General features: G+C 55.0%; 125 protein-coding genes and 2 pseudogenes (2 of these 127 only partly in view). 69 read left to right on the top strand and 58 right to left on the bottom strand.

Annotated features, from left to right (window positions below):
• Together BJ885_RS08300 and BJ885_RS08295 are read right to left on the bottom strand one after the other, a co-directional pair.
• A protein-coding gene (locus tag BJ885_RS08300; protein WP_121931679.1) for a branched-chain amino acid ABC transporter permease crosses the window boundary here: on the bottom strand, positions 1–78 show its start. The gene continues 1,029 nt to the left of window position 1, outside the view; only the first 78 of its 1,107 coding nucleotides appear in the window; it begins with the start codon at positions 76–78; its stop codon lies off the left edge, out of view.
• Positions 79–86: 8 nt separating this feature from the next.
• Positions 87–1,037, bottom strand: coding sequence for a branched-chain amino acid ABC transporter permease (locus BJ885_RS08295; RefSeq protein WP_121931678.1), 951 nt, complete (start codon positions 1,035–1,037; stop codon positions 87–89).
• 170 nt (positions 1,038–1,207) lie between these two features.
• Here BJ885_RS08295 and BJ885_RS08290 point away from each other — a divergent pair, with 170 nt between their 5' ends.
• A complete protein-coding gene (locus BJ885_RS08290; protein ID WP_121931677.1) occupies positions 1,208–2,152 on the top strand; it encodes a LysR substrate-binding domain-containing protein in 945 nt (314 codons plus the stop codon).
• Here the strand turns inward: BJ885_RS08290 and BJ885_RS08285 are convergent.
• From BJ885_RS08285 to yddG, 3 genes are all read right to left on the bottom strand, one after another.
• Positions 2,142–2,582, bottom strand: a complete 441-nt coding sequence (locus BJ885_RS08285; RefSeq protein ID WP_029741106.1) for a GFA family protein — start codon at positions 2,580–2,582, stop codon at positions 2,142–2,144. The genes BJ885_RS08290 and BJ885_RS08285 overlap by 11 nt on opposite strands.
• A 77-nt stretch (positions 2,583–2,659) precedes the next feature.
• Positions 2,660–3,742, bottom strand: coding sequence for a porin OmpC (gene ompC / locus BJ885_RS08280; RefSeq protein ID WP_029741107.1), 1,083 nt, complete (start codon positions 3,740–3,742; stop codon positions 2,660–2,662).
• A gap of 620 nt (positions 3,743–4,362) precedes the next feature.
• Entirely contained in the window at positions 4,363–5,241 is an 879-nt protein-coding gene (gene yddG, locus BJ885_RS08275) for an aromatic amino acid DMT transporter YddG (RefSeq protein ID WP_121931676.1), read from the bottom strand.
• 221 nt (positions 5,242–5,462) lie between these two features.
• Here yddG and fdnG point away from each other — a divergent pair, with 221 nt between their 5' ends.
• From fdnG to fdnI, 3 genes are read left to right on the top strand one after another with little or no spacing between them, the layout of a single operon-like run.
• Positions 5,463–8,510: a formate dehydrogenase-N subunit alpha gene (gene fdnG / locus BJ885_RS08270; protein WP_121931675.1), complete on the top strand. Its 3,048-nt coding sequence runs from the start codon at positions 5,463–5,465 to the stop codon at positions 8,508–8,510.
• 11 nt (positions 8,511–8,521) lie between these two features.
• Complete coding sequence (fdxH, locus tag BJ885_RS08265) at positions 8,522–9,406, top strand: formate dehydrogenase subunit beta (RefSeq protein ID WP_121931674.1); 885 nt, start codon at positions 8,522–8,524, stop codon at positions 9,404–9,406.
• Positions 9,399–10,055: a formate dehydrogenase-N subunit gamma gene (gene fdnI / locus BJ885_RS08260; RefSeq protein WP_121931673.1), complete on the top strand. Its 657-nt coding sequence runs from the start codon at positions 9,399–9,401 to the stop codon at positions 10,053–10,055. The genes fdxH and fdnI overlap by 8 nt, the downstream gene beginning before the upstream one ends.
• A gap of 51 nt (positions 10,056–10,106) precedes the next feature.
• Here fdnI and BJ885_RS08255 read toward each other — a convergent pair whose 3' ends face one another.
• The 21 genes and pseudogenes from BJ885_RS08255 to BJ885_RS08170 form a co-directional block, all read right to left on the bottom strand.
• The gene (locus tag BJ885_RS08255; RefSeq protein WP_121931672.1) at positions 10,107–10,430 is read right to left on the bottom strand and encodes a CcdB family protein; all 324 of its coding nucleotides are present in this window, start codon (positions 10,428–10,430) and stop codon (positions 10,107–10,109) included.
• Positions 10,430–10,618, bottom strand: a complete 189-nt coding sequence (locus tag BJ885_RS08250) for a type II toxin-antitoxin system CcdA family antitoxin (RefSeq protein WP_121931671.1) — start codon at positions 10,616–10,618, stop codon at positions 10,430–10,432. Before BJ885_RS08250 ends, BJ885_RS08255 begins: the two co-directional genes overlap by 1 nt.
• A gap of 102 nt (positions 10,619–10,720) precedes the next feature.
• Positions 10,721–11,545 carry a polyphosphate kinase 2 gene (ppk2, locus tag BJ885_RS08245; protein ID WP_121931670.1) on the bottom strand — a complete coding sequence of 275 codons (825 nt, stop codon included), beginning with the start codon at positions 11,543–11,545 and terminating at the stop codon, positions 10,721–10,723.
• A 99-nt stretch (positions 11,546–11,644) separates the two neighbouring features.
• Positions 11,645–12,928 carry a site-specific integrase gene (locus BJ885_RS08240; protein ID WP_121931669.1) on the bottom strand — a complete coding sequence of 428 codons (1,284 nt, stop codon included), beginning with the start codon at positions 12,926–12,928 and terminating at the stop codon, positions 11,645–11,647.
• Entirely contained in the window at positions 12,928–13,143 is a 216-nt protein-coding gene (xisR, locus tag BJ885_RS08235; protein WP_014170215.1) for an excisionase family protein, read from the bottom strand. The genes BJ885_RS08240 and xisR overlap by 1 nt, the downstream gene beginning before the upstream one ends.
• Before the next feature lie 161 nt (positions 13,144–13,304).
• On the bottom strand, positions 13,305–13,484 hold the full coding sequence (locus tag BJ885_RS08230) for a hypothetical protein (RefSeq protein WP_121931668.1): 180 nt from the start codon (positions 13,482–13,484) through the stop codon (positions 13,305–13,307).
• Positions 13,485–13,493: 9 nt separating this feature from the next.
• A complete protein-coding gene (locus BJ885_RS08225; RefSeq protein WP_121931667.1) occupies positions 13,494–13,733 on the bottom strand; it encodes a DUF4222 domain-containing protein in 240 nt (79 codons plus the stop codon).
• Positions 13,711–14,208 carry a class I SAM-dependent methyltransferase gene (locus tag BJ885_RS08220; protein WP_121931666.1) on the bottom strand — a complete coding sequence of 166 codons (498 nt, stop codon included), beginning with the start codon at positions 14,206–14,208 and terminating at the stop codon, positions 13,711–13,713. The genes BJ885_RS08225 and BJ885_RS08220 overlap by 23 nt, the downstream gene beginning before the upstream one ends.
• Entirely contained in the window at positions 14,208–14,426 is a 219-nt protein-coding gene (locus BJ885_RS08215) for a TraR/DksA family transcriptional regulator (RefSeq protein ID WP_121931665.1), read from the bottom strand. The genes BJ885_RS08220 and BJ885_RS08215 overlap by 1 nt, the downstream gene beginning before the upstream one ends.
• 91 nt (positions 14,427–14,517) lie before the next feature.
• Entirely contained in the window at positions 14,518–15,225 is a 708-nt protein-coding gene (locus BJ885_RS08210) for a hypothetical protein (RefSeq protein ID WP_121931664.1), read from the bottom strand.
• On the bottom strand, positions 15,222–15,419 hold the full coding sequence (locus BJ885_RS23285) for a hypothetical protein (protein WP_183128622.1): 198 nt from the start codon (positions 15,417–15,419) through the stop codon (positions 15,222–15,224). The genes BJ885_RS08210 and BJ885_RS23285 overlap by 4 nt, the downstream gene beginning before the upstream one ends.
• A pseudogene (locus BJ885_RS08205) lies at positions 15,396–15,773 on the bottom strand (regulator); the annotation flags it as partial. The gene BJ885_RS23285 and the pseudogene BJ885_RS08205, both read right to left, overlap by 24 nt.
• On the bottom strand, positions 15,770–16,393 hold the full coding sequence (locus tag BJ885_RS08200) for a lambda exonuclease family protein (protein WP_121931663.1): 624 nt from the start codon (positions 16,391–16,393) through the stop codon (positions 15,770–15,772). The gene BJ885_RS08200 and the pseudogene BJ885_RS08205, both read right to left, overlap by 4 nt.
• Positions 16,390–16,698 carry a hypothetical protein gene (locus BJ885_RS23280; protein WP_162184608.1) on the bottom strand — a complete coding sequence of 103 codons (309 nt, stop codon included), beginning with the start codon at positions 16,696–16,698 and terminating at the stop codon, positions 16,390–16,392. Before BJ885_RS23280 ends, BJ885_RS08200 begins: the two co-directional genes overlap by 4 nt.
• Positions 16,695–16,893 (bottom strand): annotated as a pseudogene (locus BJ885_RS23275) (hypothetical protein). Before BJ885_RS23275 ends, BJ885_RS23280 begins: the two are co-directional and overlap by 4 nt.
• Before the next feature lie 11 nt (positions 16,894–16,904).
• A complete protein-coding gene (gene gamL / locus BJ885_RS08190; protein ID WP_121931661.1) occupies positions 16,905–17,189 on the bottom strand; it encodes a host nuclease inhibitor GamL in 285 nt (94 codons plus the stop codon).
• A gap of 7 nt (positions 17,190–17,196) precedes the next feature.
• Positions 17,197–18,288 carry a hypothetical protein gene (locus tag BJ885_RS08185; protein ID WP_121931660.1) on the bottom strand — a complete coding sequence of 364 codons (1,092 nt, stop codon included), beginning with the start codon at positions 18,286–18,288 and terminating at the stop codon, positions 17,197–17,199.
• Between the two features lie 70 nt (positions 18,289–18,358).
• Entirely contained in the window at positions 18,359–18,556 is a 198-nt protein-coding gene (locus BJ885_RS08180; protein ID WP_121931659.1) for a DUF1482 family protein, read from the bottom strand.
• Between the two features lie 278 nt (positions 18,557–18,834).
• A complete protein-coding gene (locus tag BJ885_RS23270) occupies positions 18,835–19,002 on the bottom strand; it encodes a hypothetical protein (RefSeq protein ID WP_183128615.1) in 168 nt (55 codons plus the stop codon).
• A 539-nt stretch (positions 19,003–19,541) separates the two neighbouring features.
• The gene (locus BJ885_RS08175) at positions 19,542–19,895 is read right to left on the bottom strand and encodes a hypothetical protein (protein WP_047716545.1); all 354 of its coding nucleotides are present in this window, start codon (positions 19,893–19,895) and stop codon (positions 19,542–19,544) included.
• Between the two features lie 24 nt (positions 19,896–19,919).
• Entirely contained in the window at positions 19,920–20,558 is a 639-nt protein-coding gene (locus BJ885_RS08170) for a LexA family transcriptional regulator (RefSeq protein WP_121931658.1), read from the bottom strand.
• A gap of 104 nt (positions 20,559–20,662) precedes the next feature.
• Here BJ885_RS08170 and BJ885_RS08165 point away from each other — a divergent pair, with 104 nt between their 5' ends.
• The 40 genes from BJ885_RS08165 to BJ885_RS23445 all read left to right on the top strand — a co-directional run bounded on the left by BJ885_RS08165 (position 20,663) and on the right by BJ885_RS23445 (position 49,537).
• A complete protein-coding gene (locus tag BJ885_RS08165; protein WP_047716541.1) occupies positions 20,663–20,878 on the top strand; it encodes a helix-turn-helix transcriptional regulator in 216 nt (71 codons plus the stop codon).
• 30 nt (positions 20,879–20,908) lie between these two features.
• Complete coding sequence (locus BJ885_RS08160) at positions 20,909–21,451, top strand: toxin YdaT family protein (RefSeq protein ID WP_121931657.1); 543 nt, start codon at positions 20,909–20,911, stop codon at positions 21,449–21,451.
• Between the two features lie 85 nt (positions 21,452–21,536).
• Positions 21,537–22,436, top strand: coding sequence for a replication protein (locus BJ885_RS08155; protein WP_121931656.1), 900 nt, complete (start codon positions 21,537–21,539; stop codon positions 22,434–22,436).
• Positions 22,433–23,122 carry a replication protein P gene (locus BJ885_RS08150; RefSeq protein WP_121931655.1) on the top strand — a complete coding sequence of 230 codons (690 nt, stop codon included), beginning with the start codon at positions 22,433–22,435 and terminating at the stop codon, positions 23,120–23,122. The genes BJ885_RS08155 and BJ885_RS08150 overlap by 4 nt, the downstream gene beginning before the upstream one ends.
• Before the next feature lies 1 nt (position 23,123).
• The gene (locus BJ885_RS08145; RefSeq protein ID WP_121931654.1) at positions 23,124–23,699 is read left to right on the top strand and encodes an ArsR family transcriptional regulator; all 576 of its coding nucleotides are present in this window, start codon (positions 23,124–23,126) and stop codon (positions 23,697–23,699) included.
• On the top strand, positions 23,696–23,896 hold the full coding sequence (locus tag BJ885_RS08140; RefSeq protein ID WP_121931653.1) for a hypothetical protein: 201 nt from the start codon (positions 23,696–23,698) through the stop codon (positions 23,894–23,896). The genes BJ885_RS08145 and BJ885_RS08140 overlap by 4 nt, the downstream gene beginning before the upstream one ends.
• On the top strand, positions 23,893–24,207 hold the full coding sequence (locus BJ885_RS08135; protein ID WP_121931652.1) for an ead/Ea22-like family protein: 315 nt from the start codon (positions 23,893–23,895) through the stop codon (positions 24,205–24,207). Before BJ885_RS08140 ends, BJ885_RS08135 begins: the two co-directional genes overlap by 4 nt.
• 81 nt (positions 24,208–24,288) lie before the next feature.
• Positions 24,289–24,705: a HEPN domain-containing protein gene (locus tag BJ885_RS08130; protein WP_121931651.1), complete on the top strand. Its 417-nt coding sequence runs from the start codon at positions 24,289–24,291 to the stop codon at positions 24,703–24,705.
• Positions 24,684–25,085, top strand: a complete 402-nt coding sequence (locus BJ885_RS08125) for a hypothetical protein (protein ID WP_121931650.1) — start codon at positions 24,684–24,686, stop codon at positions 25,083–25,085. The genes BJ885_RS08130 and BJ885_RS08125 overlap by 22 nt, the downstream gene beginning before the upstream one ends.
• Before the next feature lie 196 nt (positions 25,086–25,281).
• Positions 25,282–25,731, top strand: a complete 450-nt coding sequence (locus BJ885_RS08120; RefSeq protein ID WP_080024775.1) for a recombination protein NinB — start codon at positions 25,282–25,284, stop codon at positions 25,729–25,731.
• The gene (locus tag BJ885_RS08115) at positions 25,724–25,894 is read left to right on the top strand and encodes a NinE family protein (RefSeq protein WP_121931649.1); all 171 of its coding nucleotides are present in this window, start codon (positions 25,724–25,726) and stop codon (positions 25,892–25,894) included. Before BJ885_RS08120 ends, BJ885_RS08115 begins: the two co-directional genes overlap by 8 nt.
• Positions 25,887–26,177 carry a DUF1364 domain-containing protein gene (locus BJ885_RS08110; RefSeq protein WP_121931648.1) on the top strand — a complete coding sequence of 97 codons (291 nt, stop codon included), beginning with the start codon at positions 25,887–25,889 and terminating at the stop codon, positions 26,175–26,177. Before BJ885_RS08115 ends, BJ885_RS08110 begins: the two co-directional genes overlap by 8 nt.
• A complete protein-coding gene (locus tag BJ885_RS08105; RefSeq protein ID WP_121931647.1) occupies positions 26,174–26,533 on the top strand; it encodes a RusA family crossover junction endodeoxyribonuclease in 360 nt (119 codons plus the stop codon). The genes BJ885_RS08110 and BJ885_RS08105 overlap by 4 nt, the downstream gene beginning before the upstream one ends.
• Positions 26,534–26,642: 109 nt before the next feature.
• Positions 26,643–27,332, top strand: a complete 690-nt coding sequence (locus BJ885_RS08095) for a bacteriophage antitermination protein Q (RefSeq protein WP_121931645.1) — start codon at positions 26,643–26,645, stop codon at positions 27,330–27,332.
• 693 nt (positions 27,333–28,025) lie between these two features.
• Positions 28,026–28,250, top strand: coding sequence for a class II holin family protein (locus BJ885_RS08090; protein WP_001752682.1), 225 nt, complete (start codon positions 28,026–28,028; stop codon positions 28,248–28,250).
• A complete protein-coding gene (locus BJ885_RS08085) occupies positions 28,228–28,722 on the top strand; it encodes a lysozyme (RefSeq protein ID WP_121931644.1) in 495 nt (164 codons plus the stop codon). The genes BJ885_RS08090 and BJ885_RS08085 overlap by 23 nt, the downstream gene beginning before the upstream one ends.
• Positions 28,719–29,180: a lysis protein gene (locus tag BJ885_RS08080; protein WP_121931643.1), complete on the top strand. Its 462-nt coding sequence runs from the start codon at positions 28,719–28,721 to the stop codon at positions 29,178–29,180. Before BJ885_RS08085 ends, BJ885_RS08080 begins: the two co-directional genes overlap by 4 nt.
• A gap of 108 nt (positions 29,181–29,288) precedes the next feature.
• Entirely contained in the window at positions 29,289–29,576 is a 288-nt protein-coding gene (locus BJ885_RS08075; protein ID WP_121931642.1) for a hypothetical protein, read from the top strand.
• Positions 29,495–30,133, top strand: a complete 639-nt coding sequence (locus tag BJ885_RS08070; RefSeq protein ID WP_121931641.1) for a putative metallopeptidase — start codon at positions 29,495–29,497, stop codon at positions 30,131–30,133. The genes BJ885_RS08075 and BJ885_RS08070 overlap by 82 nt, the downstream gene beginning before the upstream one ends.
• A 32-nt stretch (positions 30,134–30,165) precedes the next feature.
• Positions 30,166–30,621, top strand: a complete 456-nt coding sequence (locus tag BJ885_RS08065; RefSeq protein WP_121931640.1) for a DUF2280 domain-containing protein — start codon at positions 30,166–30,168, stop codon at positions 30,619–30,621.
• On the top strand, positions 30,618–31,865 hold the full coding sequence (locus BJ885_RS08060) for a PBSX family phage terminase large subunit (protein WP_121931639.1): 1,248 nt from the start codon (positions 30,618–30,620) through the stop codon (positions 31,863–31,865). The genes BJ885_RS08065 and BJ885_RS08060 overlap by 4 nt, the downstream gene beginning before the upstream one ends.
• Positions 31,866–31,880: 15 nt before the next feature.
• Positions 31,881–33,230 carry an anti-CBASS protein Acb1 family protein gene (locus tag BJ885_RS08055; RefSeq protein WP_121931638.1) on the top strand — a complete coding sequence of 450 codons (1,350 nt, stop codon included), beginning with the start codon at positions 31,881–31,883 and terminating at the stop codon, positions 33,228–33,230.
• Entirely contained in the window at positions 33,190–34,116 is a 927-nt protein-coding gene (locus tag BJ885_RS08050) for a phage minor head protein (protein WP_121931637.1), read from the top strand. Before BJ885_RS08055 ends, BJ885_RS08050 begins: the two co-directional genes overlap by 41 nt.
• A gap of 2 nt (positions 34,117–34,118) precedes the next feature.
• On the top strand, positions 34,119–35,384 hold the full coding sequence (locus BJ885_RS08045) for a hypothetical protein (RefSeq protein ID WP_121931636.1): 1,266 nt from the start codon (positions 34,119–34,121) through the stop codon (positions 35,382–35,384).
• Positions 35,385–35,396: 12 nt separating this feature from the next.
• Positions 35,397–35,846 carry a hypothetical protein gene (locus BJ885_RS08040; RefSeq protein ID WP_045911062.1) on the top strand — a complete coding sequence of 150 codons (450 nt, stop codon included), beginning with the start codon at positions 35,397–35,399 and terminating at the stop codon, positions 35,844–35,846.
• 17 nt (positions 35,847–35,863) lie between these two features.
• A complete protein-coding gene (locus BJ885_RS08035; protein ID WP_121931635.1) occupies positions 35,864–36,940 on the top strand; it encodes a major capsid protein in 1,077 nt (358 codons plus the stop codon).
• A 9-nt stretch (positions 36,941–36,949) separates the two neighbouring features.
• Complete coding sequence (locus BJ885_RS08030) at positions 36,950–37,243, top strand: hypothetical protein (protein ID WP_121931634.1); 294 nt, start codon at positions 36,950–36,952, stop codon at positions 37,241–37,243.
• 62 nt (positions 37,244–37,305) lie between these two features.
• Positions 37,306–37,707, top strand: coding sequence for a hypothetical protein (locus BJ885_RS08025; RefSeq protein WP_121931633.1), 402 nt, complete (start codon positions 37,306–37,308; stop codon positions 37,705–37,707).
• Positions 37,707–37,880 carry a hypothetical protein gene (locus tag BJ885_RS08020; protein WP_023300380.1) on the top strand — a complete coding sequence of 58 codons (174 nt, stop codon included), beginning with the start codon at positions 37,707–37,709 and terminating at the stop codon, positions 37,878–37,880. Before BJ885_RS08025 ends, BJ885_RS08020 begins: the two co-directional genes overlap by 1 nt.
• Positions 37,880–38,230, top strand: a complete 351-nt coding sequence (locus tag BJ885_RS08015) for a hypothetical protein (RefSeq protein ID WP_121931632.1) — start codon at positions 37,880–37,882, stop codon at positions 38,228–38,230. The genes BJ885_RS08020 and BJ885_RS08015 overlap by 1 nt, the downstream gene beginning before the upstream one ends.
• 2 nt (positions 38,231–38,232) lie before the next feature.
• Positions 38,233–38,697, top strand: a complete 465-nt coding sequence (locus tag BJ885_RS08010) for an HK97 gp10 family phage protein (RefSeq protein WP_121931631.1) — start codon at positions 38,233–38,235, stop codon at positions 38,695–38,697.
• On the top strand, positions 38,694–39,077 hold the full coding sequence (locus tag BJ885_RS08005; protein ID WP_032608745.1) for a hypothetical protein: 384 nt from the start codon (positions 38,694–38,696) through the stop codon (positions 39,075–39,077). Before BJ885_RS08010 ends, BJ885_RS08005 begins: the two co-directional genes overlap by 4 nt.
• Positions 39,078–39,139: 62 nt before the next feature.
• On the top strand, positions 39,140–39,883 hold the full coding sequence (locus BJ885_RS08000; RefSeq protein ID WP_121931630.1) for an Ig-like domain-containing protein: 744 nt from the start codon (positions 39,140–39,142) through the stop codon (positions 39,881–39,883).
• Between the two features lie 57 nt (positions 39,884–39,940).
• Positions 39,941–40,612: a DUF6246 family protein gene (locus tag BJ885_RS07995; RefSeq protein ID WP_121931629.1), complete on the top strand. Its 672-nt coding sequence runs from the start codon at positions 39,941–39,943 to the stop codon at positions 40,610–40,612.
• Between the two features lie 840 nt (positions 40,613–41,452).
• Positions 41,453–43,720, top strand: coding sequence for a tape measure protein (locus tag BJ885_RS07990; protein ID WP_404851380.1), 2,268 nt, complete (start codon positions 41,453–41,455; stop codon positions 43,718–43,720).
• 2 nt (positions 43,721–43,722) lie between these two features.
• Positions 43,723–44,217 carry a hypothetical protein gene (locus BJ885_RS07985; protein WP_121931628.1) on the top strand — a complete coding sequence of 165 codons (495 nt, stop codon included), beginning with the start codon at positions 43,723–43,725 and terminating at the stop codon, positions 44,215–44,217.
• The gene (locus BJ885_RS07980; protein ID WP_121931627.1) at positions 44,217–44,687 is read left to right on the top strand and encodes a hypothetical protein; all 471 of its coding nucleotides are present in this window, start codon (positions 44,217–44,219) and stop codon (positions 44,685–44,687) included. Before BJ885_RS07985 ends, BJ885_RS07980 begins: the two co-directional genes overlap by 1 nt.
• Positions 44,680–45,117 carry an NlpC/P60 family protein gene (locus BJ885_RS07975; RefSeq protein WP_121931626.1) on the top strand — a complete coding sequence of 146 codons (438 nt, stop codon included), beginning with the start codon at positions 44,680–44,682 and terminating at the stop codon, positions 45,115–45,117. The genes BJ885_RS07980 and BJ885_RS07975 overlap by 8 nt, the downstream gene beginning before the upstream one ends.
• On the top strand, positions 45,059–47,542 hold the full coding sequence (locus tag BJ885_RS07970) for a MoaD/ThiS family protein (protein WP_121931625.1): 2,484 nt from the start codon (positions 45,059–45,061) through the stop codon (positions 47,540–47,542). Before BJ885_RS07975 ends, BJ885_RS07970 begins: the two co-directional genes overlap by 59 nt.
• Positions 47,543–47,599: 57 nt before the next feature.
• Positions 47,600–49,537: a hypothetical protein gene (locus BJ885_RS23445; protein WP_259467199.1), complete on the top strand. Its 1,938-nt coding sequence runs from the start codon at positions 47,600–47,602 to the stop codon at positions 49,535–49,537.
• An 87-nt stretch (positions 49,538–49,624) separates the two neighbouring features.
• On the opposite strand, the gene BJ885_RS07960 is transcribed toward BJ885_RS23445, so the two are convergent.
• From BJ885_RS07960 to BJ885_RS07945, 4 genes are all read right to left on the bottom strand, one after another.
• A complete protein-coding gene (locus BJ885_RS07960; RefSeq protein ID WP_183128614.1) occupies positions 49,625–50,719 on the bottom strand; it encodes an acyltransferase in 1,095 nt (364 codons plus the stop codon).
• A gap of 110 nt (positions 50,720–50,829) precedes the next feature.
• A complete protein-coding gene (locus BJ885_RS23180) occupies positions 50,830–52,464 on the bottom strand; it encodes a DUF6056 family protein (RefSeq protein ID WP_147449216.1) in 1,635 nt (544 codons plus the stop codon).
• Entirely contained in the window at positions 52,461–53,384 is a 924-nt protein-coding gene (locus BJ885_RS07950) for a glycosyltransferase family 2 protein (protein ID WP_121931622.1), read from the bottom strand. The genes BJ885_RS23180 and BJ885_RS07950 overlap by 4 nt, the downstream gene beginning before the upstream one ends.
• On the bottom strand, positions 53,381–53,743 hold the full coding sequence (locus tag BJ885_RS07945; RefSeq protein WP_121931621.1) for a GtrA family protein: 363 nt from the start codon (positions 53,741–53,743) through the stop codon (positions 53,381–53,383). The genes BJ885_RS07950 and BJ885_RS07945 overlap by 4 nt, the downstream gene beginning before the upstream one ends.
• Positions 53,744–53,858: 115 nt before the next feature.
• Between BJ885_RS07945 and BJ885_RS07940 the strand changes: the two genes are divergently transcribed.
• From BJ885_RS07940 to BJ885_RS07930, 3 genes are all read left to right on the top strand, one after another.
• On the top strand, positions 53,859–54,167 hold the full coding sequence (locus BJ885_RS07940) for a hypothetical protein (protein ID WP_147449215.1): 309 nt from the start codon (positions 53,859–53,861) through the stop codon (positions 54,165–54,167).
• A 179-nt stretch (positions 54,168–54,346) separates the two neighbouring features.
• On the top strand, positions 54,347–54,766 hold the full coding sequence (locus tag BJ885_RS07935; RefSeq protein ID WP_121931619.1) for a translesion error-prone DNA polymerase V autoproteolytic subunit: 420 nt from the start codon (positions 54,347–54,349) through the stop codon (positions 54,764–54,766).
• Positions 54,767–54,768: 2 nt separating this feature from the next.
• The gene (locus tag BJ885_RS07930) at positions 54,769–56,037 is read left to right on the top strand and encodes a Y-family DNA polymerase (protein ID WP_121931618.1); all 1,269 of its coding nucleotides are present in this window, start codon (positions 54,769–54,771) and stop codon (positions 56,035–56,037) included.
• Here the strand turns inward: BJ885_RS07930 and BJ885_RS07925 are convergent.
• Entirely contained in the window at positions 56,030–56,701 is a 672-nt protein-coding gene (locus BJ885_RS07925; RefSeq protein WP_121931617.1) for an SOS response-associated peptidase, read from the bottom strand. The two genes, BJ885_RS07930 and BJ885_RS07925, sit on opposite strands and share 8 nt — an antisense overlap.
• Positions 56,702–57,214: 513 nt before the next feature.
• On the opposite strand from BJ885_RS07925, the gene BJ885_RS07920 reads away from it, so the two are divergent.
• From BJ885_RS07920 to araJ, 3 genes are all read left to right on the top strand, one after another.
• Entirely contained in the window at positions 57,215–57,583 is a 369-nt protein-coding gene (locus BJ885_RS07920; RefSeq protein ID WP_121931616.1) for a hypothetical protein, read from the top strand.
• Positions 57,583–58,089, top strand: coding sequence for a YbjP/YqhG family protein (locus tag BJ885_RS07915; RefSeq protein WP_121931615.1), 507 nt, complete (start codon positions 57,583–57,585; stop codon positions 58,087–58,089). The genes BJ885_RS07920 and BJ885_RS07915 overlap by 1 nt, the downstream gene beginning before the upstream one ends.
• Before the next feature lie 187 nt (positions 58,090–58,276).
• Positions 58,277–59,452, top strand: coding sequence for an MFS transporter AraJ (araJ, locus tag BJ885_RS07910; RefSeq protein WP_047647646.1), 1,176 nt, complete (start codon positions 58,277–58,279; stop codon positions 59,450–59,452).
• 6 nt (positions 59,453–59,458) lie between these two features.
• Here the strand turns inward: araJ and BJ885_RS07905 are convergent, their stop codons facing one another.
• The 12 genes from BJ885_RS07905 to BJ885_RS07850 all read right to left on the bottom strand — a co-directional run bounded on the left by BJ885_RS07905 (position 59,459) and on the right by BJ885_RS07850 (position 73,373).
• Positions 59,459–60,550, bottom strand: coding sequence for an alkylhydroperoxidase domain protein (locus BJ885_RS07905; protein WP_121931614.1), 1,092 nt, complete (start codon positions 60,548–60,550; stop codon positions 59,459–59,461).
• 10 nt (positions 60,551–60,560) lie between these two features.
• Positions 60,561–61,550: a putative FMN-dependent luciferase-like monooxygenase gene (locus BJ885_RS07900; protein WP_121931613.1), complete on the bottom strand. Its 990-nt coding sequence runs from the start codon at positions 61,548–61,550 to the stop codon at positions 60,561–60,563.
• Positions 61,547–63,154 (bottom strand): ABC transporter ATP-binding protein, encoded by a 1,608-nt coding sequence (locus tag BJ885_RS07895; protein ID WP_121931612.1) that lies wholly within the window; start codon positions 63,152–63,154, stop codon positions 61,547–61,549. The genes BJ885_RS07900 and BJ885_RS07895 overlap by 4 nt, the downstream gene beginning before the upstream one ends.
• Positions 63,154–64,002, bottom strand: a complete 849-nt coding sequence (locus tag BJ885_RS07890; protein WP_121931611.1) for an ABC transporter permease — start codon at positions 64,000–64,002, stop codon at positions 63,154–63,156. The genes BJ885_RS07895 and BJ885_RS07890 overlap by 1 nt, the downstream gene beginning before the upstream one ends.
• Positions 63,999–64,943, bottom strand: coding sequence for an ABC transporter permease (locus tag BJ885_RS07885; RefSeq protein WP_024909556.1), 945 nt, complete (start codon positions 64,941–64,943; stop codon positions 63,999–64,001). Before BJ885_RS07885 ends, BJ885_RS07890 begins: the two co-directional genes overlap by 4 nt.
• 10 nt (positions 64,944–64,953) lie before the next feature.
• Positions 64,954–66,573, bottom strand: a complete 1,620-nt coding sequence (locus BJ885_RS07880; protein ID WP_121931610.1) for a TIGR04028 family ABC transporter substrate-binding protein — start codon at positions 66,571–66,573, stop codon at positions 64,954–64,956.
• A 149-nt stretch (positions 66,574–66,722) separates the two neighbouring features.
• Positions 66,723–67,733 carry an alcohol dehydrogenase AdhP gene (gene adhP / locus BJ885_RS07875; RefSeq protein ID WP_121931609.1) on the bottom strand — a complete coding sequence of 337 codons (1,011 nt, stop codon included), beginning with the start codon at positions 67,731–67,733 and terminating at the stop codon, positions 66,723–66,725.
• 198 nt (positions 67,734–67,931) lie between these two features.
• Positions 67,932–69,644, bottom strand: a complete 1,713-nt coding sequence (locus BJ885_RS07870) for an ABC-F family ATP-binding cassette domain-containing protein (protein ID WP_121931608.1) — start codon at positions 69,642–69,644, stop codon at positions 67,932–67,934.
• Positions 69,645–69,966: 322 nt separating this feature from the next.
• Complete coding sequence (locus BJ885_RS07865) at positions 69,967–71,664, bottom strand: NAD-dependent malic enzyme (protein ID WP_029740894.1); 1,698 nt, start codon at positions 71,662–71,664, stop codon at positions 69,967–69,969.
• A 176-nt stretch (positions 71,665–71,840) separates the two neighbouring features.
• Positions 71,841–71,978 carry a stationary-phase-induced ribosome-associated protein gene (sra, locus tag BJ885_RS07860; protein ID WP_008501714.1) on the bottom strand — a complete coding sequence of 46 codons (138 nt, stop codon included), beginning with the start codon at positions 71,976–71,978 and terminating at the stop codon, positions 71,841–71,843.
• Positions 71,979–72,073: 95 nt separating this feature from the next.
• Positions 72,074–72,289 carry a biofilm-dependent modulation protein gene (gene bdm / locus BJ885_RS07855; RefSeq protein WP_013096534.1) on the bottom strand — a complete coding sequence of 72 codons (216 nt, stop codon included), beginning with the start codon at positions 72,287–72,289 and terminating at the stop codon, positions 72,074–72,076.
• Positions 72,290–72,521: 232 nt separating this feature from the next.
• On the bottom strand, positions 72,522–73,373 hold the full coding sequence (locus BJ885_RS07850) for a Vmh family MBL fold metallo-hydrolase (protein ID WP_059346800.1): 852 nt from the start codon (positions 73,371–73,373) through the stop codon (positions 72,522–72,524).
• Between the two features lie 110 nt (positions 73,374–73,483).
• Between BJ885_RS07850 and BJ885_RS07845 the strand changes: the two genes are divergently transcribed.
• Complete coding sequence (locus tag BJ885_RS07845; protein ID WP_029740896.1) at positions 73,484–74,359, top strand: LysR family transcriptional regulator; 876 nt, start codon at positions 73,484–73,486, stop codon at positions 74,357–74,359.
• A gap of 7 nt (positions 74,360–74,366) precedes the next feature.
• Here BJ885_RS07845 and BJ885_RS07840 read toward each other — a convergent pair whose 3' ends face one another.
• Positions 74,367–75,326 (bottom strand): hypothetical protein, encoded by a 960-nt coding sequence (locus BJ885_RS07840; RefSeq protein WP_121931607.1) that lies wholly within the window; start codon positions 75,324–75,326, stop codon positions 74,367–74,369.
• 115 nt (positions 75,327–75,441) lie between these two features.
• Between BJ885_RS07840 and BJ885_RS07835 the strand changes: the two genes are divergently transcribed.
• A complete protein-coding gene (locus tag BJ885_RS07835; RefSeq protein WP_023311893.1) occupies positions 75,442–75,870 on the top strand; it encodes an OsmC family protein in 429 nt (142 codons plus the stop codon).
• A gap of 23 nt (positions 75,871–75,893) precedes the next feature.
• On the opposite strand, the gene BJ885_RS07830 is transcribed toward BJ885_RS07835, so the two are convergent.
• Positions 75,894–76,799 (bottom strand): LysR family transcriptional regulator, encoded by a 906-nt coding sequence (locus BJ885_RS07830; protein ID WP_059346798.1) that lies wholly within the window; start codon positions 76,797–76,799, stop codon positions 75,894–75,896.
• A gap of 133 nt (positions 76,800–76,932) precedes the next feature.
• Between BJ885_RS07830 and BJ885_RS07825 the strand changes: the two genes are divergently transcribed.
• Positions 76,933–77,682, top strand: coding sequence for an SDR family NAD(P)-dependent oxidoreductase (locus BJ885_RS07825; RefSeq protein WP_121931606.1), 750 nt, complete (start codon positions 76,933–76,935; stop codon positions 77,680–77,682).
• Here BJ885_RS07825 and BJ885_RS07820 read toward each other — a convergent pair.
• The 7 genes from BJ885_RS07820 to BJ885_RS07790 are packed head-to-tail and all read right to left on the bottom strand — an operon-like array spanning position 77,679 to position 84,513.
• Positions 77,679–78,608: an ABC transporter ATP-binding protein gene (locus tag BJ885_RS07820; protein WP_059346797.1), complete on the bottom strand. Its 930-nt coding sequence runs from the start codon at positions 78,606–78,608 to the stop codon at positions 77,679–77,681. The genes BJ885_RS07825 and BJ885_RS07820 overlap by 4 nt on opposite strands.
• Positions 78,601–79,587, bottom strand: a complete 987-nt coding sequence (locus tag BJ885_RS07815) for an ABC transporter ATP-binding protein (RefSeq protein ID WP_121931605.1) — start codon at positions 79,585–79,587, stop codon at positions 78,601–78,603. Before BJ885_RS07815 ends, BJ885_RS07820 begins: the two co-directional genes overlap by 8 nt.
• Positions 79,587–80,480 (bottom strand): D,D-dipeptide ABC transporter permease, encoded by an 894-nt coding sequence (gene ddpC, locus BJ885_RS07810; protein WP_047060927.1) that lies wholly within the window; start codon positions 80,478–80,480, stop codon positions 79,587–79,589. Before ddpC ends, BJ885_RS07815 begins: the two co-directional genes overlap by 1 nt.
• Entirely contained in the window at positions 80,477–81,499 is a 1,023-nt protein-coding gene (locus tag BJ885_RS07805) for an ABC transporter permease (protein ID WP_032656950.1), read from the bottom strand. The genes ddpC and BJ885_RS07805 overlap by 4 nt, the downstream gene beginning before the upstream one ends.
• A gap of 23 nt (positions 81,500–81,522) precedes the next feature.
• Positions 81,523–83,055, bottom strand: coding sequence for an ABC transporter substrate-binding protein (locus tag BJ885_RS07800; protein WP_121931604.1), 1,533 nt, complete (start codon positions 83,053–83,055; stop codon positions 81,523–81,525).
• Between the two features lie 15 nt (positions 83,056–83,070).
• On the bottom strand, positions 83,071–83,646 hold the full coding sequence (gene ddpX, locus BJ885_RS07795; RefSeq protein ID WP_121931603.1) for a D-alanyl-D-alanine dipeptidase: 576 nt from the start codon (positions 83,644–83,646) through the stop codon (positions 83,071–83,073).
• A gap of 12 nt (positions 83,647–83,658) precedes the next feature.
• Complete coding sequence (locus tag BJ885_RS07790; protein ID WP_029740906.1) at positions 83,659–84,513, bottom strand: MurR/RpiR family transcriptional regulator; 855 nt, start codon at positions 84,511–84,513, stop codon at positions 83,659–83,661.
• Positions 84,514–84,779: 266 nt separating this feature from the next.
• Here BJ885_RS07790 and BJ885_RS07785 point away from each other — a divergent pair, with 266 nt between their 5' ends.
• From BJ885_RS07785 to dsbG, 16 genes are all read left to right on the top strand, one after another.
• Positions 84,780–86,261, top strand: a complete 1,482-nt coding sequence (locus tag BJ885_RS07785) for a carboxylesterase (RefSeq protein ID WP_121931602.1) — start codon at positions 84,780–84,782, stop codon at positions 86,259–86,261.
• Positions 86,262–86,356: 95 nt separating this feature from the next.
• A complete protein-coding gene (locus BJ885_RS07780; RefSeq protein WP_121931601.1) occupies positions 86,357–87,568 on the top strand; it encodes a diguanylate phosphodiesterase in 1,212 nt (403 codons plus the stop codon).
• A gap of 88 nt (positions 87,569–87,656) precedes the next feature.
• On the top strand, positions 87,657–88,547 hold the full coding sequence (locus BJ885_RS07775; RefSeq protein ID WP_121931600.1) for an aminoimidazole riboside kinase: 891 nt from the start codon (positions 87,657–87,659) through the stop codon (positions 88,545–88,547).
• A 173-nt stretch (positions 88,548–88,720) separates the two neighbouring features.
• Positions 88,721–90,238 (top strand): carbohydrate porin, encoded by a 1,518-nt coding sequence (locus BJ885_RS07770; protein ID WP_038417486.1) that lies wholly within the window; start codon positions 88,721–88,723, stop codon positions 90,236–90,238.
• Positions 90,239–90,304: 66 nt separating this feature from the next.
• Positions 90,305–91,675 (top strand): sucrose-specific PTS transporter subunit IIBC, encoded by a 1,371-nt coding sequence (locus tag BJ885_RS07765; protein ID WP_121931599.1) that lies wholly within the window; start codon positions 90,305–90,307, stop codon positions 91,673–91,675.
• Positions 91,675–93,081 (top strand): sucrose-6-phosphate hydrolase, encoded by a 1,407-nt coding sequence (locus BJ885_RS07760; RefSeq protein ID WP_121931598.1) that lies wholly within the window; start codon positions 91,675–91,677, stop codon positions 93,079–93,081. The genes BJ885_RS07765 and BJ885_RS07760 overlap by 1 nt, the downstream gene beginning before the upstream one ends.
• 28 nt (positions 93,082–93,109) lie before the next feature.
• Positions 93,110–94,126, top strand: a complete 1,017-nt coding sequence (locus BJ885_RS07755) for a LacI family DNA-binding transcriptional regulator (RefSeq protein ID WP_047174371.1) — start codon at positions 93,110–93,112, stop codon at positions 94,124–94,126.
• Positions 94,127–94,215: 89 nt separating this feature from the next.
• Positions 94,216–95,766, top strand: a complete 1,551-nt coding sequence (locus BJ885_RS07750; protein WP_121931597.1) for a methyl-accepting chemotaxis protein — start codon at positions 94,216–94,218, stop codon at positions 95,764–95,766.
• A 215-nt stretch (positions 95,767–95,981) separates the two neighbouring features.
• A complete protein-coding gene (locus BJ885_RS23175) occupies positions 95,982–96,929 on the top strand; it encodes a hypothetical protein (protein WP_147449214.1) in 948 nt (315 codons plus the stop codon).
• A gap of 102 nt (positions 96,930–97,031) precedes the next feature.
• On the top strand, positions 97,032–97,271 hold the full coding sequence (locus BJ885_RS07745) for a hypothetical protein (RefSeq protein ID WP_121931596.1): 240 nt from the start codon (positions 97,032–97,034) through the stop codon (positions 97,269–97,271).
• A gap of 155 nt (positions 97,272–97,426) precedes the next feature.
• The gene (locus BJ885_RS07740) at positions 97,427–97,846 is read left to right on the top strand and encodes a hypothetical protein (RefSeq protein ID WP_121931595.1); all 420 of its coding nucleotides are present in this window, start codon (positions 97,427–97,429) and stop codon (positions 97,844–97,846) included.
• Positions 97,847–97,851: 5 nt separating this feature from the next.
• Positions 97,852–98,412, top strand: a complete 561-nt coding sequence (locus BJ885_RS07735) for an RNA polymerase sigma factor (protein ID WP_121931798.1) — start codon at positions 97,852–97,854, stop codon at positions 98,410–98,412.
• 87 nt (positions 98,413–98,499) lie between these two features.
• A complete protein-coding gene (locus BJ885_RS07730; protein ID WP_121931594.1) occupies positions 98,500–98,871 on the top strand; it encodes a hypothetical protein in 372 nt (123 codons plus the stop codon).
• A gap of 47 nt (positions 98,872–98,918) precedes the next feature.
• Positions 98,919–100,943 carry a protein-disulfide reductase DsbD gene (locus tag BJ885_RS07725; protein ID WP_121931593.1) on the top strand — a complete coding sequence of 675 codons (2,025 nt, stop codon included), beginning with the start codon at positions 98,919–98,921 and terminating at the stop codon, positions 100,941–100,943.
• 7 nt (positions 100,944–100,950) lie between these two features.
• Entirely contained in the window at positions 100,951–101,562 is a 612-nt protein-coding gene (locus tag BJ885_RS07720; protein ID WP_121931592.1) for a DsbA family protein, read from the top strand.
• Positions 101,563–101,603: 41 nt separating this feature from the next.
• Positions 101,604–102,362 carry a thiol:disulfide interchange protein DsbG gene (gene dsbG, locus BJ885_RS07715; RefSeq protein WP_121931591.1) on the top strand — a complete coding sequence of 253 codons (759 nt, stop codon included), beginning with the start codon at positions 101,604–101,606 and terminating at the stop codon, positions 102,360–102,362.
• A 41-nt stretch (positions 102,363–102,403) separates the two neighbouring features.
• On the opposite strand, the gene BJ885_RS07710 is transcribed toward dsbG, so the two are convergent.
• The 6 genes from BJ885_RS07710 to BJ885_RS07685 all read right to left on the bottom strand — a co-directional run.
• Positions 102,404–103,696 (bottom strand): glycoside hydrolase family 10 protein, encoded by a 1,293-nt coding sequence (locus BJ885_RS07710; RefSeq protein WP_121931590.1) that lies wholly within the window; start codon positions 103,694–103,696, stop codon positions 102,404–102,406.
• 7 nt (positions 103,697–103,703) lie between these two features.
• The gene (locus BJ885_RS07705) at positions 103,704–103,991 is read right to left on the bottom strand and encodes a VF530 family DNA-binding protein (protein ID WP_121931589.1); all 288 of its coding nucleotides are present in this window, start codon (positions 103,989–103,991) and stop codon (positions 103,704–103,706) included.
• 93 nt (positions 103,992–104,084) lie between these two features.
• Entirely contained in the window at positions 104,085–106,256 is a 2,172-nt protein-coding gene (locus BJ885_RS07700) for a glycosyl hydrolase 2 galactose-binding domain-containing protein (RefSeq protein WP_121931588.1), read from the bottom strand.
• A complete protein-coding gene (locus BJ885_RS07695; protein ID WP_121931587.1) occupies positions 106,253–108,919 on the bottom strand; it encodes a response regulator in 2,667 nt (888 codons plus the stop codon). Before BJ885_RS07695 ends, BJ885_RS07700 begins: the two co-directional genes overlap by 4 nt.
• A gap of 11 nt (positions 108,920–108,930) precedes the next feature.
• Positions 108,931–109,356 (bottom strand): globin, encoded by a 426-nt coding sequence (locus tag BJ885_RS07690; protein WP_029741310.1) that lies wholly within the window; start codon positions 109,354–109,356, stop codon positions 108,931–108,933.
• Positions 109,353–109,578: the final stretch of a DUF3131 domain-containing protein gene (locus BJ885_RS07685; protein ID WP_121931586.1), read on the bottom strand. It continues 1,169 nt past the right edge of the window; only the last 226 of its 1,395 coding nucleotides appear in the window; the start codon falls outside the window, past its right edge — the gene reads right to left on this strand; its stop codon occupies positions 109,353–109,355. Before BJ885_RS07685 ends, BJ885_RS07690 begins: the two co-directional genes overlap by 4 nt.

Below are 109,578 nucleotides of genomic sequence, written 5' to 3'. Positions count from 1 at the left end.
CAGCGCAAGGCAGAACAGAACCATGCCTGACCAGAATTTGCGCGTTGCCGCCGGGGTTTGTAGTTGAAGAGTCGTCATCTTTTTCCTTACGCCCTGTGCGCCACGCGCTCGCCCAGCAGGCCTACCGGACGGAAGACCAGCACCAGAATCAGGACCATGAAGGCAAAAACGTCCTGATAGTTGCTGCCGAAGACGCCGTTGGTCAGTTCACCCAGGTAACCTGCGCCCAGCGCTTCGATAATGCCGAGCAGGATCCCGCCAATCATTGCGCCACGAATGTTGCCAATGCCGCCCAGCACGGCGGCGGTAAAGGCTTTGATCCCGGGCAAAAAGCCCATTGAGAAGCTGGCGTTGCCGTAGTTGCTGGCCATCATCACGCCTGCCAGCGCGGCAAATACGCCGCCAATGGCGAACGCCAGGGTAATAATGGCATTGGGGTTAACCCCCATCAGCGTGGCAACGCGCGGGTTTTCCGCCACGGCGCGCATGCCGCGCCCCAGGCGGGTGTATTCCACCAGCAGCCATAGCCCGGTCATCACCGCAAGCGCCAGCGCCACGGTAACAATGCCGGTGACGGTCACAATGGCGGGGGGATGCAGTTCGCTTCCTGACGTCACGGCGATAGGTTCCATGGGCAGGATCTGCGGGAACATCAGCGGGTTGCGCGTCCAGATAATCATCGCCACGGTTTGCAGCAGGACCGAGACGCCGATACCCGAGATCAGCGGCGCCAGGCGCGGGGCGTTGCGCAGTCGGCGGTAGGCAAAGCGCTCCACGGCCATTGCCAGCAGGGCGCAAACGGCCATGGCAATCACCAGGGCAACGCCAAGCTGCAACAGCAGCGGCATGTGCGGAAAGGTGGCGTTCAGGGCGTTAATGGCGGAAAGCGTGGTGAGCGCACCGACCATCAGAATATCGCCGTGAGCAAAGTTAATAATGCGCAAGATGCCATACACCATGGTATAGCCCAGCGCGATCAGCGCGTAAATGCTTCCCAGCATCACGCCGTTGATCAGTTGTTGTATGAGTGTATCCAACGTCTGTTCCCGCAAAGTCTTCTTTCTGCGGCTACCATCCGATAAATGAATTAAATTGTAAAATACACATATATTATTTCTTATGATAAACCGCTATTGCTTTATCTTAATGATTTATATAAAGATAATGTAATCGAGTTTTAAGGTGTAAAGCCTAAAGAAATCAACATATGAATAAAACAGAACAATCGTCGGGTTTGTCCGCGTATGCGGACAGTCGCCTGGCAAACGATCCGCCGCTTCGGGCTGTCCGTGCCTTCGAGGCCATCGCCCGGCTGGGCAGCGTCACGCTGGCCGCGCAGGAGTTGGATATCTCACCGTCGGCGGTCAGTCATCAGCTCAAGGTGCTCGAAGGCTATCTGCAAATGCCGCTGACGGAACGTCAGGGGCGCAGGCTGGTGCTGAGCCAGCACGGACGTGAATATTACCGCTCGATCCGTGCGGCGTTTAACGTGTTGCGACAGGCAACGGAGCATCTGGCAGAGCAGGCGCAAACGCGTCAGGTCACCATCAGCCTGATCCCGCTTTTTGGCATGGGGTGGTTTATCCCGCGTCTGCCTGATTTCATGCGCGCTAATCCGCAGACCGAGATCAACGTTGTGTATGCCAACCATCGTAACTATCTGAGCGATGCCTCGGATATGTCGATTCGTTTTGGTAACGGCCAGTGGGCGGGCTATCAGAGCGAAAAGCTGATTTCCGGACAGATGGTTCCGGTGTGTAGCCGCGCGTTTTTGCGCATTCATGGGCATATCGATACGCCTGAGCAACTGCTGCAAATGCCGCTGCTGCATGATGAGGAGCGCACCAGCTGGCCGCAGTGGTTTCAGTTGCAGGGGGTAAAACGATCTCTGCGGCGCAGCGGCCCCCTGTTTGAAGACGGGCTGTTGACGCTGGCGGGCGTACAGGCCGGGCTGGGCTGCGCGCTGATGCGCGAGCCGCTGATCGCGCCTTATCTTGAGAGCGGCGAGCTGGTGAAGATATTTGACTTACCCATTGACGACGGGCGCGACTATTATCTCTGCACGCGTGCCGATTCAGAGATGACCGAGGACGGTAAGCTGCTGCAAAGCTGGCTTCGTCGCGCTGCAGGCGTCGAACCGCTTACGGCGTAAGCAGGCAGTGCTTATCAAGCGCTTCAATTTCCGAACCGCTGTAGCGTGCGTATTGCCCGGTCAGGCCAAAAAACGCGGGTTGGGTTTCGGTGTAGATTTCCGCGGCGAGCACCAGCCGGCGTCGCTCATCTTCGCCCATCTCAAGCAGCGTCCAGGGAATGAAATAGCGCGACGTGGAGGTCAGTTTGAACCACAGCGGGCAGCCGCAGCCGGGACAGAACCAGCGTTCGCCGCGCGCCGATGATGCAAAATGAGAAGGGGCGATGGAGCCTTGCTCAAGAAGCGGTTCGCCCTGCGGCTCAAGATACATGGCAATGCCGCCCGACCACTTCTGGCATTGGGTGCAGTGACATGCGTATACGTCAAAATTGTTGAGGCTCACGCTGAACTGACTCATTCCGCACAAGCAGCGTCCTTTGAATATGTGCATGGCGTACTCCTTTTTGACGCCAGAAATCCGTATAAAAAAAGCCAGCCGCATGGGCTGGCCTTTTATCGTGACAAATCTTAGAACTGGTAGGTCAGGCCTACAGCTACGATGTTGTCGGTAGCAACGCCAGTTGCTTTGGTGAAGCTGTTGTCGTCAACCAGGTTGATTTTGTAATCAACATAGGTAGACATGTTTTTGTTGAAGTAGTAGCTCGCACCAACGTCAACGTATTCAACCAGATCCTGGTCGCCGTATGAACCCAGGTCTTTACCTTTGGATTTCAGGTAAGCGATGGACGGACGCAGGCCGAAGTCGAACTGGTACTGAGCAACAACTTCGAAGTTCTGAGCTTTGTTCGCGATATAACCGCTACCAAAGTTGGTCATGTTGCGGGTTTCAGAGTAGGTGGTTGCCAGATAGATGTTGTTCGCATCATATTTCAGGCCAGCAGCCCATACTTCTGCGTTCTCACCGCCAGCGTTAACGGTGTTAGCGACGCGACCTGCAGCAACCTGACGGTCAGTACGGTCAGATTTCGCGTAGGTTGCACCGACACCGAAGCCGTCCATTTCATAGGTAGAAGACAGACCCCAGCCGTCACCGTTCGCTTCGGTGATGTCGTTACGGTCGTTTTTACCCTGGTACTGAGCGGCAACGTTCAGACCGTCAACCAGACCGAAGAAGTCGGTGTTACGGTAGGTTGCAACGCCAGTCGTACGGCCAGTCATAAAGCCATCGGTCTGGGTCCAGGTATCGCCACCGAACTCTGGCAGAACGTCAGTCCATGCGCCGATGTCGTAAGCAACACCGTAGTTACGACCGTAGTCGAAAGAACCGAATTCGTTGAATTTCAGGCCCGCAAATGCCAGACGAGTTTTGCTGCCGTCAGAGCCCTGTGATTCAGAACGGTTGCCTTTGAACTCATATTCCCACTGGCCGTAACCGGAAAGCTGATCGTTGATCTGAGTTTCGCCTTTGAAGCCCAGACGAACGTAAGTTTTGTCGCCGTCGTTATCAGTATCATCAGAGAAATAGTGCAGACCTGTTACTTTACCGTACAGATCCAGCTTGTTACCGTCTTTGTTATAAATTTCAGCCGCGTTTACAACGCCTGCTGCCAACATGGAAGTCACTGCCACTGCAACTAATTTAAGTTTCATCTTAAATGTTCCTTATAATTTTCTTTGGTATTTCCTGAGCCACTTTGAACGATTTCTAAACGAGGCCAATCGTCAATGGCATGCTATTTTTAAAAATCTTGTAGTCCTATTTCAATAATAAGTTTCAAATTATTAGCAATAATTTCATTTAGTGTGATCGAGATCGGGTATATGACGATGAAATAGCGTCAAATGATTAGTATTTAATCAACTAATTGTCGGGTTGATTGCTGTGAATATAGTTTCCTAAGGGTTTTATAAAAAGTGGTAATTATCGGAATTTCCGTTCATTTGGGAGCGGTGAATGGTCATTATAGCCGTAATGCCTTGCTTTGGACTCGTAATGCACGGAATTTCCGTTCTGGTAACTGAAATAAACAGAAACATACTATTGCACTTTGTGCTATTAACCTTGTGAGTATTTGAAGCGCATTAATAACCTTCTGGTGTCAATTTATGTCAATTCGTGAGGGGCGGGATTTACGAAAGGGGGTGGAATATAAACAGAATCTAAACACGTGCTCTAGTGCTCAGATGAATATTTTGGCGTGCGCTCACATATTAAATTTATGTTAATTATTTGCTGTCGGGATAAATATTTCTCGACAGCAAAACCGGCATTATTGTCTTGTTGCGTACCAGCAGAGCAACGACCCGGCGCAGACCATCAGCGCGCCCTGCCAGAACGAGAAAGAGAGGGGGGAACTCAGCACTGCGGCGGCAAGCGCGGCTGAGAGGACAGGGGTAAAATACGATACGGCAGCCAGTACCGTGACGTTCCCGTGAAGAATGCCAATATTCCATGCGGCGTATCCAAACCCAAGCGCGATACCGCACATGACGAGTTTCACCACCACCGGAAGCGTGAACACCATCTCGGGCTGATCGCTCAGGGCATATTTCACCCACAGGCTCAGCGCGGTCAGCAAAACAAACAGGGTGATGCCGTTCTGTCCTTTCGCAAATTTGGCAGTGACGGTGCAGTAGGCGGCCCAGATAAATGCCCCGGCAAACGCCAGCGCGTAGCTCAGCGGGCTGGACACAATATTGCGGGTTATTTCATCCAGATGTAAACCCTGTTCACCGCCCAATACCCAGCAGACGCCCAGCAATGAGACGGCTAAGCCGGGGATCACCCACAGGGTTGATTTCTGTCCGTTGAATAAAATGGCAAACGCAATGGTCAGGCTTGGCCAAAGGTAATTGACCATGCCCACTTCAATAGCCTGCGAACGCGTTGCGGCATAGCCCAACGACAGCGCCAGGCATATTTCGTAGCTGACAAATAAAACGCTGCCGGCAATAAGATAGCGGGGTGAAAACCGCCTGATATCAGGAAATCCTACCGTCACCAGGCACAGTAATCCGCTGAGGGAGTAGATCATCGCCGCACCGCCTACAGGGCCCAGTCCCTCACTCACGCTGCGAATAAGGCCGACCATGGTGCTCCATAACAGTATTGCCGCCAGCCCAATAAGCGTTGCTCTTTTTCTGTCCATTACTTCGCCATTGCAATAAAAATCAAAGGAAAAATGTATCGCATTCATCCTGACGCTGTCGCCCATTATTCTCTTAAACCGTTAATCAAAAAGGGGTATTTAAATATACCGGGGGTGACTATTAAGGGGGGGAAGAAAGATGACCTTGATTTGACGCAAAAAAATCAGGGGAGTAACTGCTAGTTTGCGGCGCGAAGTCTTATTCGAAAACGAGGACAACAATGGACGTCAGCCGCAGACAATTTTTCAAAATCTGCGCGGGCGGTATGGCCGGAACAACGGCAGCCATGCTGGGATTTGCTCCCAAAATGGCGCTGGCTCAGGCACGCAACTATAAGCTACTGCGCGCGAAAGAGATCCGTAACACCTGCACATACTGCTCCGTAGGTTGTGGGCTTTTGATGTATAGCCTGGGCGATGGCGCGAAGAACGCCAGAGAAGCGATTTACCATATTGAAGGAGATCCTGATCATCCGGTAAGCCGCGGAGCGCTTTGCCCGAAAGGGGCCGGGCTGCTTGACTATGTGCACAGCGAAAATCGCCTGCGCTACCCGGAATACCGCGCGCCGGGTTCTGATAAATGGCAGCGTATCTCCTGGGATGAGGCCTTCTCCCGTATTGCCAAACTAATGAAAGCCGACCGCGACGCCAACTTTATTGAAAAGAACGCCCAGGGCGTAACGGTTAACCGCTGGCTTTCCACCGGGATGCTGTGCGCGTCTGCGGCAAGTAATGAAACCGGCATGCTGACGCAAAAATTTGTGCGCTCTCTTGGCATGCTGGCGGTAGACAACCAGGCGCGCGTCTGACACGGACCAACGGTAGCAAGTCTTGCTCCAACATTTGGTCGCGGTGCGATGACCAACCACTGGGTTGATATCAAAAACGCTAACGTCGTGGTGGTGATGGGCGGTAACGCCGCAGAAGCCCATCCGGTGGGATTCCGCTGGGCGATGGAGGCGAAAAATAACAACGATGCGACGCTTATCGTCGTCGATCCGCGCTTTACGCGCACGGCATCGGTGGCCGATATCTATGCGCCAATCCGCTCCGGCACGGACATTACGTTCCTGTCCGGGGTACTGCTGTACCTGATCGAAAACAACAAAATTAACGCGGAATACGTTAAGCACTACACCAACGCGAACCTGCTGGTACGGGATGATTTTGCCTTCGATGACGGTCTGTTTAGCGGCTATGACGCCGAAAAACGCCAGTACGATAAAACGTCCTGGAACTATCAGTTCGACGAAAACGGCTATGCGCTGCGTGATGAAACGCTAACGCACCCGCGCTGCGTGTGGAATCTGCTGAAGCAGCACGTTTCCCGCTACACGCCGGACGTGGTGGAAAACATCTGCGGCACGCCGAAAGCGGACTTCCTGAAGGTGTGTGAAGTGCTGGCCTCAACCAGCGCCGCAGACAGAACCACGACGTTCCTGTACGCGCTGGGCTGGACGCAGCATACCGTCGGCGCGCAGAACATCCGCACCATGGCGATGATCCAGCTGCTGCTCGGCAACATGGGGATGGCGGGCGGCGGCGTGAACGCGCTGCGCGGTCACTCCAATATTCAGGGGCTCACCGACCTTGGCCTGCTGTCAACCAGCCTGCCGGGCTACCTGACGCTGCCGTCGGAAAAGCAGGCGGATCTGCAAACGTATCTTGAGGCCAATACGCCGAAAGCGACGCTGCCGGACCAGGTGAACTACTGGAGCAACTATCCGAAGTTCTACGTCAGCCTGATGAAATCCTTCTACGGCGATGCGGCCCAGAAGGAGAACGACTGGGGCTTTGAGTGGCTGCCGAAGTGGGACCAGGCGTACGACGTCATCAAGTACTTCAACATGATGGATAAAGGCAACGTCACGGGGTATATCTGCCAGGGCTTCAACCCGGTGGCCTCCTTCCCGGACAAAAACAAAGTCGTTCGCAGCCTGAGCAAGCTGAAGTACATGGTGGTTATCGATCCGCTGGTGACCGAAACGTCCACCTTCTGGCAGAACCACGGGGAATCGAACGATGTTGATCCGGCGTCGATTCAGACCGAAGTGTTCCGCCTGCCGTCCACCTGCTTTGCGGAAGAGGACGGCTCTATTGCCAACTCCGGCCGCTGGCTGCAGTGGCACTGGAAAGGCCAGGATGCGCCGGGCGAAGCGCGTAACGACGGCGAAATCCTGGCCGGGATTTACCATCGCCTGCGCGAGATGTACCGCACCGAAGGCGGCAAGGGCGCTGAGCCGCTGTTAAAAATGGGCTGGCACTACAAGCAGCCGGACCGTCCTGAGTCAGAGGAAGTCGCCAAAGAGAACAACGGCGTGGCGCTGGCGGATCTCTATGACGCTAACGGCAACCTTGTGGCGAAGAAAGGCCAGCTGCTGAACAGCTTCGCGCTGCTGCGCGATGACGGCACGACGGCGTCGTCCTGCTGGATCTACACCGGCAGCTGGACGGAGCAGGGCAACCAGATGGCCAACCGCGACAACGCCGACCCGTCAGGGCTGGGCAACACGCTGGGCTGGGCATGGGCGTGGCCGCTGAACCGTCGCGTGCTGTACAACCGCGCGTCTGCTGACGTTAACGGCAGGCCGTGGGATCCCAAACGCATGCTGATCCAGTGGAACGGGGAGAAATGGACGGGGAACGATATCCCGGACTACAACACCGCCGCGCCGGACAGCAACACCGGGCCGTTTATCATGCAGCCGGAAGGGCTGGGGCGCCTGTTTGCCCTCAACAAGCTGGCGGAAGGGCCGTTCCCGGAACACTACGAGCCGATGGAAACGCCGCTGGGCACCAACCCGCTGCACCCGAACGTGATCTCCAGCCCGGTGGTGCGTATCTACGAAGAGGACGTCCTGCGCTTAGGCAAAAAGGACAAGTTCCCGTACGTCGGGACGACCTACCGCCTGACCGAGCATTTCCATACCTGGACCAAGCACGCGCGGCTTAACGCCATCGCGCAGCCGGAACAGTTTGTGGAGATCAGCGAAACCCTGGCGAAGGCGAAAGGGATCGCCAACGGCGACCGCGTGAAGGTGAGCAGCAAGCGCGGGTTTATTCGCGCGGTGGCGGTGGTGACGCGTCGTCTTCAAAGCCTGAACGTGCATGGCCAGCAGGTGGAAACCGTTGGGATCCCGCTGCACTGGGGCTTTGAGGGCGTGGCGCAGAAAGGCTACATCGCCAACACCCTGACGCCAAACGTCGGCGATTCCAATTCGCAAACGCCGGAGTACAAGGCGTTTCTGGTCAACATCGAGAAAGCGTAAGGAGCGATTCAATGGCGATGGAAACACAAGACGTTATCAAACGCTCCGCGACTAACCCGATAACGCCCGCGCCCCGCGCGCGGGACTATAAGGCAGAGGTCGCCAAGCTTATCGACGTCTCCTCCTGCGTGGGCTGCAAGGCCTGCCAGGTAGCGTGCTCGGAGTGGAACGATATCCGCGACGAGGTGGGGCACTGCGTGGGGGTCTACGACAATCCGGCGGATCTGAGCGCCAAATCCTGGACGGTGATGCGCTTTAGCGAAACCGACCAGAACGGCAGGCTGGAGTGGCTCATCCGCAAAGACGGCTGCATGCACTGTGAAGATCCGGGCTGCCTGAAGGCGTGCCCGTCTGCCGGCGCGATTATTCAGTACGCCAACGGGATCGTCGACTTCCAGCAGGACAACTGCATCGGCTGCGGCTACTGCATCGCGGGCTGTCCGTTTAATATCCCGCGCCTCAATAAAGAGGATAACCGGGTATACAAATGCACCCTGTGCGTGGACCGCGTCAGCGTCGGGCAGGAGCCTGCCTGTGTGAAAACCTGTCCGACCGGGGCTATCCACTTCGGCACTAAAAAAGAGATGCTGGACGTGGCGCAGGCGCGCGTGGACAAGCTGAAAGCGCGCGGCTACCAGAATGCGGGTGTTTATAACCCGCAGGGCGTGGGAGGTACGCACGTGATGTATGTGCTGCACCACAACGACCAGCCGGAGCTCTACCACAACCTCCCGAAGGATCCAGCGATCGATACCTCCATCAACCTCTGGAAAGGGGCGCTTAAACCGCTCTCGGCGGCGGGCTTTATCGCCACCTTTGCGGGGCTGATTTATCACTACATCGGTATCGGGCCAAACAAAGAGGTGGATGAGGACGAGGAGGAGCATCATGAGTAAGTCGAAAACGATCGTGCGCACGAAGTTTGTCGACCGCGCCTGTCACTGGACGGTGGTGATCTGCTTCTTCCTGGTAGCGGTGTCGGGGATTTCATTCTTCTTCCCGACGCTGCAGTGGCTGACCGAAACCTTCGGCACGCCGCAGATGGGGCGCATTCTGCATCCGTTCTTCGGCGTGCTGATTTTCGTGGTGCTGATGTTTATGTTCGTGCGCTTTGTCCACCACAACATCCCGGACAAGCAGGATATTCCGTGGGTGAAAGGGATCGTCGAAGTTCTGAAGGGCAACGAACATAAGGTCGCGAAGGTGGGGAAATACAACGCCGGGCAGAAGATGATGTTCTGGACCATCATGAGCATGATTTTTGTGCTGCTGGTGACCGGCGTGATTATCTGGCGTCCCTATTTTGCGCACTACTTCCCGATTCAGGTGATTCGCTACGCGCTGCTGATCCACGCCACGTCGGCCATCATTCTCATCCACGCCATCCTGATCCATATGTATATGGCGTTCTGGGTCAAAGGATCGATTACAGGGATGATTGAAGGGAAGGTGAGCCGCCGCTGGGCGCAGAAACACCACCCGCGCTGGTATCGTGATGTGGAGCGACTGGAAGCGAAACGGGAAAGCACGGAAGGAATGAAGTAAGACCTGCGCCGTCGGCTTTGCCCGGCGGCGCTGCGCTTGCGCAGGCCTACGTTATGTATTGGTCACTAACGCATCTATCGCCGCGATAACAGTACTTCTCGCGCTGCGAAGATTACATACATAATCTTTATTATTTAGTTTCTGTTTCTCCACGTGTGTTATGCCAGCGGTGTTAAGGAAATATCGCTCGAAATCAATATTCACTAAAGGCATCGCGGCATTGATATGTCCACGTAGATAGCTATGGTAGCTTAATGGAATAATCAGTCTTGTTGATAAATCATCATAATAGTCATGTTGAATTATCATAAAATAAGGCTGGTGGTCCCGTGTTCTTTCTGAAAGATTACGGTAAACGTCAAACTGAAAGCACATTAAATCCCTCCAAAGAAAGGATCGTCTGATAATAATCCCGCTTTAGCTGTAAATTCATTCATGGCTTTTATGAATTCTTTATCTTGCTGATGCTCTCGTCTTCGCGCCTCTGGTGTACGGGCCTCGCGGGAGGCTCCACTCGCCATGCTCTCCCTTTTGCCATAGTCTTTGTTTCGGTTTGGCTTCATTTTCAGCTCCTTTGTTGGTGCGGTCATTATCAACCGCAGCCAACAAAAAACAATACCGTACCCCCTGGTAATCTACATTCTGCGAGGCGTATTCCAGTAATTTCAGAACCGCTCCTCCACATACCGGAACGGGTATTTTGTGGGTTTGACTTTACCAATTTTACGTTTCGGTAAATCCACTTTTTCGACGTGAATTTCTTTATAGGGAATTTGGGTGAGCAGGTGCGAAATAATATTCAGACGCACGCGTTTTTTATCTTCTGAACGTGCCACAAACCACGGCGCCCATGCGGTATCTGTCGCTTCAAACATGGCGTCGCGCGCGAGGGTATACTCATCCCACAGGTTAAAGGATTTAATATCCATCGGCGATAGCTTCCAGATTTTACGACCATCGTTAATACGATCGCGCAGGCGGCGCTCCTGCTCTTTAGGCGTGACCTCCAGCCAGTACTTCAGCAGGATAATCCCGGCATCAACCATCGCTTTTTCCATCACCGGCGTACCATCTAGAAACTTTTCAACCTGCTCGGGGGTGCAGAATCCCATTACCCGCTCGACGCCCGCGCGGTTGTACCAGCTTCGGTCGAAAATGACGATCTCCCCGGCGGCAGGCAGATGGGGAACATAACGTTGAAAATAGAGCTGGGTTTTCTCTTTCTCGGTGGGTGCAGGGAGGGCAACAACGCGAAATACGCGAGGGCTGACGCGCTCGGTGATCGCTTTAATGGTGCCGCCTTTGCCGGCCCCGTCGCGTCCTTCAAAAACAATACACACTTTTAGCCCTTTGGCGACGACCCACTGCTGGAGCTTAACCAGTTCAACGTGGAGGCGACGAAGCTCTTTTTCATACTCTTTGGTCTTTAACGGTGCATTCTTTACGACATCAACAGCGACAGCGACACTGGTTTTCTTTTTGTTTCCCATGATGGTCATCCTCAGATTGTCCGGCGCGGAAAAAAGCGAGGCCGCACTATGAAGTGTAATCCACCTGATATTATTGGTAATGTTTTTAGGTAATTAATTTCACAACACTTTTTTAAGCAGATACTTAGCTTTGGGGCATCCTGGGGGCATAGCAGTAGGCATCCTGGAATTGAGCATATCCACCTGATCGCTATTCATATCCCCGATCCATTTTGAATATACTTCGTAGACCATACGCGCGTCTTCATGGCCCATCTGGGAAGCGATAAAAGAAGGGTTTGCACCCGCTGAAAGTGACCAACACGCGTAAGTATGGCGAGACTGGTACGGATCGCGCGTTCTGTTTTTTGCCCGCTCCATCCCGACTTTCCAGCCATAAGATATAGCGCTCTTTGAAAAATGAGGTTTTTTAACCTTCGATTTCTGGGGAACAAACACAAAACGCAGGCTTTGTTTTTCCGTTTTTCCATGCTCGCGGTGGTGGAAGACAATTTCTTTTTGATCGAGGTGGCCGGTGCATAAAAACTGCTCTTTCAATGCCTCCAGCGCAGGCTTCAAAAGTGTAATCGTTCTTATGCCCGTATCTGTTTTCGGTGGAACAAACAGACCTTTGTTCGTGAGGTTTCTGGATACATGGATTTCCCCTTTATTGAGGTCGATATCCCCCCAGGACAAAGCGCACAACTCACCGTGTCTCATGCCGGTGTGTACCGCGAGGATCCATATCGGACGATGCTTCTCTGGCATTGTCGCAAGCATGCTTTGATACTCGTCAAGCGTTAAAGGGTCAGGGTCTGTTTTTGAGGTTTTGAGATACGAAAGCCCCTCCCATGGGGAATGGGTAATAAACTGGCTACGGTTGGCCAGCTTCAACATTTCTACCAACACGCGCATGAGCATGTTCACAGTTGACGGAGAACGCCCTTGTTTGTTCAGTTGAGGCATTGCCGGATTGACGACATCCCCAGTCAAAAGTTGCTTCCTGTAGTTCAACAGATCAGCGTGCTGGATCTCTGAAATCGTGGTGTTCCTGCCAATTTCGCGGAGTAGGGTGTTTACGTTTGAAGCTAGCGTTTGCATCGAGGCTGCAGAAATTTCAAACTGTTTTGCATCAGTGAACAGATTACATAGTTCACTAAACGTGTTGATTCTCTTTGTAGTGGAAAATTTTCTCAGCGCTTTAGATTCGGGAAAATGATCCGCATAACTAAATTTCCCCATCTGTATTTCACTGACGATCACAGCCCGCAAATTACCAGCCTTTTTAACGTTCCCGCTTGTTGCTGCCCAGCCCCGGAGGACTTCACGGCAGCGAATGCCACGATAAGTGAAGGTGATCCTGATTTTTCCATTATGCAATTCAACCCCAGTTGGAAAACCCATCAAGCCTCCTGAACAAGCTGGTTTATACGGGGGTAGTTGTACCAAAGAACACCATTCCGGTTATCGGTCTCACCTTCAGCGGTGAGCCTTTTGAAATGAACGCCTTCGATCCACAATTTCAGCCGATAACTTTTGATTTGCCCTTCACTAAGGCCGGTTCTTTCAGTCAGTCTGGCTTCAACGACCCACTCTTCATTGAAAATGACCTGTGCCATAGATGACTCCTGGCAACCGGCGTGAGTATACCCACGTCTGTTGCATCGTGTTGATTATTCGAAATCAGGTAAAAAGTAGCCCGGCGCGTGGCCGGGCAAAAGGGATGACGTTGCAGTGCTTTCGCACCCAATAGCCAGCTCATAACTGGCTATCAGTTGCGTCATGGCTGTAGCTTCATCTCATCAATCCACTCAAGCCCTTCTGCGTCATTAACCTCGGATTCCTCCAAAGCATCACAGAAAGACGCGGCGACAATCTTCCCACCCATAAACGACATGCCAGCGCTTACGGGCGGCTCTTTACCGTCCTCATACTCAAAGACGAACGTCATTTTTCCCATATTCTCTCCTCATGCCGCACGCTGGGCGCGCAGCTTCTTCAGGTGATCTGCTGTTTCGATTTCTTCGGCGATCCGCTCGACCTGTGCTTTGGTCAGCGGCTCGAATTCATGCTGAAAGCGGCCCATGCTGGCGATGCAGGTGCGGCCGTGGCGGATGTAGTGGATTACTTCGTGGGTAGCGCGGAGGATTTTGCAGGGTGCACCGTGGGGATCGGAGTACCAGGTATTAGGCTGGATTATCCTGAACATTGGGACCACCTTTGACGAAGATCACCCAGTGGGTTTTGTCTGACTTGCCGGTGCGCTGCCAGATGACCGGCTTCTCGTCGGTAAGCGCCAGGATATTACTTACCGGGATCTGCGTTTCGTTCCATTTGAAGATGAGCACGCCGTGTGGCCACAACACCCGGAATGCCTCTGAGAACCCGGATCGCAAATCATCGCGCCATGTTTCTTTGTTGAGACGCCCGTACTTTTTACCCATCCACGCGTTATCGCCGACACGCTCGAGGTGCGGCGGATCGAACACGACGACAGGGAAAGTGTTATCGGCAAAAGGGAGGGCGCGGAAATCGGCAATAAGGTCCGGACTAATAACCAACTGGCGACCGTCGCAAAGCTCATGCTGTTCGGCGCGGATATCACTGAACACCGCGCGTTCGTCCTGCTTGTCGAACCAGAACATGCGCGATCCGCAGCACATGTCTAAAATTGCCTGCTGCATCACATCCCCCTCTGTTTATTCTTCAGTTCGATCACGCCCTGGCACTCCGCGCACGTCTGGCAGCCGGGAACGGCAGCGCGCCGCGGCTCCGGGATATCCTCGCCACATTCCGCGCAATGCTCAGCTGATACGGCGTTGCGGTTAAGACGGTGAGCGGAAAGGGCAGCGTTACGCTGAAGCTCTTCAATCTCTGTTGCTGTGTCGATGATATCGGCCATGGTTAATGCTCCCGGAACTGTCGGTTAATTCGGTTGAAGGTGAACGCCAGCAATAAAAAAGGAGCCTTAAGCTCCTGGGTGATTTTGGCTTTCATGATGGCAACCACTTCACTGCAAGGAAGGTCGTCATCGACTTATCGACCAGCTTAGTGTTGTGGTATTTAGCGATCGCCCAGGTGATAGCGAACAGAATCCAGCGGAAGTGGCTGGTGTAGGTCTTGAACGTCAGCCCATCGCAGACATCCCACGCACTCCAACTTTCGGGCCAGTCAGCTTCATAAACTGCCTGATATGCTTCCCAGTCATTGCTAAACCCACTATTGCAAAGCTCGCGGTAAATCTCGCGGACCTTCGCCTTGTCGCTATCTGGTGCGTCGTCGTCATCATCCCAATCTTCGTCTTCCGGCTGATCGCCTTCAGAATCTTCAAGATACTCGCTCAATGATTCTTTAAGGCTCTGGCAAAATGCCTCATGGTCATACTCTTTCGCCAGCATTTCGCAAGCCGAACAGCCCGCGCCAGCTTCCAATTTTTCGGACCAGTAGCCGGTATTTATCCCGCCCTCCCATGGGCCGAAAAAGTCGAACATGTCCGCGATACGGGAGAATGTCCAGGTTCCCATGTCGCCGGTAACAGTCAGATATCCCGGCCAGGTGATAATGTCGAAGTAATAACAGGACGTGCCGGGCTGCTTCATGCGCAGGTGGCGGTAAAGACCGTCATCACGGATTATTTCAAGTCGGTGAAAGGCGGTATCAAGCAGAAATCTGGTTGATGTATCGATCTGTCGGCGAATCATTGTTCGGCTCCAAACCGCCCGTTAAGGCGGCCAGTTTTGACGACGAACTCCAGGAGGCTAACTCCCAGAGCTTCAATTTTCTTGTGATGCTTGTTGATGATGGGAGGCACCGTTTCGTTCCAGTTAGGCTTTGGTTTCTTGCGCATGGCCTGCTGGATTTCTTCGGTGCAGCGGCGGCAGGCGGCACGTTCAATGCACTCCTGCCGTCGGCCTTCCTGCGATTGTTCTATGGCGCGCCGGGTGAACAGCCGCGATTTCCCCTGTGGCGTTACGACCTTCGGCTTCGTGACGAGGTCGAAAGTGCGGTCGCAGATGCCGTCCTCGTTGAGCCATTTTTCAGACTCAACAATCTGTGCTATCTGCCCGGAGCCGCGGGTGATGCCGTTGGCGACCCGGTTAAACTCGATGAGCGTTACGCCAAACTTCTCAGCGATTTCGCTGCCGGTTACCGGGCGGCCGCGCGTCTGAATCATCCAGATAACGCGCTCACGGAGGCCTGAGAATTGCCCGGTTCGTCCGGGCCTGCGGTAGAAAGGTGTGCGTTTCATTCGAGATCCAGTATGCGGCGCTTGGTGTCCGCAACAAGTTCGAGGAAGTCTTTTCGACGCGCGCGAAGCCGGGCTATTTCTGATTCACATTCGGCAGCTGTAAGGCGATAGACGATGAGCTGTTTACCGTCCGGGAAGTCTGAGCAGTAGCTGATGAAGTCCACCCAATCCCTGCCAGAGCAATCAAGGTGACCGACCAGTTGCCATCTGTATGCCGGATCAAAGGAGCCGCGGGTGAGGGTGGAGTAGTGAGTGGCGGCAATGACCGACTTAATCTCAACGAGCCCGTCCTGGCCAACAAGGCCGTCAGGGCTGTCGCCGTACGTTTCGTGATCAAAGAACCCGCCGTTATCCACGTCGACAAAGTTCATCTCTTCGTACAGCATGCGGGCAATTGGCTCCTGTTCGTGCCCGCGCTCCATGTGGTCGTTTGAGAAGCCAAACTCAGACTTGCAACCCTTAATCTGCTCAAGAGCCAACTGAAGTGCGTAACGCTTGGCTGGTTCGCCAAACGCCTTTCCATCGTTAGCCATAATCAGGCCGAAGTTTGACGCGGTGGCCTTACCCAGGCGAAGAGCATCCCACTCTTCACCGTTTTGCTCGACGTCGTGCCAGATCATGATGAACACTCCTGCTCAAGCTGGCGGCGATGCTCCGGAGAAATGTCCATTCTCGCCAGCACTGCATCAAGGTTCCCATCGCGTTTGAAGGCGGCCTTAGCGTTATTCCATGCCTGCGTTTTTTCCGGCGAAAGCACCGGCTTTGTAACGCGCGCCGGGCTTAAGCGGAGGCCTTCAACCGACTCCTTTCCGAACCGGACATTTTTATCGACGTAAACAGTGACCTTCACGCCAACCCAATCTTCAAGGAATGGCGATCCAGTAATGCTTTTCAGCATCTTGCTATTGGTGGCATTCAGAATCATCGGCTTGAGCTTTTCGCCTGGGCGCAGCTCGCGCTCTTCAAAATAAGCGGTGTTAAAAACGTCTTTGGTTTTTTTTGTTTTGTCGTTTTCTAACGTTGCTCGGGCGATCGTCAGAACTGTAGGCTCAACGATGTCGGCGCTGCTCAGGTAAGGGGAGTCAAAAGCTTTTCGGTAGTGAGTTTTAGATTCAGACATCTCATGCATCCTTAAAACGGGCAGCCGGTACGGTGCTCCCAGTCGTATTCCGCCTGGGCGTAAGCAACTGCCGAAATGAAATCGTTGTAGGCCTCGCCAGCTTTATCGCTGCGAAGTCCTGCGTATGGGCTGGAGTCAATCGGTACGGAGAAGTGGAAGAGGCCGGACGGTTCTTTCGGCATCATGTCTATGATTTCCCTGGCCCGGTCGTCGATCCACTTCTCTTTCTTGTCGGTGAGCTGCTGCTCCACCCAGCGCCGATCTTCGATTCGGTCGTAAGTGAGGTATGCGTTCATGGTTGCCTCAGTAATGAATTTTTGCGCAGGGGATCAGGTCATCTTTCAGAGCGGTAAGCACTTCGATAGCCTGTTCGCGGGTTAGGCTGGTGTGGCTGGTGAGGGCGTTAACGATGTTGGTACCGACTGTCTTGCGGTGCTTCACGTCAGCTTCACGCTTTGCCTGCTCGTCGGCTTTGCGCTTCTCTTCGGCCAGGCGATTTTTTTCTTTTGCTTCAGCCTCGCGAAGAATTCGGTCATTTTCTTCTTGCTGCTTTTGAATAGTCTCAGCGTTATTCAGGAGCTGTTTGATCTGCGCAATGGCTTGCTGTTTTGCATTTTCAGCCGCACCCATCAATGAGCCAAAGCGCTCATCAATAGGCCATTTCTCTGTTTCAGCCAGCGTGTCTTTAATGCACTGGATTGTGCCTCCCTGGCGAACACCTAAACGTCCAGACTGAGCGATGATTACCTGTTGCTGAATACCACTGATTTCACTAAGTGCATCCTGGTGCTGCTGGCGTTCACGGTTGGCTTTTTCTTCTGCATCACGAGTGGCTTTTTCAGCGGCTTCGCGTTGCAGTTTCTCATCTCGTTCACGCTGTGCCTGTTCCGCCTGGCGGCGCTGCTCTTCGCGGTCACGGTCAAACTTGTCATTCATCAGCAGGGCCATTTCGTGGTCTGCTTCGATCTGCGCGGCGAGTTGGCGGTCGAACTCTTCGTTCATAACCAGCGCTTCGGCGTGCATCGCGTTCATGGCTTCTTCAGCCTTAATGCGTTCCTGCTCGGCCTCCCATTCGGTGAGTGGTCGGCGGGTTGCATCGCGCAGCTCGTCGCAGGCATCAACGAATCGCTTAATTTCGGCCTCAGCCGGACGCACAGCCTCTTTCAGGCGCTTCAGGTACTCACGGCCCGGCTTTTCGATTGCCGTCTTGCTGCGCGACACCTGCGCCGCCAGAGAGGCGACACGGTCACGGACTTTCTTTGTAGACAGGTCCGGCACTTCGTTTACTGCCTGGCGGATTTGCTCGAGATACGCATCAAGGCCGCCAGCTACGTAAAGCACTGGCGCCTGTTCCGGCTTGATTTCGATGACAGTTAAGTCCGTTACATCGCTCATGGTTTCTCCTGAAATTTTGATGTGCAGATGCCGCCCGCGTAATGCCAGGCCGATCGGTTGAATAGGGTGCTTAGTGCTGCGCGATGTCTTTCGCCGGGAGCTCGCCGTTGCGGAGAATGCTTTCTACCGGCCAGCATTCTGCTGTTACTTTTTGCTCTGTAGCCGCCTGGCTGCATTCCTGCGGGCTGTCGTAAACGCCGAGAATGACGTCCTGATAATCACCGTTGGTCATTGCCACGGTCAGAACGAGTGCGAATAAAGTTTCCATCAGTGAAGAGTCCTCCCGATGGCGACGGCGTAAAGGCGCTTTGCTTCTTCCCACGCCGGAGCATTGCGATGGAGTACCGCGAACGACGCGAGCCGTTGGGCCTCTCTGATCTGCTGCTGGTTTACCATTATTTCCTCTTGGCCTTATCGCGGCGAACGGAACGGTTAAACAAGACTTCTGCGCTAATGGGCGGTGGATGGCCGCCAGTTGTCATAAATGGGCAGACTCGAAAATCTGCCTATGTATGGTCGATAAAAAACCCGCCGGAGCGGGTCTTCTTAGCAGTAAGTTTTGACGCCATTCTTGGCAAGGAACGCCTTAATCTCGTCGTAATCTTCAATCCCCCATTCCTCAAGGAAATCAAGGAAGCTGTTACGTGCTGCTTCCTTTGTTAATGCGTACATCAGGTTGCTAAAACCTGAAGGAAACTCTTCTTTCTCATCCATACCCTTACCCTCTGTCGTTACCCGCTGATGCGGGAGAAATGTTTTGGTGCTGGCTCCCCACAATGAAGTAGGGAAGGCCGTCGTCGCCTTGGTGAGGCATTACCTCACCAACTAGCTGATAACCGTCTTCCAGCCCAAAACATTCCATGTATTGGTCAGCGCCAACTCCCTGCCAGTGTTGCCCGTTCTCACGCCGTTCTCGCTCTCGCGCGGGGATACTCTCTCACCGACCGGATCGCACCCGGTGATACAGCACGTTTACGTGTAGGGGTCTTAACAGGTCATTGACGCTGTAAATCTGCATGTTGTTAAAAAGCAGGCGACTTGCTGTCCGCCGCTGGCTAACTTCGCTCAGCTGTCGATGTTTCGTTTCGATGGATTGATAATCACAGAATGTGTTTATGTAGTCAACACGAATTGTGATTATAAATGAACACATATCGTGTTGTTGTTGAATTTTATAGAAATTTATTTTTTCGGCGGGCATAAAAAAAGCCCACCTAAGTGGGCTTCAATCATGATTGATGGTTCTGGATGGGTTACTTGTAGGTAGTTGTCCCTGGATTTGTATACGCGTGATTAACAACGACGCCATCACGGATCAATACTTCAAGAACCTTTTTCGTTACATCGACTTTTGGCTTAGTGGAGAACATTCTTACGGCTGCATTAGAAGTTACGTATTCGTAGACCCACTTAACTTCATTGTCGCTTACGATCTCCTTTTTCACTGGTTCACCCATCAGGCGGAGAAGGTCAGCTTCTGTGGTCTGCTTACTAACGATTTGCGAAATCTTAGTTTCATCAAAGTCTTTTCCAGCATGGGCTGTGCTCTTCATAACACATCCAGATAACAGCGCAGAAACTACCAAAGCCAAAATTATTTTTTTCATTCCTGGTTCCGTCCTAATTGGTTTTTAAAGCTTCATCATAGTTTGAATGGCAACACCAATAATTCTGCAGTTACCATTCACTTGGATCAGGGGATACTGCGGATTGAGGCCTTTGAGGTATCTATTACCGCCGTCGATAACCAACTTTTTGAATGTCGCTTCATTAGCGTCGGTAAGTTTAGCTATTACCAGGCTTCCGTTTACTGGTTCTTTCCCGGTATCCACAAGAACCATCATGCCCTCAGGGATGCTTAGTCCAACGGGTGATGTCATAGAGTCTCCCTGAACACGTAACCAGAAAGCCGTTCCCTCAATATGAGCATCAGATTCATACCATTCCTCTATGTCTTTCAGAGTATATGGCTCGTTAGCCTCACACCACGCCCCTGCGCTTACCCAGCTAATCAAAGGATACTTTGCTCCTGGTTTGTAATGGGCAACAAAGTCATCTCCAAATAATAGCTCAGGGGCGGAGATACCCAAAGCCTTGGCGATAACCTCTGCATCATCAACGCTCACACTACGTGTGCCAGCCTCATAGTTTCCTATGCGTGATTGCGAAGCCCACCCACAAAGATCAGCTAATGCCCTCTGAGATAGGCCTTTTGACTCACGAATGCGCTTAATTCTGCTGGCTATAGATTCATTTTTTTTCATACGCATATTTTTATCACGTAGCGTGTTGGAATGCCTTTCACGATTTGTGTTGATTATTAATCACGAATTGTGTTTAATGATGCTGAGTGACCATTATTGAAAGGATCAGCATGAACAATATCGCCAACGAACGTAAGAAGCTTGGCATCACTCAATCAGAGTTAGCGGGCTCATGCGGCTGGAACCAGTCCCGCCTTGCTAACTATGAAGCTGGCATACGAGCACCAGACCTGGAGTCGTGCCGCCGCCTGGTTGAGGCGATGAACAAGCTGGGGAGCAACACATCTCTTGATGCCTTGTTCCCACCAAAAAGCAACGCCGCCTGACCGGCGGCCCTAACCACGAAAGGGAAAGCAATGCATTCACTTGCGTATCAACACAATACCGGAATACACCCGGGAGCGATGATAAACCGCGCTCAAGCTAAAGCGGCGCCAGACCACGAAAAGATCCGCGATGCGGTCCGGGCATGGTCGTCGGCGCTGGACAATCAGGACGTGGTTTCGGCGCTGATCATCAACGAATACCGGGAACAGGGTGGGAACGCTATCAGCTTCCCGGAGGACATCAGCCGGGCGCGACAGAAGCTATTTCGCTTCCTGGATAACCGTTTCGACTCCGAGCAGTACCGCGAGAACGTGCGCCAGCTGACACCGGCAATCATGGCTGTTCTGCCGGTTGAGTATCGCACTCGCCTAATCGGTGCCGATTGCAAAATGTCTCGTCTGGCTGAAGCCGAGAAAGAACTCGCAGAAGCTAAACAGGCTGTGCTGCTGGACGCTCCAGAGCATCAGAAGCTGAAAGAGGTAAGTGAGGGCATAGCGTCGCTGTTCCGCCTCATGCCGGAGCAAGTAGGACCGCTGATGACGATGGTCACGTCGATGCTGGGGGTCATGTGAGAACTACAGAAATGGCGAAAGCCGGTCTGCGCGAACAGAACCGACTTTCAAGTGCAAATCGTTTGGACTCTTTGCAGGAGTAAGTATGTCAAACACCGCCAAAGTAATCAAATTCCCTGCGCAACAACCTGCGCAGCAGGAGAATCGCATGGCCGATCTGGAAAATGGCTATCTTCGCCTTGCTAACCAGATTCAGGATGCCCTGTGTTTCGTAGAGCTTTCGGGGCGTGAGTTCCGCGTGCTGAATGCTATTGTTCGCCTGACGTATGGCTGGTCCAAGAAAGAGGACCGGATCACCAACAGTCTCATTGCAGATAAAACCAGACTGGCCGTTAAGCACGTTTCTGAAGCTGTGCTCAGCCTGGCTTATCGCAACATCATCAAGATGCGCAGAATCGGGCAGACACGTTACATCGGGATTAACACGCTCCTGGATAGCTGGGCTTACACAAAGCCAAAATGTGCAAAGTGCCCGGTCAGGTTTCCGGTCGCTGAAGTTGTAACGCAGGTTATTACCATCCCTGAAATCGGGGATAGCAAAATCGCCCCACAAACCATCCCTGAAAACAGGGATAACCATCCCCAAAAACAGGGGGATGTATCCCTGAAAACAGGGAACACCAAAGACATTCTTCCAAAGACAAATATAAAACCTAATACCCCCTCTAATCCCCCAGGGGGGAAGAGCAAGTTTGATCCGCTCGGAATTGACGTTCCTAAATGGCTAAATCAAACCGCCTGGGAGGAATGGGTTGCCTACCGTAAACAATCTGGCAAGCCGATCAAAACTGAGCTGACCGTCACGAAGGCGTTCAAGCTGCTGAAAGAGTGCCTGGAAGACGGGCACAACCCGATCGACGTGATCAACACCAGTATTGCGAACGGATATCAGGGACTGTTTAAGCCTAAGTTCGCTGTCAAGCCAGCCGCTAAACCGGATCTGGACTTCAACAACACTGACTGGGCCTATGAGGTGATGCGATGAAATCTCTTGCAGAGCAGATGCACAACCACGACCGCGATCAGATGAGCCGCATAGCCCATAACCTGCCAGAGCAGTACCAGGAGCGTGCGCCGGTCGAGCAGGTGGCGCAGGTATTCAACAAACTGTTCAACGAGCTGCGCGCCGCGTTCCCGGCCAGCATGGCGAACTTCCGCACCCAGGACGACCTGAACGAATTCCGCCGTCAGTGGCTGCTGGCGTTTCAGGAGAACGGGATCCACTCAATGGCTCAGGTCGATGCCGGTATGCGCATTGCCCGCCGCCAGGAACGGCCATTCCTGCCGTCGCCGGGCCAGTTCGTCGCCTGGTGCAAGCAAAGTGGCGGCGCGCTGGGTATCACCGCTGATCAGGTGATCGCCGAATACTGGGACTGGCGTAACCGCTCGTTCGAATTCACTTCCAGCGAGCAATTCCCCTGGTCGCAGCCGGTCATGTACCACATCTGCGTAGAACTTCGGCACCGCAGCACAGAGCGCCAGTTAACGCATGGTGAGCTGGCGCGCGAGGCGGGCGATCTGCTGGACATGTGGGAGAAGCGTGTCGCTGAGGGTAAGCCAGTGCCGCCGGTACGCCGGGCAATTGCAGCACCGGCTGCCGAACACGGGCCAACGCCGATCCAGCTGCTTCAGGCGAAGTACAACCGTAACAAGTCGAACGGGATGGTGTGAGATGGACAGCTTAAAACAACGCATCGTTGATTACGTGGCCGCTAACCAGCCTGTTAAACGCGCTGACCTCATTGAGGTAATTGGCATCAGTGGCAAGGGCCTGGACCGTGAAATCGCTGCACTGCGCAACCTGGGTCATATTTTCAGCATGGCTGGCTTCGGCTACTTCACCAGTGAAGCGAAATATCAGGAGTGGCGTAAAGGCGAGGGTGCTCATCATCTGAAGAACCGGGCGATGAAAGGCGCATTCAGCAGCGCAAAAGCGAGAAGAGTAAGCGATAGCAGCCACCCGGCGCGGATCGTGGCCGTATTGAGCGATGGCAGCAAGCTGGGTGCTACACAAATCGCAGATGCCATGGGAGCCACTTACCGGAGCATCTCCAGTGTTATCTCAGTGATGGTAAACACAGGTGAGCTGAAGTTTGAAGGTCCGAAAGGTCACCGTGTTTATTCGCTGTCGCAGGCCAAAAAGAAAGCCAACCGCCGTGCTGAGTCGGTAAACGTGATCTGCCAGGAGTGCAGGAACAGTCCGGCGATGAAAAGGGTATTGATGGTTTGGGGGAGGGTAGGGGTATGAGCATGATGGATTTTGCAGAAACTAAAAAGGCGATCGACGCCATCACAACCGACTGGTCTATCCGTGGCCCGTTTCATGAAGACGACGGTAAATATTACGCTTTGCTTCGCGGAGAGTGGATCGGTGGCGGGCATATCGGAAAACGGAAGGCTCTTGACGCAATCTTCGAAAAGTTAACCAGAGAGGCCGCCCAATGAGCAACATCGACAAACAGGCACTTAAGCCAGTCGGAAAGTTTGCGTTTGAGTCTGTCGGTGCCCGCTGGCATCACGTAAAGCACGGTGAGGCTCAAATCACACTACCGAAACTACCACTGATGAGGCTTTACGCTGAAAATGATGTCCAGGCGCTGCTGGATGAGCTGGAAGCCAAAGACCGGCGGATTGCTGAGGTTGAATCACAGCGGCGAATGGCTTTCATGGCCTGCAATCGCTGGGCTGATAAGTTTCGAGAGTCAGAAGCAAAGCTGGAAGCCGCAGAGAATCGTATTGCTGAACTAGATGTATGATATACAACAATATCCAGTTACAACTCAATGTCTAAAAGGGGTATAATCCCGAGAAATGAACATAATTCCAGCTAGAATTATATGACTAAGAATGACCTCGAATCCTTGTCTAACATTAGATTTAACGAAGCTAAATGTTTGTTTGCTAATGGGTTATACCATGGTGCTTATTATCTTTGTGGGTATGCTGTTGAGTGCGCACTAAAGGCTTGTATTGCAAAGACATTTCTGCAACACGAATTCCCTAATAAGAGCACAGTGATCGACTCCTATACTCATGATTTATCGAAACTTCTGAAGATCGCTAACTTACATCAAATGTTGCTTGCCGACTCAAGAAATGATGCGTCGTTAGAAATAAACTGGACAGTCGTAAAAGACTGGAGTGAGCAGTTTCGTTACGATACCAACATAACTAGAGCATTGTCAGAACAACTCATTGATGCTGTAGGTGACCAAAATTCTGGAGTTTTGAAATGGTTAAAAACACACTGGTAGTCGGCAGGGAATTGACTAAAGATATGGAGTTCTCTGGTCAATTTTTATTGAAAAAATTGAAAGCAGAGGATTTAACTGTTGATGCCGCTTTGTGGTTCTATTACCCAGATCTATCATGGCGATATATGTTGGTAATAAAAGAGGTTCAAGAACGTGGGCCAGCCTATGTTTATAAAAAAATCAGCGACATAAACAGGAATAGCATTTCGAAAAAATACAAACCAATCCCTTTGGAAGCAATTGAAGCCAAGGGTGATAGCGACTACGTTTACAAGATGCTTAAAGGATTTTCTAGGGTTAGCAACAGCACGATTCGTCTAACTAACTCTATGGTGAACGGTCTTGAAATCGTTGATTGCCTTATCTATGAGTTGAAATAAAAATCACACTAAATCTGCTTTGATTTTCAACAATCAACCCGCCATAATCATGTCATCGGAGCCTGAACAACTCCGGTGACTTCTGCGCATTTAAGGGGACTTAAATGCGACCACAATCTGAACTCCTCACCTTGTCACAGATGCAGAAATGCACCTGCGATTTTCTGCATTCTGAGTTACCTCTCGGAGGTGGCGTATGAAGCAGCACTACTGCATCGTTAACGACACCGTGAAACACAACCTCATTGAATACATCCGCACTCTGCCAGTAAACCCTCGCGCGCCGATGGTGGTAGAGGCCCGGGAAGAGACCCGCACTGACAAGCAAAACCGCCTGATGTGGCCGTTGCTGAAGGACCTCTCCGACCAGGTTGTCTGGCACGGCGAAAAGTTGACCCGCGAGGAATGGAAGGACCTCATTACCGTTCTGGTGAATCAGACTCAGGACCAGGAACAGAAATCTGCTCCTGGCATCAACGGCGGCCGCGTTTATTTCGGCGTTCGCACATCAAAATCCAGCAAGCGCTACATGGTCGACGTCATCGAGGCGATTTACTGGTTCGGTACCGACCGCGGCGTGAAGTTCTCCGAAGCATCCAGTAAGCGCATCGCCTGGGCGCAAGAGTGGAGGGCTTCCCGTGGCTAATCCTCTCGCACGCGTCATCACAAATCACATCTTCAACGTTCCGGTGCGCCGCCAGCGCAAGCCTGAGGTTAAGCCTTCCGACATCCCGACCATGAAAGACTACACCGCCCGCCTGGTGGATAAGAAATGGCTGCGTCTCGCGGCACGGAGGGCGCATGGCTAATTTGTGCAAAGCGGCTCGCGGGCGCGAATGTCAGGTGCGGATCCCCGGCGTATGCAACGGCAACCCTGAAACCTCAGTGCTGGCACATATCCGTCTGGCGGGTCTGTGCGGTACCGGAATCAAACCGCCTGACCTAATCGCCACTATCGCATGCAGCAACTGCCACGATGAGATTGATCGCCGTACGCGTCTGGTCGATGCCGAATATGCAAAGGAGTGCGCGCTGGAGGGCATGGCCCGCACGCAGGTTATCTGGCTGAAAGAGGGGCTCGTGAAAGTATGAATATTTACGAGATCACACCCGTAAGCAAACCACGCATGACTCAACGCGACAGGTGGGTAAAGCGTCCGGCAACAGCAGCATATTGGGCTTTCAAAGACGAAGTGCGCCTGCTTGGGATCTGTCTGCCTGAGTCCGGATATCACGTCACCTTCGTCATTCCCATGCCAAAAAGCTGGAGCCAGAAGAAGCGCTCGCAACTGAACGGCCAAGCTCATCAGCAGAAACCGGATAAAGACAACCTGGAAAAGGCGCTACTCGATGCCATTTTCGATGACGACAGCCGCGTGTGGGATGGCCGGGTGACAAAGCTTTGGGGAGAGAAGGGGCAGATAATTATTGGGGAGTGCGCGCCGTGACCAGAGACGAGATAACCCGATACCAGGTTGAGAGCATTAAGCGCGCCAACCTGCCACCAGTAGCAAAGCACAGTCAGACCAAAACCAATCAGCCACAGAAGGAAGCCGCATGAACAGTCAGCAACTGGAATACGTACGTCAGCAGCTCATTGTGGCGACCGCAGATCTGAGCGGGGCGACGAAAGGGCAACTGGTAGCTTTCGCTGAGAATGCGCAATTCACCGCGACGGCGCGCAGTCGGGGTCGGAAAAAAGTATTCGACAAAGATAAGCAGCGCATGATCAACCCGGACGGACCACCGATGAGTGGGAGCCAGTCCCGCGCAAAGGGCTCATCCATCGCACTGGTTAGTCCTGTAGAGTTCGGTACCGCATCATGGCGCCGCGCTGTCCTGTCGCTGGAAGACCACCAGAAAGCGTGGCTGCTCTGGAACTACAGCGAGAACATCCGCTTCGAGTATCAGGTGGCCATAACCCAGTGGGCATGGGCAGAGTTCCGGGAGCATCTCGGCGCGAAGAAGGTGGCGGGCAAGACGATGGAGCGCCTGAAGAAACTTATCTGGCTGGCTGCGCAAGACGTCAAGGCTGAGCTGGCAGGGCGCGAAACGTACGAATACCAGGTAATGGCAGAACTGGCTGGCGTGGCGAAATCCACATGGACAGAGACGTACCTGCCTCACTGGCTGGCGATGCGGAACAGCTTTAAGCGACTCGATAGTGGCGCTCTTATCTCCGTAACGCGATCACGTTCACAACAAAAGGCGACTAATTTGGATGCAAGTCTTGCAAAACCGAACTGAAACGCATATATTTCATGTAAATCTGATATCGTCGCCATAGCTTCGTAGGTCGACAAAGAATTAAGAGCCTCGCCATCGTGCGGGGCTTTATTTTACATCCGAGAATTTTGCCCAAAGGTATGCCTTGAGGCGAGCGTTTCGGGTTGGGTGCGCCAAAGGAGCCATCGTAGGCCAGACCTCTTTGAGGGCGGCAGTATCGCGAGAACTGCAAACCGATGACCGCCGGGAAAGTCCGGCATCAGAAAGAATGACAGAGCCCGAGGTTAACGCCTTGGGCTTTTTCGTATCTGCACAACAGGAAAGAGCATTGGCGTGAAGGGCTCATAACCCAACCCACGCAGCAGCATGGAGTTGGCGCGAAGTGCTCAGTGCTCTGTCCGTTGTGGTGAATGCGCAGGCTGATGCGCTAGAGACGGCACCCCCTTAATGAGGACTGCGCTATCTCTGGAGAAAAGTCTTGGGGCACACGATGTCAGAGAAAGCCGGAGTTCAGCACCGGCCACCACAAACCAAACCCAATGCCTGGGACCCTTCGGCCAGAGAGCCGACATTGCCTTACCCTCATCTTCCTGGCTTGTCGCCAGGTTTTTTATTCAGGCCGCAGACAATCACTTTCAGATGCCCCGTAGCTATCGTGTCTGACGGCCTTTCCTACTACACGAACAGCACCCGCAAATAACGCGAGGTGAGAGCATGTATCGAATGGAAAAAATAACCACTGGTGCAGCCTATGGTGCTTCAGCCGGGAGCATCCTCAACGGAATGTTGAATGCCTACAGCCCCGAGCAGTGGAATGCGATCGGCGTGCTGGTGGGTATCATCATTGCCGTACTGACGTACCTGACGAATCTGTATTTCAAGATCCGCGAAGACAACCGCCGCAGCAGGAGCCGAGATGAACCCGACACTCAGGAATAAGCTGGTGGGTGCCATTGTTGGCGGATCCGGAGCAATCACCATTGCTGCAGTAATGCTGGGCAATGCTGATGGGCTGGAAGGGCGGCGTTATTATGCCTATCAGGATGTGGTCGGCATCTGGACTGTTTGCGATGGGCACACCGGTGCGGATATTCGCCGCGGCCACCGCTACACAGATAAAGAGTGCGACAACCTGCTGAAGGCGGATCTGCGAAAGGTGGCAAACACTATCGATCCGCTGATCAAGGTACGCATTCCTGAGCCTACGCGTGCCGCGCTTTACTCCTTCACCTATAACGTTGGCTCTGGTGCTTTCGCCAACTCGACGCTGCTTAAGAAGCTGAACGCCGGTGATGTGCCGGGGGCATGCAAAGAACTGCAGCGCTGGACGTATGCCGGTGGCAAGCAGTGGAAGGGGCTTATTACCCGACGCGAGATTGAGCGTGAAGTCTGCGAGTGGGGCCAGAAATGAGCCGATTAACCGCAATCATCTGTGCTGTCGTTATCTGCCTGCTGGTTTCAATGGCCTGGGCGATTAACCACTACCGCGACAATGCCATCACCTACAAAGAACAGTGCGATAAAGCCACTGAGAAACTCAGCCTGGCTAACGCCACCATCAAAGACATGCAGGTGCGCCAGCGTGATGTCGCTGCTCTGGATGCCAAATACACGAAGGAATTGTCCGATGCGAAAAAGCAGCTTGATGATCTGCAGCGTTGTGTTCGCGATGGCAAGTGTGGGCTGCACGTCAACGCCAGATGTCCCGCGAACGGAGAGACCGGAACCGGCGGCGTGGGCGATGCTTCCGGCCCCCGACTTACTGACTCCGCTGAACGGGATTATTTCACCCTCAGAGAGCGAATCATCACAGTGACTAAGCAGGTCGGTTATCTGCAGGACTACATCAAAGAACAGTGCCTGAAATGATTTGTGTAACCCCGCAAGGAAGGTGATCACATCTTGCTGACGGGAAAGCCGTAAGTGGCTAAGCACTTCTGAGAAGCAGGGCAACAGCTGCGACACGTGGAGAACGAAATGGCTACCGTCTACCGAATCACAATCACCAAAAAATCCAAAGAGACCTTCACCGGGCTCATGACCCGCAGCCAGCCAGAGATCGTCAATGGTTATGTCGCTCTGGCTATGGATGATGGCAAATGGCGCTACTTCAGCCAGGACAGCATGAGGACTTTCTCTTTGAGCCTGTGGAGCAGCCTGCAGGAGAAACAACGGAGTAACTCATGGCTAACGATGACGAGCACAGGCCATATCCGCCAGTTAACTTCATCGCATCCGAGAACTGGCAGCCATACACCAGGTTGATCCCCGCCAATGAAGTGCATGAATGGATAAGCCGACAGATCCTCAGCGATACCGGAAGCATCCATAACCCTGACCACGAACACCTGCTAGAGGCTGATCTCTGCTTCATGTGGGCGTCTGACTCATTCGCGAAGAAGGGGCGCTACGTTCTCGGTCAGGCCGAACAGGTAATGCTCCGCGCTGGTGGGTGGCAAAAGGCCAGAATGGAACAGCAGATGTATGAATGGTTCGGGCGTATACCGAAGTTCATCATCACGCTGGCGGCCGACTACTGCTCACAATGTAGTGATCTCGAATTCTGCGCTCTGGTAGAGCATGAGCTTTACCACATCGCCCAGGCCACCGATGATTTCGGAGCGCCAAGGTTCAACAAAGAGACCGGGCAGCCAGTGCTTACACTGCGCGGCCACGACGTCGAAGAATTCACTGGTGTAGTACGTCGATACGGCGCCAGCAAAGAAGTACAGGAGCTCGTTGATGCGGCCAATGCGCCAGCAGAAGTGGCTCACATCGATATAGCCAGGTCATGCGGCACATGCATGTTAAAGCTGGCCTAACAATATGACTGATTATGACAGGCAGGTAATCCATGGCGACACTGAAAGGTGAGGTCAAAGCCTTCATCGTTCAGTCCCTTGCCTGCTTCGATACTCCATCCCAGGTGGTTGAGCTGGTCAAAAAGGAATTTGGCCTGAGCATCACTCGTCAGCAGGTCGAATCCCACGACCCGACGAAAGCAAACGGCAGGGGGCTGGCGCAGAAATGGGTTGAGCTATTTCACGAAACCCGTAAGCGCTTCCAGACCGAATTAAGCGACATTCCGATCGCCAACAAAGCATATCGTCTCCGTGCACTTGACCGGATGATGACTCGCGCTGAGGGAATGAAAAACATGGCGCTGGCTGCATCTCTGATGGAGCAGGCCGCCAAAGAGGTTGGCGACGCGTACAGCAACAAACAGAAGGTCGAGCACACCAGCCCTGACGGAACCATGACTCCGCAGCCGACCATCATCCAGCTACTCCCCGTTGAGCCGAAAGCATGAGTAACGCCGTTCAACTGCCGATCCCCGCCAAGCTTGCGCCACTGTTCACCGCCGTGAATAAGCGTTACCGGTGCTCGCATGGTGGGCGTGGTAGTGCCAAGACGCGCACATTCGCGCTGATGACTGCCGTAAAGGCGTATCAGTCGATGATGAACGGCGAGAGTGGCGTGGTGCTCTGCGCTCGTGAGTTCATGAACTCTCTGGAAGAGTCGAGTATGCAGGAGGTGAAACAGGCGATCCTGTCTGTTCCATGGCTGGCTTCCAACTTTGATATCGGCGAGAAGTACATCCGCACCATCGACAAAAGCGTTAACTACGTGTTCTGCGGCCTGCGGCATAACCTCGACAGCATCAAGTCGAAAGCGCGCATCCTGCTCTGCTGGGTGGACGAGGCTGAATCAGTCAGTGAAATAGCCTGGCAGAAGCTGAGTCCGACCGTTCGTGAAGAGGGATCAGAGATTTGGGTGACGTGGAACCCGGAGCGAGATGGCAGCGCCACGGATAAGCGTTTCCGTAAAGAGGCTGGCGAAGACTGTGTCACCGTTGAGATGAACTACACGGATAACCCGTGGTTCCCTGACGTGCTGGAAGGCGAGCGACAGAACGATGCGCGCCGCCTCGATCCGGCAACATACGCGTGGGTTTGGGAAGGGGCTTACCTCGAAAACTCCGATAAGCAGGTGCTGGCCGGTAAATACCGGATTGCTGAGTTCTCGGATAACCTCTGGAAAGAAGCCGAGCGGTTGTTCTTCGGCGCTGATTTCGGTTTCGCCAAAGACCCTAATACTCTGGTGCGGTCGTTCATCCTGCACAACCGGCTGTACATCGAGTACGAGGCATACGGTCAGCAGACAGAGCTCGACCACATGCCAGAGCTATACGACACAATTCCCGGATCGCGTGACTGGCCCATCAAGGCCGACTCCGCACGACCTGAGACAATCAGCTATCTCAAGCGCCAGGGCTTCAACATCTCGGCTGCCGAAAAATGGCAGGGTAGTGTTGAGGACGGGATAGCCCATCTTCGTGGGTTCGACGAAATCATTATCCACCCACGCTGTAAGAATGTTGCCCGAGAGGCGCGCATGTGGTCGTACAAAACGGACCGCATCACCGGCGAGGTATTGCCTAAGTTGGCCGACGGCTATGAGCACTGCTGGGACGGAATTCGTTACAGCCTCGACGGACACATTAAGCGCAAAGGTCAAATGGCCGGAATGATGATTCCAAAACGCCTTCGCTAACCAAACGGACAAACCATGACTGACAAATTAACTCTCGCCGTCAACCATGCGTTGAACGATGCGCGGATGGCGCGCGCCCGTATGGGGCTGATGGCTCCGACGATGGGGCTGGACAATAAGCGCCACTCCGCATGGTGCGAGTATGGCTTCCCTGAGCAGGTAACCTACGAAAACCTCTATGCCCTGTACCGGCGAGGTGGCATAGCGCACGGTGCAGTTGAGAAGTTGGTGGGCAAGTGCTGGCAGACTAACCCGGAGATAATCGAGGGTGACGATGCCGACGAGAGCAAGGATGAAACTGCTTGGGAGAAAAAGTCCAAACAGGTATTCACCAACCGATTCTGGCGCTCATTCGCTGAGGCTGATCGCCGCCGCCTGGTGGGCCGTTATGCTGGCATCCTACTTCATGTCCGCGACGAAAAAGACTGGAACCTTCCTGTTACTAAAGGTCGAGGGCTACAGAAGGTTTCCGTGGCATGGGCAGGATCGCTCACGGTGAGCGAGTGGGACACTGGCCTGAACTCGAAGACGTACGGCCAGCCAAAGATGTGGCAGTACGCCGAACGGTTGCCCAATGGCTCAAGCCGTCGCGTCAACATTCACCCCGATCGCGTTTTCATCCTTGGCGATTACTCAGATGATGCTATTGGTTTCCTTGAGCCAGCTTATAACGCCTTTGTGAGCCTGGAAAAAGTAGAGGGAGGGTCTGGCGAGTCATTCCTGAAGAACGCCGCTCGCCAGCTCAATGTCAACTTCGAGAAGGAAATCGACTTCAACAATCTTGCGTCACTTTATGGCGTGAGCATTGACGAGCTGCAGGATAAGTTTAACGACGTTGCCGGTGAAATGAACCGTGGTAACGATGTTCTGATGACAACCCAAGGGGCAACAGTTACACCGCTGGTCACTGCTGTTGCCGATCCGTCAGCAACCTATACCGTCAACCTCCAAACAGCAGCCGCAGGAGTTGATATTCCTACGCGCATCCTGGTTGGTAACCAGCAGGCTGAGCGCTCCAGCACCGAAGACCAGAAATACTTTAATGCTCGCTGTCAGTCGCGCCGCGTAGACCTCTCTTTCGAAATAGAGGACTTCTGCGACAAGCTTATCGACCTGCAGATCGTCGACTCGGTCAGCCAGAAGGCTGTTATCTGGGATGACCTGAACGAACAGACCGGTACTGAGAAGCTCACCAACGCTAAGACTATGGGCGAGATTAACCAGACCATGCAGGGTAGCGGCGACGAACCGGCGTTTAGCCGCGAAGAGATTCGCACCGCTGCGGGCTATGACAATGACGACGAAGATCCGTTAGGAGAAGAGGATGGCGACGAAGAAGGCGAAGCCACCGATTCTGCCGCGTAACTATCAGGATCCGACTGGGGCCGATGCGCTGGAACGCCGGGCAATGAAAGACTTCGCCAGGCGCATGAATAAGATTGGCAAGGCGTACAAATCAGCACTCGACAAAATACCTTCCTCCCTCGCAGTAAACGCCAGATACGAATACCAGCTAAACCCAACGTTACTCTCCATCATCCTGAACGATGCCAGTTACCTGGTAGATCAGGTCCTGCTTGAGGGTGGCGATTACGACCTGTGGTTTTACGAGTACATCGATCTGGCATCGGAGAAAGGGACCGGGCAGTCGTTCTACAACCTCAGCCAGCAATCCCCGGTGTATGCCGCCGGTCGTGATTCGCTGGCGTCCATCCTCGCAAGCGACCCGTATCAGCAACGCATGGCGCTGGTGCATGCCCGTGTGTTTGAGGAAATGAAGGGGCTGACGGCTGACGTTAAGCGCGACATGGCGCGCGTGCTGACTGATGGCGTGGGCCGTGGCCTCAATCCGCTGGATATTGCCCGCAATCTGACCGACCAGACCGGTATCGAGAAGCGCCGGGCAAACCGTATAGCACGCACTGAAGTGACTACCGCGCTGCGACGGGCTAAGTGGGATGAAGACCAGGAGGCGAATGACCTCTTCGGCCTGAAAACGCTGCTGGTTCATATCTCAGCGCTGTCGCCGACAACGCGACATACCCACGCAGTGCGCCATGCCCACCTCTACACCAACGAAGAGGTGCGTGACTGGTACAGCAAAGATGGCAACTCCATCAACTGCAAATGCAGCCAGCAGTCGGTGCTGGTGGATGCGGACGGCAAGCCGGAATACCCGGACACCATCACGAAACTCAAACAGGAATATAAATCGATGCAGGCGCGCGGTTACGCCTGGGCGGAGAAATAGCTATGCCTATGCAGGTAAACATCACCACGAAGGTGAACAGCCAGTCTATCCGGCGCGAAACATACAACGGCCGCGAGCATCTGGTGCTGCCGAGCTACACGCTGCCGGCGAACGTCGTCATGAATGGAGGGCTCTACACACAAGAGCAAATCGATGCCCACTATCAGGGCCTGGAGGGCACCCTGGCGCCGCTGGGCCACCCTCAGGTTAACGGTCAGTTCGTGTCTGCTTTCTCCCCGGAGGGGATTAACGCGGGCCATATCGGCGCGTGGAACCGCAACGTTAAGAAGTCCGGTAATCGCATCTACCTCGAAAAGTGGGTTGATGTGGCCCGCGCCAGCGAGTCGGAAGGTGGCAGGGAGCTGCTTGAACGCGTCGCTGCGATTGAGCGCGGTGAAGACGTTCCGCCGATTCATACCAGTGTGGCCGCATTCCTCGACCAACTTGAGCCTAACGAGCAACAACGCGCAACGGGTGCCGAGTGGGTAGCTGATATCCACGGCATGGACCACGACGCAATCCTTCTGCACGAAGTCGGAGCGGCCACCCCTGAGCAAGGTGTTGGCCTGATGGTCAATGCCGATCTGGCGCAGCCGCTTAAGGCAAACTCCGGCGCGCTGGTGGGTGAATCATACCGGGAGCGTGAACAGCGCCTCGATCGTGCAGCCAAAGCTAAATTTGCGCCGGGCACGGATGAATATGCCTGGGTTGCTGACTTCACTGACTCGCAGGTGGTCATCGTGCGAAATGGCGGCGATGCGCAGGTTTACGGTTATTCCGCTGATGGCGGGAAGATCACAATCGACGATACCGGCACCGCAGTAGCGCGCCAGGAGTCGTGGGTGGCCGTCGTGGCAAACAAATTCAAAGCTCTATTCACACCGCAGGAACAGCCTGCACCAAACCACAAAACGGAGGGCGACATGCCTTTAACCAAAGAAGAACTGGAACAAATCGGCAGCATGATCGGCCAGGCTGTTGCGACCAACACGGAAGCGGCTATTAAGCCTCTCGCGGAGAAGGTTGATGCACTGCAGGCCAATCAGCAGCAGCTCGCTGAAACCCTGACTGCCAACTCTCGCGCCGAAGAGAAAACAAAGCGCGAAGCGGTTGCGAAGGTCCATGGCGATATCGTGGCTAACGCACTGTCAGGCGAAGCGCTGGACGCGATGTTCAAGTCACTTGGCGAAGCTGCTCCGCTGGGCACCAACAATGCACAGCAGCACAAAGAAACCGGCGCGCCTTCTGCTGCCGAATACTTCAAATAAGGAGCCGGAATAATGCCACGTTATCGTCGCGTTAATATCGACGGTCAGTCTCTGTACAAGACCGAAACTCGCACCACGGCCGCCGCGCTGCTTCCAGGCACCGCCGCAACCATCAACTCATCCGATAAATTCGCTCAGGCTACTGCGCTGACCGGCCGCCTGTACATCATCGATGTCGGTTACCACCAGGGCCTGACTATCACAGAGGCAATTCCTGCCGGTGATTCAGCTGTCGGCAACTACGTCGAAGAAGGGCGTGAGTTGGCTCTGCTGTGCGTGCCTGGGGCGTACAAGAAAGACAGCCCGATCAAACTGGGTACGGCTGGTCAGTTTACCCTGGCAACCGATGACACTGATTCAGTGATCGGCTACAGCCAGGATGAACACACCATCGCAGCCAGCACCACCGACTTCATTCGCGTGCGCATGCGCGTTGGCACTGTCGCCGCAGCTGGCGCGTAACAAAAGGACAAACACATATGTACTTCTCTAAAGAGACGCTGGCGACAAACTCCCGCCTCGGCGGGCACTGGAGCGAGCTGTGGGCAAACCGCAACATGTGGAACCTGCAAAACGATTCCATCATCGCGGCTAACCGCGCAATCATGACGCCTGACATGCTGGCCTGTAACGCAGTTGGCGGTTTCTCCCGTGACTTCTGGGCTGAGATTGACAACCAGGTGCTGCAGCTGCGCGATCAGGAAGTCGGCATGGAAATCGTGAACGACCTGATCGGCGTTCAGACGGTGCTGCCGGTCGGTAAGACCGCAAAGCTGTATAACGTGGTAGGCGACATCGCTGACGACGTGTCAGTAAGCATCGATGGCCAGGCACCGTTCTCCTTCGACCACACTGAATATGCCAGCGACGGGGATCCGATTCCGGTATTCACTGCCGGTTACGGGGTGAACTGGCGTCATGCTGCTGGTATGAACTCTGTGGGCATTGACCTGGTGCTGGACTCGCAGATGGCGAAGATGCGCAAGTTTAACCAGAAGCGCGTTAACTACTACCTGAACGGCGATTCAAAAATTCAGGTGCAGTCCTACCCGGCGCAGGGCATTAAGAACCACCGCAACACCAAGAAGATCAACCTCGGGTCCGGTGCTGGTGGCGCGAATATCGACCTTACTACTGCCGACATGACCGCGCTCTTTGCGTTCTTCGGTAAAGGCGCATTCGGTACTACCGCCCGCACGAACAAAGTAGCCGCATACGATGTAATGTGGGTTTCCCCGGAAATCTGGGCAAACCTGGCTCAGCCGTACGTGGTCAACGGTGTTGTAAGCGGCACTGTATTGCAGGCTGTTCTGCCGTTCGCGCCGGTAAAAGAAATCCGCATGAGCTTCGCGCTGACCGGTAACGAGTTTATCGCGTACGTTCGTCGCCGTGACGTGATCTCTCCACTGGTGGGTATGGCCGTAGGCGTTGTTCCGCTGCCGCGCCCACTGCCTAACGTTAACTACAACTTCCAGATCATGTCTGCTGAAGGTCTGCAAATCACCGCAGACGATCAGGGACTTTCTGGCGTTGTCTACGGCGCTAACCTGGCGTAAGGAAACAGCATGGCTAAATACGAAGTAGTGCGCCCGTGGTTCGGCGTGAAGGTAGGACAGGTAGTGGAGTTGAAAGAGCTTCACCCGGCGCTGAAGTCTAACGTCCGCCTCATAAATGGTGAGGCAGCCGGAGAACTTACCCCATCGACGCCTGATGCCGGTACCGGTGAAAAATCACGCAAAGAGGTTATCCAGGCTCGCCTGACTGAACTGGGCATCGAGTTCAAAGGCAACCTGGGCGCTGAAAAGCTCAGTGAGTTGTTGCCTGACGGTGAGCTCGAAAAGCTTTTCCCTACTGAATAACGGCCGCCGCTAAGGCGGTTTTTTTATGCCCCGCTCCGGCGGGGTATTTCACGGAGTCGATAATGGTAACTCTCGAACAGGCGAAGGAGTATCTGGAGAGCCAGGGAATTACCATTCCCGATTTTGTTCTTCAGGCCCTCGTCGACCAGGCCAACAGTATTCAGGAGTGTCTCGATGCGCATTACCCGGCATCGACCGCGCTGCTGATTCAGCTCTATCTGCTGGCGCTAATGGGGCTAGGGCAGGGTGATAAATATATCTCCAGCCAGACAGCTCCAAGCGGGGCGTCGCGCTCTTTCCGGTACCAGTCATTCACCGATCGCTGGAAAGCATCAGTGAACCTGCTGCGCGGGCTGGATAAGTACGGTTGCGCCACCTCCCTAATTCCTGCTGACCCTACCGCCGCCCCGGCATTCGCTGGTATCTGGATAGGGAAGGGCGGCTGCATGTGCGGGGAAAAGTGATGACGTACAAATCAGTTAAGCACGGGCTGCCGCGCTCGTTTACCCGCGTCTGGGTGATGACCGACACCGGGCGGGAGACGACCGGTTACGTGAAGTCGGATGGGGAGTGGCATATCAATTGTGAGCGCATCCGGGCGACTGGCGCGAAGGTGCTGCGCTGGAAGGAGGGCTGATGTCATCGGTAGCGAACTGGAGTTATACCGCCACGGCGACCATCTGGCGCAAGCTAGAAGGCAATGACGAATACGGCGATCCGCTGGGCTATGCCGAGCCTGAGAAAATCCTCTGCGACTACGAGGGCGGACTCAGCAAGAAGTTAGCCAGCCTTGGCGCTGAAATCGTCGTGAAGAACACCGTCTGGAGCGAGTTCGCGCTGGCGGCGGCCGGTGATTACCTGCTGATTGGCGTATCGACAGAAGCCGACCCGGTTGTGGCCGGTGCCGACGAGGTGCGGCAGGTTATCCGCTACGCCGACACTTTCGAGCGCCTGGCGGATGATTATGCAATTTTGACCGGGGTGTAACCATGGGCATCAAAGTGAAGGGCGTCAGCCAGGCGAAAAAGCACCTGAACGATGTCATCAATGACGCTAAGGGCCGCAAGGTGATCCGCGCGCTGCAGTCGGCGATGATGCTTATCGGCACCCGGGCGGCATATTACACCCCGATCGACACCTCAACGCTGATTAACAGTCAGTTCCGGGAAATCGACGCTGGCGGCGTGCTCATCACCGGGCGAATCGGTTACTCAGCCAACTATGCCGCCTACGTGCATGAGGCGTCAGGCAAACTGAAAGGTCAGCCGCGCGCGCACTTTGGCGTGACCAGCAATCGGTCCGAGTTCGGCCCGCAGAAACCTAAAGAGTTCGGCGGCGGGACAGGGACGGGCAACTACTGGGATCCGCATGGCGAGCCGCAATTCCTGACCAAAGGCGCAAATGACGAACGCGATAACGTTGATGCGGTGATGCGCAAGGAGCTTTCACTATGACCCCGATGATGCATGAGCGGGTGCGCAACATGTTCGGCGACGCCGGGCTAACTACCGGTTTCACGGTGCAGCAGCTGATGTACGACGACCCGGGAGACCTGTCGAAGGCGATCATGGTGTTCAGGCCTAACGGAGGATCCAATATCCGCACAGACCTCGGCTCTGAGTATCACGTCCTGGTCGACGTCGTAGGCGCAAAAGATAAGCGCAAAGACGCACTCAATGCCGTGCAGCGCATCGTCGATTACGTCCAGGCCAACCCAATGGCTGACGAGTGCGTCGGCTATATCCAGAACATGGGCGCAATTCCTGCGCCGGTGCTCACAGAAGAAGGGCGAATAGTCTTCCGACTCCAGTTCGCCTGCACTTACGGCGAATAGCCATCCCAACCAAATAACCCGCTAAGGCGGGTTTTCTTTTATACGTCAAAGAGGAGTTTCACATGGCTAATTGCCAGAACTCGAACGAGCGCCTGTTCGGCGGTGCGGTCGTGCTGGAAGTCGCCGATGGCTGCCCGGACGTCAAACCACTCGAAGGTGAGTGGATGGCGCTGGCCGCTGGTACGTCGAAAGGCTTCGACTTCAACCCGAACTCGGTTACCTCTGATGCGGATGACGGCGGCGGATATGTCGAGACCATCATCACGAACAGTGACTTCACGCTGAGCTTCGAAGGTGAAGTGCGTAAGAAGGACAAACTGGACCAGTACGGTGTCGGCAAGTTCATCAAGTATTTCGCTGACGAGCTTAAGGCCAAGCGCCAGCCTGGCATCTGGGTGCGCATGGACTACGGCCCGATCGAATTTATCGGCTACATGAACATTAACGCGCTGAGTTCTGACGGCGGCACCAACGATATCGTCACATTCTCTACCGAGTTCAAAGTCGGCGATGCAAGCACCATCGAAGTGAACGAAATCACTACGGTTGCAGTGACTGGAGTGACGGTAACCCCGGCAACCAGCACCGGTGCCGCGGGCGGTACCAGCACCTTTACGGTGAATATCGCACCAACCGGAGCAACCAACAAAGACTTCACCGTCGCATCAACCGATCCAACCAAAGCCACGGCCACTGCCTCAGGTACCACCGTCACGGTGAACCGCGTGGCCACTGGTAGCGCGCAGATCATCATCAACACCGAAGACGGCAACTTTGTGGCCGTGCATACGGTTACTGTTACTTAACGGACATTCCAAAGGGCGGCGTGCTGCCCTTGATAATGACTGTTTACTGGAAGGCCTATGACAGCTTTAACTGATATTGGCGAAATATCCATTAGCGACAGCCGCGAAGGCGGGAAAGATTACCTGCTACGGCCTTCATTCGAGGCTATGACGAGGATCGGTACTCCGGAAGAGATTGTGCAGGCCTACGCCACCATCCATGGCAGTGACGTCGCCCAGCTCATTGAGGTCTGCTCTGGCACGCTTGGGCGGTTCCCTGCATGGCTATCTCCATCATTCAACCGCGCCGCTGAGAAGCTGTTGTCCACGTGCATGCTGGTACTGCAGGCGTGTTGCGATGACGATTTGACGCCGATGATCGGAGAGTGGAAAGGGTGGCGTCATTGCGTCGTCTACCGACCCGGGCAAATGCCGAAGAACGACATCATTGTGCTGGCGCAGCACCTCATGCAGCACGGCGTCGTAGGCAAAGCTAAAGTCCGCCAGCTGCAGCGCCACGAAACGGGCGCGAGAACGAACGAATTTAAAGCCTTCGACTACATCAGCGCGGCACGCAGCCACTTTGAAATGAACCGCGCCGAAGCATCTCAGTTAACGATGACCGAATTTCAGATGCTGCTGGCGGCGAAATACCCGGACCAGAAAGGCTTCACTCGCGAAGAGTACGACAGTATCGCCGACGATTACCTGGCTAAACAGGCCGCGCGCAGGGCAAAAGCAAAGCAATAACCGGAGAACGACATGGCAGGTGAGAAAGACGCCGGCAGCATCGTCTATACAGTAAGTGCTGATATAGCCCCCTTACTTCAGGCTGGCCGACAAGCTATTGAGTCGCTTGATGGAATGGGTGATGGCGCAGGTAAAGCCGCAGATAACTTTTCCGGGCTTGAAAAATCTGCTGATAAATCTGGGAAGTCGATCGCAAGGGCCGCAGATGATGCGAGCAATGCAGCCAAAATCATGGAGCGGCTTGGTAACGAAATAGCCGTTCTTGAAGAAGCAAATAAAAATGGTGCCCGCAGCGCTGCCGCACTGGCTGCTCAGATTGCAGCGTCAGGCGATGCGTCAGAGGCGCAGAGCAGGGAGATTGGAAACCTTGCCGTAAAGCTTTTTGACGTAAAACAGGCTGCGATCGATGCAGCCAGGGCGAATAGTGATAGTGCCGCTGCTTTCAAGGCATCAGAATCGGCCATCTCATCCCTTGAGGGCGAGTTGTCCGTTCTTAATACTGAGATGATTGAGGGCTCTCGCAGCGCTGCGATTCTGTCTGCCCAGATGAAAGCGGGAAACGGGGCAACTGACGAGCAAAAGGCGCGCATATCTCAGCTTGCCGGCCAGCTCTATGACCTCAAATCAGCTCAAAATGCGTCAGCAAAAGCATCGTCAGAAGCAGCAAAGCAGGCAGCACAGCAGGCTAACGATGCGGCAAGATTGCGCTCAATTTCTCTGAGCCTTACGCAGCAGATTGCCGTTCTCAATGAAGAGCAGAAGAATGGCGCGAGAAGTGCGGCAATGCTGTCTGCCAGACTTCAGGCTGGGTCAACTGCAACTGCAGCTCAAAGAAAGGAAATTGGCGAGCTTGCCGGGAAATTATACGACCTCAAGCAAGCGCAAAATCAGACAGAAAAATCTTCGTTCGGATTAAAGACGGGTCTGTCTGCCATAGCTTCCGCGATCGCTGTGTCACAGGTGGTAGATTATGGTAAGCGCTTCCTTGAGGCTGCTGACGCCATGTCTCAGATGCAGGCCAGGATCGAGAGGTTAACCGGCAGTGCCGCAGCTGCTACCCAGACGATGCAGGGTTTGATGAGCATAAGCTCGGCAACTGGGGGCTCGCTGCAGGACACCGCAAAACTTTGGGAAACCCTCAGTACAGCACTGAGAGATACCGGGGCGACTAACGGCCAGATCATTCAGCTTACCGAAACTCTTCAGAAAATCGGACGTATAGGCGGATCCTCATCAGAGGAAATGACGAACGCTCTAAGGCAGTTCGGGCAGTCAATTTCATCTGGGACCGTGCGGGCTGAAGAATTCAACTCAATACTCGAGCAGATGCCAGAGCTTGTTAGGCAGATTGCTACTGGCATGGGCGTTGGGGTTGGGGATCTGCGGCAAATGATGCTGGATGGAAAGCTCTCAGCAGAGGACGCGCTGAATGCCATTCAGAAGCAAACCGGGGCCGTGAATGCTGAATTCCAGAAACTCCCTCGCACGCTTGCGCAGGCTAATACAGCGCTGACTAACTCATTCCTTACTATGGTCGACTCTGTTAACCAGGCAACCGGCGCAAGCTCGGGGATGGTTACGGTTATCGACTCGTTGGCTGCCGCACTTGACCGCCTGGTAGGAAAAGCTGTTTCAGCGGACGCAAAAATCTCCGATCTTAACAGCACGGCAGAGATGTTTAGTCGTCGCGCTCGCACCTGGTCATGGCTGGGGCTTGATGGGTGGGCTGCCCAAAATGAGGCTCTTTCAACTCTTAGTGATCAAGCTGCAACACTTGTCGGTGACATGCAGGCTGTTACTAAAGCATCAAACACGGCGGCTAATACAAAGCCGATTGAGATTAAAACTACAGGCACCACTACTGGCAGTAAGTCGAAAGGCGGTAAGTCATCAGCGCAGAAGGATGCTGAGCAATATGCGAAAGCACAGGAGTCTGTTAACCAGAAACTGGACGAACTGAGGCAGAAATCTGAGCTCTCTGCGGGAAGTGTAGGCGAGCTGTCGCGCGCGCAAGCCATCCTTAACGCTCAGCAGTCTCTCGGTAATACTGCTTCGCAAGAGCAAATCATGCTCGCCGGGCAACTGGCAGGAAAAGCCTGGGATAATGCGAATGCACTGCGTGAACAGGCCAAAGCAGAGAAGGCGCGCACTGACGCGGCCAATAAGTTTAGTGCCATCCAGGGTAAGACCAGTAAAACAGCCGGTCTTGATAGTCAGTATCAGAAAGACATCGCTGACATCCAGTTATATGCCCAGTTATACCCGCAAAAAATTGGCGAGGCAGAAGCTGCCCGTGCTGCGATTGAACAGCAGTACCGGGACCAGCGTAATGCTGCCATGTGGGAAGAGTGGTCTCAGCAAAACCTTGCCACGCAGGCCGCATCTGCAGCCTTTGAAGCATTCGGTAACAACGCATCAAACGCCCTGACAGGGATTATTACTGGCAGCATGTCAGCTTCTGAAGCTCTGCAATCCATCGGTAGCACTGTGCTAAACAGTGTTGTAAATACGTTCGTGCAGATGGGTATGGAGTGGGTGAAGGCCGCGGTTACTGGCAGCAGCGCACAGATAGCAGCTACTGCAGCTACAACTTCGGCGGCTGTAGCCGGCACGGCTACGACAACTGCAGCGAGCGTCTCTTCTGCAGCGGCAACCACTGCAGCATGGACTCCTGCAGCCATTGTGGCATCTATCGGCTCGTTCGGTGGTGCTGCGGCCATTGGTATCGGTGCAGTTATTGCCGCCATGGCCATGGCTGGTGGTATCGCAGGTAAGCGTAAAAATGGCGGTCCTGTATCAGCAGGCTCTATGTACCAGGTAGGCGAGGGCGGCATGCCTGAAATCTACCAGGCCAGCAATGGCAGTCAGTACATGATCCCTGGCGACAACGGAAAGGTGATTAGCAATAAGGATCTGGCGAGTGGAGGAGGTGGTGGTGTAGTGGTCAATATCAACAACTATACGTCGTCAAACGTAGATGCGCAGGCAACACCAGACGGAAATGGAGGTTGGACGGTGGATGCATTCGTCTATGACCTCGATAACGGTGGTCCTGCCAGTCGGGCCATACAGCGAAATCACCAGGCACCACGTAAGGCAAGGAGCTAAATATGCCTATTCCATATCCTGACTGGCTGCCACTGGCGCAAAAAGGGAAAACGCCGTCGACCGATACCGGTTTTCGGACAGACCAGCCGACGGTCGGCGCGCCAATATTTCAGAAACTCACCGATGACCTGAAAACCTCTTTCTCTCTTACGTGGATATTCACCCGGGATCAGCATCGGGCCTTCATGCAGTGGTTGCGTAGTCCGAACTACCTCGATAACTGCAATCAGTGGTTCACGATGCGCCTCGGGACCGGTACTGGCGACACAGGCCTTGAAGTTCAGGAACTGCATTTCCTTTCCTGGCCGACATGGTCGCAGTCAGGATCCATTTTCACCTGGAGCGGTGATGTTGTCGCGCGACAACTGGTTAACTCGGATGATGATTTTGACGACATTATTGTCGAGCTTCCGCAGCCGTGGGGTTCATGGCTCGATATCATCGTCACCGGTTATCCGGATGGACGCGATCCGGAAAGCCTGCCGAGGGTTCCGTAATGCCCACACTGAGAGAATTTCAGAGCCGGAGACCGAACCGGATACTTTACGAGACGATCACCTTTTACAACGAGACGTTTGGATATGTGCGCCTGGTGAACAACCAGATATTCCCCAAAACGCTCGGCGGTCAGGTGTTCACTCCATGCCGGATGGAGATCAAGAAGAGTCTGCAAAGTAGCACTCCTGTATCTGACAGCACGATTAAATTTAGTCGTCTGGCTCAGGATTTTAAGCAGAAGCTGAAGCTATGGAAAGCGCATGCGCGCATCACGCCGATCTCTGCAACCTATCAACAGTTTGACGCTGCAGACATGAGTACGGCTATCAGTTCATGGACTCTCTATGTTGATGACTGCTCAATGGACGACACGGACGTAACGTGCATCCTGACGCGCGTAAATCCCCTTAACCGTAACGTTGGCCGTCTGTACACCGTCGAAGAATACCCGGGGCTCCAGAATGCATAGAGACAAGTTTATCTCTCGAATTGAGGGCGTCCCCTGGAGTAACCGGGCGTGCAGTTTCGATGCAGCAGACTGCTGGGGTCTGGTGGTGATGTATTACCGGCATGTTCTCGGCATCGAGGTACACCAGACCTCGGACTACGAATCCGGGCGCGACTTCATGACCTGCTATGACGCTGATGTCGTGTTCTGGCAGCGAAGCGAAACATTTTGCGATGAAGGGATCTTCGTGGCCTGGGTTGGCAGCCAGCCGGTGCATGTCGGCCTGATACTCGGCGGTCGCGCGCTGCACAGCCGCGGGGAGAACGGGCACGTCAGATTTGACGCGATACGGACAATTCAGAAGCTATTCACCAGAGTGGAGTTTTACCAGTATGCCGGTAATCGAAATTCAGCGCGTCCCGGGGATGCCGAAGGACAGGGCGGTAGTTGAAGCAGGGACGGTGTTTTATGACTGGCTAACGCAGGAAAGCTTCCACCGCGATATCCGCATCAACGTTAACGGAAAGGAGCTGCAGCCTGAAGAAGAACTGGGCTTTGTTCTTCAGGAAAATGACCGGGTTGTCATTTTTGACCAGCCTAAAAGCGGTGGTCTGATTGGTACCATCCTGAACCCGCTCGAACACCTCAACCCGATCAAGTTTACTCAGAAAGTGCTTTCTGGGCTGATGCCGAAAGCGAATGCAGGCGCAGCCGGCGGTAACAGCAAAACGTCGCCAAACAACAGCCTGAAAGGCCAGACCAACATTGCGCGTAATGGCGAAGCCAAGCCTGATAACTTCGGTCAGATACGTTCATTTCCGGATCTGGGGCAGGAATCGATTTTCGAATATGAAAACAATCTTAAATACATCACTGAGCTGATGGTGTTCGGGCTTGGCAAATACGACGTTACATCTGTGCGCTTCTCTGAATCGAACCTCGGCTCTATGGCCGGTGCCAGTTACACCATTTACCAGCCAGGTGACGTTATCCCGGTGGTGAATGAAGGCTACCAGTTCGATGACGTTGACGGGCAGGAAGTGCCAGGGTTAAACGAGAGCGGTGATTTCCCGATCGATACAGCGACGGCAAATACCGTTATCAGTGGCGTTTATGCTGGTGGACAGATAGCGATGAAAATCGTGAAGCAGGCTGATTTCGACTACTTTGCTGATCTGACTTTCCCGCACCCGGTAACGTTCACTATCAACGTGACCTACCCAATCACCGGCGGCACTCGCACAGAAGACGTCACGCTTTCAGCTCGGCTGATCAGCTTTGCGGAGACAAATGACGGGTCCGTTGTCAGTCCTGTATATTATTACACCTTCACGTTCGACAATCTGAATGGCCCAGCCATACCCATTCAGGATGCGACTATCAACACGACGAAGTTCATCCTGAACGATAACGCTGCGCTGATCGTCGGCCCGTTCTTCTCGCCGATACCATCAAGCCAGCTATGGTTACATACACAGTCCGGGCTCGGCGGCAACAGCGAAACAAACTGGGTGGTAAACATCTGGAAAGTCGATAATGACAACAACCTGATCCCCGGAACTGAGCAGACGTTCACGTACCGGCAGACCACGCCGCACGACTACATGTCGGAGACGTTTAACCGGACTGACAAGCTTACCCCGGCGGGCGGGTTTGGGCGTTATGTGATCACCTTCCAGAGAACAGATAACAGCAGCGACGCGAGCAAGCTGCAGGTCGAAGAGATTCACGCGGTAAACGTCAGGACAGATGTCGTTCACGCTGAAGATTCTCTGGTCATGGTAAAGGTCAGGGCTACTGAAAATGCCACGAGCGGGCGAGACAGGAAATATAACGCGCTGATCACCCGCCATGTCATCAGCTACAACATGACGACGCAACAGGTCGACTATACGCTCAGACCATCGCGTAAATTCGCTGACATTGCGTTGTTTAACTGGCTGGTAGTCGGGCAGCAGCCGGAGTCGAGCATCGACATTTATGGCCTGTACCAGATACAGGCTGAAATCGACGCTATCGACCCGCGCCTCGGATACTTCGATTACACCTTTGATGATGAGGATGTGTCGCTCGGCTCGCGGATGGAGACCATCTGTGACGCTGCCAGCGTGTCCGTTTATGACGATAACGGAGTGCTGTCATTCACACGAGACAGCAAGAAAACCTCTGCGGCCACGATATTCAACCGCTCAAACACAAAGCCAGACGGTTACTCGCTTTCTTACGACATGACGCTTCCAGGCGGCTATGACGGCGTTGAAGTGCAGTTCCGCAACCCGGACACCAATAAGCAGGACTTTGTCCGGTACCGGATATCGGGAAATTCCATCATTGAAGGATCGCCGACTAAGGCGAAAAAGTTCGAAATGCTGTACGTCAGAAACAGGTTTCAGGCGGACGAAAGGGCGCTGCGCGAGTGCAAGAGGCTGATCTTCTCCCGTATGACCATGGCCATCACAGCAATGGCTGACGGAGAATGGGTAAACATTGGCGATATGGTTCAGGTGCCGGATACATATGATACCAACCAGCAGGCCGGATACATCGTGTCACGGGTCGGCAATGACTTCGAGACGAGTGAGCGCATCAACTTCTCAGGAACCATGTTTGTACAGGTCACGGATACAACCGGCGCTACCACAGCCAGATATCCGGCATCTCCACGCACTGACACAGCGTTTGGCTTTACTGCTGCCATTCCTGATATCGACCTGAACCTGTTCGACGGCGTTGACGTCCAGTCACCTTCGCGGTACGTCATTGCCACGTCACAGGAGCTCGATGCAGGGCAGTGGACAATCACAGCGAAGCAGCCAGACGGTAAGGGAAGCACAGCTTTAACCCTCGCTGAGTATAGCGATCTGATTTACCAATAAGACTTATCCTGACCATCACAACCCGGCCACCGCGCCGGGTTTTTTTATGGAATAAATATGGCTACGCAACCGACGCAAGATGCAGTACCAAGTGAATCGCCTCGCGACCTGAAATTTAACGCGGGGAAAATTGACGAATTCGTTACATCGATGGGGTGGACATACACCGACCGATTCGGTGTGCAGCATTACACTATTGAAGGCATGCGCTGGCTTGCGCAGCAGGCAATTGCCGCATTTGGCTACATCACTCTGGATAGCTTTGAAGATGGAAATACGCTTACCCTCCCTAACCAGGTTCTTCGCCTTGAGGCGACAGGCGAATACTACCGCTGGGATGGGCCATTCCCTAAGGACGTGCCAGAGAATTCAACGCCTGAAACATCCGGCGGTATTGGCGCAGGTAAATGGCTGAGTGTTGGGGATGCAACACTGCGCTCAGACCTGGGAAAGGACACTGGCGCAGATATTCCACATTTCAAACAGCCAAATGTAGAAGGAGCAGAAAACAACACTCTGTCATCAAGGTTTTACAAAAAATATGATGCCGTAGCTGATTTTAAGGCTGACCCTACCGGAGCGACAGACTCATATGAAGCTCTTCAGAAATGGGCGGATGCTTGCACCAGCGAAGGCTATGTTACAGGTACAATCAATGGAATTTTTAAGGTAAGCCAGCCGGTAACATTTACCGGAATTCAGGGGTTAACCTTGATAGGAAACTGCTTCATATATCCAACATACACATCAGGAACTCATGTTCTGGGTTTCAAAAACGGCGCAGGTTTAAGAATCTATGGTCGAATTGAAGCCTCTGGTGTAAATCTTTTAGGTATACAATCGGCATGCAAGCTATGGAGTGATGGCTCAGGCATTAGTTTCTCATACCTCTATGGTTTGATTGGTAGTTATGCTCTTGTTGGCATTCAGTTCGGGGATTTAGCCTATCCAAGCGCTTTGGTATCAGAAATGTCGTTAATGGGTGGGCATACGGTTGGTACGCCATGTGCAGTAAAAGCTATTGGCACTCAATGTTACATTAATATTATTGGCTTTGATGCGGTTTCTGGTGCAGCGGGGGATATTGGGCCTGTAACGCAATATACAATTACTATTATTGGCGCTCAAGTAAAACATATTGGCGGTGAATTGCAGCACAATGACAATATTTATGGTGCAGGTGTATTAGTGTCGCCAATAGCGGACCCTAGTTTTGGTAATACTTATGGGAACTATTCAAGCTCGGAAGTGCATACTGAGTGTGCAGCTCAGCGCGTATTAATAGCAAACTTAGATGGTGTGCTATCCCCAATAAGTAACAGATCATCGGTATCAATTTCGGGAGATCATGGCTATCACTCACAAGATAATGGTGGTCTGATATCAGTCCATGAATCATCAATAACTGACTACTCAGGTAGTATTCACACTAGCAATATGAGCCTATATGCACCGACACAAAGGATTCAGCCAAATATTGTTGCTGGCCCGCTCACTCATGTTTACTACGATGAAAGAGGATTTGGTACAAATTTCGTTAAAGGTTTGCAGGCTGTTTCTGGTGGAGTGCTTCATTTTACAGAAAGGCCTGTTGCAATACTTAAAAATTCTAACGGCCAGACCTTAAATACATCATTGAATACTGTGTTATGGACTGAACCAACATTTAATGATGATACATATAGATGGCATGATAATATTTCTTCTGGGGTTTTTACTGTGCCTACAGGTGGTTTAAAAAACGTCAAGGTTGACTGTGTAATTAGAGTCAACACCGGAGCTATAATTTCACTTGATATTTTTGTTACACCATTAAATGGTTCGCCAATTGTTAGGTCGCTTACTATGCCAAAAGCTAATGCAACAAATGTTTCTGCTTTTCTTGGGGACTTATCGACTGGAGATAAAGTATTTGCACAGGCAAAAATTGATGAAGGAACCGCTCAAACGAATGGTGGGGCTCTTGAAATGATGGTGATTTATGCATCGCGGTGATATGCCTACCCACCAAAACTAATTAGATATTATCGAATGGATGCCAATATTTGTAGTTTACAGCGGCGCACTTTGTGCGCCATTTAACTATCGAACAATTCGCTCAAAGTTTTTTCTGTCTATCCATGCTATAATTTTCTTTGACATTTTAACTGAAGGCGTCTCAATAACTTTAAATGTAATAGATGCTATTGCGATTGAGCAGGCGGTCATGAGGACTAAGGCGGTGAATCCGTTTATTGGTATATTCGGAAAGTATGCGGTAATTATCTCAATGAAAATGAAATGACACATATATAAAGAAAATGAAATATTCCCGAGTAAGTTGAGGGGTTTAATTTTAGCTGTTGAGAAACTTTTTTCCAATAAAGACATTGATACGACAATGACAAAAGCCATGCCACCCCAGCCTAAAGGTCCATGATCATTATGTTTTGTCGTAAATACTAAAGCCGTAGTTAATGTCGTAATTAAAATTAGCAATGTATTTAAAATTGATCCTCTATATTTATTTAGAGCTGGTAAGAAATTATTATATACGGCATATGAAATTATGCCATAAACAAAATCTAAATATATAGGGGATGAAATAAGAGTGATAAAGTCATTTCTGATATAATTAGTATTTTCCCCTTCTAGTGTTGGATTAGCGCTACATAATTGTGTGATTAAAACCATTGCCAAAATTATGGATGCACATAATGTAGCTCTGTGTTTATGAGAGATTATCATCGAAATAAGGAAAATAATATAAAAAGAAATCTCATAAGTTAATGTCCATGCTATTGCAAGAACATTGTAACCAAAGTAAGGAGCTCCAGCATGATAATCTATTTGGAGAGGGGCGATTGACCATAAAAACCATGAGTCTAACCCGGTAGATCCTTTTTTAACGGTCAGGAAAATAAAATAAACTAACATTGATATGATCAAAAGTGGATAAATTCTAAAGAATCTTCTTATAACAAATTTTATTGGGTAATAACATTCCTTTTCTCGAGTTGCAAAGCAGATGATAAACCCACTGATTACAAAGAATAAATCCACACCAAAAGCACCATTAACAAATAGTAAATCTCCAAGATTTGAATGTGCGTAAGCGTTGTTAATATAACCTCTTAAGTGGAATAAAACTACGAGCAAAGCTGCTATGCCTCTTAAGTAGTGTATACTAATGACCATGATGAAATCCTTATAGAATAGAAATGACATCTTTTATGTTTGTAAGGCTTTAATGAAATGGCGCTGCCTAAAGCGCCATTTACCAATAAACTAATTTAATCTCAAAATTATCATTTAAATTCTAAATAACTACTGGATATTACTTGTACTGGCTCGGTAGTGTACATTCCGATGTTGATCTTTCCTATTTCAGATAAATTTAGCTTACCTGCATCACTATAAGTATACCAATCATCTTTCACCTTAACAGCTTTGATGGCTGTATCCATGTTTATAGTTTTATTATCACGTAAGGTAACATGCGAAAAAATGGCATTTCCCTTCGACAAATAGACATTTACATCGCCTGAGATTCGATAAATTAGCTTGTTTTTTCCTGACAATCTATCAGTATAAAAATAAATAGACTTCAGTATTATGCCTTCATTTAATCTTGCATTAATATCTTTCTTTGGAAGTGATTCAATAACTGAATAATCGAAATTAATTGGCTCCTCAATAATTTTGTCTACTTTAAAATAATTAAACATATATGAGTTTTTGAAAGTCGGGAAGCCGTCTGATTTTTTTAAAAGTCTGTTTAGGTAAAAGTCAGGTATCACAACCTCCTTTTTCCCTTGGTTTATTTGCTGCGTTAACATTGACATACGAATAGCATCTTGCTTAGAGGCTCTAATGAAAGAGTAAGAAATTAGACCATAAGATGGTAAAAAATAAGTCAAGGCGAACAAAATCACAAACCCAAAAATTAAATTTCGATATAGTTTTTCACTTGAGATATTGGTAGCGTAAATCAGGAAGGAAAGTGATATTAAAAACATAAATAGTGCACCAATCCCTGCTCGCTCAGGCATATATGGTGATGCAACAAATGCTAGGTCACACAGTATTCCACCAATGAAAAATGAGAGTGCACAGGTCAATGAAACTCTTGATTCTATCTTGAGCATCCCAAATGATAGTGTAATGAATATGATAATTAAAAAAATTGGCCACAAGCTATCCAAAGCTGCAGGCAGTCTTTCAAATAAATGTTGATCAATTTTTTCTAATAATGTTAGTGAATGCCAATCTTCAAAATAAGAAGACCTGATTGAAGCTCCGGGGCTAAATAAAAGTACGGACGATCCCATGACAAGCCCGATTAAATATGGTGCTGACAATCTAAAGCGCTTAAAAGAAAGTGCATATAAAATTGTCAGTATCGTTGCAATAATACATGTGTTTTCATTTGAGCAGCCTGCTAGAAAACCAATGAAAATAGCCCCAGCATAACTAAGTACTGAATGAGATTTTCTTTGTCGAGCCAAAATAACAAAAAACAAAGAAATGTAAAATATAGGCCATAGATAATTTGATGCTCCAACAAACCAAAAGAAAGTTTCTCCAAGAGCAGGGTTTGATACCCAAAAAGATAAAAAAATGATTATTATCGCAATTGCGCTTGGTCTTGGCTTAGTATCTAATAACGCAGATGGTATAGCTGCAATTAGATAAACACTTGCTGATAAAGCAATTGCTGTCAAAGCTTGATAAATATCATGATTAACATATCTGAGCATATAAGAACTAAATATGTTAGTAACTACTCGCCCACTCCAAACTAGGTAGTGACCTATTTGCTCTCGAAAGCTGGCATGAAAATAGTAGTAATAATCATCTGACAATACTGGTGTGTGTAAATAGGGGACCAGCATAAGTAAAAAAATAACACCTATGACTATGATATTATTTCTGGAGATCATTTGTTTTTATTCCGTTTTAAACAATAACGTGGTCTGTTTTTTGTTTCAATATAGATTCGCCCTATATATTCACCTAAAACACCTATGCCGATTAATTGAACACCACCGATAAAAAGTATGGATACTAACAAAGATGTGTATCCCTTTATCGGATTGCCTATAATTAATGTCTGCAAAGCCATCCATGAACCATAAAAGAACGACATAGATGCAATTATGAAGCCTATGTACATCCAAACCCTTAATGGGAAAGTAGAGAAACTTGTTATTCCTTCAAGTGCAAGGTTCCACAGTTTCCAGCCATTAAATTTAGTGCGGCCTGCTACGCGCTCAGCACGTGCGTAATCCACTACATCAGTTTTCCCACCAACCCAACTTAGAACTCCCTTCATGAACAAGTTACGCTCTGGCATGAGCTTGATGTTTTCCACAACCTCACGAGACATCAGGCGGAAATCGCCAACATTCTCCTCGATCTGCGGATTACTGATTTTGTTGTGGAGCTTGTAGAACCATTCGGCGGTCTTTCGCTTCAGCCGCCCATCAGTTGAGCGGTCAGAACGTTTGGCCAGCACCATATCAGCACCAGCCTGCCACTTCTCAATCAGGTGAGGAATGACCTCGATAGGGTCCTGCAGATCAACGTCAATCGGGATAATCGCTTCACCGGTCGCGTGGTCAAGCCCTGCGAACAGAGCCGGCTCTTTACCGAAGTTGCGAGTGAATGACAGTGGAGCAACAAGCGGATCGGCAACGGCAAGCGCGTTAATAATTGATTCTGTCGCGTCTTTGCTGCCGTCATTAATGAAGACTATCTCTACCTCATGCTGTTGAAGGCCTTCAAATTCCCGAACGGTTTTATAGAAGATCGGAATTGCTTCCTCTTCATTAAACACCGGAACGACCAGAGAAATTTTCATTTCGCATCCCTAAAGACAATGAACTTTGAATAGATAAAGCCGCACACCAGACTGATGGCGGAGAAGAGAATGAGAGTCACGATCGGCGCCATACCGGACTTATCGGCAGCCCAACCAACAGCTGCACTCAAGGTTCCCATAAACCCGACATACAGCATGTAGCGCAGTGTAGTAGTCGAGGACTTAAAGGTGAACCTGGCGTTTGCAAAGAAGCTGAACGACACCGCCACGACGAAACCGGCGAAGTTGCCAAGTGCCTGACCTGTGTGAAACGCGCATATGCAAATAGCGAACACAACCCAGTGAATGAGCGTGTTTATGACGCCGATTGATGTGTACTTAGCAAAGAGCTTTAACATTATATAAATCAGTCAATTCGGAAAGGTCTGAAGTTTAGCACCACTGTGAAACTTGATCGAGTCTCACATTTAGCGATACTGTATATAAATACAGTTGTTTTTTTGTGAGGTGACTATGCCACGCACAGCAGACATGCATGCCGCTTTTGTTGCGGTTTCTGAGCCATTCATCCCTCGTTCGTCCAACATTGTTGAAACCCAGGACGGCTATGATGTCATAGATAACTCAACGCTGTTTAAGCGGGGAGATACATTGCTCATCTGGTTTTGCGGCCGCCGCCAGCATGCGTACTGGGCCGGTGATGCATTGATCACTGATGACGGTGAGGCCATCGAAGGCGATGCGCTTGATGATGTTCGTCTGGTTGGTGTGGTCACGCATACCATTTACCCGGTTTCCTCAGACGAAAACCCCTTCATGTAGTACCCAAAGTGAGCAATTGACACTCTTCCTGCTGAAATTTACAAATATCAAAAAGCTAATAGCGTTACAGGCTTAGAAACGAAGCGGCTAGGAAGTAACCGAACAGAAACGAACGGGCATCTTGATCAGTACCCCAGTTAAAACTACTGTATATAAAAACAGTATTTGAGGTATGCATCATGGAGTTCTTCAGACCGGCAGAGTTACGCAAAATTATTGCTATCCCGCTTTTTAGCGATTTGGTGCAATGCGGGTTCCCCAGCCCGGCTGCTGATTACGTTGAGCAGCGTATTGATCTCAATGAGTTGCTGGTGTCCCATCCCAGCTCGACGTACTTCGTAAAAGCTGCCGGCGACTCGATGATTGAGGCCGGGATCAGCGACGGCGATCTGCTGGTGGTGGATAGTTCCCGGACTGCTGAGCACGGTGACATTGTCATTGCTGCGGTGGAAGGGGAGTTCACTGTTAAACGCCTGCAGCTGCGCCCGACTGTGCAACTCAATCCCATGAACAGCGCTTACTCACCGATTATCGTCGGCAGCGAGGATACGCTCGATGTGTTCGGTGTCGTAACGTTCATCGTTAAATCGGCGAGCTGAACATGTTCGCGCTCTGTGATGTGAACTCGTTCTACGCATCATGCGAGACGGTCTTCAGGCCCGATTTAAGAGGCCGGCCGGTTGTCGTTCTCTCAAACAATGACGGGTGTGTCATTGCACGCAGCGCCGAGGCCAAAGCCGCTGGAATTACCATGGGGGAGCCATTCTTCAAGCAAAAGGAGTTGTTCCGCCGTGCCGGTGTTGTTTGCTTCAGTAGCAACTATGAGCTTTATGCGGATATGTCGAACCGGGTAATGACGACACTTGAGGAAATGAGCCCCCGTGTCGAAATTTACAGCATTGACGAAGCTTTTTGCGACCTGACAGGCGTCAGGAATTGCCGGGACCTGACGGAGTTCGGAAAAGAGATTCGCGCGACAGTTCTGAAGCGTACGCATCTGACTGTCGGGGTTGGCATCGCGCAGACTAAAACACTCGCTAAGCTGGCAAACCACGCAGCCAAGAAATGGCAGCGCCAGACTGGTGGGGTGGTTGATTTGTCTAACATCGACCGTCAGCGTCGATTGTTAGCTATCGTACCTGTGGAGGATGTGTGGGGTGTCGGCAGGCGTATCAGCAAGAAGCTCAATGCCATGGGAATAAAGACGGCTCTGGACCTCTCAGAGCAAAGCACATGGATTATCCGCAAACACTTTAACGTGGTCCTCGAGCGAACAGTCCGGGAGTTGCGTGGCGAACCCTGTCTTGATCTGGAAGAGTTTGCCCCCGTTAAACAGGAAATCGTCTGCAGTCGTTCATTCGGCGAACGCGTTACCGACTATGAGCAGATGCGCCAGGCTATTTGTTCCTATGCTGCCCGTGGCGCAGAAAAGCTTCGTGGGGAGCACCAATACTGCCGCTTTATCTCTGCCTTCGTGAAAACCTCTCCATTCGCGCTTAATGAGCCGTATTACGGTAACAGCTCTTCAATTAAGCTTCTCACACCCACCCAGGATAGCCGCGACATCATTAACGCTGCAGTAAAGTGTCTGGACAAAATCTGGAAGGATGGTCATCGGTACCAGAAAGCCGGCATTATGCTCGGCGACTTCTTTAGTCAGGGGGTTGCTCAGCTAAACCTGTTCGACGAGAACGCGCCGCGCAGCGACAGCGCACCACTGATGAACATACTGGATCACCTCAATGCCAAAGGTGGTAAAGGCACGCTGTACTTTGCCGGGCAGGGCATACAGCAGCAGTGGCAGATGAAGCGTGAAATGCTATCGCCGCGGTATACGACCAGATATTCGGATCTGCTCGTTGTTAAGTGACCGGTTCGATTAACTCCGGTCCCTGGTTCTTCACATTCCCCACGGCGCGCGACACGGCGTGCCAGATAAACTTGTCTGCCGGCACAGAGCCGTCGGAGATAATTTCTTCTGCTTCTTTCCCGCCAACATCCTGACGCATCCATTCCCGGGCCGCTTCTGGTGACAGAACCAGTGGCCGGCGGTCGTGGATATCGACCAGGCCTTTATCAGCTGCAGACGTCACGATGAGAAAACCTTCAGCTTCGTCGCCGCGTTCGAACGGCGTGCTGCCGATCGCGGCCATGAATATTGGTTGTCCGTCGGCGCGGTGAATGAAGTAGGGCTGCTTCTTGTCGCCTTCTTTTTTCCATTCGAACCAGCCATCCGCAAAACAGATTGCCCGACCATGCTGCCACAGAGGTTTAAACATTCGGCTGGTGGCCGCCGTCTCGACGCGCGCGTTAATCAGTGGCGGTTTATCCCACCACCCGGGAGCGTAACCCCAGAATACCGGATCGAGATGAAGTTGCTCATCGCGTTCGCTCAACAGAAGTACTTTGGTACCGGGCGCCACGTTGTAACGTCCAATCGGTTCTGGGTCATATGCGATGTCGCGATCGCCTTCGTCGGCCAGGTATGCCAGATATTCTTCACGGGTTTGGGCTTGTGCAAAACGTCCACACATAGAAACCTCCAGTCAGTCAGACTGAAAGTATAGGGCAGGGATTAAAAAAACTGGTGCGCACCGAAACTTTATGATTTTGAAACAGGAGCATGATGATGGAAGTCAGGGAGGGGGTAAAGCGGGTCGTTGGTAAACTGGAAGGAGCTACGCAAAAGCGTGAATTTTGGGGGCATTTTTGGGGGCAAAATAGTGTTTGGGGTGTATTCCGGGGCGAAAAAATAGCCGCTATTTGCCGCTATTCCCCAGACATTCTTTTTTCAAGTAACTGATTTTAATGCAAACCCCTGAAAAGACGATGTTTAAAAAAATGTTGGATAAAGCACCTGATATTATGCGTAATGTTTTTAGGTAATTAATTTCACAACACTTTTTTTAAGCAGATACTGAGGTATTCGCGAAGGGGTTTAGCACCCATTCCCCTATGTAGATGCAATAAAATCAGCACTTTTAAACCCACACGCTATATGTGGTTAGCGTGATAATTTCATTCTTATTTACTTAAAGGAACTAAGAATGAGTTGGAATAAAGAAGCTGCAGTTTCGTATCTCCGTTCACACGCTCTGGGGCACTCTCATAGTGAATGTGCTAAGTTTACCCGCCTGGCCATTCTGGCTGGAGGCGTTAAGGTGCCGAACACAGATTATGCAAAAGATTATGGGGCGGAGTTATTACGTGCTGGGTTCAGTGAGCTGCCGCCCGGTTCTACTTTAATTTCTGGCGATGTGGCTGTGATACAGCCGTATCCTGGAGGAAATGGCATAGGTCACATGACTATGTATGACGGTAAGCAGTGGATTTCTGACTTTATTCAAAAAAGCATGTATCCGGGGCCTGGGTACCGCAAAATGCAACCATCCTTTAAAATTTACAGGATGCACTGATGAAAAGGATATTTTTATCATTCGTTATGCTGCTGGTGGGATGTAGTTCGGCTGTCCGTCAAGATCAGAGCGCGCAAGACGCTACCGAATCATTTTATAAATCCTATCTTTCCGCATTCGGCAGCGATGAAGCCAGGCCTTATCCTGCCGACGCACTGCGTAAATATGTTTCTGCTGATACTATTGCTCGCATTAGCGCCATTCAGGAAATCTCTGAACAAGAGTTAATCGAATCTGATTATTTTACGTATACCCAAGATTACTCTCGCGATTGGATACCTGCGTTACGAGTGGGAAACGCAAGGCCATTTTTAAACGGTGAAGTAGTCCAGGTCATTGAGGGGGCGGGTGATGGAAGAAGCATACATCTTGAAGTCTTTCTTCGTCGTGAAGGAGATGCATGGAAAATTTACCGCGTTCGTGACATAACGAACAATCACGAGCACCCAATTTTCAATGCTGGCGCTATTACACGCGCTAAATCAGCGGCAGAAAGCGAACTGTAAAAGCTAAACCTTAAACCCTTTGGCCCTGACACCAGTCGGGGCTTTTTGTTTCCCATTCCCGCCGCGTAGCAATGGGAGAAAACTCCTGAATTAATGGATTAACCTGCCAGCCAACGGATTTGAGCTGGCTCACCATACAGGATTATTCAATAATGCCCGTCGCGAGTGATTAACCAGTGGTTGAGGTATGAAAAAGACAATTTTTTCGTTGGCGCTTGGCACATTTGGCCTGGGAATGGCCGAATTTGGCATTATGGGCGTGTTAACCGAGCTGGCACATGACACCGGTATTTCGATTCCCTCCGCCGGGAATATGATCTCGTTTTATGCGTTCGGCGTGGTGATTGGCGCCCCGATTGTGGCGTTATTCTCAGGCAAGTTCTCGTTAAAAACCACGCTGCTGTTTCTGGTGGCGATGTCCGCTGTCGGCAATGCCCTGTTCACGTTTTCCACATCCTATTTCTGGCTGGCGGTGGGGCGGCTGATTTCCGGCTTTCCGCACGGGGCTATTTTTGGCGTCGGGGCGATTATCCTGTCTAAAATTGCGCCACCGGGTAGGGTGACGGTCGCGGTGGCAGGGATGATCGCCGGTATGACCGTGGCCAACCTGGTGGGCGTTCCGCTGGGGACCTGGCTCGGGCACCAGTTCAGCTGGCGTTATACCTTTTTTCTGATTGCCGTATTCGATGCGCTGGTGATCCTCTCGGTTCTGCTCTGGGTACCGGACATCCGCGACACGTCAGAAATCAAATTGACCGAGCAGTTCCACTTTCTGAAAAAACCAGAACCCTGGCTGATTTTTGCCGCCACCATGTTTGGCAACGCCGGGGTGTTCGCATGGTTCAGCTTCGTTAAGCCGTTTATGGTCATCGTCTCCGGTTATTCAGAAGGGATGATGACGGCCATCATGATGCTGATGGGGCTTGGTATGGTGTTGGGCAATCTTCTGAGCGGTAAGCTCTCGGGGCGTTTTAGCCCGCTGCGCATTGCGGCCACCACCGACATGGTGATTGTCGCCTCGCTGCTGCTGCTTTTCGCCTTTGGTGAACTGAAAACGGCCTCGCTGGTCATGGGCTTTATCTGCTGCGCCGGGCTGTTCGCGCTCTCTGCGCCGCTACAAATTCTGCTTCTGCAAAATGCGAAGGGCGGTGAGATGCTGGGGGCGGCAGGGGGACAGATGGCGTTTAATCTCGGCAGTGCAATTGGCGCGTACTTTGGCGGGATGATGATTGTCCTCGGCTTTAGCTGGCGTTACGTCACGCTGCCGGCGGCAATACTTTCGTTCTCGGCCATGAGTGCACTGCTGATCTACGGCCACCTGCGGGCCAGACGGGCTCAGGCTAACGCTCGCGCGCTAGCCTGACAGATTTCAGGCAAGCCAGGGCTCACCCAGGGTCAGCATCAGACGGTTGGCCCAGGCGAAGAACGCGGCGGACTGCACCAGATCAAGCTGCGCTAAGGTATCCAGCCCCTCTTTTTCCAGCGCGGCAAGGTGCAGCGGCGTGGCGGCAGGCGGCGTGACCGACAGCGCTGCCGCAAAATCGATTTCCGCCTGCCAGCGTGCGGATTGCCCCTCGCTCAGGGACCGCCCCGGCCTCACGGCCAGCAGGGCTTCCACCGCCGCGTCATCCTTTGACAGCTGGCTGGCTTTACGCGCATGGACAGATGCGCAGTAAATGCAGCCGTTGATTTTACTGGCTACCGTTGCGGCCAGCTCGCGCTCTGCGCGCGGCAATCCCCCCGATGTATAAAAAATTCCTTTATCCGTCAACGTGCGCTGTTCAAGTACCGGCAGGTTGCGCCCCAGCAGGCGGAAGTAGTCAGAATCGGTATGGCCAAATTTCGCCAGAATGGCAACCTCATCGTCACGGAAATCCGCCAGCGGTTTGGCCGCTATCCACGGTTCCCATCCCAGCTCCTGCTGGGTAAACGCGACGGGTGCCGCCTTTCCGGTGACCGTTGTTGCGGTCGTGTGCCAGATGCCTGCCGCCACCGGCGCATCGCTTTTGGCGACGGGCCTGTCGTTCAGCAGCCGCAGTCCGGTGATGAGTCGACTCTGGAAGCTCACAAACGCGACGAGTTGTGCCAGGGTAACAATGCCTTCCTTGCTCCATCCCGCCTGGGTCAGCGCCTTTAACGCTGCTGGCGTCGCTTCGACGGGTGAGAACGTCAGCAGGCGCGCGAAGTTCAGCGCCGGGGTCAGGCGTTCTGAGGTGGGATCGGCCAGGCCAAACCCTGCATAGTGTGCGGCCAGCGCCTCCGCGCTGTGCCACCTGGCGACTTTTGCCGCCACGGCGAAGCGCTCGTCGAGTGCAAAATCAGCATCCTGCTGGCTAAAGAGGATTTCGTAGCTGCCCTGCGCGTGGCGCGTGGCGGCATCACGCGTGGCGCGCGCCTCTGCCAGAGGGGAACCGGGTTTAATTTCCGCCAGCTCGGCGAGAATGTCCTGACTTAATGACATAGGTGTCTCCTCAAAGGATGTGGGGGGCAATACGTTCGGCGATCAGTTCGATGGACCGCAGCGTGTCGCGATGCGTGGGTTCGACCGAATGGACCTGGAATGAAATATCCGTGGCGCGCCTGAGAATGGAATCAGCATTCAGAGAATGCAGCACCGTATCGGGCGAACCAATATGCGCGTCAAACTGGCGGCGATAGTCGGTGACGTTGTCACCTTTAACCACGTGCCCGGCAGCGCGATGCTGCTGGGCCTGTTTCGTGAGGCCCGGCGTCGCGACCCTGAGCGCATAGTCGTCGCTGTCGGCGACGAACGCCGTACGGGAGGCCAAAATGCGCGGTGCGATGCCCGCAGGCAGCGCCTCAAGGTAGGCATCCACAATCGGGTTCTGGATCTCGTCGAGCGTTAAATCCAGCCGATCTGCCGGGCGCGGCTGCGTGCGGGAGAGCATTAAACCGTGTCCGGCCCGGGCGGCGCGAACGGCTCCGTCAACAGAGAAGGTGGCAATCCAGATACGGTCGGCAAGCTGTGGCGCAGGCGGGTAAAGGTGGTTATCCGGATGGGTCAGCGAATCCCCGCGCCAGGCGCTTTGGATCACATGCAAATGGTCAGCAAACGCCGCGCCGCGCTCCTCAAACGTCAGGCCGAACGGCAGAAATGAGGTCGGTGTGCCGCCCGAACCAAAACCGACCTCAAGACGACCATCGGCGAGTAAATCGAGCACGGCGGCATCTTCGGCGACGCGCAGCGGGTTTTCCATCGGCAGGGTGATGATGGCCGTGCCCAGGCGGATGGTTTCGGTATGCGCGGCTACGTGCGCCAGAAACAGCAGCGGCGACGGCAGGCCGCCTTCACTTTCGTGGAAGTGGTGCTGGGCAATCCAGGCGCTGTCAAAACCGTGGCGTTCGGCGTGGCGGATCTGTTCAGTTGCCAGACGATAGCGCTCCTTTGGCGAAGCGTCGTCAAGCAGGCGGGTGAAAAATCCCAGGCGTTTTCGCGTCATGCGAACTCCTCCGTAGCGGGTGAAAAATGGGGAATGGCGTCAATCAGCTCGCGGGTATAATCGTTCTGCGGCGACGCGAATAAGGTTCCGACGTCACCCTGTTCGACCACCTGACCGCTGCGCAGCACCGTGACGCTGTGGGCGATCCGGCGCACGGTAGACAGATCGTGCGTGATAAAAAGGTAGGTCAATCCCAGCTGCTGCTGCAGCTGCTGAAGCAGAGCCAGAATCTGCGCCTGCACGGTGACGTCCAGCGCGGAGGTGGCTTCGTCCAGCACCAGAATGGTCGGTTCCAGGATCAGCGCCCGGGCGATGGCAACGCGCTGCCGCTGCCCGCCTGAAAGTTCCTGGGCGGTGCGGGTCAGGAGTTCGACGGGCAGGGCAACCCGCTGCGCCACCGTCTCCACCCGGAGCTTTCGCTCCGTCTTGCCGAGGCGAGAAAAGTTCTTCAGTGGCTCTTCGATGATGTCAAACAGCGTCTGACGCGGATCGAGAGAGGCAAACGGGTTCTGGTAGACAAACTGGATCTTCTGGCGCAGCTGACGGCGGGCCTCGCGGCTGAGCGCGGTGGAATCAATATCATCAATGATGACCTGCCCGCTGTCGGCCTGTTCAAAACCCAGCAAAATACGGGCGAGGGTGGTTTTCCCGGAGCCGGATTCACCGACCAGCGCATGCGTACTGCCGCGCCTGACGTCAAACGTCACCCGATCCAGCGCCTGAAGCTGGTGACCTTTGCCCAGGGAGAATTGTTTGCTGATACCGCGGGCGCGAATGGCCGGGGACGCGAGCGGGCGACCGGCTACCGGGGCGATGGTCAGGCGCTGGCCCTGGAGATCGCTCAACAGCTGGCGGGTGTAGGCGTGCTGCGGCGTGCGGACGATATCGGCGGTGTTGCCCTGTTCCTGAACCTCGCCATCGCGAAACACCAGCAGCCTGTCCGCGCGCTGTGCGGCCAGCGCCAGATCGTGGGTGACAAACAGAACGGCGGTACCCGATTCCCGGCGCAGGATATCCAGCAGATCGAGAATGCGTTTTTGCACCGTCACATCCAGCGCGCTGGTGGGCTCATCGGCAACGATCACGTCCGGGCGCAGGGCAATGGCAATGGCAATCAACACGCGCTGTTTCATCCCGCCGGAGAGCTGGTGGGGATACTGCGTCATGCGCTGTTCGGGGTAGCTCAGGCCGACCTTTGTCAGCAGGGCGAGCACCTGCTCGTCGCGCTCTGCGCGGGTCACCTTCTGGTGGAGCTGAACGATCTCTCCGACCTGCGCACCGATGGTTTTCACCGGGTTGAGCGAATTACCCGGATCCTGCGGGACCAGGCTAATTCGCGCCCCGCGAAGGGTATCGAGACGCTTCGCGGACCATCGGCTAATCTCCTCGCCGTTGAGCGATATTTTTCCCGCATCGCGCCGGGCGTTATCGGCCAGCAGACCAATGATCGCCTGTGCCGTGGTCGTTTTGCCGGATCCGGATTCGCCGACAAACGCCAGCATTTCCCCTCGCCCGAGCGTGAAGCTGACGTTATGCACCACCTCTCGCCACTGGCGCGCGGTACGGTAGCTGATCGTCAAATTTTCCACTGAGAGCACGGTCATTAGCGACCTCCGCTGAACTGTTGGCTGATACGGTTGGTGGCCAGCACCACGGCGATGACGACGACGCCGGGGAAGGTGGTGAGCCACCAGGCGGTAGAGAGATAGTTACGGCCTTCGGCAATCAATAAGCCCCATTCCGGCACCGGCGGCGGGGTGCCGTAGCCGAGAAAGCTCAGCGTAGAGAGCGCCAGGATGGCCTGACCAAACTGCAGCGTGGCAAAGGCCAGAACGGCGGTTAACGCGTTGGGCAGGATGTGTCGCCACAGCACGGCGAAAAACGTCCCGCCGCTGCCGAACGCCGCTTCGACATAATCCGTATGGCGGATACGCACGACTTCACCGCGCGCGAGGCGGGCGAAGCTGGCAATGGAGGCCACGCCGACGGCAATCGCGGCGTTAACGGTGCCAAATCCGAGCAGAATAATCACCGTCAGCGAGAGCAGCAGAGACGGGATGGACAGCAGCACGTCGACGAAGCGCATCAGCAGAGACTCGACGCGTCCGGCGAACGCCCCGGCAATCACCCCTAAGCCGGTACCGACCACCAGACCCATCGTCACGGCGGCCAGCGCCGCGCTCAGGGAGTGTGATGCACCGTAGACAATACGCGTGTAAACATCGCGGCCAAGCTGATCGGTGCCGAGCCAGTGTCCCGCCTGCGGCGCCAGGCGCTGTGCCCCGGCGATGCCCTCAATCGGGCTGTAGTGGGTTAACAGGCCGGGCGCCACGGCGGCAAAAGCGGCGAGAATAATCACCCCCCATGCCAGCCACAGCCCCGGCTGCCATTCCACGGCCTGCCAGGCTGGAACGCGTTTTCGCGCGGCGGCAACGTAATCGACCAGACTCATGATGCACCTCCGGTAACGGTTTGCAGACGGGGATCCAGCAGCGGCATCAGCAGATCCACCAGCAGATTGATCAGGACAAAACCGAGGGCGGAAATCATCACTACCGCCTGAAGTACGGCGATATCCTGGTTATTCACGGCCTGCTGGGTCAGCTGTCCGAGCCCGCTGCGGCCAAAAACGGTTTCCGTGATCAGCGCCCCGGCAATCAGCTCGCCCAGCAGCAGCCCGGCAATGTTCAGGACCGGCAGCAGGGCGTTGCCGGTAACGTGACGCCACAGGACGGCGGTTTCACTCAGCCCTTTGGCACGGGCCACGGCGACAAACGGCTGCGTCGCCACCTGGTCCAGACTGCGCATCAGAATTTGTGCCAGCGGGGCGGATATCGGGATCGCGACGGTCACGATCGGCAGGATCAGCCCCTGGAGCGGCGTCGGGTTAATCACCGGGATCAGCCGCAGCTGAAAAGAAAAGAGCTGGATGAGGGCAATCCCGAGCCAGAACGTGGGTAGGGAGATAAACAGGACCGGCAGAGACTGGAGGGTATTACTCAGCCAGCGCAGACCCGGCAGACGCGATGCAAAGGCCAGCGCAAACGCCAGCAGGACCGCAAGCACAAACGCGGGCAGGGCGAGACTCAGGGTATCCGGCAGATTACTGGCAATCAGCTCGCTGACCGGCACGCCGGCCTGTAGCGAATAGCCGAAATCCCCGCGCAGCATCGCCAGCAGCGTGTGGCCGTATTGTTGCCACAGCGGGCTGTCCGCGCCGTAGGCCACGCGCATCTCCTCGATTTGCGCCGGGCTTAAGCCCAGGTCCGGGTTCTGAAATTTAATCAGCACCGCGTCGCCCGGCAGCACCTGGAGCAACACGAACGAGAGGGTAAAGGCGGCCCACAGTACCAGCAGCCCGTGCCCAAAGCGTTGAAGAAGTGCGTGGCGCATCGTCAGCTCCTCAGTGTTTCTCAATCCACGCGCCGTAGAACGACGGGCGGCCTACCGCTTCAAAATTGACGCCTTTCAGCCATGGCGCACCGGCAAAGACCTGCGGCTCTTCGAAAATCGGAATGACGTAGGCGTTATCCAGCAGGTAGCGCTGGGCGTCCCCCGCCAGCTGCAGGCGTTTTTGCGGATCGACCTCAGCCGAAATGTTCACCAGCAGTTCATTCAGCCTGTCGTCACGGAAGTTTTTGACCTTGTCGCTGGATCCCCCTTTTTGCAGCAGCGCGTCGCGGTTAGCCGGGTAGAACATGCTTTTCACCACGTCAGGATCGGCGCGGCCCACTTCGGAGACGGTTAACGGGGTTTTCAGCGGGTCAAGGTTATCCAGCGTGCGGCTGCCTGCGTCACCGGCTTTGACGCTCAGCGCCACGCCCACCTGTCGCCACTGCTGGGCAACCAGCTGCAGCACCTCTTTGTTTTGCGGCTGCGGCAGGGATTCATACACCGTCAGTGCCAGCCGTTGGCCGTCTTTGGCGCGGATCCCGTCGCCGCCTGCTTTCCAGCCCGCCTCGTCCAGCAGCTGACTGGCTTTTGCCGGGTCAAAGGTCAATTTGTCGCTGAGGTCGACAAAGCCTGCGGCGGAACCTGCAATCACGGACTTCGCCTGCGGATAGTTGGCCGAGAAGAGGGTTTCGACCACCTGTTTTGCATTGGTGGCATGCAGCAGCGCCTGGCGTACGCGAATATCGGAGACCAGCGGGTTGTCCGGGCGGAAGCTGATGCTGTCGTTCACCCCGCGCGTCGGGGCGGCGTAGATCTTATAGCCCCGATCGGTCGCCTGCTTTTCATCATACGCCTGCACCTGGCGGATAAAGTCGGCCTGACCGGCCAGCAGGGCGCCCACGCGCACGCTGTCTTCCTGAGTGACGATAAACTTGATGCCATCGAGATTGGCGGGCCCCTGTTGCGCCAGATTTTTGGGGCCCCACTGATAGTCTTTGCGCGCTTCGAGCGTCACCTCACGTCCCAGCTTCTCGTCCTTCACCACAAACGGGCCGGAGCCAATGATATGGCGGGCATCCCCCAGCTCTTCGAAGTTGCGCTTAAGCGTGCTGAGCGAGACCAGACCCGAGCCAATGGTGGCGGTGCCCTGCAGGAACCCCGGCGACGGTTTTTTGAAGTAGAACTTCACGGTCAGCGGGTCGATGACTTCGCTGCGATCGTAGTTATTGATCACTTCTGATACCGGCAGGCGCTGCGCCTTATTGCCTAAACCGTAGGTATCAAAATTTTTCGCCACGGCGTTAGCGTCCAGCGGCGTGCCGTCGGAGAAGGTGATGCCGGGACGAAGCTTAAAGGTGTATTCGGTTTTATCGGCGTTGGTGGTCCAGCTTTCGGCGACCCAGGGTTCCACCTGCAGCGTCTTTGGGTTCTGCCACGTCAGTTTGTCGGTGATTTGATTCAGAATGCCGCCGTTCGGGTAAAAGCCACCGGCAGGCGGATAGAGGTTGGTGTGCGCCTGTTGCTCCAGATAAATCAGCGTACCGCCTTTGACGGGCGCATCTGCTGCCCAGACTGCGGTTGTCGCCAGAATCAGCGCCGTCAGCAGCGGCAGACGAAATGGGGTTTGCATGGTGAATTCCTTTGTTATCTTCTTGTTAGCGTCGGATTCATCATCGGGCGCGGGGGAAAACAAGGGAACCAAGGAATTAAGATAAGGATTGCCGGAAAATGGCTATAAAAAAACCGCCCCAGCGAGGAGCGGTAATGAAAGATGAACGATTATGAACGTAAGTCGATCACCATACGGCCGCGGATCTGGCCCTGTTCCATCTCTTTAAAGATAGCGTTGATGTCCTCCAGCGGGCGCATCGTGACTTTCGGCACGACCTTACCTTCAGCGGCGAACTGGAAGGCTTCCTGCAGATCCTGACGGGTGCCGACCAGCGAACCCACTACCTGAATGCCGTCCAGCACCAGACGCGGAATGTCGAGGCTCATCGCTTCCGGCGGCAGGCCAACCGCGACCACGCGGCCACCGGCACGCACGGCGTCAACGGCTGAGTTGAATGCGGCTTTTGCGACGGCAGTCACGACTGCGGCATGCGCGCCGCCGGTTTTCTCCTGCACAATTTTTGCGGCGTCTTCGCTGCGGGAGTTGATGGTTAAATCCGCACCCATGCTGGCCGCCAGCTTCAGCTGTTCGTCGTTAACGTCAAGGGCGATGACTTTGGCGTTAAAGACGTTTTTGGCGTACTGCAGCGCGAGGTTACCCAGCCCGCCCAGACCATAGATTGCAATCCACTGGCCCGGTTTGATGCCAGAGACCTTCACCGCTTTGTAGGTGGTCACGCCGGCGCAGGTGATGCTGCTGGCCGCCGCGGATTCCAGACCGTCCGGCACTTTTACGGCGTAGTCCGCGGTGACGATGCACTCTTCCGCCATGCCGCCGTCAACGGAGTAACCGGCGTTTTTCACATCGCGGCACAGGGTTTCGTTGCCGGTATTACAGTATTCGCAGTGGCCACAGCCTTCGAAAAACCAGGCCACGCTTGCGCGATCGCCGACTTTCAGCGACTTCACGCCTGGGCCGACTTCTTTTACGATACCAATCCCTTCGTGGCCCAGGATAACCCCTGTTTTATCGCCGAAATCACCGTTCTTCACGTGGAGATCGGTATGGCATACGCCACAGCACTCCATCTTCAGCAGGGCTTCCCCGTGCTTAAGCGGGCGTAACGTTTTTTCGGTGACGTTGACCTGATGATCCTGAGTGACAACAGCAGCCTTCATGTGTATCTCCTTGTTCATGATGAGTATCTGCATAGCAGGTGTAATACTCCTCAAGGATTAGTGCTTTGGGGCTGTAATGCAAGGCAATGGCAACATAATGTCATCATTTAATCCGATTTCAGAATAAGAATACGGCGTTCCTCTAATAATTTAGGGGGAAAATACTGGCCCGACGAGAGAGACTCGCCGGGCGCAGACTTACAGCTGTGCCTCTATCTCCTCTATCTCTTTACGCCATTGCGCCTGCAGCTGCGGCTTTTGATGCTTCGGCTTACGCGCCAGATCGTCTTCCAGCAGCGTTTCCAGCGCGACCAGCCGTTCGAGCAGATCGTCATACGGCGAGGGTTGAACCGTCGCAGCGTCGATGACGGGCGCGGCGGTGGTCACCAGCCCCGCGCTTTCACGCAGGCGCTCAAACACCGCTTCTGCATCGTGCCACTCGCTCAGCTTTCCCTCTTCAATCAGCCAGAAACGGTTGCAGCTTTGGCTAATTAACTGGCGGTCATGACTGACCAGCAGCACGCCGCCTTCGAACTGCTGGAGGGTTTGCGCCAGCGCCTCTTTGCCTTCCATGTCGAGGTGGTTGGTCGGCTCATCCAGCATCAGCAGGCTATAGCGGGCAAGCGTCAGGCCAACGAACAGCAGGCGCGAGCGTTCGCCGCCGCTGAGCGTGCTGACCGTTTGCCCGTGACGCGCCCACGGGAAACCCGCGCTTATCAGCGCCATTTTGCGGTTCTGCGGATCCGGTGCGAAAGGCTCCAGTGCGTCGAGCAGCGTGGCGTTGTCCGCAAGCTGGTGAAGCGTCTGGTCGTAATAGCCTGGCGACACGCGCGGATGGATTTTCAACCCGCTGTCTGCGGGCTCATCGGCAAACTGTTGCCAGATAAGCCTCATCAGAGACGATTTGCCGCAGCCGTTACGACCGACAATCGCCACGCGATCGCCGCTTTTTAGCCGCGCCGTTTCGATGTTAAACAGCGGCGGTAGGCCGGGCGCAGGCGGGACGCTGAGGTTTTCCATCTCCAGCAGACGGTCTGCCCGCAGCGCGTCGCCGCGCAGGGTTAACGTCCACTGGCTGCCTGCCGTGAGCGCCGTCTGGCTATCCTTCAGCCGTTCGACCTGTTTTTCCATCTGTTTGGCTTTGCGGGCCAGGTCTTCGTTGTCGTAAACCTTGCCCCAGGTCGCCAGCCGCTTCGCGCTGGCGGTCACGCGGTCGATCTCCTTTTGCTCCGCCTTGTGGCGCTGCGCATCGCTTTCATCCTTTGCTTCAAGCGCCTTGCGGGCGGCCGTGCAGGGAAGGGCGAAGTAGTGCAGCGTTTTATCGCGCAGGATCCAGCTGCCGTTGGTGACGGCATCCAGCAGCTGTCGGTCATGGGAGACCAGCACGAAGCTGCCTGACCAGTTCTGCAGAAAGTGTTCCAGCCAGAGCATGGTCGGCAAATCAAGGTGGTTGCTGGGTTCATCGAGCAGGAGCAGATCCGGGTCGTGAATCAGCGCCCGCGCCAGCAGCAGGCGCGTGTGCTGTCCGCCGCTCAGCGTGGCGGATTGCAGCGCCATATCCTGCGGCGTGAAGCCCATGCTCGCCAGCAGCGTTTCGGCTTTCCAGCGCAGGCTATCGCGCTCGGCTAAAGGCAGCTGTGCGAGTACGGCATCCAGCATGGTCAGCGGGAAAATGACGTCCGGGAGATGTTGCTCCACGCGCGCCATCAGGCAGTGTCCGGCCAGCGCGACGGTTCCGGCGGCGGGGGAGTCAGTGCCGTCCAGCACCTTCAGCAGCGTGCTTTTGCCGCAGCCGTTGTCGCCCAGCAGGCCAATGCGGTCGCCTTTTTTCAGCGTAAAGGAGAGTGAGTCGAAGAGCGTGCCAAACGCCGTATCAACGCGTAAAGATTGTGCAGTGAGTAAAGTGCTCATTGTTGCTTACCCAAGAGTTACAGGCATGTTTATGCCTCGTCAAACATCGCTGACGATAACTCAGTAAGCCCGAGAGAAGGGATTTCAGGGGTTGGTGTCTTCGCTCAAGCAGAAGTTATCGCAGCACGATACCGATAACGCTTGAGCTGGTGCGATCACCAAATGTATGTGAAACATTGAAAATTTCACGATACAGCATAATTGGCCTCCTTATATATTCAGTAGGTTAATGGATGAAGGGAGTGTAGCGGGGGAAAAGGGGTTTGGCTAGGGGGCGAATCTAATTCCCTCTCCCTTTGGGAGAGGGACCGGTCGGAGCGGATTAAATCGAGGTACGGCGATAGCTGCGGTATTCAGGCTTCCAGAAGTTGTCGTCGATGGCCTGCTGCAGCGCGTCGGCAGAGGTTTTCACCGCCACGCCCTGCTGCTGAGCCATTTTACCTACCGCAAACGCGATGGCGCGCGACACCTTGTGAATGTCTTTCAGCTCCGGCAGCACCAGCCCTTCACCGTTGTTGACCAGCGGCGAGTAGCCCGCGAGGGTTTCGCTCGCCGACATCAGCATCTCATCGGTAATGCGGGACGCGCCGGACGCGATCACGCCCAGACCAATGCCCGGGAAGATGTAAGAGTTGTTGCACTGGGCGATCGGATAGGTTTTATCCTTCCACACCACCGGGTCGAACGGGCTGCCGGTCGCGACCAGCGCGTTACCTTCGGTCCAGGCGATGATGTCCTGCGGCGTCGCTTCCACGCGGGAGGTCGGGTTGGAAAGCGGCATCACGATAGGGCGTTCGCAGTGCTTGTGCATCTCGCGAATGATCTCTTCGGTGAAGAGGCCGGTTTGCCCGGAAACGCCGATCAGAATATCCGGCTTCACGTTGCGCACCACGTCCAGCAGGGAAAGGACTTCGTTGTCGGTATCCCAGTTTTTCAGGTTATCGCGCTTCTGCACCAGCTTGGTCTGGAACGGCAGCAGGTTCGGCATACCGTCGGTCAGCAGGCCGAAACGGTCAACCATAAAGACGCGGGAGCGGGCCAGCTCTTCGCTTAAGCCTTCACGCTGCGTCTGGGCAATAATCTGCTCGGCGATACCACAGCCCGCAGAGCCTGCGCCCAGGAAGACGATTTTCTGGTAGCTCAGCTGGCTGCCGGCTGCGCGGCTGGCGGCGATAAGCGTACCTACGGTCACGGCTGCGGTGCCCTGGATATCGTCGTTAAAGGAGCAGATCTCATCGCGATAGCGGTTCAACAGCGGCATCGCGTTTTTCTGCGCAAAGTCTTCAAACTGCAGCAGAACGTCCGGCCAGCGGTGCTTCACCGCCTGGATGAAGTCGTCGACAAACTGATAGTACTCGTCGTCGGTGATGCGCGGATGGCGCCAGCCCATATAGAGCGGATCGTTGAGCAACTGCTGGTTGTTGGTCCCGACGTCCAGCACCACCGGCAGGGTATACGCCGGGCTGATGCCGCCGCAGGCGGTGTAAAGAGAGAGTTTACCGATTGGGATCCCCATCCCGCCAATGCCCTGGTCGCCGAGGCCGAGAATACGTTCGCCGTCGGTCACCACAATCACTTTGATATTGTGGTTCGGCACGTTCTGCAGAATATCGTCCATGTTGTGACGGTTCTGATAGGAGATGAATACCCCGCGTGAACGACGGTAGATCTCTGAGAAACGCTCGCAGGCCGCACCCACCGTCGGGGTGTAGATCACCGGCATCATCTCTTCGAGATGGTTTTGCACCAGGCGGTAGAAGAGGGTTTCATTGGTGTCCTGAATGTTGCGCAGGTAAATGTGCTTGTCGATTTCGGTTTTGAAACCCTGATACTGGATCCACGCGCGCTCCGCCTGTTCTTCAATGGTTTCAACCACTTCGGGCAGTAAACCCAGCAGGTTAAAGCTGCTGCGCTCTTCCATGCTGAAGGCGCTGCCTTTGTTGAGCAGGGGGAATTCGAGTAAAACCGGTCCAGCGTATGGGATGTATAAGGAACGATGTTTTTTCAGTTTGTTGTCCATGTCACTCACTCTTTTTATGAAGATCCGTCCCTGACACTGCTGTTTGTCATCTTTCTGGCCTGTGCGATGGGGTGCGGTCAGGCGGTATTATAAAGGAGCTAAATATTAATTACCGCAACACATAAACAAAAACACCACCGGGATTACCGATGGTGTTCTGGATCTCAGTCTGGAACTTACTTGCCTGCGTGGCGTTTTCTGCCGGTGGCGTGCGTGACCTGCGTTTCGTGGTCGCCTTCAATCACCACCTTACGCTGATTTGAAAGCTTGTAGTTCAGTCCCAGAATATGGCGTGCCTGACGGTTCGATTTCATGTTAACTCCTCAATCCTGTTGATAGTTTTAAGGACCAGTTTGCTTACGCAAACGAAATGTAACCCCTTAGGTTGCAGATCCAGCTTAGCAGGTTTTTACAAGGGTGCGTTTTGCCCGCTGACGACGTAGTTAATAGTCTGCTGGTAGATGTCACTGAGGATGTCATTATCCGTGGATTCCACCCATTTGGTCAGTTCCATCAAAATGTCATCTTCAGTCACAGCACCGTGCTCGGCGTGAAGACCCTGCGCAATCGCGTTAACGAGTTCAGGTTGTGCTGCTGCAGTATTAGCCGGGTAATAAGTAAACATGCTGCCTCCGTGTCGTTGTCTGTTTAATGGTACGGCTCGCAAAAAATTTAATTCATAAACAGAATGGCAAATATTTTCCCGGTTGTGGTTCAGATTCATCTTAGAAATAAAAATAACCTAAGTGCATGCTTTTATGCGCTTTTAAAAAGTGTGGCTATATCGACGGGGAACGGCGGGGATATTTTGGCGGGGCTCCTGCTATCGCGGAAATATAGCAGGAGCCGTTTTTAAATTACCACTTCATTTCGCCAGTGTTCACTTTGGCGCTTAATTCCAGCGAGCTTTCGTCAGCCAGGCCTGGATACTGTTTTTTCAGGGTGCCGATGACGCCTGCGGAATCTTTATGCGCGGCTAAAGCCTTTTCAAAGCGCTGCAGATAGTCGCGGGTAAAATCAATCGCGCCAGTACCCGCTGGTGGGGTGCCCAGATAGTGGCCCGGGATCACACGTTCTGGTTTGTGCGCGGCCATCTTCTCCAGCGTTTCCTGCCACTGCTTGCGGCTTTCCGGCGTCTGGGTGTCTGCCGTCCAGACGTGAATACCCCAGGCTACCCCGGTGCCGCCGAGGATCGTTTTTGCTGACGGGATCCACACATAGGCCGCATAGCTGTCTGGCTGTTCGATGTCGACCTTTTCCCCGTCAACCATGAACGTGGTGGAGGCAAGTACCTGCGGGACGACCAGCTCCGTTGGCGCGCCGTCCTTCATCTGCGGGCCCCAGAAGGCGAGCTTGGCGTCTTTGGTGGCTTTAATATGGTCAACCACATGCTGCGTGGCCACCACTTTGGCATTCGGGAAGGCTTTGACCAGCGGCTGCAGGCCAAAATAGAAATCCGGATCGCCGGAGGTGATCACAATCTTATTCAGGGTTTTACCGCTGCGGCGGATTTTTTCTACCAGCGCTTCGCCATCCTTCACGCTGAACTGCGCGTCAAACAGCACAGCTTCCTTCGGGCCGGAAACCAGCGTAGAGGAGACCGGGAAAATGCCTTTTTCCTGCGGGTTATAGGTATCGATGGTCAACGGCGCGGCAAAAACCGCCGGAGTGAAAAGGGTGGAAAGGAGGGCAAGGTGAGTGAGTTTCATGCTGTTGTCTCTGTTGTTCAGGAATGTGTCTATTGTACGGATATTCGCATTTGCCAGAATTCCTGAAACAAGACATGCTTAGTTTCATAAATCGAGCAAATGGAGCTTATATGGATCGCGTTATCGCCGCTCAGGTCTACAACCGGATATGCGAACTGGGCAGTTTGAGCGCGGCGGCCCGCGCGTTGGGCATTTCCCGACCGATGGTGAGCCGCTACCTTGAACAAATGGAGAAGTGGGCGGGAACGCGGCTGGTAAACCGCTCCACGCGCAAGCTGACGCTGACCGCAGCAGGGGAAAAGGTGCTGCAAAAAACGCGGACGCTCTCGCAGATTTCGCAGGAAATCGAGGGCCAGTCGGAGAAAGATCTGCCGTCCGGCACGCTGCGGGTGGCCTGCGCTCATTTTACCGCCATGCACCTGATTGCACCGGTCCTGCCCGGCCTGCTCTCGCGTTACCCGCAGCTGCGCATCGAGCTGGACGTGAATAACCACCCGGTCAGCCTGGTGGGAGAGCGCATTGACGTCGCCGTGCGCATTACCGACAACCCCGAACCCGGCATGATTGCCCGCCGGCTGGGGGAATGTCGCTCGGTGCTCTGCGCCTCGCCGGCGTATCTGGCACAGCACGGTACCCCCGTCAGCCCCGAAGAATTAGCGCAGCACAACTGCCTGCACTACAGCTTTTTCGCCGGGCAGTCCTGGCACTTTCTGACGCCGGAAGGGGAAAGCCTGAGCGTGGCCGTCAGCGGCAACCTGAGCGCCAGCATCTCTTCGCTGCTGATGGACGCGGCGATTAAGCACTGCGGTATCGCCATGCTGCCGGAGCGCGAAGCGTCTGCCGCTCTGGAACAGGGATTACTGGTGCCGGTGCTGGAGGCGCTTGAGCCGAAACCGCTTGCCATCCATGGCATTTATCAGTCCCGGGAATACCAGCCTGCCGCGCTGCGCGTGTTTCTTGACGAACTGTCGCGCTACCTGGCATAAGAAGGGATTACTTCGCCTTTAGCCAGGGTGACGCCGTGCTCCAGAAAATAATATCGGCACCGAGATAACTTTCACCAAAGCGGACAAATTCCGCTTTGGTGAACGGTTTTCCGGTCTGAGGATCCTTATAGGTCAGGGTCGGTTCCTGAACCGCCATGGCGATGAGCGGCAGCGTCTGTTTATTTTTATGGAAGAAGGGATAGGCATTCTTCATGTGCGCCTTGCGGTTGGGAACAATGTCCGGCCCGCCCAGACCGACGTTGTTGGCGCTGGCATACGCAAACAGACGCCCCATGTAGTTGTGGTCATTATCCCATTCGCACGGCCAGAAGTTCACGTACTGCACAACGTGTGATTTCTGAAAAGCCTTTCGCGCAAAGGTCAGGTTTTCCATTTCACCCGCAAAATAGCTGTCGCAGGTAAATCCGGCGGGCGGATTTTTTTCGTCGATATCAATGGCGGTTTCGGGCAGGTTTACCCCGTACACCTCGCCATCAAAGCGTTTCGCGAGGGCGGCCAGCAGCGCCTGATAGCGCTCGCGCACGGCGGGATCCCACTGACGCGCCACCCATCCTGAACCGACGGGCTTGCCTTCGCCGGGGTTATCGAACTGCAGCGCAATCCCGCCACCGTATCGCTTATCGTGCATCAGATAGTCCGGCACGTAGCGGGCGTCCGGCTCAAAGAAACGATCCTGGATTTGAATAAAGAGCTTTTTTCGGGCGGCCTTAACGCGCGCCAGATCCTGTTCAATCCGCGAGAAGTCATAGCTGTCCTTCTCGGGTTCCAGCAGGCGCCAGTTGTAAACGATCTGCACGCCGCCGATATCGCTTCGCGCAACAAGCGGAAACGCCGCGTCGAGATCGCCCGAGCTGGTATAGATAAAGCTTTCCGGCGTTTTTGCCAGTGAAGTCAGCGACAGAGCCAGCGTGGTTACGGCAACGGCCATCCTGATTTTTAGCGCCATATCATTATCCTTTTTGTTGGTACAGCAGGTGAAAGTCCTGGAATTGTCTGTGTTCCAGGGTGGGGCAGATGCGTAGTCTATACTTAACCCTTTGTAAGCCAAAAGGAGAGCAAGAATGACTATTCATAAGCACGGTTCGGCACACTGGTCTGGCGACATTAAGCGCGGAAAAGGAACGGTTTCCACCGAGAGCGGCGTTCTCAATCAACAGCCTTATGGTTTCAATACCCGCTTTGAGGGTGAAAAGGGGACCAACCCCGAAGAGCTGATTGGCGCGGCACATGCGGCCTGCTTCTCAATGGCGCTGTCGCTGATGCTCGGGGAAGCGGGCTATACTGCCGATTCCATTGATACCACCGCGGATGTCTCTCTGGATAAAACCGACGGCGGCTTTGCCATCACTAAGGTTGCCCTGAAAAGTAAGGTGACCGTTCCAGGCATTGCCCCGCAGCAGTTCGACGGCATTATTCAGAAAGCAAAAGCGGGCTGCCCGGTTTCGCAGCTCCTGAAGGCCGAGATTACTCTGGACTATAAGCTCAACTAAGCCGCAGCCGGGTTCGCGCCCGGCTATCCCTTCAGCGCGGCGGGGAACACCTCCGCCAGCCAGGCAATAAATACCTTAAGACGGTGCGTTAAATGTCGGTTCTGCGGGTAAACCACATGGAACGGATACGCGGCAGGACGCCAGTCGCCCAGAATCGCCGTCAGCGCCCCCGCATGCAAATACGCCTTTGCCGAATACTCAAACGTTTGAACGATCCCCAGCCCCGCCGCGGCAGCCGCCAGATGGGCATTACTTTCATTGACGCCGAGATAGTGCGGAATGTTGATCTCCAGCGCCTCGCCGTTCAGCCGGAAGCGAAACGGAAACGGCCGTCCGGTGACGGGCGAGAGATAGCTAATCAGCTTGTGGCCGTTGCACAGCTCCTGCGGATAGGCCGGGACGCCGTGATTTTTCAGGTAACCCGGCGTCGCGCAGGTGACCATCTCGGCGTTACCGAGATGACGGGCGATGAGGGTCGAGTCGTCCAGCGGACCGCCGCGGATCACGCAGTCTACGTTACCGCTGATGAGATCGACCGGCCGGTCGGCCACGCCAAGGTCGATGCGGATATCCGGGTAGCGCAGCATGAATTCCGGAAGCAGGGGGATGAGCACGTCCCGGGCGGTGGAGCCGCCCACGTCAACCCGCAAATGCCCTTTTGGCGTCGCGCGGGAAACGCGAAACGAGGTGTCGATATCTTCGATATCAATCAGCACCCTGAGCGCTTTTTCATAGTATTCCATCCCTTCAGGCGTCGCGACCACCCGGCGAGTGGTGCGGTGCAGAAGGCGTATCTCCAGGTGCGCCTCAAGCGATTTGACCAGCTTGCTCAGCGTGGCGATTGGCATATTCAGCGAGTCCGCCGCGCGGGTAAAACTGCCTGACTCCACGACCCGCGTAAAGGCGCGCATCGCCATGAGCTGGTCCATGATGACCTCTGATTATTTCTGTGTATGAATAGTCATTTTCATTTTTGCCTGTTTTTCACTAATGCCGCAAGGGCTAAAGTTTGTTCAACGCGAGCGAAAGCGCGCACCGCAAACCCAACAAAAGGTAAATGACATGAACATGACTCTCTCAGGAAAAATCGCACTGGTCACCGGCGGCAGCACCGGTATTGGTCTTGCCACGGCGCAGGAGCTGGCGGCGCAGGGCGCGAAGGTGTACATCACCGGTCGTCGTCAGGCCGAACTAGACGCCGCGGTAGCAGAGATTGCTTCTGACGCAGTGGGCATTCGCGCGGATGTCTCAAAGCTTGCCGATCTGGATGAGGTTTATGCCCGGATAGCAAAAGATGAAGGCCGTCTTGATATCCTGTTCGCCAATGCCGGTGGCGGCGATATGCTGCCGCTGGGCGCGATCACCGAAGAGCAGTTTGACCGGATTTTCGGCACTAACGTTCGCGGGGTGCTGTTTACGGTGCAGAAGGCGCTGCCGCTGCTCTCCGCCGGATCGTCGATTATTCTTACCGGCTCGACGGTGTCCATTAAAGGGACGGCCAACTTCAGCGTCTACAGCGCCAGCAAGGCCGCAGTGCGCAACTTTGCCCGCTCCTGGGCGCTGGATTTGCAGGGCCGCGGGATCCGCGTCAACGTGGTGAGCCCGGGCCCGATCAAAACGCCTGGGCTTGGCGATCTGGTGCCGGAAGAACACCGTCAGGGGCTGTACGACGCGCTGGCGGCGCAGGTACCGCTGGGGCGTTTAGGCGCGCCGGGCGAGGTGGGTAAAGCGGTGGCGTTTCTGGCCTCCGACGCGGCCAGCTTTATTAACGCCATCGAGCTGTTTGTGGACGGCGGGATGGCCCAAATCTAATCCAGACTGCGCCAGCAGCGGACGTTACGGCCCTCGCGTGAGGGCTGTAACGGCTGGGGACGCTCACACCCCTGCGTTGCCATCGGACAACGGTCGCGGAAAAAACAGCCTTCGGGCAGATGACGGTTGCCGGGAAGCTCCGTTTTGCGTAACGCCAGATTTTCATCCAGCGGTTCACCGGTGCGGGGAACCGAGTCGAGCAGCAGACGGGTATAGGGATGGCGCGGCTCGCCAAGCACCTGCGCGGCGCTGCCCAGCTCCACAATCTGCCCGAGGTACATCACCGCCACCCGGTCGCTCATGTGTCTGACCACCGATACGTTATGCGAAATTAACACATAGGTCAGATTACGCTGCTGTTGCAGCGTCACCAGCAGGTTGAGGATTTGCGCCTGCACGGAGATATCCAGCGCGCTGGTAGGTTCATCAAGTACGATAATATCGGGGTCGGACGAGAGCGCACGGGCAATGGCGATGCGCTGGCGCTGCCCGCCGGAGAAGGCGTGCGGAAGCCTGTCGAGGTATTCCGGGCGGATGCCCACCTGCAGCGCAAGATCCTCCGCCAGCTGACGGCGTTCGCGCTCGCTGCTGCGTTTTTGCACCCACACCGGCTCGGTGATGATTCGCCAGACCGGCAATCGCGGGTCGAGCGACGAGAGCGGATCCTGAAACACCATCTGCATGCCGCCCGCGTGGTGCGCCCGCTGGCACGCGCCGATGCTGGGCTTAAGCATGCCCATCAGCAGCTGGGCCAGCGTGCTTTTCCCGCAGCCGGATTCCCCGACAATACCCAGCGTTTCCCCCCGACGGATCTGCAGATCGAGCCCGTTTAGGGCATGGACCTGTTCCGTTACGCGCCCCAGCCAGTTTTTGCGCGCCGCAAAGTTCACGTGCACGCTATCCAGTTCCAGCAGTACATCAGACATGGTGTTTCTCCCGTTGTGGATACCAGCAGGCAGCCTGTTGGCCTTCTGCGCCATTGGGCTGTAAGCGCGGCGTTTCGCTGCATTTCGCCCCGGCGGCAAAGCAGCGCTCGCGGAAGGCGCAACCCTGCGGAAGCTGGCTGAGGTTGGGGACCGTGCCGGGGATGGCAGGAAGCAGGTCGCGCGGCTGGCCGTTTTCCGGGGCGCACTGCAGCAGGCCGATGGAATAGGGGTGTACAGGGCGGTCGATCAGCGTTTGCGTGGCGCCGCTCTCAATCACGCTGCCCGCATACATTACGTACATTCTGTCGCAGAGCTGCGACACCACGGCCATATCATGGCTGATAAACAGCACCGAGGTCCCGCTGGCCCGCGCCTTATGCTTCAGCAGGCGCAGCACCTGCAGCTGGACGGTAACGTCCAGCGCGGTGGTCGGTTCGTCGGCGACGATCAGCTCCGGCTCACAGGAGAAGGCAAGGGCGATCATCACCCGCTGGCGCATGCCGCCGGAGAGTTCAAACGGATAACGCTCCATGACCTGCTTCGCGTCCGGGATTTGCATCTCTTCCAGCAGGGTAATCGCCTTCTGCTGCGCCTCGCGCCGCGAAAGCGGCTGATGCTGGCGGATCACCTCCACCATCTGTTTGCCAATCCGCCGCGTCGGGTTGAGGGCGGTCATGGGCTCCTGAAAAATCATCGCCACTCGGGCACCGCGCCACTGGCGAAGCTGCTTCTCGGACGCCGTCAGGACGTTTTCACCGAGTAACTTCACCTGTCCGTGATGAATGCGGTAACTCCCTTCCGGCAGCAGCCGCATGGCGAGCATGGCGGTCACGGATTTACCCGATCCCGACTCGCCCACCACGCCGACGATTTCGCCCCTGCCGATCTCCAGCGAGACGTGGTTCAGCGCGTGGACCTCACCGCGAAAAATCGGGAAGCTCAGATGCAGGTCTTCAATACGTAATACCGGTTCGGTCATTACTGTTTTCCTCCCGACTTCGGATCCAGCAGGTCGCGGATACCGTCGCCAAACAGGTTAAAGCCCACGGCGGTAATCAAAATCGCCGCACCGGGAAAGGCGCAGTACCACCACTGGTCCAGGACGTAGTTACGGCCAACGGCCACCATCGCGCCCCATTCGGCGGTGGGCTGCTGCGCGCCCAGGCCAATAAACCCCAGCGTGGCGGCCATCAGAATAGCGCTGCCGATATCCAGCGAAGCCTGCACAATCAGCGGCGGCAGGGCGTTGCGCAGGATATGCCAGCGGATCAAATGCCAGCGGGACGCGCCAAAGGTGCGGGCGGCCTGAACGTAGGTAAACTGGCGCACCACCAGGGTTTGCCCGCGCGCCAGGCGGACGTAAAACGGGATGCGGACAATCGCAATCGCCAGCATGGCATTGAAGAGGCTAGGCCCGAGCGCGGCGGCCAGCGCCATGGTCAGCACCAGGGAGGGAATGGAGAGCATAATGTCCATCACCCGCATGATGATAGCGTCGCCGCGCCCGCCCAGTACGCCGGAAAAACAGCCCAGCAGCGAGCCGATGCCGCCCGCAATCGCCACCACAGCCAGCCCGGCGGTAATCGACTGCTGGCTGCCCGTCAGCACGCGGCTGAACAGGTCGCGTCCTACCTCATCGGTACCAAACCAGTGTTGCGCAGAAGGCGCCTGCAGGCGTGCGGTCAGATCCAGCGCGTTCGGGTCATGCGGCACGATCCACGGTGAGGCCACCATCAGAAAGAGCATCGCAATCATAATGACGCCGCCAACGATCGTGAGCGGGCTTTGACGCAGCATCCAGAACAGCTTTGCCCAGTTGATGCGTTGTCCGGCGGTTTTAACCGGGACGGGCGTTTCCTGCGTTAACATCATTCGGCACCTCCGCGCCCGATTCGCGGGTCAATCCACAGGTAAAGCAGATCGACCACCAGATTAACCAGCACGTAGGCCAGCGAAACGACGACGGCAAAGCCCATCACGGCAGGGAAATCGAGCGCCTGAATGGACGTCACCACCCAGGCGCCCATGCCCGGCCAGGCAAAGACGGTTTCGGTTAGCACGGCGCCGTAAAGCAGATCGCCCAGCGCCAGCCCGAGCACGGTGATGGACGGGATCATCGCATTGGGCAGGGCGTAGCGCAGGACGATGTACCAGCCGGGCAGGCCGCTGGCGCGCGCGGTGCGGATGTAGTCTTCGCTAAGCTGCTCCAGCATCGCCGAGCGGACCTGGCGCGCCACAATCCCCAGGTGAACAAACGCCAGCGTCAGCGAGGGTAAAATCAGGTGCTGAAGCGCGTTGAAGAACACCTCACCGTTGCCCTCCAGCAGCGCGTCCAGCAGATAAAACCCGGTGACGTGCGTCGGCGGATCGAGCCAGTCATCCAGCCTGCCGCCGCCCGGCAGGATCTGCAGGTGCCCGTAGAACAGCACGATAACGCCCAGCCCGAGCCAGAAGGCCGGCGTGGAGATCCCGGTCATCGCCATTAAACGCACCAGGTGATCCAGCCAGCGGTTGCGGTACACCGCCGACAAAATCCCCAGCGGCACGCCGATGACCAGCGCCAGCAGCAGAGAACAAAAGGCCAGCTCCAGCGTGGCGGGGAAAAAGGCCTTCAGATCTTCGGCGACCGGACGTCCGGTACGGATGGAAGTGCCTAAATCACCGTGCGCCAGAGCGTCCACGTAGCGGCCAAACTGTATATATAGCGGCCGATCCAGCCCTAGCTGCTGGCGGATGTTCTGCACGATTTCGTCGCTGGCGCGATCGCCGGCCAGCAGACGGGCCGGATCGCCGGGGATCAGGTGTGAAATAATAAAGGTGATAATACAGACACCGGCCACCACCAGGATTAACCCCCAGCAGCGCTGGCGCACTATGCTCCAGAACGTCATACGCTTTCCCCCGGCGACAACCGTTATTTGCTCATGGTGGCGATGTTGAACACCTGCTCGAGCATCGGATTAAAGGTGAAGCCTTTGACCTCTTTGTTCATCGCCAGCTGGTAGTTTTTCTGGAACAGATAAACGTAGGCCGCCTCGTCGATAACCACCTTCTGCGCCTGCTGGTAATCTTTGGTGCGTTCCGCCTGGTCGGTGGTTTTCAGCGCGGCCTGCAGCAGCGAATCGACCTCTTTGTTCTCATAGAACGAACGGTTGCCCGGCAGCCCTTTTTTGTCCGATTCGAACCAGTAGTTCATGAACATGTACGGGTCGGCAAAGTCCGGGCTCCAGTTGCCGATGGCAATGTCGTAATCGCCTTTTCCGACGCGGTCGCGCATGGTCGCATTCGCCAGTTTTTCCAGCTTGACGCTAATGCCGATCTTGCCAAGGCTGGCCTGAGTGGAGAGGGCGATAGGCTCCCAGTTCGGGTCGTTATCCGAGTAGAGGAAGGTCAGGCTGGCGGGTTTGTCTTTGACCTTCTCCAGCGCCGCTTTGGCTTTGGCCTCATCGAAGCTGTACTGCATTGCCGTGGCGTCAAAGCCCCACATGCCTTCCGGGATCGGGCCGCGCATCTGCTTGCCGTTGCCGCTCAGAATGCCTTTCACCATCCCCTGGTAATCCGTCGCCCAGGAGATGGCCCGACGTAAATCCAGCTGATTGAGCGGCGCTTTGCTGTTGTTGAGATAGAGGTAAGTCACGCGCAGGGACGGGTATTCCGCGACGGCGACTTTGCCTTCCTGCTTCAGGGCCGCAAGCTGATCGACCGGCAGGGCGTCGGCAATGTCCAGATCGCCGCGGGAAAGCTGCAGTCGGCGCGAGGCGCTCTCACCGATAATTTTCACCGAGACGCGCTTAAAGTGCGGCTTTTCACCCTGCCAGTGAGGGTTAGGGACCAGAATCAGCTGCTGGCCTTTCTGCCAGCTTTTCAGCATAAACGGCCCGGAACCGGCGGTGTTTTGCGCCAGAAAACCGCGCGCATCGTCCGCCGCATTGGCCTTCAGCACCGCCGGGTTAATAATGGACGCCCCGTCGTTTGCCAGCGTGTAGAGGAAAGGCGCGAAGGGCTGGCTGAGGGTGAACTTCACCGTATGGTCATCGACGGCATCAATTTTCAGGTCTTTCGGGAAAGCTTCAGACGGCCCCTGGCCGAGCTTCAGCAGGCGCTCAAAGGAGAGCTTTACCGCCTCGGCGGTGACCGGCGTGCCGTCGGAGAATGTCGCGTTATCCGCCAGGGTAAAAGTCCACTCCTTCTGGTCCTCAGAAGCCTTCCAGCCCGTCGACAGATCGCCTTCCACCTCGGTAGAGCCTGGCTTGTACTTGACCAGACGCTGGTAGGACGGATAGGTGACGGTCCAGTCGTTGTTATCAATGGTGATGGCAGGATCGAGCGTTTGCGGGTCGGCGGCTTTACCGATCGCCAGCATGTCTTTCGGGACGGCAGCCAGCGCCAGCGGTGCGCTCAGCGCCAGCGTGGCGGCGATCAGCGTCGAGAGAAGCGATGTTTTCATGGCAGTGCTCCAGGTTTAAAGAGAAGTGTGCGTCAGGGGAAAACAGGCAAAACGGTCGTCAAGCAGCGGGTAGCTGGCGGCGTTCGGCAGTTCGAAGTGCCACCATTCGCTGCTGATACCCACAAAACCACCGCCGAACATGATGGCGTTCAGCAGCAGACGGTTGCGCTGGGCGTGCGGCGGCACGGAGGGGTGATACGGATGCGAGCGGTCGTGCATTTCGTCAAAACCGGCACCCATATCCAGCACGGCGTTATGTTCATCCATCAGAGTGACGTCGATGGCCGTACCCCGGCTGTGATTGGAGCCAATCGCCACGTCGACCACGTATTCCGGGTTCGGGCAGGCATCCCACAGCTGGGCCTGCGCCTGCTGCGGCCGATAGGCGTCGTAGACCACCAGCTTTAGCCCGGCCAGCGAGGCAATGCTGATGGCTTTTGCCAGCGCGGTGGCCGCGTCGGTATGCAGCAGGCACAGCGCCTCCTGATAGATCGGGCGGCCGATGATGTTGTCGGCGGTGGCGTACTTCAGATCGATATGCAGCGTGGGAAACGTCTTCACCACATCAATCAGTTCACTCTCTTCGGGCATAGCTCCGCTCCTTTAGCGTTCGAATTGACCAAACTCTTGTTGTAATTGTCGGTTGACCGCCAGACGTGCCGGGAGCGCATCACCCAGCGCTTCCACCACGCCCGACAGCAGCAGGTTGAACAGACAGCTCACGGGGGCGAGCGAATCCCAGAAGTGACCGGTATCGGTTTTCACCTGCAGTAAATCCATCGGATAATCCCGCGCCCACGGGCACCAGATGTCGGTGATCAAGGCGAGCGGAATGCCTTTCTCGCTGGCGACGCGGCAGTACTGACGGGCCATCGCGGAGTAGGTGCGCGTATCGGTCAGCACGACGTACGGGTGCGAAAACCCCGAGTTCAGGGATTCTACCCAGCTGCCGGAAGCGCCCTCCGAATAGCTCACGCGCGGGCGGAGGTACTCGAGGTGGCTGAAGAAGGCGTTGGCAATCCCGCGCGTGGACTGGATCCCCAGCACAAACACCGCGTCGGCGTGGGCGAGGTTGTGCACCACCTGACGGAAGGCGTCCGTTTGCGCCAGCTGGTACACCTGCGTGATGGCATCCACTTCCAGCGACAGGGCATGCTGAAGGCGGCTGGAAAGGGGGCGCTGCTGCTGCCAGGAGTCCAGCCGCTCGTTCATGCCCCAGGGCTGATACGGATCGCGCAGGCTCTTTTTGGCATCTTCCAGGTTGCGATACCCCAGCTTGCGCAGAAAGCGTCCGACGGTAATTCCGCTGGTCCCGCTCGCCTGACCGATGCTCTCTGCCGTTTCAAACGGGATTTGCGCGGCGTGCGCCAGCAGCCAGCTTCCGACCCGCTTTTCGCTGGGCGTGAGCTGGCTGAACGTCGCTTCGATACGGCTCAACATCTCAGGTTTCGTCGTCATACCGCCTCGCTGTTAACAGGCTGTCAATGGCCGAATTTTTGTTACCTGGTTAACAATGCATGACGCGTGCCATGTTCACAGGGCGGGTGAAACCCGCTGTGTAGTAAACTTCATGCAATATTTGTTTAACCAATGATCAACATTTGTGCAGCGTAGTTCACTTTTGGTGCACTGTCTGACGCGGCAGGTATGAATTTGGTGAATCCGTCAGTCCGTTCACATTTTTGATAAGATAGATGTATCGTGAATATAAAAAGGATCCCGGCATGGCAAATCTGCCCTGGCGAGTCAGCGTGCGCCTGATGGCGCTTGCAAAGAAAATAGGGATTGTCGTCGGGATCGTACTGGTTGTCCTGCTGGCGGTTCGGGTCTATCTCTCCCAGCAGGGACCGGAACTGCACCTCTGGCATACCTGGCGGGCCGATGAGATGTCCGTGCGCGAGATGGATAACGCCGATTTTGCCCGGTATATCGCCCGGGAAAACGCCATTTTCGCCGATCTTGATCGCGCGGTGACGGCGAAAACAGAGGGCGAGGAACGTACGCCGTTAAACCGCTATTATCGCCAGAGCCTTGTGTGGCCGGGACAGTTTACGCCCGATGCCAACCGCTCGTTTGTATTGATGCCTGCCGGAAAGCCGCGCGGCGCGGTGGTGCTGCTGCACGGTCTGACGGACTCGCCTTACAGCGTCCGGCGCCTTGCGGTGAACTATCAACAGCACGGCTTTGTGGCCGTGGTCCCGCGTCTGCCCGGGCACGGTACCGCGCCCGGCGCGCTGACGGACGTTGACTGGGAGATGTGGCTCGCGGCGACGCGTCTTGCGGTGCGGGAAGCCACGCGTCTGGCGGGTGAGGCTGCGCCTTTGCATCTGGTGGGCTACTCCAACGGCGGGGCGCTGGCGATGAAATATAACCTCGATGCGCTGGACGCGCCTTCGCTGCGTAAACCGCAGCAGGTGATACTGCTCTCACCGATGATTGGCGTGACGGCCTTTGCGCGGTTTGCCGGTTTCGCCGGGTTACCGGCGCTGCTGCCGGCGTTTGCCAAAGCGGCGTGGCTGAATATCTCTCCGGAATATAATCCGTACAAATATAACTCGTTCCCGGTGAACGCCGCCCGCCAGTCATGGCTGCTGACGAAGGCCCTGCAGGAGCAAATCGGCCGCGAGGCGCGGGAGAACAGGCTGGCGAATTTGCCGCCGGTGCTGGCGTTCCAGTCGGTGATGGATTCCACGGTCAGCACCCGCGCGGTGGTGACCGGCCTGTTTGACCAGCTTCCGGCAAACGGCAGCGAGCTGGTGGTGTTTGACATCAATCAGGCGGCGAGCTTCCGCCCGCTGTTCAAACCGTCGTCGTGGACGGCCACCTCGGCGCTGCTGCCGGTTGCGCAGAGGCGTTACGGTGTCACGATTATTACCAATGCGGACGCACACAGTTTCTCGACGGTGGCGAAAATCACTCCGGCTGGCAGCACCCGGGAGACGGTCGTGCCGCTTGCGCAGGCCTGGCCGCAGGATGTCTATTCCCTGTCGCACGTTGCGGTGCCGTTCCCGCCGGATGACGATCTCTATGGCCGTGAGCCTGGGGTGAAAAACCGCTACGGCATCAGCCTGGGGACAATCGCGCTTTGGGGCGAAACCTCCGTGTTGAGCGTCGGAAAAGAGGCGCTGATGCGGGTCACCTCGAACCCGTTTTACGGCTATATGCAGGAGAGGATTAACAGCCGGATCGGGGACGGGGAAAAGTAACGTTCCCCTGTGGCGTGAATATGTTAGGTCGCATTGATTAAGTATGTTAAATAATAGCTTCAAGGCACCTCTCTTTCTCATCGGAACCCATTTTTGTGCTGACTACTCTGATTTACCGAAGCCAGTTGAATTTATCCTGTCAGTCCTCCGCGCTTAGGGAGCTAGTGGAGCGCGCCCGGATCCGCAATGCCAGTCTGAATATCACCGGGGTTCTGCTTGCAAAAGGCAGTGACGTGCTGCAAATCCTCGAAGGGTCGGAAGAGAGCGTGCTTAAGCTGTTCCATAAAATCCGTGACGACAAGCGGCACAGTGGAGTGGTAGAGCTGATGCGGGACTATGGCCCGCGCAGACGCTTCGAAAACGTCGGTATGCTGCTGTTCGATCTGCAAACGCAGTCGCCGAAAGAGGTGCTGCAGTCGGTTCTGAATTACAGCAAGCTGGAAAGCTATCTCACATCCGATGACCGGGTGTTTAAATTTATCCAGACGTTTATCACGGGCAAACGTCCGGCCCTGTCGGGTGCACGCTACGTACCTGAAAAATGGACTCTGTCACCCGAGGCGTTGCCCTTTGGCGAACGTCTGGGGCTGATGGCCAACCAAACCTGTCAGTTTGCGCTCCAGCCCATCGTTGAGCCCTCGGAAGGGAAGATAAGCTCGCTTGAAGCCCTTATTCGCGGCAACGACGGCGGCAGCCCGGAGCATTTCTTCAGCACCCTCGACCCGGACAAAATCTACGAAGTCGATCTCCAGACGAAAGCGTATGCCTTTGCGCTGGCGGAAAAGCTGGGCATTGGCAGCCATAAAATTGCGGTAAACCTGCTGCCGATGTCGCTGGTGAATGTCCCCGGCGCAGTGGAGTTTTTGGTCGATCAGATTAAAAAACATGGCCTTCAGCCGGAGCAGGTGGTCATTGAAGTGACGGAAAACGAGATGATCTCCGGTTTCAACCAGTTCAATAGCGCCATCAAGCAGCTTCGCGGTGAGGGCATTGGCCTGGCAATCGATGATTTTGGTTCCGGGTATGCCGGTCTTTCGCTGCTGACCCGCTTCCAGCCGGATAAAATTAAAATTGACCGGGAGATAGTCAGCGATATCCACCTCAGCGGCCCGAAGCAGGCGATTGTGCGCTCCATCGTCAGCTGTTGCTCCGATCTCGAAATTACCCTGGTGGCCGAAGGGATCGAGAAGATAGAGGAGTGGTGCTGGCTCGAGTCTGCCGGGATCCGCCGTTTCCAGGGCTTTCTGTTTGCCCGCCCGCAGCTTAATGGCGTCGGTAATATTCACTGGCCGCATCTGGTGCGTTAGCCAATTTTCCTCCCGCGTTATTTCCCCTTCGTCCTGCCTGTGCTTAAATAGCTAAAACGGTTTAATATTGTTTAGCTACGAGGAACACATGAAAAAAATCTGGGTACTTGGCGATGCGGTAGTGGATTTGCTGCCCGATGGAGAAGGCAGATTGCTGCAGTGTCCCGGCGGTGCACCGGCAAACGTTGCGGTCGGTATTGCCCGGCTGGGCGGCCAGAGCGCCTTTATCGGCAGGGTTGGCGACGATCCATTCGGGCGCTTTATGGCGAAAACTCTCGCTGACGAAAAGGTCGACGTGAAGTCTATGCGCCTTGACCCGGCGCACCGAACCTCAACGGTAGTGGTCGATCTGGATGACCACGGCGAACGCTCGTTTACCTTTATGGTGCGCCCGAGCGCCGATCTGTTTCTGGAAACCGCCGATCTGCCGACGTTCAGCGCCGGAGAGTGGCTGCACGTCTGTTCCATCGCGTTAAGCGCAGAGCCGAGCCGTTCCGCGACGTTTGAGGCGATGGCCGCCGTTCGCGGGGCGGGCGGCTACGTCAGCTTCGACCCCAATATTCGCCCGGACCTCTGGCCGGATGAGAACGCGCTGCGCCGCTGCCTGGAGCAGGCCCTGCAGAGCGCCGACGTGGTGAAACTCTCTGTGGAAGAGCTGGCTTTTTTAACCGGAAATGTAGAGGTTAACGTCGGTCTGAACGCGCTGATGGCGCGCTGCCCGGCGCGTCTGGTGCTTGTCACCCAGGGAAAAGAGGGGGTGATCGCCTGGCATGACGGCGCCGCGAAGCACTATCCGGCAACCCCCGTTGAGTGCGTCGATACCACCGGCGCGGGCGACGCCTTTGTCGCCGGACTGCTATACGGGCTGGCCGCCGGGCAGGACCTGACGCCGGTCATCGCCTTAGCCCAGCGCTGCGGCGCATTAGCCACCACGGCCAAAGGGGCGATGACCGCCTTGCCGTGGCAGCACGAACTGTAATTCCTTCCTTCACTGGCCGCCATCCGGCGGCCTGAATTGTCGCCTCGATCACACTTACTAAAACGGTTTAGCAAAAAAGATTGCCGATCCAAAATTCAGAGGTTTAGTATCAGCAACCTAAACCGGTTTAGCAATTTAGCACGTTTAATGACTTCTTTTAGGGATGCGACAAAATGTATAAAAAACGCAGACTTGCCGTGATGATAGGCATGCTGGCCGGAAGTACCTCTGTTTTTGCCCAAACGGATATGACAAGTATCGAAGCGCGTCTTGCCGCGATGGAGCAGCGCCTCCAGGCAGCGGAAACGCGTGCCCAGGTGGCTGAAAAGCGCGCCACCGATGCGGAACAAAAAACGCAGCAGCTGGTTGCCGCGCAGCAGCAGACGCAAACGACAACCCAGGCGGTGGCGCAGCGCACCACCGCGCTGGAGAAGAAGGCGGATCAAAGCAGCGGGTTTGAGTTCCACGGCTACGCCCGTTCGGGCCTGCTGATGAACGATGCGGCCTCCAGCAGCAAAAGCGGTCCTTATCTGACCCCGGCCGGAGAAACCGGCGGCGCGGTAGGGCGTCTGGGTAACGAAGCCGACACCTACGTCGAACTGAACCTGGAGCACAAGCAAACTCTGGATAACGGGGCCACCACGCGCTTCAAAGCGATGCTGGCCGACGGTCAGAGAACCTATAACGACTGGTCAGCCGATACCAGCGATCTCAATATTCGCCAGGCCTTCGCGGAGCTGGGCAACCTGCCTGATTTTACCGGCGCGCTGAAGGGCAGCACCTTCTGGGCGGGTAAACGCTTCGACCGCGACAACTTTGATATTCACTGGCTGGACTCCGACGTGGTGTTCCTGGCCGGTACCGGCGGCGGCGTCTATGACGTGAAATGGAACGATTCTCTGCGCAGCAACTTCTCCATCTACGGCCGCAACTTCGGCAGCGTGGAGCAGACCGACAATAACGTTCAGAACTATATCCTCAGCATGAACCACTTCGCCGGACCGTTCCAGCTGATGGTGAGCGGCCTGCGGGCGAAGGATAACGACGACCGTAAAGACACCAACGGCGATCTCATCAAAACTGACGCCGCCAATACCGGCGTTCATGCGCTGGTCGGGTTGCATAACGAGAGCTTCTACGGCCTGCGGGAAGGGACGGCCAAAACGGCGCTGCTGTACGGCCACGGGCTGGGTGCGGAAGTGAAAAGCATCGGTTCCGACGGGGCGCTGCTGCCTGAGGCGGATACCTGGCGCTTCGCAAGTTACGGTGTCACGCCGATTGGCGGTGGATGGAGCGTTGCGCCCGCCGTACTGGCGCAGAGCAGTAAAGATCGCTACGTCAAGGGCGATAGCTATGAGTGGGTGACGCTCAACACTCGCCTGATTAAAGAAGTGACGCAGAACTTCGCTCTGGCCTTTGAGGGGAGCTATCAGTACATGGATTTAAATCCGGAAGGCTATAAGGACCGCAACGCCGTTAACGGTAGTTTCTACAAGCTGACCTTTGCGCCGACGTTAAAAGCGAGCAAAATCGGCGATTTCTTCAGCCGTCCGGAGCTTCGTCTGTTTGCCACCTGGATGGACTGGAGCAGCAAACTGGATCATTACGCCAGCGATGATGCCTTTGGCAGCAGCGGCTTCAACGCCGGCGGGGAATGGAACTTTGGGGTCCAGATGGAAACCTGGTTTTAACCCATCACGCTCCCGCCTGGCGGGAGCGTTTCGCACATCATAAAAAGAAGTCAGGCAGAGGTATCTATGGATTTTAATCAAATCGCCCGCGAGCTTATTCCGCTGCTCGGTGGCAAGGAAAATATCGCCAGCGCGGCGCACTGCGCAACGCGTCTTCGTCTGGTGCTGGTTGATGACGCGCTTGCCGATCAGCAGGCGATCGGCAAGGTCGACGGCGTAAAAGGCTGTTTTCGTAACGCCGGGCAGATGCAGGTGATTTTTGGCACGGGCGTGGTCAACAAGGTGTACGCCGCGTTTATTCAGGCGGCGGGGATTAGCGAATCCAGCAAGTCTGAGGCCGCGGATCTGGCGGCGCGTAAGCTGAACCCGTTCCAGCGCATTGCCCGTCTGCTCTCCAACATCTTTGTTCCGATCATTCCCGCGATTGTGGCATCCGGCCTGCTGATGGGCCTGCTCGGCATGGTGAAAACCTACGGCTGGGTCAATGCGGATAACGCCATCTACATCATGCTGGACATGTGCAGCTCCGCGGCGTTTATCATTCTGCCTATTCTGATCGGCTTTACCGCCGCGCGGGAATTTGGCGGCAACCCGTATCTCGGCGCGACGCTGGGCGGCATTCTGACCCACCCGGCGCTGACCAACGCCTGGGGCGTGGCCTCCGGCTTCCACACCATGAACTTCTTCGGCCTTGAGATCGCAATGATTGGCTATCAGGGCACGGTATTCCCGGTGCTGCTGGCCGTCTGGTTTATGAGCATCGTGGAGAAAAACCTGCGCCGCGCGATCCCGGACGCCTTAGACCTGATCCTGACGCCGTTCCTCACCGTCGTTATCTCCGGTTTTATCGCCTTACTGATTATCGGCCCGGCGGGGCGCGCGCTGGGCGACGGCATCTCCTTTATCCTGAGCACGTTAATTACCCACGCGGGCTGGCTGGCGGGTCTGCTGTTCGGCGGGCTGTATTCGGTGATTGTGATCACCGGTATTCACCACAGCTTCCACGCGATTGAAGCCGGGCTGCTGGGTAATCCGTCGATTGGCGTTAACTTCCTGCTGCCTATCTGGGCCATGGCGAACGTGGCGCAGGGCGGCGCCTGTCTGGCGGTGTGGTTCAAAACCAAAGACGCCAAAATCAAAGCCATTACCTTACCGTCCGCGTTTTCTGCGATGCTGGGCATCACCGAAGCGGCTATTTTTGGTATCAACCTGCGCTTTGTTAAGCCGTTCATCGCCGCGCTGATCGGCGGCGCGGTGGGCGGGGCCTGGGTGGTCTCTGTCCATGTCTACATGACCGCCGTTGGGTTGACCGCTATTCCGGGCATGGCCATCGTGCAGGCCAGCTCGCTGCTCAACTATATTATCGGTATGGTGATTGCCTTCGGCGTGGCGTTTACCGTCTCACTGCTGCTGAAATATAAAACGGACTCGGAATAATGACGTTACCTTCCCGCTGGCCTGCGATCCTGCAGGCCGTTATGAAAGGTCAGCCGCGGGCGCTGGCGGATAGCCACTACCCGCAGTGGCACCCCGCGCCGGTGACGGGGCTGATGAACGATCCCAACGGGTTTATCTGGTTTGCCGGCCGCTACCACCTGTTCTATCAGTGGAACCCGCTGGACTGCGAGCATCGGTTTAAATGCTGGGGGCACTGGAGCTCTGCGGACATGGTGCACTGGCAGCACGAGCCGCTGGCGCTGATGCCCGACGAAGAGTATGACCGCAACGGCTGCTACTCCGGTAGCGCCGTGGACAATCACGGTTTACTGACCCTGTGCTACACCGGCAACGTTAAGTTTGATGACGGCAGCCGCACGGCCTGGCAGTGCCTCGCCGTGGAACAGCCGGACGGTACCTTTAAGAAGCTGGGGCCGGTGCTGGCGCTGCCGGAAGGCTATACCGGCCACGTGCGCGACCCGAAGGTGTGGCAGCACGACGGGGAGTGGTACATGGTGCTCGGCGCGCAGGATGTGCAAAAGCGGGGCAAGGTGCTGCTGTTTAAATCAGCCGATTTGCACGCCTGGACGTCCTGCGGGGAAATCGCCGGTCACGGGGTCAACGGCCTGACGGACGCGGGTTATATGTGGGAGTGTCCGGACCTGTTCGCGCTCGACGGAACGCACATCCTGATCAGCTGTCCGCAGGGGCTGGCGCGCGAGCCGCATCGCTATCTCAACACCTATCCGGCTACCTGGACGAGCGGGGCGTTTGACTATGCAAGCGCCGCATTCGATCACGGCGATCTGCACGAGCTGGACGCGGGCTTTGAGTTTTACGCTCCGCAAACGACGCTGGCGGAAGACGGACGACGCATTCTGATCGGCTGGATGGGCGTACCAGACGGGGAAGAGATGCTTCAGCCAACCCGGGCGCACGGCTGGATGCACCAGATGACCTGCCCGCGTGAATTACGCTATCGCGACGGCAGGCTCTGGCAGACCCCGGCGCGCGAGCTGGCGGGGCTGCGTGAAGATGAGCAGCGCTGGCAGGGGCGCGCCAGCGAGGCGCCGGACCTGGACGCGACGCGCCTGGAGTTTGAGCTCAGCGCATCGCAGGTGAATGTCGATTTTGGCGGTGCGCTGCGCCTCACGGTCGATGAACATGGTATACGTCTTGAACGCGCGAGCCTGAAAACCGGTGAAACGTTGACCCGCTACTGGCAGGGCAACGTCACTCATTTACGCGTTCTGTGCGACCGCTCCAGCGTTGAAATTTTCATCAATCACGGTGAAGGGGTGATGAGCAGCCGCTATTTTCCTGACCATCCGGCCCGGGTGCGATTCGAAGGTGCGTCCGATATCACATTACGCTACTGGTCGCTGCGCGCCTGCATGATAGAATGAGGGTTTTGGCAGCCGGATCTAAGTCGTTGTGAGAAAAACAAAACGCGTCACCATTAAAGACATCGCGGAGCTGGCGGGTGTGTCAAAAGCCACCGCCAGCCTGGTCCTGAACGGGCGCAGCAAAGAGCTTCGCGTGGCGGAAGAGACGCGCGAGCGCGTGCTGGCGATTGCAAAAGAGCACCACTATCAGCCCAGCATTCACGCCCGGTCGCTGCGCGATAACCGCAGCCACACCATTGGTCTGGTGGTCCCGGAGATCACCAACTACGGCTTTGCCGTGTTTTCTCACGAGCTGGAAACGCTGTGCCGCGAGGCGGGCGTTCAGCTGCTGATCTCCTGCAGCGATGAAAACCCGGGGCAGGAGACGGTGGTGGTGAACAACATGGTGGCGCGCCAGGTGGACGGGCTGATTGTGGCCTCCAGCATGCTTAACGATGCGGACTACCACAAGCTGAGCGAGCAGCTGCCCGTTGTCCTGTTTGACCGCCACATCAACGACAGCGCGCTGCCGCTGGTGATCACCGATTCGATTACCCCGACGGCGGAACTGGTGGCCGACATTGCGCGCCAGCATCCTGATGAATTCTATTTTCTCGGCGGCCAGCCGCGCCTTTCTCCGACGCGCGATCGTCTGGAAGGGTTTAAGCAAGGTCTGCGAGAGGCAGGCGTGGAGCTGCGCCCCGAGTGGATCATTCACGGCAACTATCACCCGAGCTCCGGGTACGAGATGTTTGCTGAACTCTGCGCCCGTCTGGGGCGTCCGCCGAAAGCGCTGTTCGCCGCCGCCTGCGGGCTGCTGGAAGGGGTGCTGCGCTATATGGGCCAACACAACCTGTTGCAAAGTGATATCAGGTTAGCCAGTTTTGACGATCATTATCTCTACGATTCGCTGACGATCCCGGTGGATACCATTCGTCAGGATAACCGCCAGCTGGCGTGGCACTGCTTTGATTTGATTAGCAAATTGATCGAAGGGGAGACGCCGCAGCCGTTGCAGCGCAAGCTCAATGCCACCCTGCAGCGACGCTATAAGCCAGCGAAATAGCCCGGTTCGATACTTCAATAACTTTAATTAATTTAAGTTTTGGAATGGCCGATAACCATAAGGAATAATTCTCCTTGAGGTATTGGTTTATGTCGTTGAAAAAGTCGTCCCTGATCGTCCTGTTCTCGCTGCTTTTCTTCTTTGTTGTCAGCACTGTCACCAGCGTTGGCCTCATCATAAAAAGTAATAATTCCCTGGATAACGTCAACAAAGAGATCCAGGTTGTGCTGTCTATTATTGACCCCATCAACCACAGCCGTACGCTGCGCGTTCGGGTGATGGAGTATGTGAAGATGGTGGAAGCGGGCAACTCTGCGGACGGGGCTGCAAAGCTAGCCGCCGTGAAAGAGGCGCTGACCAAAGCGGACCGCGCCTTTGCGGCCTTTATGGCTTCGCCCCGTCTGACGGATGAAGCGCCGCTGGTGACTGCCTATCAGGATGCCTGGCAAAACTACCGCAACCAGGGACTGGCGCCGCTGATCGATGCCGCCGAGGCGCACGATGTGGCCAAATTTAACGCGCTGATCCCGGAAGTCTCCCGTCTTGACCGTCAGTACGAGATCGTTCTCGACCAGGTCCTTTCCGTCCACCAGAAATACGCCAAAAGCCTGAATGAAGATGCGAGCAGTAACTTCGTCTCTGGCCTGGCGATCATTGCCGCTATCGCCAGCCTGTTTGTGGTGGTGATTGTCGCCGTCAGCCTGCTGATGAAGCGCTTTGTCTTTGCGCCGGTAAACCTGGCGCGCGAGCACTGCAGCCAGATTGCGGCAGGCAAGCTGGACGTTCCGGTGCCGGTCAAGGGGAGCGCACATAACGAAATCGATCATCTCATGAGCTCGATGGAACAGATGCGTCAGGCGCTGCTGGCGACCATCGCCCAGGTGCGCGACGCGAGCCATACCGTAACGCACGCGGCGCAGGAGATTGCCTCCGGGAATATCGACCTGGCGTCACGTACGGAGCAGCAGGCTTCCGCGTTGACCCAGACGGCAGCGAGCATGGAAGAGCTGAGCGCGACGGTGGCGAACAATACCGACAACGTTTATCAGGCCGGGAAACTGGTGCAGGACGCGGTGAAAAATGCCCACACCGGTGAAGCGGTGACCCGTGAAGTGATCGACACGATGAACACCATCGCGGCGAACTCGAAGCGCATCGAAGACATTACCAGCGTGATCAACAGCATCGCCTTCCAGACCAACATTCTGGCGCTGAACGCGGCGGTAGAAGCGGCGCGCGCTGGTACGCAGGGGCGCGGCTTTGCGGTCGTGGCCAGCGAGGTACGCACCCTGGCGCAGAAAAGCGCGGTGGCGGCTAAAGACATCGAGAGCCTGATTGCGCAGTCGGTCTCCAGCGTGAAAAACGGCGCGGAGCTGGTGAGCCGCTCGGGCGAGGTGATTGACTCGATTATTTCGTCGGTGAATAAAGTAAATACGCTGATGGAGCAGATCTCCGTCGCCTCTGAAGAGCAGAGCCGCGGGATTAGTCAGGTCGGCCAGGCGGTGACCGAGATGGATGGCGTGACCCAGCAGAACGCCGCGCTGGTGCAGCAGTCCGCTGCGGCAGCGGCATCGCTGGAAGAACAGGCGCAGCAGCTTTCACGGAGTATTTCGAGTTTTAGTTTGCCGGTGCAGGCTTGATTGAGTGAGGTGAGGCTCCCTGGGGGGCCTTTTATTAGATATGGAGTTGTATTTAACGCAACATCAACGCTTCACATAACGAAGAGCGCTTAACTGCTCTGGCTCTATGCATCGCTGGTTTAACTTAGTTTCGAACATGGCAATACAATCTTATTGAAAATATTTTAGATGGGTATATAACTAACCGTAAAGCTGATTCAAAATGGAGTATATCAATGGCTAATATAGGTCGTAAGTTAAATCTTTTATTGATTTCAGGCGATGCAAGCGTAAAAGAAGGTACAATTGAGTATAAGGGTTATGGAGCTTCTGGATTCGTTGATAATGGTTCAGGTCTTCCGCCTGTACCTTCACCTCCTGCTGATGTTAGAACAAACGCTGTTCTAAATGATGGAGAGCTTTGCTGTGAATATGTTTTTTCTGGACATAATTGTTACTTCTCCATTAACTTCTGGTCGGCAACAGATAATCTCATGGTGTATTTAAATGAGCCCCCTTATCTTTGCTCAATAAAAAGATATGATAATGGGTTGATATCAGTAATAAATTCGGTTGGGCAGTCGACTGTTTCTGTTATTAATACTTCAATGAGGCTTAGAATTAGAAATAATGCTGGGTTTGTTACGATTTTTATAAACGATGTTATCGTTTTAACATATTATTTCCCAAATAACGGATTAGGGATAACTTTTACTTTATTTGGTGCTGATTCTATTTATATTAATGAGTTAATGGTGTCAAGTTCAACGCCGAAAGCATTTGTTGTTATGGAGTTTAATAAGGAGTTTAATGATCTTTATTCTGAGGTTATTAAACCTACACTTGATTTGTTGGGGTTTGAGGTGGTAAGGGCTGATGAATCATTCAATAATGGTTCAATAATTCATGAAATTATTACAGAGCTAACAGGGGCATCGGTGATTATAGCAGATATTACTCCAAACAATCCAAATGTATATTATGAAGTTGGTTATGCTCATGCTTTGAAAAAAGACGTTATTTTATTATGCAATGAAAAACGGGAAAGATTACCTTTTGATTTAGCAGACTTTAGAACTATTTTTTATAAGGATTCTATTGCTGGGCACACTCAAGTAACTGAAAAATTAAAAAAACACATTTCTAATCTAATTGGAGTTAACAGTTCGGTAAGAAGTTTATAGTGTTTATTTTTCCTGTTTATACATTTTTAGTGTTTTATACTGCCATGCAGTATCATTACCTTATTATCATTGATCATGTTTGATAGAGGGGCAACAACGAAAATGGGAAAGCGCAAGGGTGCTCTGGTTTATGTCCTAACCGTCATTATATTTTTGCTTATTATTCCTGAGATCATTCTGCGCGTATGCACGTCCGAGCAACTTGGCCGTATCAGCGACTTCACCAGTTTAGGTGGCTTGTTAAATCCACTATTATCCTTGCTCATCTTCCTCGCACTGGTGTCGATCATACTGGCAGTCATCGTTATCGCATTCGTTAAGCGAATCTTTCGGAAAAAATGATGGCCTGAAGGAGACTCATAGCACCCGCCAGCCGTTACCGCTATGAGTCAAAATCCGACCGCCCAAAAAATTTATTTTCCCCAGCAATATTTCCCTCCCTCATCCGTCTACCTCATCACAAGCCATAATCAGTTACTGTAAACGAGGTAAACACCATGAGAGATTTTGAACTGCACGGCAGAGGTCACGGGCGCGGATTCGGTCGCCACCGTATGGGCAAGGGCTTAGTCATCGGCGCGGTGATTTTCATCGTGCTCAGCCTGGTGGTGATGACCCTGTGGAACGCCTTGCTCCCGGCCATTCTCGGCGTGAAGGCGATTGGCTTCTGGCAGGCGCTGGGCATTCTGGTGCTGAGCCGCATTCTGTTTGGCGGGCTGGGTTTCCGCCCGGGGATGTTTGGCGCGCACCGCCGGATGCACGAGCGCTGGATGAACATGACGCCCGAACAGCGCGAAGCGTTTATTCAGCAGCGCCGCGAAGGTTTTGGTCGCCACGGTCGCGGCCACTGCGGCTGGCACGGTCATCGTGACGATAAGCGCGACGACGCCGCGCCAAAAGCGCCGGAAGCAGAGTGAGCGAAATGAAAGCCGGGGAGGCGGGCGGATCCATGCTGATGTCGGCGCTCAATGCCTGCCGCGCCCGGCTGACAGCCTTCATTCGCGGACGGACCTCCGTTCGCGATGATGCCGACGACATTTTGCAGGAAGTCACCTATCAGCTGATGAAAGTGGAGCAGCCGGTCGAAAACGTCGCCGCCTGGCTGTTCCGCGCGGCGCGTAACGAGATGACCGACCGGGCGCGTAAAAAGCGCGAGGTGTCACTCTCCGGCTATTTTACGGGCGTAGACGAAGAGGGGGTCCCGGAGGACGAGCTGGCCGAAACCCTGTTCGGCGTCCCGCACACGCCGGAAGAGGAGTACCTCAAAACGCTGCTGTGGGAAGAACTGGGGCAGGCGCTGTCTGAACTGCCGCCGCCGCAGCGTGAGGTGTTTGAAAAGACCGAACTCCACGGTTACAGCATTAAAATGCTGGCAGAGGAGACCGGCGCCAGCGAACAGGCGCTATTATCCCGCAAGCACAAGGCGGTGCTGTTTCTGCGCACGCGGCTGCGGGACGTCTATGACGCGCTGACGGGCGAATAGCGGCGACAGACAAAACCTTACACTTCCGGCACTTGTAGATTCATCACTATCGTTTATGATCGGGGCGTCTTGTTACTCTGGAATGTTATGCGCAACCGTCAGCTCCTCGGAAAATGGCTTTTGATCGTTACCTGTCTCGCGATGGCGCTTTGCCTCGTGCAGCGTGCGGTGATGCTCAACCATTTTTTACAGGGACTGGATCCGCAGATTTCTCTGAGCGCAGATGCCCCGGCTCAAAGCAGCAGCACCGAACAACCCGGCCCGTCGCCTTGTCAACTTGGCGCACACTCGCTGCTTTGTGCGCAGCCGCTGTTCTTCGACGGTGCGCTACCGGCCATTATTATCTTCTTCGCGCTGCTGCAGCTGTTTACGCAAGGGCGGGCATTTGCTCCCGCAGAACAGCCCGTTCAGGCACCACCTCCCCGAATACACCTTAAAAACTGCGTTTTCCGTGAATGAAAATCATCGTCCTCACACGATAATTTTCACTGTTCACGGAGTAAAACATGCTTAACCTCTTCAGGGGATTCGTCTTCCTGTGGCTGTCCTGCATCGGCATTGTCCATGCGGCGGACACAGGCTGGCAGGTTTCCCCACAAAACGATCACGCCCGCATCCGCTTTCAGGCGGAGAGGGAACAAACGCACATTAAAGGCCTGCTCACCGTTGAGCTGAAGCCCGGCTGGAAAACCTACTGGCGATCGCCGGGCGAGGGCGGCGTAGCGCCGAAAATCAGCTGGCCGGAAGGCGTGACGGATAGCTGGTCCTGGCCGGTCCCGTCGCGCTTCGATATCTCCGGCATGACGACGCAGGGCTATTACGATAAGGTCACTATCCCGATCGCACTCGACGGAGTGAAGGGCGACACGCTCGACGGGACGCTCACGCTCTCAACCTGCAGTAACGTCTGCCTGCTGACGGACTACCCGCTGCGTCTCGATTTTACCCAGCCGGTGGACGAGGGTTTCCGTAGCGAGTTCGAGCAGGCGATGCGCGCCGTGCCCGGTACGTCAGGCGTATCCGCGGATCTCTCCGCCTGGCTCGCTGGCGACAAGCTGGTGATTACCGGCACGACGGACGGGAAGTGGGATAATCCGGGGATCTACTTTGACCCGCTGGAGGGTGACATTCTTCCCGGCGAGCCGGTCATTAAACACGACGGCAATACGCTTCGGGTGACGGTACCCGTGACCGACGAATGGGGCGATAAACCCGCCTCGCTGGAAGGCAAAACGCTGTCGTTTGTGCTGACCAGTGGCGGTCACGCGCAGCAAACCACCATGACCGTTGGCGCGACGCCAGCTACGCATTCTGCGCCGGAAGGGACGGGTAAAATGGTGCTCTTTGCGCTGCTGGGCGGGCTGATCCTCAACCTGATGCCCTGCGTGCTGCCGGTCATGGGGATGAAGCTTAACAGCATACTACAGGCGGGCTCGGACAGGCGCGCGATCAGGCTGCGGTTTCTGGCCACCAGCGCCGGGATCCTCACCTCCTTTATGCTGCTGGCGGGGATGGTGACCGCACTGAAACTTGCCGGGGCGTCGCTGGGGTGGGGCATTCAGTTCCAGAATCCGTGGTTTATTGGCCTGATGGTCGCCGTCACCTTCCTGTTTGCGCTGAACCTGTTTGGCGCGTTTGAGATGCTGCTGCCTTCTGCCGCCACGGGACGGCTGGCGATGGCGGGAGGATCGGGGATTGGCGGCAGCTTCTGCGAAGGGATGTTCGCCACGCTGCTGGCCACGCCGTGCTCCGCGCCATTCCTCGGTACGGCGGTCGCCTTTGCCCTTGGCGCGCCGCTGCACTCCCTGTGGCTCATCTTCCTGATGCTCGGCGTGGGCATGAGCCTGCCGTGGCTGTTTGTCGCTCTGGTGCCGAAAACGGCCATGCTGCTGCCGAAACCTGGCCGCTGGATGAACACGCTAAAAGTCGTTCTGGGCCTGATGATGCTCGTCTCCAGCCTGTGGCTGGCGACATTGTTAAGCGTGCATCTTGGCGAGGCGGTCAGCCAGATTGTGATGCTGGTGCTGATCGCCGTCGCGCTGGCGCTGTTCGCGCTGAAGGGGCAAAAATCCTCACCGCTGTTCTGGTTCGTGGTGATCGCACTGTCGGCGTTTGGTGGGTATCAGGCGCGCGGGCTGCTTAACGCGCCGCCTGCCGCGTCGGCGCAAAATACCGCTCAGACCATCCCGTGGCAGCCGCTCAGCGAGGAGGCCATCCAGCAGGCGCTGGCGCAGGGGAAACGGGTGTTTGTGGATATCTCGGCGGACTGGTGCGTGACCTGCAAAGTTAACGAGCATCGGGTGCTGAATCAGCCGGACGTTATTGCCGCGCTGCGTCAGCCGGACGTGGTGGCCCTGCGCGGAGACTGGAGCCAGCCGTCCGCGTTTATCGCGGATTTTCTGGCGAAGAGAAACCGTTACGCTATTCCGTTTAACGCAGCGTATGGCCCCGGCCTGCCTGAGGGGGAAATCCTCTCGCCGCTGCTGGACAAGCGCACCCTCATCACCACCCTGAACAACGCAAAAGGCTAAACGTATAATGAAAAAACTGCTTATTACGCTTCTGCTCCTGCTGGCCCCGGTTCAGGCGTTCGCTGCCCAGCCGCTGACGCCGGACCAGGAGCAGCGGGCGCAGAAGATGATCGCTGATTTCCTGTTTAACGATCCGAACTCCCCGCGCATCGGCGCGAAAAACCCAAAGCTCACCCTGGTGGTGTTTACCGACTACAACTGCCCGTACAGTAAAAAATTCGATCCCTATCTGGAGAAGATCGTCGAAAAGCATCCGGACGTCGCGGTGGTCTTTAAGTTTTTACCTTTCCGCTCGGAAAGTTCACTGACCGCCGCGCGCGATGCGTTAACGCTCTGGCGTCAGGAGCCCGGGCAGTTTATGAAGCTGAACCATACCCTGATGGCCAAAAAGGGTTACCACGATGACGCCAGCATTCAGGAGGCGCAGAAGCGGGCGGGCGTGAGCGTCACGACGCCTGATGACGAGAGTATGTTGACGATCAAGCGCAGCCTGATCGTCGCGGAAAAAATGGGGATCCAGGGCACGCCTGCCACGCTCATCGGCGAGGGACTGCTGCCCGGCTGGGTGCCGTTTGAACAGTTTGACGAAATGATCAGTGACGCACTGAAAAACCGCTAACCTGAAGGGGGCGGAATGCCCCCGACAAACCGGAGAGGGAAATGAAAAAAATACTGTTACTTTCAGCGCTGGCGACCTCAGGGCTGGCGCAGGCGGCTGAAGCCATACCGGACGTGGTGAAGCACTTCAGCGAGCAGCAGAACATTAAAATCATCAAGAAGCTGGATGCGCCCGGCGGCGCGCCCGCCTGGATTGGGCAGTATCAGGATATGGGCGTGACGCTCTTTTTAACGCCGGACGGCAAGCACGTCATTTCAGGCTATCTGTACGATGACAAAGGAAAAAACCTCAGCGAAGGCTATTTCCAGAAAGAGATCTACGCCCCGATGGGACGCGAGATGTGGAAGAACCTCAACGCTGCGCATCCCCTGAAGGAAGGGGCGGATAACGCTCCGCGTAAGGTCTTTGTGTTTGCCGATCCGTTCTGTCCGTACTGCAAGCAGTTCTGGGCCGAAGCGCAGCCGTGGGTGAAGGCGGGCAAGGTTCAGCTCAACACGCTGCTGGTGGCGTTTCTCAACCCCAACAGCGGACGTAACGCCTCGGCGATTCTGAATGCGAAAGATCCGGTTTCGGCCTGGCGTGAATACGAGCTGTCCGGTGGGAAAAAATTGCCCAAGCCGGAAGGGGACGCATCCCGCGAAACGGTCGAGATCCTGCAGAAGCACCAGACGCTAATGGACAGCCTGGGCGCTAACGCCACGCCGGCCATTTACTATCTGAATGCGGAAAATGAGCTGCAGCAGGTGGTCGGTATGCCGGATGCGCAGCAGCTTGAGGCGATGTTCGGGCCGAAGCCGTAAAAAAAAACAGGCAGAAACAGGGCGTTTCTGCCTGATGGCATTTAGCTTCCCCAGCGTCCTTTCAGGTAGTTCACCGCCTGCTGCGTCTGCGGCTGGTTCAGGTAATCTTCCCGGAAAAGGATGGTGCCGTTCACGTTGGGCAGCGAATCGTTGAGATCGAGCTGCTTTTTCAGCTCCGGCACGCCGCCCTGAACCGTCCAGTCCGGCTCGTTTCTCGACGGCTCGCCCACCTTGTAGAACGCAATGCCGATATACAGGCGAGTGTGTGTCGGCTTCACGACGTCGGCCCACCATTTGGTCAACACGTCGTAGCGCGCGGCATCCCTGGAGAAAGGCCAGTAAATCTGCGGCGCGATGTAGTCCAGCAGGCCCTGCTGCACCCACTGCCGCGTATCGGCGTAGGATTCATCGTAGGCCGCGGCGCCGCGGGTGTCCGAGCCAGCCGGGTCAAAGGAGCGGTTGCGCCACACGCCCGCCGGGCTGACGCCAAACTCAACGTCGGGCCTGGTCTGTTTAATCGCGCGGGACACCTGGACGATCAGCTGCTGCGTGTTGTGTCTTCGCCAGTCTGCCTTCGAGGCAAATCCCTGACCGTACTGCCGCCAGGTCTGTGCGTCATTGAGCGCTGAACCAGGCGTTTCGGTATAGAAGTAATCATCGAACTGCACGCCGTCTATCGCGTAGTTCGCCACCACTTCGGTCACCACTTTGGTTATCCAGTCGCGTACTTCCGGAATGCCCGGGTCGAGCACAAAGCGGTCGCCCGAGATGCGCACCCACTCCGGGTGCTGGACATAGACGCTGGACGGGGTCTGATAGGAAGTCCGGTTCAGGGCGGCGATGGTTGACGGCTTAGTGTTGGTCGACACGCGGTACGGGTTGAACCAGGCATGGACCTTCATGCCGCGCTTGTGCGCTTCATCCAGCATAAACTGCAGCGGGTCGTATCCCGGATATTCTCCGACGTTGCCCGTCAGCATATCCGACCACGGTAAAATTTTGGATGACCAGAGGGCCGTGCTGTCAGGCTTCACCTGGAAAAACACCGTGTTAATACCGAGGTGCTTAAGGTTGTCGAGCTTGCCGATCAGCGCCTGTTTTTGCATCGCGATGCGCTGGTCCGCGCTGCGGCCATTCACCGAGGCCACCGGCGGCCAGTCGAGACGCGAGACGGTCGCCAGCCAGATCCCGCGCATCGGCTCGTTTGCCTGCTGCGTCGGTTTGCTCGCGGTGGGGAGAGGGGTAACCAGTGATTTGGGTGGTTTTGAGGAGCAGCTCACAAGTAAAAGCGCGCAGGCAGCCAGCGCACCAATCCGTTTTACGTGTCGCGTCATTTGCGTATTAGCTCTTGATAATCCGACTGTTGGCCCAGGGATTAAAGGCGGGCTCCGCCTGTTCTGTGCTTATCTCATCGTTGAGGGAGTCCAGATACAGGGCTTCGACTTCCGCGCGCGCCCACGGGGTGCGGCGCAGAAATTTCAGGCTCGATTTAACGCTGGGATCTTTTCTGAAACAGTTAATTTTGATTCGGTCGCCCAGCTCGCTCCAGCCATATTTTGCCACCAGGGCGTTGACCATCATCTCCAGCGTTACGCCATGCAAAGGATCTTTGGAAATATGTGCAGTCATAGGTGTCCGGATGTCTCAATGTTCGTGGGGGCAGGGTTTCCGGTGAAAGGGTACAAGAAAGCAGGGGAAGCGGCAATTTTCCTTTTCCCTCGCTCATTTTATGACGGACTCCGTGCGCTGATTTTCACCAACCCTTTTTCCCGCCTTGTTTTCAATTGTAAACGTAATCGACACCTCATCCTGACCCACTGGCGTGGCCGTCAGCGTTTTGACCATCGTTCCCGAATCTGCGGGGATCGTCATCGTCATCGTCCCCTTTGCCAGCACCTTAGCGCGCTGGGTGATACGCCACGACAGACGGCATTCGCTGCACCGTTTCCAGGTGTCGTTGATGGCCCAGAGACGCACGGTCGCCGCCGTGCCGGATTTCCACTGCGGGGTGACCGGTTCAATAGAAGGCAGAACCGGCTGGTATGCGCGTTTTAACGCGTAAAAACCGGCTTTAGGCTTACGCAAATAGTCCACCACGCCCCAGTTGATGGAGGGCCAGGTCTCGACGAACATAAAGTGAAACAGGGCCGTCACCGGCTGGTAGCGCTGTCGGCGATAGCTCTCGGCCGCCGTGGCGACGAGCTGAGACTGATACGCCTGGGTATTACGGATCATTTCCTGAATGGTGTTTCCGCGCGGAATACCGGCAAATTTAAACGTCTGAAAGGGCTGGAAGTTATGGTATTTCCAGACGCTCCAGCCGGGATCGTCAGCGGCGGTGGTTTTTGGCCAGAGTTGCGCAGCCGGGATGATGGTTTTTAGCGTGGACAAGCGGGGCAGCGCCTGCGCGCCAAACTCGGTGATGATCCCTGTTTTGGCGGGCGTCAGCAGGTCACGTACGCTACCGAAATACCAGCCCGCCCAGTAGTGCTCCTCAACGGCGGAAAAGCGATGCACGATGCGGGAGGTATCTTCGGTAAGCGTATCCGCTACCCGCTGCGTGAGCTCGCGGTTGAGGTTTTTGTTCCAGTCCGGGAAGCGTTTTTCCATCCAGGGCGAATTCCAGGGCGGTTCGTTATGGCCTCCCCAGACGATGATGGCGGGTGAGTTGCCAAACTGTTCGATCATTTCCCGCGTCTGTCGAACCGCATTTTTGGTAAAGGCGTCGCTGCTGTCGTAGCCCCACTGCAGCGGAACATCCTGCCAGATCATCATGCCCATCTCATCGGCAACGGCATACAGCGCGCGCCCGGCAACGTGTCCGTGCACGCGAATGGCGTTGGCGTTCATGGCTTCTGCCAGACGAAGATCGCGACGATATTTTTCTCGCGTCATGGTGCCGAGCCAAGGGGAGCCGATGTAATTGCTGCCCTTAACAAAAAGGCGCCTGTCGTTAATGAGCCAGCCTTTGTTGCCTGGCTGCTCAACGATCTTGCGCAGTCCGGTGCGGGTGACCGCCGTATCCATTAACCCTTTTTCATCTCGTAATGAGACGCGAACCGTATACAGCTGGGGTTTCCCGGTGCCGACCGGCCACCACAGTTTTGCCGCAGGCATGGGCAGCGTGACACGAGCGGAATGGGCGCCGTTTTCCAGGGTAACCGGAAAATCTGCCTGGAAGCGTTTACCGCTGAAATTGGCGGGCGAGGCGGTGAGTCGCGCGGTAGCCTGTCCCTTCCCAAGTGCGCGATAGCGAATCTCAGCCTTCAGTGCAGGGCTTTTCAGCCCCTGCGACCAGTCAGGCCGCAGGATGATTTCATCAAGGGTGGCGCCCCGGCTCAGATGCAGCCTGACCGGTGCCCAAATGCCGCCAGAGTTGGCGTCCTGTCCTTCCGGCGACCAGGCGCCCCCGGGACGCGTATCATGCTGATTAAGAATCCCCTTCATGAGCGTTTTATGCAGCGGCCAGACCTTGTGCGGATCTTCGTAAGGGCTATCCACCCGAACCACTAACTGGTTGTGACGTTGTAACGCGGCGCTGGCATCCAGCGAAAAGCGTTGAAAATAGCCCTCGTGCTTGCCCAGCGGCTGGCCGTTCAGCGTAACATCGGCAAGGTAATCGACGCCGTCAAATACCAGGGTGCTCATCACGTCGGGCGGTTGAAGGGGTAGCGTAAAGGCGTGCTTATACCACAGCGCGCCCTGATGATCGTACCCCGCGCTGTACCAGTTGGCGGGAACTTTCAGCCCGCGCCAGCCTGACGCGGAAGGAGGCGTGCCGTCGTTGGCGTCCTGAACCCGCCAGGTGCCAGCAAGTGACCAGCTGACCGGTACCGGGTTCGCCGCCAGCGGTGGAATAAACAGCGCAAAGAGCAGCGCGCAGCTACGGGTCATGGTTCGTTTACCCCTCGCGCGTTGAGCCACGCCATCAGGCGCTGCGATTCCATTTGAAGACGCTCGTTTAGCGTTGCAAGCTGTTGCCTGTCCTGCGTGTGCGCCTCGCTCTCCAGCGCCTGCAGCTGACGGGCTAGCAGCCCGAAATCCAGCGTGACGGCTTCTCCGCGCAGCTTGTGGGCCGTGCGGCGCAGCGCTTCACGGTTATCGCTTTCGATAGCCCGGGTGAGGCTTTTCATGGCCTCCTCCAGCCCTTCGCCAAACAGGGCCAGCAGCTCCTGAACCAGGGCAGGGTCGTCAGCGCACTGTTTCAACAGGCGCGCTTCATCAGGAAAAACGGAGGAATCATCATGATGCTCGAGCACGCGAGCTATCTCCTCAGCGAGACGCTCCTGGCTGATGGGCTTGGCAATATAGCCGTCGAAGCCCATGTTAAGACAGCGCTCCTTATCCCCCTGCATGGCGTGTGCGGTCATGGCGACGGCGGGCTGAGCCGGTCCTGGCAGGGAGCGTTCCTCCTCGCGAAGCAGGCGAATGGCGGTCTCGCCGTCCATCTCAGGCATCTGAAGATCGATCAGCAGAACGTCCCACACGCCCGTGCGCCAGCGTTCAAGCAGCGCGACGCCGTTGTCGACGATCTGACAGGTATGGCCGAGGCGTTCCAGCAGGCGCGCGGCAACTTTCTGATTAACGAGGTTATCTTCAGCCAGCAGGATCCTCAGCCCCGTAGCGCCCGGGGCGGCGACGGGGGCGGGCGCGGTTTCCCCCACGGTCTTCGGCGCACGTTCAAACGCCGCGGCAATCGCCTGATGCAGCTCGTCCTGAGCGATAGGCTTATGCAGATAGTTTTTGATGCCGATCCGCTTCAGCATATTGATATCAAAATGTCGGCTCATGGAGCTCAGCATGATGATATGGCTTTCAGAAATCTGCGGCAGCACCGAAAGCTCAAGGGCCAGAGACACGCCGTCCATATCCGGCATCTGCGCGTCCAGCAGGATCAGCGGCCAGGCACTCGCTTTAACCCGGTTGATGGCCTCGCTGGCGTTGTTGACGCAGGTGGGTTTCAGCCCCATCTGGCTCAGCATGGCGGCCAGCAGCCGGAGGTTGGTTTCGTTATCATCGACCACCAGCACGGGTTCCCCATTAAAGCGCTGGCTGCGCGGGCGTTCCTCCGGGGCAAGAAACTGTGTTGCAAGCGGTAGGACGAACGAAAATTCGCTGCCTTTCCCCGGCTCGCTGGTGACCGTTAGCTCGCCGCCCATCGCCGCAACCAGTCGCGAAGAGATGGTTAGCCCGAGCCCTGTTCCTCCATAGCGGCGGGTGGTTGAGTTATCCGCCTGGCTGAAGGCTTCAAAAATGGCCTTTTGCTTATCTGCCGGGATGCCAATACCGCTGTCGCGCACCCGAAAACGCCAGTGATTCGGGTCATCCCCGGATTCAACAATCAGGATAACTTCTCCCTGGTGCGTAAATTTCAGCGCATTACCCAGCAGATTGGTCAGAACCTGACGCAGCCGGGCGCCATCGACCAGCAGCACGTCGGGAACGTCGGGTGCAATATCAACCAGAAGCTCGATGCCTTTTTCGCTCGCGCCCGGCATATGCGGACGAATTAAGGTCTGAATGAAGGGACGAAGATTGACCGGATCAATATCCAGTACAATTTTGCCTGCTTCAATACGGGAGAAGTCGAGAATATCGTTGATGATATGCAGCAAAGACTGCGCGGAACTCATCACCAGCGTCAGGTAATCGCGCTGATCGGCGCTGAGCGTGGTATCCAGGCACAGCTGGGTCATGCCAATAATGCCGTTCATCGGGGTGCGGATTTCATGACTCATGTTCGCCAGAAATGCGCTTTTGGCCTCATTGGCTTTTTGTGCTTCAAGGGCTGAGGCGATCGCCTGAATCTCAGCCTCTTTGCGCCGCGTAATATCCTGCAGTGTGCCAATAACGCGCTCGGCGTTTCCCTCGATGGAGAGCGTGACCACCTGCCCGGACAGCAGCATCCAGCGCAGTCCTTCGGTGGGGTGATGCATGCGGATCTCACATTCAAAGACCGGGCGATGCGCCTGTTTTGAAGCAAGCAGCGCCTCACGTAGTATGAGGCGATCGTCAAGGTGAACAAGGTCTAGCAGCTTTTGAAGCGGATATCTCCACTGGGATCGCGACTGACCCAGCATGGCAAGCAGCGTGTCGTTAACCTGTAACGCGTCGCCGGAAACCTGCCAGTCCCAGATCCCAATATGAATGGATTCCGCCGTCAGCAGGAAATCGTCATGCAGCTGGTGGCGCGAGCGCTGCGCCTCATCCAGCTCCGTAATATCGCTGTGCAGGCTGACAATACCGCCGTCCGCAAGGCGCTGATGCTGGACGAAAATACGCCGCTGGCCCACTTGCCGCACCTCACAGTGTTTATCCTGCCGACAGTTGCGGACGACCGACTCGCGTAGCGTCTGGCGCAGGCCGGGGTCGACGTTGTAAACAGCATCGATAAAGCGTTCCGCCAGCTCTGCAAGGGGCGTACCCACCTGCAGCCAGGGGGTGATGACCGGATAAAAAAGGGCCACGTTGTCATTCCAGGCCTGCAGGCGTTCATCTCGGTCATAAATCATGACGGCGGCCGGCAGCGCGTTAAGATCGTACGAGAATGCGTTCATCGTGATCCTCCCTATGCGCGGTAGTGCAGTTCGGCCTGTCGGCGCAGGTATTCCAGCCCGGGCGCTATCGCCATCGCCCAGGCCGTCAGGATCTCATCGTCGCACTGCGGGTCGCGCTGGCTCACCGCGTTCAACATCGCTTCGCGCCAGAGGGCGAAAAATCGTGGGGGAAGGTGCAGGCCGTCGTCGCTTTGCTCCCGCGCCAGCCGCTCGAGAAAATCAGGTACGATCAGGGCGCCGTCTACCGCAAGCATGGCGAAGAAACTTTTAAACAGGGTCTGCTGGCCTTCCCGATCCGGCAGGCGAGAAAAATGCTGCTCCGTCTCGGGTGACATATGGACGAAGGCGTCATAGAACGTCTGAAAAAACGCTGTTTTGTCATTATCCGGAAAGACGCGGTTCAGACTGGATTCAAACAGATCGCGGTAAAACTTCACGGCGTCCTCCTTAAGGCGTTTTCGCCCGGCAGACAGTGCCCGACTGGCGTATATTCTTCTGCTACACGGCGCGTAAAGTAGCTCTCTTTCTTAGACCGGCGGATGTCAAACAGCGGCCCGGCATTGTGCTTAAAGAAAAGGGCTTCCAGAACCGTGGCATTGGTAGAAAGGGTCAGGGAGGCGTTGGTATCGCCCGTGGCTTCAAGGCGGCCTTCGTACCAG

This window comes from Enterobacter sp. WP_7_1, assembly GCF_003688535.1.
Lineage (GTDB): Bacteria > Pseudomonadota > Gammaproteobacteria > Enterobacterales > Enterobacteriaceae > Enterobacter > Enterobacter asburiae.
Note: the sequence above shows the minus strand (reverse complement) of the source record. Positions and strands in the feature narration are given on the sequence as shown.

Excerpts from the sequence above, each read along its gene's own strand:
- BJ885_RS08290 (WP_121931677.1), top strand. The coding sequence starts at position 1,208 with ATGAATAAAACAGAACAATCGTCGGGTTTGTCCGCGTATGCGGACAGT.
- BJ885_RS08285 (WP_029741106.1), bottom strand. The coding sequence starts at position 2,582 with ATGCACATATTCAAAGGACGCTGCTTGTGCGGAATGAGTCAGTTCAGC.
- ompC (WP_029741107.1), bottom strand. The coding sequence starts at position 3,742 with ATGAAACTTAAATTAGTTGCAGTGGCAGTGACTTCCATGTTGGCAGCA.
- yddG (WP_121931676.1), bottom strand. The coding sequence starts at position 5,241 with ATGGACAGAAAAAGAGCAACGCTTATTGGGCTGGCGGCAATACTGTTA.
- fdxH (WP_121931674.1), top strand. The coding sequence starts at position 8,522 with ATGGCGATGGAAACACAAGACGTTATCAAACGCTCCGCGACTAACCCG.
- fdnI (WP_121931673.1), top strand. The coding sequence starts at position 9,399 with ATGAGTAAGTCGAAAACGATCGTGCGCACGAAGTTTGTCGACCGCGCC.
- BJ885_RS08255 (WP_121931672.1), bottom strand. The coding sequence starts at position 10,430 with ATGTGCTTTCAGTTTGACGTTTACCGTAATCTTTCAGAAAGAACACGG.
- BJ885_RS08250 (WP_121931671.1), bottom strand. The coding sequence starts at position 10,618 with ATGAAGCCAAACCGAAACAAAGACTATGGCAAAAGGGAGAGCATGGCG.
- ppk2 (WP_121931670.1), bottom strand. The coding sequence starts at position 11,545 with ATGGGAAACAAAAAGAAAACCAGTGTCGCTGTCGCTGTTGATGTCGTA.
- BJ885_RS08240 (WP_121931669.1), bottom strand. The coding sequence starts at position 12,928 with ATGGGTTTTCCAACTGGGGTTGAATTGCATAATGGAAAAATCAGGATC.
- xisR (WP_014170215.1), bottom strand. The coding sequence starts at position 13,143 with ATGGCACAGGTCATTTTCAATGAAGAGTGGGTCGTTGAAGCCAGACTG.
- BJ885_RS08230 (WP_121931668.1), bottom strand. The coding sequence starts at position 13,484 with ATGGGAAAAATGACGTTCGTCTTTGAGTATGAGGACGGTAAAGAGCCG.
- BJ885_RS08225 (WP_121931667.1), bottom strand. The coding sequence starts at position 13,733 with ATGTTCAGGATAATCCAGCCTAATACCTGGTACTCCGATCCCCACGGT.
- BJ885_RS08220 (WP_121931666.1), bottom strand. The coding sequence starts at position 14,208 with ATGCAGCAGGCAATTTTAGACATGTGCTGCGGATCGCGCATGTTCTGG.
- BJ885_RS08215 (WP_121931665.1), bottom strand. The coding sequence starts at position 14,426 with ATGGCCGATATCATCGACACAGCAACAGAGATTGAAGAGCTTCAGCGT.
- BJ885_RS08210 (WP_121931664.1), bottom strand. The coding sequence starts at position 15,225 with ATGATTCGCCGACAGATCGATACATCAACCAGATTTCTGCTTGATACC.
- BJ885_RS08200 (WP_121931663.1), bottom strand. The coding sequence starts at position 16,393 with ATGATCTGGCACGACGTCGAGCAAAACGGTGAAGAGTGGGATGCTCTT.
- BJ885_RS23280 (WP_162184608.1), bottom strand. The coding sequence starts at position 16,698 with ATGATTCTGAATGCCACCAATAGCAAGATGCTGAAAAGCATTACTGGA.
- gamL (WP_121931661.1), bottom strand. The coding sequence starts at position 17,189 with ATGAACGCATACCTCACTTACGACCGAATCGAAGATCGGCGCTGGGTG.
- BJ885_RS08185 (WP_121931660.1), bottom strand. The coding sequence starts at position 18,288 with ATGAGCGATGTAACGGACTTAACTGTCATCGAAATCAAGCCGGAACAG.
- BJ885_RS08180 (WP_121931659.1), bottom strand. The coding sequence starts at position 18,556 with ATGGAAACTTTATTCGCACTCGTTCTGACCGTGGCAATGACCAACGGT.
- BJ885_RS23270 (WP_183128615.1), bottom strand. The coding sequence starts at position 19,002 with ATGGATGAGAAAGAAGAGTTTCCTTCAGGTTTTAGCAACCTGATGTAC.
- BJ885_RS08175 (WP_047716545.1), bottom strand. The coding sequence starts at position 19,895 with ATGAAAAAAATAATTTTGGCTTTGGTAGTTTCTGCGCTGTTATCTGGA.
- BJ885_RS08170 (WP_121931658.1), bottom strand. The coding sequence starts at position 20,558 with ATGCGTATGAAAAAAAATGAATCTATAGCCAGCAGAATTAAGCGCATT.
- BJ885_RS08165 (WP_047716541.1), top strand. The coding sequence starts at position 20,663 with ATGAACAATATCGCCAACGAACGTAAGAAGCTTGGCATCACTCAATCA.
- BJ885_RS08160 (WP_121931657.1), top strand. The coding sequence starts at position 20,909 with ATGCATTCACTTGCGTATCAACACAATACCGGAATACACCCGGGAGCG.
- BJ885_RS08155 (WP_121931656.1), top strand. The coding sequence starts at position 21,537 with ATGTCAAACACCGCCAAAGTAATCAAATTCCCTGCGCAACAACCTGCG.
- BJ885_RS08150 (WP_121931655.1), top strand. The coding sequence starts at position 22,433 with ATGAAATCTCTTGCAGAGCAGATGCACAACCACGACCGCGATCAGATG.
- BJ885_RS08145 (WP_121931654.1), top strand. The coding sequence starts at position 23,124 with ATGGACAGCTTAAAACAACGCATCGTTGATTACGTGGCCGCTAACCAG.
- BJ885_RS08140 (WP_121931653.1), top strand. The coding sequence starts at position 23,696 with ATGAGCATGATGGATTTTGCAGAAACTAAAAAGGCGATCGACGCCATC.
- BJ885_RS08135 (WP_121931652.1), top strand. The coding sequence starts at position 23,893 with ATGAGCAACATCGACAAACAGGCACTTAAGCCAGTCGGAAAGTTTGCG.
- BJ885_RS08130 (WP_121931651.1), top strand. The coding sequence starts at position 24,289 with ATGACTAAGAATGACCTCGAATCCTTGTCTAACATTAGATTTAACGAA.
- BJ885_RS08125 (WP_121931650.1), top strand. The coding sequence starts at position 24,684 with ATGGTTAAAAACACACTGGTAGTCGGCAGGGAATTGACTAAAGATATG.
- BJ885_RS08120 (WP_080024775.1), top strand. The coding sequence starts at position 25,282 with ATGAAGCAGCACTACTGCATCGTTAACGACACCGTGAAACACAACCTC.
- BJ885_RS08110 (WP_121931648.1), top strand. The coding sequence starts at position 25,887 with ATGGCTAATTTGTGCAAAGCGGCTCGCGGGCGCGAATGTCAGGTGCGG.
- BJ885_RS08105 (WP_121931647.1), top strand. The coding sequence starts at position 26,174 with ATGAATATTTACGAGATCACACCCGTAAGCAAACCACGCATGACTCAA.
- BJ885_RS08095 (WP_121931645.1), top strand. The coding sequence starts at position 26,643 with ATGAACAGTCAGCAACTGGAATACGTACGTCAGCAGCTCATTGTGGCG.
- BJ885_RS08090 (WP_001752682.1), top strand. The coding sequence starts at position 28,026 with ATGTATCGAATGGAAAAAATAACCACTGGTGCAGCCTATGGTGCTTCA.
- BJ885_RS08085 (WP_121931644.1), top strand. The coding sequence starts at position 28,228 with ATGAACCCGACACTCAGGAATAAGCTGGTGGGTGCCATTGTTGGCGGA.
- BJ885_RS08080 (WP_121931643.1), top strand. The coding sequence starts at position 28,719 with ATGAGCCGATTAACCGCAATCATCTGTGCTGTCGTTATCTGCCTGCTG.
- BJ885_RS08075 (WP_121931642.1), top strand. The coding sequence starts at position 29,289 with ATGGCTACCGTCTACCGAATCACAATCACCAAAAAATCCAAAGAGACC.
- BJ885_RS08070 (WP_121931641.1), top strand. The coding sequence starts at position 29,495 with ATGGCTAACGATGACGAGCACAGGCCATATCCGCCAGTTAACTTCATC.
- BJ885_RS08065 (WP_121931640.1), top strand. The coding sequence starts at position 30,166 with ATGGCGACACTGAAAGGTGAGGTCAAAGCCTTCATCGTTCAGTCCCTT.
- BJ885_RS08060 (WP_121931639.1), top strand. The coding sequence starts at position 30,618 with ATGAGTAACGCCGTTCAACTGCCGATCCCCGCCAAGCTTGCGCCACTG.
- BJ885_RS08055 (WP_121931638.1), top strand. The coding sequence starts at position 31,881 with ATGACTGACAAATTAACTCTCGCCGTCAACCATGCGTTGAACGATGCG.
- BJ885_RS08050 (WP_121931637.1), top strand. The coding sequence starts at position 33,190 with ATGGCGACGAAGAAGGCGAAGCCACCGATTCTGCCGCGTAACTATCAG.
- BJ885_RS08045 (WP_121931636.1), top strand. The coding sequence starts at position 34,119 with ATGCCTATGCAGGTAAACATCACCACGAAGGTGAACAGCCAGTCTATC.
- BJ885_RS08040 (WP_045911062.1), top strand. The coding sequence starts at position 35,397 with ATGCCACGTTATCGTCGCGTTAATATCGACGGTCAGTCTCTGTACAAG.
- BJ885_RS08035 (WP_121931635.1), top strand. The coding sequence starts at position 35,864 with ATGTACTTCTCTAAAGAGACGCTGGCGACAAACTCCCGCCTCGGCGGG.
- BJ885_RS08030 (WP_121931634.1), top strand. The coding sequence starts at position 36,950 with ATGGCTAAATACGAAGTAGTGCGCCCGTGGTTCGGCGTGAAGGTAGGA.
- BJ885_RS08025 (WP_121931633.1), top strand. The coding sequence starts at position 37,306 with ATGGTAACTCTCGAACAGGCGAAGGAGTATCTGGAGAGCCAGGGAATT.
- BJ885_RS08020 (WP_023300380.1), top strand. The coding sequence starts at position 37,707 with ATGACGTACAAATCAGTTAAGCACGGGCTGCCGCGCTCGTTTACCCGC.
- BJ885_RS08015 (WP_121931632.1), top strand. The coding sequence starts at position 37,880 with ATGTCATCGGTAGCGAACTGGAGTTATACCGCCACGGCGACCATCTGG.
- BJ885_RS08010 (WP_121931631.1), top strand. The coding sequence starts at position 38,233 with ATGGGCATCAAAGTGAAGGGCGTCAGCCAGGCGAAAAAGCACCTGAAC.
- BJ885_RS08005 (WP_032608745.1), top strand. The coding sequence starts at position 38,694 with ATGACCCCGATGATGCATGAGCGGGTGCGCAACATGTTCGGCGACGCC.
- BJ885_RS08000 (WP_121931630.1), top strand. The coding sequence starts at position 39,140 with ATGGCTAATTGCCAGAACTCGAACGAGCGCCTGTTCGGCGGTGCGGTC.
- BJ885_RS07995 (WP_121931629.1), top strand. The coding sequence starts at position 39,941 with ATGACAGCTTTAACTGATATTGGCGAAATATCCATTAGCGACAGCCGC.
- BJ885_RS07985 (WP_121931628.1), top strand. The coding sequence starts at position 43,723 with ATGCCTATTCCATATCCTGACTGGCTGCCACTGGCGCAAAAAGGGAAA.
- BJ885_RS07980 (WP_121931627.1), top strand. The coding sequence starts at position 44,217 with ATGCCCACACTGAGAGAATTTCAGAGCCGGAGACCGAACCGGATACTT.
- BJ885_RS07975 (WP_121931626.1), top strand. The coding sequence starts at position 44,680 with ATGCATAGAGACAAGTTTATCTCTCGAATTGAGGGCGTCCCCTGGAGT.
- BJ885_RS07970 (WP_121931625.1), top strand. The coding sequence starts at position 45,059 with ATGCCGGTAATCGAAATTCAGCGCGTCCCGGGGATGCCGAAGGACAGG.
- BJ885_RS23445 (WP_259467199.1), top strand. The coding sequence starts at position 47,600 with ATGGCTACGCAACCGACGCAAGATGCAGTACCAAGTGAATCGCCTCGC.
- BJ885_RS07960 (WP_183128614.1), bottom strand. The coding sequence starts at position 50,719 with ATGGTCATTAGTATACACTACTTAAGAGGCATAGCAGCTTTGCTCGTA.
- BJ885_RS23180 (WP_147449216.1), bottom strand. The coding sequence starts at position 52,464 with ATGATCTCCAGAAATAATATCATAGTCATAGGTGTTATTTTTTTACTT.
- BJ885_RS07950 (WP_121931622.1), bottom strand. The coding sequence starts at position 53,384 with ATGAAAATTTCTCTGGTCGTTCCGGTGTTTAATGAAGAGGAAGCAATT.
- BJ885_RS07945 (WP_121931621.1), bottom strand. The coding sequence starts at position 53,743 with ATGTTAAAGCTCTTTGCTAAGTACACATCAATCGGCGTCATAAACACG.
- BJ885_RS07940 (WP_147449215.1), top strand. The coding sequence starts at position 53,859 with ATGCCACGCACAGCAGACATGCATGCCGCTTTTGTTGCGGTTTCTGAG.
- BJ885_RS07935 (WP_121931619.1), top strand. The coding sequence starts at position 54,347 with ATGGAGTTCTTCAGACCGGCAGAGTTACGCAAAATTATTGCTATCCCG.
- BJ885_RS07930 (WP_121931618.1), top strand. The coding sequence starts at position 54,769 with ATGTTCGCGCTCTGTGATGTGAACTCGTTCTACGCATCATGCGAGACG.
- BJ885_RS07925 (WP_121931617.1), bottom strand. The coding sequence starts at position 56,701 with ATGTGTGGACGTTTTGCACAAGCCCAAACCCGTGAAGAATATCTGGCA.
- BJ885_RS07920 (WP_121931616.1), top strand. The coding sequence starts at position 57,215 with ATGAGTTGGAATAAAGAAGCTGCAGTTTCGTATCTCCGTTCACACGCT.
- BJ885_RS07915 (WP_121931615.1), top strand. The coding sequence starts at position 57,583 with ATGAAAAGGATATTTTTATCATTCGTTATGCTGCTGGTGGGATGTAGT.
- araJ (WP_047647646.1), top strand. The coding sequence starts at position 58,277 with ATGAAAAAGACAATTTTTTCGTTGGCGCTTGGCACATTTGGCCTGGGA.
- BJ885_RS07905 (WP_121931614.1), bottom strand. The coding sequence starts at position 60,550 with ATGTCATTAAGTCAGGACATTCTCGCCGAGCTGGCGGAAATTAAACCC.
- BJ885_RS07900 (WP_121931613.1), bottom strand. The coding sequence starts at position 61,550 with ATGACGCGAAAACGCCTGGGATTTTTCACCCGCCTGCTTGACGACGCT.
- BJ885_RS07895 (WP_121931612.1), bottom strand. The coding sequence starts at position 63,154 with ATGACCGTGCTCTCAGTGGAAAATTTGACGATCAGCTACCGTACCGCG.
- BJ885_RS07890 (WP_121931611.1), bottom strand. The coding sequence starts at position 64,002 with ATGAGTCTGGTCGATTACGTTGCCGCCGCGCGAAAACGCGTTCCAGCC.
- BJ885_RS07885 (WP_024909556.1), bottom strand. The coding sequence starts at position 64,943 with ATGCGCCACGCACTTCTTCAACGCTTTGGGCACGGGCTGCTGGTACTG.
- BJ885_RS07880 (WP_121931610.1), bottom strand. The coding sequence starts at position 66,573 with ATGCAAACCCCATTTCGTCTGCCGCTGCTGACGGCGCTGATTCTGGCG.
- adhP (WP_121931609.1), bottom strand. The coding sequence starts at position 67,733 with ATGAAGGCTGCTGTTGTCACTCAGGATCATCAGGTCAACGTCACCGAA.
- BJ885_RS07870 (WP_121931608.1), bottom strand. The coding sequence starts at position 69,644 with ATGAGCACTTTACTCACTGCACAATCTTTACGCGTTGATACGGCGTTT.
- BJ885_RS07865 (WP_029740894.1), bottom strand. The coding sequence starts at position 71,664 with ATGGACAACAAACTGAAAAAACATCGTTCCTTATACATCCCATACGCT.
- sra (WP_008501714.1), bottom strand. The coding sequence starts at position 71,978 with ATGAAATCGAACCGTCAGGCACGCCATATTCTGGGACTGAACTACAAG.
- bdm (WP_013096534.1), bottom strand. The coding sequence starts at position 72,289 with ATGTTTACTTATTACCCGGCTAATACTGCAGCAGCACAACCTGAACTC.
- BJ885_RS07850 (WP_059346800.1), bottom strand. The coding sequence starts at position 73,373 with ATGAAACTCACTCACCTTGCCCTCCTTTCCACCCTTTTCACTCCGGCG.
- BJ885_RS07845 (WP_029740896.1), top strand. The coding sequence starts at position 73,484 with ATGGATCGCGTTATCGCCGCTCAGGTCTACAACCGGATATGCGAACTG.
- BJ885_RS07840 (WP_121931607.1), bottom strand. The coding sequence starts at position 75,326 with ATGGCGCTAAAAATCAGGATGGCCGTTGCCGTAACCACGCTGGCTCTG.
- BJ885_RS07835 (WP_023311893.1), top strand. The coding sequence starts at position 75,442 with ATGACTATTCATAAGCACGGTTCGGCACACTGGTCTGGCGACATTAAG.
- BJ885_RS07830 (WP_059346798.1), bottom strand. The coding sequence starts at position 76,799 with ATGGACCAGCTCATGGCGATGCGCGCCTTTACGCGGGTCGTGGAGTCA.
- BJ885_RS07825 (WP_121931606.1), top strand. The coding sequence starts at position 76,933 with ATGAACATGACTCTCTCAGGAAAAATCGCACTGGTCACCGGCGGCAGC.
- BJ885_RS07820 (WP_059346797.1), bottom strand. The coding sequence starts at position 78,608 with ATGTCTGATGTACTGCTGGAACTGGATAGCGTGCACGTGAACTTTGCG.
- BJ885_RS07815 (WP_121931605.1), bottom strand. The coding sequence starts at position 79,587 with ATGACCGAACCGGTATTACGTATTGAAGACCTGCATCTGAGCTTCCCG.
- ddpC (WP_047060927.1), bottom strand. The coding sequence starts at position 80,480 with ATGATGTTAACGCAGGAAACGCCCGTCCCGGTTAAAACCGCCGGACAA.
- BJ885_RS07805 (WP_032656950.1), bottom strand. The coding sequence starts at position 81,499 with ATGACGTTCTGGAGCATAGTGCGCCAGCGCTGCTGGGGGTTAATCCTG.
- BJ885_RS07800 (WP_121931604.1), bottom strand. The coding sequence starts at position 83,055 with ATGAAAACATCGCTTCTCTCGACGCTGATCGCCGCCACGCTGGCGCTG.
- ddpX (WP_121931603.1), bottom strand. The coding sequence starts at position 83,646 with ATGCCCGAAGAGAGTGAACTGATTGATGTGGTGAAGACGTTTCCCACG.
- BJ885_RS07790 (WP_029740906.1), bottom strand. The coding sequence starts at position 84,513 with ATGACGACGAAACCTGAGATGTTGAGCCGTATCGAAGCGACGTTCAGC.
- BJ885_RS07785 (WP_121931602.1), top strand. The coding sequence starts at position 84,780 with ATGGCAAATCTGCCCTGGCGAGTCAGCGTGCGCCTGATGGCGCTTGCA.
- BJ885_RS07775 (WP_121931600.1), top strand. The coding sequence starts at position 87,657 with ATGAAAAAAATCTGGGTACTTGGCGATGCGGTAGTGGATTTGCTGCCC.
- BJ885_RS07770 (WP_038417486.1), top strand. The coding sequence starts at position 88,721 with ATGTATAAAAAACGCAGACTTGCCGTGATGATAGGCATGCTGGCCGGA.
- BJ885_RS07765 (WP_121931599.1), top strand. The coding sequence starts at position 90,305 with ATGGATTTTAATCAAATCGCCCGCGAGCTTATTCCGCTGCTCGGTGGC.
- BJ885_RS07760 (WP_121931598.1), top strand. The coding sequence starts at position 91,675 with ATGACGTTACCTTCCCGCTGGCCTGCGATCCTGCAGGCCGTTATGAAA.
- BJ885_RS07750 (WP_121931597.1), top strand. The coding sequence starts at position 94,216 with ATGTCGTTGAAAAAGTCGTCCCTGATCGTCCTGTTCTCGCTGCTTTTC.
- BJ885_RS23175 (WP_147449214.1), top strand. The coding sequence starts at position 95,982 with ATGGCTAATATAGGTCGTAAGTTAAATCTTTTATTGATTTCAGGCGAT.
- BJ885_RS07745 (WP_121931596.1), top strand. The coding sequence starts at position 97,032 with ATGGGAAAGCGCAAGGGTGCTCTGGTTTATGTCCTAACCGTCATTATA.
- BJ885_RS07740 (WP_121931595.1), top strand. The coding sequence starts at position 97,427 with ATGAGAGATTTTGAACTGCACGGCAGAGGTCACGGGCGCGGATTCGGT.
- BJ885_RS07735 (WP_121931798.1), top strand. The coding sequence starts at position 97,852 with ATGAAAGCCGGGGAGGCGGGCGGATCCATGCTGATGTCGGCGCTCAAT.
- BJ885_RS07730 (WP_121931594.1), top strand. The coding sequence starts at position 98,500 with ATGCGCAACCGTCAGCTCCTCGGAAAATGGCTTTTGATCGTTACCTGT.
- BJ885_RS07725 (WP_121931593.1), top strand. The coding sequence starts at position 98,919 with ATGCTTAACCTCTTCAGGGGATTCGTCTTCCTGTGGCTGTCCTGCATC.
- BJ885_RS07720 (WP_121931592.1), top strand. The coding sequence starts at position 100,951 with ATGAAAAAACTGCTTATTACGCTTCTGCTCCTGCTGGCCCCGGTTCAG.
- dsbG (WP_121931591.1), top strand. The coding sequence starts at position 101,604 with ATGAAAAAAATACTGTTACTTTCAGCGCTGGCGACCTCAGGGCTGGCG.
- BJ885_RS07710 (WP_121931590.1), bottom strand. The coding sequence starts at position 103,696 with ATGACGCGACACGTAAAACGGATTGGTGCGCTGGCTGCCTGCGCGCTT.
- BJ885_RS07705 (WP_121931589.1), bottom strand. The coding sequence starts at position 103,991 with ATGACTGCACATATTTCCAAAGATCCTTTGCATGGCGTAACGCTGGAG.
- BJ885_RS07700 (WP_121931588.1), bottom strand. The coding sequence starts at position 106,256 with ATGACCCGTAGCTGCGCGCTGCTCTTTGCGCTGTTTATTCCACCGCTG.
- BJ885_RS07695 (WP_121931587.1), bottom strand. The coding sequence starts at position 108,919 with ATGAACGCATTCTCGTACGATCTTAACGCGCTGCCGGCCGCCGTCATG.